Source organism: Natronolimnohabitans sp. A-GB9, assembly GCF_030848565.1.
Taxonomy (GTDB): domain Archaea; phylum Halobacteriota; class Halobacteria; order Halobacteriales; family Natrialbaceae; genus Natronolimnohabitans.
Map to the genome: position 1 here is coordinate 221231 of NZ_JAVDDV010000003.1, position 114278 is coordinate 335508.

Sequence of the window (114278 nt, forward strand, 5' to 3'; positions counted from 1 at the left end):
GATCACCTCCAAATGAGTCCCAATAAATCTGGGTCCTTTATATACGGCAGCGAGAATAGACGTCCGAGATGGTCTCAGGTCGGTCTCTGCTCGAGGTGGGTTCGGAGTCTCTCGTGTGGCACAGCGTTTAGGTAGGCGGCGCTCCCAGCAGTAGGCAATGGCTTCGGGGATCCGTGCGGAGGTGAAGATCGACGATCCGGACGGCTGTGTCGTAACGACGGCTGCCGGATCGGTACGCGGCGACGTTCCGTCCGTCTCGAAGAGTACGAATCCGGAGGCACCCGATCGCGTCAGCGAGGAGTTCATGCTCGAGGCAGCGGAGTACCCCGACGAGTTCGACACCGACGTCGAACTGTCGCCGGTGTTCTCCTACGGATCGAGCGAAGTGTATCGGTTCACACGCGAACTCGGACGGGGATGTCCCTGTGAGTGTATCGAGCGCCACGACTCGCCCGTGGTCGACGTCCGAGCGAAGGGGTCGACGCTGTATCTGACCTTCCACGCGCCTGATATGCAAGGCCTACAGGCGATCATCGGCGAACTCAAGGAAAACTGCTCGAACCTGGACGTCCAGCGGCTGCTCCAGTCCCAGCAGGACCACGCCGAGCAAAACCTCGTCTTCGTCGATCGGAACACACTGACCGCGCGCCAGCTCGAGGTCTTGGAGACGGCCCACCGGATGGGATACTTCGACCACCCCAAGCGGGCCAACGCCGGCGAGGTCGCCGACGAGTTGGGTATCACCAGCACGACGTTCACCGAACACCTCGCAGCCGCACAGACGAAGCTTCTCGATGCGATTCTCGAGTACGACGATTGACTGTCGAATCATGCCTCAAGAAAGCTTCGGAAACTACTGCAACTCGGCGGCGAACCGCAATCCTATATATAGTGGACACAGAGCTATGAACGTAGATACCCTACGGCTTCCACGAACCACGTCCCTCTCATGAGCAGATACGAATTCACCTGTCCCGAATGCGGCCAGGAAATCGAGGTCAATGAAGAAATGCGCGAGGCCACGATCGATCACGGTTGTCCCGTCTGCGGTGGCGACGTTACGCCGGAGGATTTCGCGCTCGAACAACCGACGAACTAACGATCGGCTTCCGACCTCGATGACGACGGCCGCTACCCTTCGCGATCGACTTCGGTTCGCCGCCCGCTAAGCGAGTCCGGGTCGAGTTGATAGAGTTCGATATCGAGTTCTTCTTTCCCTCGTGCCCAGATTTCGAACAGTGGACGCTTTGCGTCGCCGTACTGGGCGATCTGGTCGGGGGTCAGCTCGGACGGTGCGATGTCCTCGAGTGTTCCGGTAGCGATGACGCTCCGGTAGGTCGATCCCTCGTCGTCGTAGACGACGAGTCGCGCGCCCGGCGAGGACTCGAGAAACTCTCGTTTCTCGCTGTCCGGCGTCGCCACCAGTCGCATGTAAAATACCCGTTCGTCGTCGTCGTAGCCGTACGAGATCGGGATCGCATAGGGGTCGTCGGTGCGTGCAAGCGACAGCACGCCCGTCTCGCGCTGACCGAGAAACTCGTCGATCTCCGCGTCGGCCATTTCGGTCTCCTGGTCGATAGCCATCGTCTCAGTGCTTTGGGAAAGGGGGAACACGGTCTTTATAGTTGCCATCGACTACGACCCGATCAGCTATGGTCGCGGGGTTCCGTTATCGTTCGTCTCCCGCCGACGTAGCGATACAGACCGGTTCCCGTATCTCGAGAGCTGTCTCGAACTCCGCCTCGCGGTCGGTCCGGCGACCGATCCGCAACAGCTGTTCTTCGTGTGCACGGCGGAGCGCCGATAGCTCGCGCTCGCTCAACTCGAGGTCGTCGCCGAGTGTTTCCCAGTGGCCCCATTCGACCAGAAACGCCTCTCGGTTGTCATCCGCGTGGACGCGTTCGTATTCGCGACGGTAGCGCTCGCACTCGGGCGCCAGTGCCGCCTGTGCACGCTCGAGGAGGTTCGGGAGTCGTTCGCCAGGCACGCTCGCTTTCGCGGCCGTCAGCATGAGCACCTGGCCCTCGATCGGATTGCACACGATCAACCACCCGCACGCATCGCTTTCTGTGCGAAGCGATCGACGAGGTGCTCGAGTCGCTGTTCGTCGCCCTCGAAGACGACGGTGACTTCGGTGAGCGTCAGCGACGGGCCGACGCCGACCGTCTCCGAGGAGACCGTCGCCGTCCAATCCTCGGCGTCGACGGTGTCGTCGCCGACACGCTCACCACCCAGGTTCGTCAGATACCGCATCGCGAGCCGCTCGGAGATGCCGCGAAAAGACCGTTCCACACGCGTTGCCATACCTGCAGTTGGGGCTCGAGCCCGATAAACTCGAGCGTGGCACGTCTCGGCTCCGCCATACCTATCGATCACAGGAGCGCCCGGAACCCGACGACGCCGACCACGCCGGCGACCAGCGCAAGCAGGATACTCTCGGTTCGCCACATCACCGCGACGACGACCGCGGCTGCACCCCACTCGGCCGGTCCGCCGGCGGCCAGCTCCGGCGCGAGGACGGCAATCACGACCGCACCCGGAAGGACATCCAGGCCGGCCTCGAGGCGGTCGCTCAACTCGACGTGACGGACCAGCCAGAGACCTCCGACCTTCGCGACGACGGTGACGACGGCCATCGCGAGGATGACGACGACCACCACCGGATCGAGCGAGAGCGCGTCGCCGTACAGCGCCGGCGCGGACGGCTCAATCGCCATGGCGCATCACCTCGACTGCGGCCGCGGCGAGACCGCCGATCAGGATGTACCATCGGCCCGGAAGGACGTTTGCGGCAGCGATGCTCGTCCCGAGGGCGACGAGCCACGGAACCAGCGTCGACGTCCCATCCCAGAGTTCGACCGCGAGCGCGACGAACACCGCCGTGAGAATGAAATCGAAGCCGTACTGCTCGGGAGCGCCGACTGACTCGCCGGCGAGGACGCCGAGCACCGTCGAGCCGACCCAAAACAGCCAGAGCGCGATCCCGCTACCGAGCAGGAACGCGCCGCGTCCGCTCCCGGACCGGAGCTCGCGCATCGTCAACGCCCAGTTCTCGTCGGCCATCATCACGAGGCTGGCGTAGATCTGTCGCGGCGAGAGGTGGCGAAACCACGGCTGTAGGGCCGCCCCCATCAGCGAGTACCGCAGGTTGACCGCGAACGTCGTCGCGACGATCGCGGCGATCGGAATCGGATCTGCCCAGAGTTCGACGGCGATGATCTGAGATGCACCAGCGAGTACGGTCGCGCTCATCAACGCCGCTTCCGCGACGGTTAGCCCGGCCTGGTTCGCGAGCACGCCGAAAGCGATCCCATAGCCACCGACGCCGATCGCGATCGGGATACCAGTGAGAAAGCCGGATCGAACCCCCTCCCAGCCGAACGAGACGCCGTCTCTTTCGGGCGTCTCGTCCGTGTCCGGATGCGGCTCGTTGCCGGCCATCGTTCCCGTTCCCGCTTCCGTCGCTCGAGTGGACGAGTCGGCCGGTTCGGAGTTTCTTGCCATCGCGCGTTCTATCTCACAACCGGCTATCCCAGCGTAAATCGTTCTCGAAATCGACGAAGAGTGTCGCGCAGTCACGTGATTCCGGCTCGAGTGTGCCACGCCGATCACCGACTGCACGGCCTGTTTGATCGGTTTACTGACACGATAACACTCCGTCTGGCGGTCGCGCCGGGACAGCGAGACTGGGGGCCGTATCAGCCACCCGCAACCGGCGGGAACACCGACAGCGTGTCGCCGTCCTCGAGGTCGGTCTCGGGACCGGCCATGTGGGTCACGTCACGACCGTTTTTCAACACGCTCAACTGGTCTCTGATCGCCACGTCGTCCTCGTCGGTGAGCAACTGCCCTGCCAGCCCCTCGTACTCGTCCTCGAGCGTACCGAGGACGTCTGCGACCGTCGATCCGTCGTCGAACGTCGCGGTGTGTTCTTTCTCGCCGACGGCGTCCCGAAAGGTCGCGAAAAATCGCAACTCGAGTTCCATACCCGATATCTCGTCGTGCATCCGCATAAGTTCGGGTGTCACGGCGAGGTGGCGAGCGAGCCACAGTCCCGCCGATCGCCAAGCGCGGTCGGCAATCGCTGGGACGTGATGACAGCAGCCCGTATCAGGCTGTCGACGCTGCCGGGGACGACGTGTACGTGACCGAGTCGACGCCGGCTGTCGCGAGCGCTTCTTTGATCGCATCGGCGCCGATCTCGGCGGCGGCGTCTTCGGTATCAGCGTCGACGACGACGGTCACCGAAAACTCGACGGTGATCGTGTACGGATCGAAGGGGGCGGTCGGGTGTTCGGTCACTGTGGCGTCGTCGATCTCCCAGTCGGTGACGGGCCCGTCGGCCGCCATCGCCTCGAGTCGCTCGGCGAGTTGGTCGCTTGCTTCGTCACAGGCGGTCGTGTCGCTCCCGCCGTGGAGCGTGACCGTCGTCATCCCCGTTCGCGAGACTGCGTACTCCATACCGTGCTCTATCAACTGAACGGATTTCAAAGCTCGGTTTGTATTCACATCCCGTGGTGTCTCAGTCCTGTAAACGAGTCGCGTCTCGTCGAACGGCGGTAGTCGCCGACGTTCGCCACTCGAGGACGTCGCGGGCCGCTACAGATCCTGCAGCCGGATCCCGTCTTCGACCAGCCGGGCGTTTCGCTCTCGGTCGAGGTGTTCCTTGAGGTCGTCGTGATCGTGCAGTTGGGCGATTACGTCGGCATAGAGCGTCCGCCACGCGATCGCGTAGATCGGCGACTGTCCCCACGCCCGCAACTCGGGGACGAGTTCGTCGTAGGTCTCGTAGCGCTGCTCGAACCGATCGATCGCCTCGAGTACGCGACTCGCCGCCTCCCGTTCGTCGTCGGCGTCCTCGACCGCACGGTTCAACCGTTGCTCCCAGCCCGCGACGGCCTCTTGCATGTCCGCAGCTGCGGTTTCGTCGTCGTCAGGCAGCCGTTCGAGTACTGGTTTCGGTACACCAAGTGAAATATCGTCCATACGGGACATATGGCACCACCCCGCAAGAAACTGTTGTCTACGGCCAAATCGACAGCATCACTTCGTCGACGAACTCGTCGTCGATTCGGTACTGGTCTTCGTGGACGCCCTCACGTTTCCACCCGTTGTCCTCGAGAAACGCGATCGCGCCTTCGTTGGTCGCCGGAACGTTCTGGTAGAGTTTCCGGTAGCCCACTTCGTCGGCCCACTCGAGGCCGTACTCGAGTAGCGCCGAGCCGATTCCCTGCCGACGGACAGCGGGCGCTACGCCGACGGTCAGTTCGGCGGTGTGTGCAAGCGACGGGAGTTCGTGGGCATCGACGTGGAGCCAGGCGACGACATCGCCGTCGCCGGCTTCGTCGTCTTCGGGGACGAGAGTCGCGACGAAACAGACCCGCGAGCGGTCTTCAGTGGCGCGGACGAGCGCCGAGTCGCGCTCGAGTTCCGTCGCGACGTTCTCGGCGACGATGTAGGTCCCTTCGTCGGCGACCGTCCGCATCACCTCGATGACGCCGTCGCGGTCCTCTTCTCGGGCTGGCCTGATCGTTACGGTCCCGGCGTTGCACTCGTGTTCGACCGTCGTTCCCGGGACCGCGACGCGAAGCTTGCCGTTCGATTCGGTCAGATACCCCCGCTCTTTCAGCGTCTCGAGGCAGGACTCGAGGTCTTCGGTCGGTGGACAGACAGATTCGGTGTAGGTGTCGGCTCGAGCCGGTTTCGACTGAGCCTGGTCCGACTCGATTCGGATCGACCGGGCCAGTTCGTCCGGATCGGCGGCCCCGTGCCGTTCGACGTACTCGTAGACACGCTGGTGTAACTCGTCGTCGAACGACAACGTCGGGTGGACGCTCATACCGTCATCGGCGGTAGTGTCCGACATAATTATGCTTCTCGTACCGCTGGCCCCGGCGATCGAAATCCACGATTCTTCGACACCACGAACCGTTTCGACCCGATTTCACGGCTGCTTCTGGCTGCAAATCCCTCGTTGTAGTCGTCCCCGCTGTCGCGATGGGGCTGGCGTTCGGGGGCGATCAGCCGACCCGGGACACGGTCGTTTCGCTCGAGTCCCTGGTGTTGCGAAGATAGGGAATAATGCACAGGTCCGAGGGTGACCACTTTCCGAACTGAGCGATCTCGCGTACCTCTGGTTACGAGTGAATAACCTCATTTGTCAGAATTATAAGTGATCAGTTTCCGCAAGCAACAAACCTGACTTCGTTTGTTCCATTCAAACCGCGCTGAATCAGTTGGAATCAGTAGACGTGCGCACTTACTGCTGGACTTTCTACCAGTTACAATAGATGTTCACGCTGGCGTGCAAGCTACGGGGCAACAGTACAGTATCGGCTGTTTCAGAACTAACAAGTCACAAAATACAATCTGATTCGGGTTAGAATATGAACAACAACGATAGGGGGCCACGCTGCAAATGGGTATTGAATACCGGGGCGAAGCGGCTGGGAGTACGTCGAGTCGGACATCATTTATCCGGACGGCTATGCAATGATGGCGTGTTTCTTTGGGTGGCGGAGCTACTGTAATTACGAACCGATCGCTGGCCAGAGAAGGGATTCCGGATGATGTCTGCGACAACTCAGTTAGTGCCGTCAAAACAGTCATCACACTGCTGATGTTCGTTGGCTCACCAGATGCGGGCGTAGACAGTTTTAAAAGGGATCAAACCTTGGACGACTTCGTAACACGCCCAAAACATCATGATGCATAGATCGGATCGGAAAAAGAATATGGTAAAAAGTATTCAGTAAGTATAGCCATGAGTGACTTAGATATATATGTATACGATGCTGCAAGATCAATAGGATTGATTATATTAGTTATTTTAGCATCATTACTGGTTGATTCATTGAATCCTCTACCAGTCTACATCGCTATAATATTAACAGCTGTATTATTCCCTATCAGAAGAGTGGCATCAAAATACCTATACTGGATTATGGGGATTGGTGTATTTGCCACTGGAACATTTTATTATTTATTTGACGGTTCAATGTTAGCCATGATTGTATTTGGTGCGGTTTCAGCAATTTTATTTATGATCCCTAAAGCAGTTAATAAACAGTTCGAAATTATATAGGGAAGGCACATAATTCCTGAGTAGTGACAGCACGCGCGGGACAGGCCCCGACGGGGTCACGGTGGGAGCGCCTCGGTCCGGCGAGGCGTCTCGACAGCGCGGGCTACGAATCCACACCGAAAGACTACAAAGTAGAAGGCCTCTACGGCGCAGACACCGGCGAGGTTGTCGAAGCGCGGTCCTTCGACATGACTTTTCGGGAGATGGTTGACGGGGCTCTCAGTAGTTACCCGTACCAGCAACAGATCCGGCACGACCGCTCTGTCTCACTGGAAGATCTCGTTACAGAGGTGCCTACGTGCTACCTCCGCTTCTACGACACCTACGACCACAAACAGGGGGACCCAAAGCCGTGGGAAGCTGTCTTCCGGGCGCACGTTCTTCGGTGTGTGAAAGGCTGGAAGAACGAAACGAAGCTCTGGAAGTACCTCAAGCAGCAGCCGTTCCTCTGTACGCAGCTAGGATTCGAAGACATCCCGGACCAGTCAACACTCTGGCGAGCATGGGAGGACCGCCTCGTTGAGGTACAGGAGGCTGTTCGGGACGCCGCCGAGGTCGTCGTGGACATCGCTCGCTACCACGACATTCCTGCACCGGAGCCGGAGTTCCTGCCAAACCAGCCAACCGATACGGTCACGAAATCGAAGAGCAAAGACACGCTCGCGCGGGAGAAAGCCCGTGAGGTCTGGAAGGGCGCGAAGCCGATCGTCGAAGACTGCTTTTACCCTGATCGCGGCGACAACTCCTCAATTCCTGAAGGCGCGTTCTGGGAACAGCAGTCTTACCTCGGGATGCGAACCGACATGCATCCGAATGACGGCGCACAGTCGTTCGCGGAGGACACGACCCGAGATCGGACGCCGTCGGGGGACTCGCACCGACTCCAGACGAAGCGGCTTGGTATCGATCGCACGCGAACGATGCTTCGAGAGAGCGCTCGAACGCTCGTTGCACGCGCAAAATCGAGAGATCAGATGGGGCGCAAGCAGATGGCTGCTATCGACATTACGAAAGGCAATCCGTGGAGCGGCGAGGTTACCCGCAACAGTAGCGGTCGGAACCAAGAGCCGTGGATTCTCGGGTACAAGGGTGATGATGGACCGTTCTTCCAGTGGGCAGTCATCAAACTCGTCGGCCATGATGTGCCGCTGATCCTCGATGCGATCCCAGTCGAACGTGGCCGTAAGCGAGCTGACCTCGTGGACGACCTCCTCGAAGGTGCAACCGACGTCGCGCCGGGACTGGACCTCGTGATGATGGATCGGGAGTTCGCCAATGACGGCGTCAAAGACGCCTGCGAGAAGCATGACGTTTACTACCTGAACCCTGCCGTCGTCCGGTCCAGCAGCGACCACGAACACCAGATCGCCAAGCTCGCCAGTGAGGACAAGGATTTCGACGTCGTCAAGCAGGAACGGCTGGACGATGGTCCGACGCGGAAGGCTGTCTACCTCCCGAAGCGCGAGTGGGGACGCGAAGAAGAGGATGGCGACGGCCCGGAGGTGACTATCCGTCAGGAGTTGCTCGATGAGTTCTCCGACGTGGGTAATACGACACCGCTGTCGAAGGACCGCGACGCCGACTCGCCACTCGGCAATCTTCTCGATGAGGTCCGGGAGGAAGAGGAGATCGACGAGCCGGCGCGGGTCGAAGCGCCGACGGTCCCCTTCGAGACGAACCTCCCGTGGGTGGACGTCGAACCCGAGGACGAACGGGAGATGAAACACCAGATCGGGCGGCTGATGTCCCGATACAAGCGTCGCTGGGGCATCGAAAACGGGTTCAAGAAACTGAAGACCTTCCTCGCGGAGACCCAGTCGCCGGACCACCGGTTCCGGTACTTCAACTTCGCGTTCGCCTGTGTGCTGTACAACTGCTGGCGACTCGTGGACATCCTCGTGCAGCTCGAACTGGACGGTGAGGTCAGCGACGGACCGGCGATCTCGGCGAACTCGTTCCTGACGTTCGCCAAGAAGAGCTACGGTCTCGACCCTCCCGACTAACCCCATGTTTCCTCTGGGCTTGCTCGGTCGGTAGTGGCGACGCTACCCTGAAATCGCTTTTCTCCGGTAGTTTATGATAGGAAGTCGGTAGTTTTCTCAGAACTGTTCCTTCAGACTTTGATGTCGACTTTTTTCACATCCCTGACCCGTGGAACCTGTACATCATAGTGCCATCTTCGGAACATCAGGGAGTCCGATTCAGTATCGTAAAATGTAGTTTATCACGTCCGATTACCGGCTGTGGCCTTTGCCTGAACCGAATGCCGAGACCGGCGGCGGGAACGGCTCGGCCCAGAAGCCGGACTGATTGCGTTGCCCTAGTCGGGGATTCGTTGCCACCGTCGCGTCTTGGCTCGAGTCGTATTCGGTCACGCATCGAAACACGGCCCAGGTCCCACGGGAACGATCCCGGTGCCGACGAATACCTATCGAGATTCGCCATTCTTCGCATATACTGTCAGACAGCACGAGTCGACGACCGGTCGTGTTACTGGGACCGTCCAGAGGGAGACGGCCGCGATGTCGCGACCGACAGCTCACTGACTGCTGCCAGATAGTATTCGGTAGGCTCGGTCGGAGCCGATCACCGATCGCCCCGTCTCGGCGTGCACACTGCCTGGTCGGCCTGTCCACGCAGCCATCGGGCGAACGGGTTCGCAGTGCCTGTCATACGGATCGCTGTAACTATTTACCGCCGATCGCCAGATCCGGGGTCGGCGATCGGCGGTAATTGACTACAGCAGTCCGTATCAGTGATTCTATCGGGTCGTTCGATAGGATGAGCGACAGGGATACGAATCGGGTCGAAACAATTGATAAATCATATAGTGCGATATAGAACGTCTAGGCGTGGCGAACGCGTCACAGAGAGCGAGTTGGAACGCCGCAGAAAACCGGATTTCGGATACGAAACGATGTCGTCGGGCACTATATTTATACACGGCAGTCGATGATGGGACATGCTGATCCGCCTTCCGGGCGGCTCCGATCTCGTATCCGACAACAGGAGGTCGCCACCGAACTCGGCCAGCGCGCCCTCGAGTCGTCCACTCTCGACGCGTTGATTTCGTCGGAGCGTCGCCAACGTCGTCGGCGATCCGCCCGACCAAGCCTCACGTATATCCGTCTCCGCGGCGAAAGGCGGACAAGCGTGGCGTCTCTCAGTTCGCGATCAGGGGATCGGATTCGATCCAGCGGAGTCAGAACGAATCGTCCAGATGTTCGATCGTTTGCACAGCATCGACGAGTACGACGGTACCGGGATCGGGCTCGCGCTCTGTCAGCGTCTCGTCGACCGACACGACGGCGAGATCACCGTCGAGTCGACGCCGGGGGAGGGTTCGACGGTTACGGTGACGCTTCCGGCATCCGACGAGACAGCTGGATCTCACAACGACGCCAGCGACCCTAGCAATGAGTAACTCGAGACCGTTTCGACCGGAACCAGCACAGATCCTGTTAGTCGAGGACAATCCCGGCGACGTCCGACTGACCAAAGAGGCGTTCAAACAGGGGCGCATCGAGAACGATCTCCACGTCGTCTCCGACGGCAACGAGGCACTGGCGTTTCTCTACCAGCGCGGCGAGTACGAGGACGCCCCGCGGCCGGATCTCATCCTGCTCGATCTCAACCTGCCTCGGAAGGACGGCGAGGACGTCCTCGAGGAACTGAAGGGCGATTCGGAGCTGCGTTCGATTCCGGTCATCGTCCTGACGAGTTCCCGGGCCGAGGAAGACGTCGTCAAGTCCTACGAGCTACACGCCAACGCCTATCTCACGAAGCCGGTCGATCCGGACGATTTCATCGAGACCGTTCGTGCCTTCGAGAAGTTCTGGTTCTCGGTCGTTCGCCTTCCACCGGAGGACGAGCAATAATGAGCGGGATAGACACGCACTCCGACACCGAGGATACTGAAGACGACACCGACGACTTAGAGATCGTCCTGATCGAGGACAATCCGGGCGACGCGCGGCTCATCCAGGAGATGCTTCGGGATACCGAAGAGCTCGCCCAGCGTGTCAGTCCGGACGAATCGGCCGGCAGAACTCCCGAGATTACCCGCGAAAACCGCCTCGAGGACGGGCTCGAAACGCTCGAGGAGATACCGACCGACGTCGTCTTGCTTGACCTGAACTTACCAGACAGCGACGGACTCGAGACTCTGGAGACGGTCCACGCCGAGAGCGACGAGACGCCGATCGTCGTCTTGACCGGCGTCCGCGACCAGCAGGTCGGTGTCCAAGCGATCCAGCGGGGCGCACAGGATTTCCTCGTCAAAGACGAGGTGACAAGCGAGTTGCTCGTCCGAACGATCCATCACGCGATCGAGCGTGCGCGACAGGAACACGAACGACGACGCCAGCGCGAGCAACTCGAGGCGCTCAATCGCCTCAACCGGATCGGCCACGACATCACACACGCGGTGATCACGACCGAAACCCGAGCGGACTTAGAACAGCAGGTCTGTGAACGCCTCGCCGCATCCGACGCCTACCGGTTCGCGTGGATCGGTGGCGTCAATCCCGGAAGCGATCGCGTCGTCCCGAAAGCAGCCGCCGGTGTCGAGGAGGGATACCTCGATACCGTCGAGGTCAGTGCCGACGAGGACGACGAAACCGGACGCGGGCCGTCCGGGACTGCTATTCGGACCGGACAGGTCCAGGTCGCAAACGACGTCCAGGACACCCCCGAGTTCGAACCGTGGCGCGAGGAAGCCCTCGAGCGAGGGTACCACTCCTCGGCGGCGATCCCGATCGTCCACGAGGATCTCGTCTACGGCGTGTTGAACATCTACTCCGAGTCCCCGAGGGCCTTCGAGGGACCGGAGAGGACGATTCTCGCCCGGATCGGCGACGTCATCGCCCACGCGATCACGGCCATCGAGCGCAAGGACGCGCTCGTCAGCGACGCCGTCATCGAACTCGAGTTCCGCGTCGACGACCTCGCTCAGCCGTTGATCGGTCTCTCGACCGAGGAGGAGTGTACGATCGAGTTCGAGCAACTGATCCGCGGCGACGAGACGCTGCTCGCCTACGGATCGGCGACTGGTGTCGACCAAGAGACGTTCAGCGAGGCGATCTCCGAGACGGACGGGTTCGGCGACGTTCGCTTCCTGGCGGTCAGACGGGACACCTTCGAGTTCGAACTGGTAGCGCCGGCAGCCGTCTCCCTGTTCGAGACGATCGCGACCCACGGTGGCCGGGTCCAATCCGCGACCATCGAGGACGGTGAGTTCCGCTTCGTCGTCGAACTCCCCCGCGGACGGGACACCCGCCAGATGATCGAACTCATCAAGGAACAACGCGACGACGTCACCTATCTCGCCCAGCGCACTCGCGAACGCAGCGGTCGGGACGACTCGAGTTCGACGTCGGTCCTCGAGGAAGAACTCACCGAAAAACAGCGCGCCGCACTCGAGACGGCCTACTTCGCGGGGTACTTCGACTGGCCGCGGGAAAGCACTGGCGAGGAAATCTCCGATCGACTGGGGATCGCACCGGCGACGTTCAACCAGCACCTCCGAACTGCCGAACGGAAGTTCTTCGATTCGGTCCTCGGCGAACAGTAATACTGTCGGATGGAACGATTCTCGATAGCGGCACGAAGAACACCTGTCACTGGTTCGATATTCGAACTCGTTCGAGAGGGGTACCAGATACGATTTATCCGTTTGGTTCGTTGGTAGGCGTATGAGGAAGTCATTCGACTCGGTGTACCACCGACGAGCAATTCTGGGATCGATCGGAGCGGGAGCCGCAGTTGGCCTTGCCGGCTGTCTCGGTGGCGACGACGAGAACGGTGAGGAAAACGGCGATGAAAATGGCGATGAAAACGGTGAAGAGAACGGTGAAGAGAACGGCGACGAAAACGGCGACGAAAACGGCGAGGAGACAGCGTCGCTCGAGGAACCGGCTGAATTCCCGGAGGGACGTGACTGTGCGGTCTGTAGCATGGAAGCGGGCGACTACCCCGACTGGAACGCCCAGCTCGTCCACGAGGACGAACACCGCGAGTTCTTCTGCTCGGCAGGCTGTATGGCGGCGTACTACGCCGCACCGGAGGAGTTCGACGGGTCCGATGCAGCGGTCGAAGGCGTCTGGGTCACCGATTTCGAAACGGGAGAGTTGATCGACGGGACGGAGGCGTACTACGTCCGGGTAACCGATCCGGACCACGTCGACGACATCATGATGCGCAACCCCACGCCGTTCGCTGAGCGGTCCGATGCCGAAGCGTTCGTCGACGAGTTCGACGAGTACGACGACGAGGACATCATCACACTCGAGGACTTCGACCGCGACCTCGCCGAACTGTACCGCAGTCGGTTCTTCGAGGAAGACTGAGACGGGTTGCGTAACTGTTGCAGTAACTCGCTTCCAGGACGGCCGCGGCCCGGTCGCGGCCCTGTCGCACTGACAAACCGCAGTCCGTCTGAGATGGACCCCCTGGCCGATCTCTCGATTGCCTGACCCGACACCGGATTGTGGATTCGTCGACACTGGCCGACAGCAGACCTCCAGTGTTCCTCGACCGGGCTGTCTCGTTGCATCGAACGATCACGGCACTCGAGAATTGCACCAGACGCTACTTTCGTGTGCAATTCTTACGGTCGACCATCGCCCCTCACATCGATTTCGAACGATAGCAATGACGATACCTCTGTCTTCGCCGGCTCTCGACTCCGTGCTGCTCGAACAGTGTTATGACCCGTCGCTCGATCCAGCGGTGATGGAACCGGTGAGTCTCGTCGTCTTCGGGCTGATCGGACTGTTGGGTGGGGCTCACTGTCTCGGAATGTGTGGCCCGCTCGTGACGACGTACTCGGATCGAATGCGCCAGCAAAACGACGGCTCGACGCGACGCAACGAGTTGAGCCTCGGTATGGTCCGCCAGCACGCGCTGTTTAACCTCGGCCGAGCGGGAAGTTACGCGCTTCTCGGTGGGCTGTTCGGCTTTGTGGGCTCGCTCGTGTTCGTCACGTCACAGTCGGTGACGGCCGTCATGACCGACGTACACGCGATCGCCGGGATCGGCGTCGGCCTCGCAATCATCGTGATGGGACTGTCCTATCTGTCCGGCCGCGGCTTACTCGGCGGGTCGGTCACGATCCCCGTCCTCGAGTCGGCGCTCAGTCACATCCAACAGCGGCTGCTCCGAAACGTCGACAACTGGGTCGGCAACAGCAAGATCGTCGGACTCGGCGCAGCCCACGGGCTGTTACCCTGTCCGCTGCTCTATCCGGCGTTTCTGTACGCGTTCGTCCAGGGATCGGCACTCGAAGGGTTCCTCGCGTTGGGCATTCTCGGTCTCGGAACCGTCCCGTCGTTGTTCATCTACGGGACGCTCTTCCAGTCGCTCAGCGTCGAGACGCGAGCGAAACTCCACCGCGTCCTCGGCGTCGCCTTCCTCCTCCTGGGGTACATCCCGCTCCAGCACGGACTGGCGACGCTCGGGATCCACTTGCCTCCGATCCCGCTGCCACACTACCAGCCGCTTTGATCTCGGTGGCTCACGTTCCGTTTGGCCGTTTATGATCCGTTTCCCACTATTCGTTCGTATCTATCGAATATTGAACTAATTTCGCTAATCATACCATACTTTATTTGTTATCTGGATTATGACTTTCCGATATGTCGGTGGAACACCAAAAAGATCCGGAGCTAGATCCACGATGGGCGACACGACGGTCGATGCTCGCCGGTGTCGGTACGACCTGTGCGATGGCACTGGCGGGCTGTCTCGGAAGTGACGACGGGCTTCCGGAGCCGATCGCGATCGAAGACGATCACAACTGCCCGCTGTGTAATATGGTCGTCGTCAACCATCCGGGCCCGGCCGGCCACGCGTATTTTCCCGACGACGCGGACGTCCGAGAACAGGACGGCGTCGTTCCGTACTGTGCGAGTACGTGCGCCTACGAACACTACTTCGAGCAGAAGGAACTCGACGAGGAACCGACCGTGATCTACTTGACCGACTACTCGAGGGTCGACTGGGACGTGTACGAAGAAGACGAGTCGAAGTTTATCACGGCACATCTCGAGGCCGACGACCACACCGATGCGCGTGAACTCACGTACGTTGTCGACAGCGAGGTGCTGGGAGCGATGGGCGAGTCGATAATCGGCTTTTCGGACCCCGACGATGCCGATGCCTTCGCCGACGAGTACGGCGGTGAGATTCACGATCACGATTCACTCAATCGAGAGCTGGTCGAGAGCCTCGGATTCGTATGATCGGGGCGGCACCGAGACGACGTCCCCGGCACCGACCACTGGGTGACGACGCCAACGAGGTCAATACAGCATGCGCACCTACTACACGACTGTTCTGGTAGCGATCACGATCGTCGCCGTCCTCTGTGGTGTCGGTCTGTTTGCCGTCGACACTGGCTCGACGGCACCCGAACCGGTGTCGTTCAACGAGACGGTTTCGATGGGCGTCGACTTCGACGACGACCTCGAGGATGCCGACGCCGTCGACCTGCCGAAAACGCAGGTGTTTTACTCCCAGTACGAGTTCGTCGTCGGCTACCACGGCGTCGAACGGTTCGTCCACGCACGGGAGCAAGCCGGCCACCAACAGCGGTTCGGCTACCCACTTGCAGTGTACGTAACCGACTTCAGCGACACGGACGTCGAGCTGACCGAAGAGGGGTATCCGACCGCGAACGAACCGACCGGCTGGACCGATGCCGAGTCGGCCGCGTTCGTCGTCGACAGTGACGCTCGAAATCCTGCCGGTGAGACGGTCGTACCGTTCGCAGATCGCGACGATGCTGAGGCGTTTACTGCCGAGTACGGCGGCACCGTCCTCACCTGGGATGAACTCGTGGAGCGTGAGTTCTCCTTCGACGACGCGGCGGCTGTCAAAGACCGCGTCGACGACCGACTCCGAGACGGGGACGCGCTCGTCGACGACCGACGGACGATGCTCGATCGTCCCGAAGAGACCGTCGTCGACGACGGCGAGACGGTTCAGGAAGCGATAGACGATGCACCGTCGAATACGACCGTCGTCGTCCCGGAGGGGACCTACGAAGAGACAGTCGAGATCGACCGACCGATCACCCTCTCCGGCGAGGGAGCCGTCACGCTCGATGGCGGTGGTGACGGCACGGTCGTCGAGATCGGCGCCGACGAGGCAGCCGTTCGAAACGTCGATATCACCGGCGTTGGAAACACGACCCGTCCCGAAGAGCAAGAGACCGTCAGCGACACGGATAGTGGTGATACCGTCCTCGAGATGGCCTACGCAGGCGGTGACGCCGGAGTCAGGATCGACGGTGCCGAACGGGCACTGGTCGAAAACGTGACGATCGAGACGCCGGCAAACGGTGTTATGCTCCGTGATAGCCCCGAGTCGGTGGTCCGGAACGTCTCAGTCGACGGTGGCGACGACTGGGGCGATGCGTACATGGGCGTCATGTCGATGCGATCCGGCGACGGCGTCATCGAGGACTCGACGTTCCGGGACGGCCGTGATGGGATCTACACCCATCGCTCGGACGGACTCGTCTTCCGAAACAACACTCTCGAGCGAAACCGAATCGGCGTCCACCTGATGTATACTGCCCAGACCGTCATCGCCGACAACGAAGTGCTGAACGCGGAGGCGACGGGAGTTCACGTGATGACGAATCCCCACGGGAACGCGGTCGTGGGCAACGAGATTCGAAACAGTCCGGACGGACTACGAACCGAGGGCTGGAACTCCTACGTCGCCGATAACGTCGTCGTCGACAACGGGCTCGGGATGACGACTGAAGCTGGCAACTCGATCTACGAGGGCAACGTCGTGGCCGGCAACGACGTCGGGATCCAGGCGAGTCACATTCTCCCGACCAACCGCGTCATCGGCAACGATTTCGTCGACAACGACCGCCATGCAACCGCGCGGGCGGGCACGCTCCGGATCTGGACGCGAAACGATGCGGGGAACTACTGGCACGGCGCGATCGGCGACGCCGACGGCGACGTCCTCGAGCGTCCGTACTCGCCGACCGAGGACGTCGACGGTTCCCTCCATCGCACCGACGGTGCCTCCTCACTCGCTCGTTCGCCACTCCACGGCGCATTGACCGATCTCGCGGGCACTGTCTCCGGGATGCGCGATGCGAGCATCGTCGATACGGCGCCCCGCTGTGAGCCGGCGAACCCGGAGCAGTTCGACGCGATCGAGTGGAACCCACCTGAACGCGACTGTGGGCCGATCGCGCCGGCGTAGCGTTCGCACGACGTCGCTACGACTCCGGCGCTGTCGTGCCCTCGACGGAGAGTTCTCGCTCGACGGCGCTGTGTACGTCCGGTCCCTCGAGGCCGACGGTGACCGTGTCGGTGACGACGCCAGTTCGTACGTCGGTGAGTGTTATCTCTACGGTAACCGGATCCGCGAGTGAAAACGGCGGCGCCGGATCGAACGTGAACGCGCCGGCCTCGAGCGTCGCCACTGTCGCGTCTTCGAGTTGGGTATCGATCGTCAGCGTCGCCTCCGATTCGGCGACCGGCTCCCACAGTACGTCCCCCTCGAGGACGAGATACGACTCGTCATCGGACGTCTCGACCTCGACGTGGTGACCGACGCCCGCTCGCGAGACGGCGTCGGCCCCAACCACCAGCGCAGTTGACGATCCGGCCGCGAGCGTCCCGAACAGGCGGCGGCGTGTCAGATCCATCGTTTTCGAGTGACCGTTCGCGGTAGCTATGCCGATTCTGGTTCGACGGTCGAACGGTCGTTCGAGATCTATCCGCAATTTCTACAAGTAAACCAGTCCATTCTACGAATGCACCACAATTTGTTAATGAAAACAGTTCAACCAAGAGACTATAGCATGCCGATACGAGGTGCCCAGCCGACGACCACGTACCGACGGCCAGAGAACTGCGGGTGCGCGGACGGAAGAAGGTAGCATGGACCGACGGAAGTTCCTGCTGGGTTCGACGGCTGCCGGCGCCGGACTGCTGTTCGGATCGGGCGCGTTTAGCGCGGCTGGTGTCGGCCACGACGTCTCGATCGAGACGGGAAACGGGTACCTACACGTCGAGCCGAACCCCGACTACGAGGGGAACGCGGTCTCGTACGTCGACGACTCGGACGATCCGCTCGAGCTCACTATCGACGACCTCGCCGAACACGGCTGGGTCCGGTTCGACGACTTGCTTTTGCTCACGAACACGGGGACACAGCCCGTCAGCGTCTACGTCGAGGACCAGGACTGGCTCGGCGACGACACGGACGCCGTCCTCGATTACCGTCTCGAGGACCGTTCGATCGTCGGTGAAGAAAACGCCGTCGAACTCGACGGGGTGGGAGGGGAGGGAAACAGCGTGACGATCACGATCCGGGCTGATGCGACCGACCACGACGACCTCGAGCACGCGCTTCCGGAACCCGAAGACGGCGAAGATCACACAGTGATGTTCGTCGCCGAGATCGTCTCCAACGTCGCTGACGGCGAGTCGATCGGTCTCGACCTCGAGGCGACCGAGACGATCACTCCCCGCGAGATCGCCGAGGTCACAGCAACGGTCTACAATCGTGACAACACCCCTCGCTCGGGTATCGTGGCTCTCGACCTCGAAGAGCACGTTCATCCCGGGGAGGGACTGGATCTCGACCTCGAAGCCGACGTCGGCAACGTTCCGGAGATAGACTTGACGGGTGAAGACGGTGACGTGGCGTATAGCTATCTCGATCGTGGCGACTATCCACAGGGTCTTCGCTCCTCGGAGGTGACCGTCGACGCGGTCGAACGTGAAACTGTCTCGTTCGAGATTCCTGTTGCATACCGAAACCTCGAGATCGGAGACCTGCAGTTAGACGAGAACCGTCTCGAGATCACGGCGGAGTTCGGTGAGGAGACCGTCACTGAGGAAGAGACCGTCATTATCGAGGACTCGACGACGGAGTGGTTCCAGCCGGACAATGGAAAGCAATGTCCTGTCTGCAACATGGCGACGGAGATGTACAACGGGTGGCACGCGATGGTTACCCACGGCGACGGAAGCCGAATCGAGTTCTGTTCGATCGGCTGTGCCGTCGCCTACTGGGTGTATCCGGTCCACTTCGCCGAGGAGGTCTCCGACCGTTCGACGACGTACTACGGAATCCACCCGGGTACGGACTCCGAGGACCTCGTGACGATGTGGGCGCCCGACTTCACCGACATGGACCCAAGTGACGGACTGAGCTGGGGTGACGACCCTCATCCCGGCTACAAGCGGTTCATCGATATGCGTGAGGGGTATTTCGTCCTCGACGACGAGACTGCGACGAAGTACTGGACGCCGATGGGTGGCGGCAGTCCAGTCTGTTTCGCCGCGTACGACGACGCGCTCGCGTACGTCGATGGCAGTCTCGAGACCTTGCCCGACGACGTCGACGTGAGCAACGTCACCGAGGACGACATCGTCACCCTCGACGATTTCGACCACGACATCGCAACGACGTATCGAGGTCGGTTCGTTCCCTGACCGTCAGTGCGCACCTGGTCGACCGCAGGGAGCGCGGGTCGAGACACCCACCGGAGCGCCCCGCGAACTGGCGAGGGGGGACCGACGTGACCCGCGAGCCCGGCGATCGGTGTGGGAACAGGTTCAGTTGGCAGTATAGATCCCATCGAGCGGTTCGATGGTTCTACAAGTAGTTGTACTACCAAAAAATAATATATTAACACAAAATATACTTTCTAGAACCATACCAGAAGTTGTTAATTAATACAGTTCAGAAATACAACTGGACATGATGGTCCAAACACACCCACGGGAACGGTGGGATCGGGACGTACCGACACGCGACTGCGGGACGAACAGGGTGACTCCGCATGGAACGGCGTAACTTTTTGCTCGGGTCGACGGCTGCCGGCGCGGGAATCCTGTTCGGAACGGGGGCGTTCAGCGCGGCTGGTGTCAGCCACGGCGTCTCGATCGAGACGGGAGACGGATACCTTCACGTCGATCCCAATCCCGACTACGAGGGGAACGCGGGCACGTACGTCGACGACTCGGATGGTCCGCTCGAGCTCACCATCGACGACCTCGGTGAACACGGCTGGGTCCGGTTCGACGATTTGCTCCGTGTGACGAACACAGGAACACAGCCGGTCAGCGTCTACGTCGAACCCCAAGACTGGCTGGGTGACGATGCCGACGCCGTCCTCGATTATCGGTACGACGGCGACTCGATCGTCGGCGAAGACAATGATGTCGAGATCGAAGACGTTCGCGGTGACAACAGCCTGGCAGTCACGGTCCGTGCCGACGCGACTGGTCACGACGACCTCGAGGACGTCCTCCCGGACACGGACGCGGACGCAGGGTCACACACCGTCACGTTCGTCGCCGAGGCAGAAGAGCCAAGCGGCGGTGGTCTCCGACTCGAGACGACGATCCCAGGGCAGGTCGAACTGGACGAGGAGGCGACTCTCGAGGTCGAACTCGAAAACCTGGGCAACGAAGCGGACGAGTCGGCGGTCACCGTCACCATCGACGACGAGACGGAGTACGACGAAGACGTAACTGTCGATGCCGATGCCACGTGGACGGGGTCGTTCGAGTTCGACACAGGCGAGGAGGGGACGGTCGACTGGAAGGTCGAAACCGACGCGGACGACGCAAGCGGCACGCTCGAGATCAAAGGGGAGATCGAAGAGTTGGTCGACGTCGAGGTCACCGACACGATCACCCCACGCGAGGTCGCGGAGGTCACGGCGACGGTCACAAACGACGCCGACGAACAGCGTTCGGGGACCGTCACCCTCGACGTCGACCAGCGACTCCACCCCGGCGACGGGCTGGACGTCGACCTCGAGGCCGACGTCGATTCGTACCCGGAACAGAGCTACGCGGCGGGCGATCCGGACTACCACTACATCGATCGCGGCGAGTACCCACAGGACCTCCTCGAACAGGACGTCACCGTCGACGCCGGCGACAGCGAGACGGTGACCTTCGACGTGCCGGCAGCCTACAAGAACCTCGAGTTGGGCGATCTCAAACTCAAAGAGAACGACCTCGAGGTGACGGTCGATCTCGACGGTGAAACGGATCGCGACGATGACACCCTGACGATCGAGGACGCGACGGTCGAGTTCTTCCAGCCCGACGACGACAAGTGGTGTCCGGTCTGTAACATGGCGACCGAACAGTACGAGGCCTGGCACGCGATTATCTCCCACGAGGACGGGAGCCGCCCCGAGTTCTGTTCGACGGGTTGTGCCGTCCAGTACTGGGTCAAACCCGGCTGGTTCTTCGAGAACATGCGAGACGACACGTACCGTGGCATGACCCCGGCCACCGAAGAAGACTTGGTGACGATGTGGGCGCCCGACTTCACCGACGTCTCGGGTGAGGACTTGGACGAACATCCGGGCTACGAGGCGTTCATCGACCTGCGGGATGGCTACATCGTCCTCGACGGCGACACCGTCTCGAAGTTTTCGACGCCGATGGGTGGCGGCAGCCCGGTCTGTTTCGCGGACTACGACGACGCGGTCGACTACGTCAACGGCGACCTCGAGAACCTGCCCGAGGACGTCGACATGAGCAACGTCACCGAGGACGACATCGTCACGCTCGAGGAGTTAGACGAGGACAACACTGCAGTCTACGACGGCTCCGGTCGGATCACGTGGCGGGGGTGACCTCGCGCAGACGTGGCTGCCCGACTCGACGGCCCGGTGTCGTCGATCGGGCGAGTACCTGGAAAATAACGTATTTGATGTGATATGAACCGACGAACGTTCATTCGCGACAGCAGTATCGTCTTCACGCTCGCGATTACGGCCGGCTGCCTCGAGAATGACTCGACGACGGCACTCGAAGAGGACGCAGTGGCGGTCGCCGTCGAGACACCCGATACGATCACCCCACGCGAGGTCGCGGAGGTCACGGCGACGATCACCAACGATGCCGACGAGCAGTTCTCCGGGACCGTCGGACTCGAGGTCGAGCGGGTCGATCCGGACGTCGATCCCGACGCGTTTCCCGATCGGGACTTCGAGGCGGGCGATCCGGATCGCTTCGGACTCGTCCTCGAGTATCCCGACGACCCGTTCCAGCGAGACGTCACCGTCGATGCCGGCGACAGCGAGGACGTCGTCTTCGAGGTCCCGGCCGCGTACAAGAACCTCGAGTTGGGCGGCCTGACGCTCGAAGAGAACACGCTCGAGGTCGCGGTCGACGCTGGTGGCGAGACCCGCTCGGACGAGGCCGAGTTCACCGTCGAGGATGCGGCGGTCGAATGGTTCCAGCCCGACGGCGACAAGTGGTGTCCGGTCTGTAACATGGCGACCGAACAGTACGAGGCCTGGCACGCGATGGTGACGCATGCCGATGGCAGTCGTCCCGAGTTCTGCTCGACGGGCTGTGCCGTCCAGTACTGGGTCAACCCGGGCTGGTACATCGACTACAACGAGGACGACAGCACGTACCGCGGGATGCACCCCGGAACCGACCCGGACGATCTGGTGACGATGTGGGCACCGGACTTCACCGACGTTTCGGGGGCGCAACTGGACCAGCATCCGGGATACGAGGCGTTTATCGACATGCGCGACGGCTATTTCGTCCTCGACGACGACACCGTCTCGAAGTTTTCGACGCCGATGGGTGGTGGCAGCCCCGTCTGTTTTGCCGACTACGACGACGCCCTCGCCTACGTCGACGGCGACCTCGAGAACCTGCCCGACGACGTCGATATGGACAACGTCAGCGAGGACGATATCGTCGAACTCGAGGGACTCACCCAAGCGAACGTCGCGGTCTACGATGGAATGGGGAGGTTTTCGTGGCGCGACTGACGGCAGTAGACGACGGTGTAGACGGCAAACTGACGATCGATAGAGTACGAAAGACATGAACAGGCGAGCGTTCATCACGAGCAGTGGGATCGCACTCGCGGTCGCCGTTTCCGGCTGTCTCGGGGATATCGAGGGGAGCATCGCGGTCGACGAACAGCCGGACGGAGTGACCGTTCGGGACGAGATCGACTTTACCGTCACCGTAGCAAACGACGACGAAAGCGATCACGAGGTAGACGTTACGGCCGACGTAAGCGGAGAGCAGCGAACTGAGTCGGTCGCCGTCCCCGCCGAAGACAGCGAAACGGTCACCGTCACCGTTCCGACCGGCTATGAGGAGGTCGAGACCGGCGGGATCAGCTTCGGCGAAAACGAGTGGACCGTCGAGGCCGACTCGATTCAGGGGGCGGAGAGCGGAACGCTCTCGGTGGCCGACGCAGTGGTTGAGTGGTATCAGCCGGACAGCGAGAAGGTCTGTCCCGTCTGTAACATGTTGACCGAGGAGTACGAACCCTGGGCCGCCCAGGGGACTCACTCGGATGGCAGTCGAATCGAGTTCTGTTCGATCGGCTGTGCCGTCGAGTACTGGATCACGCCCCGCTACGCGTCGAACGAGTACGATGGGAAACACGAGGAGACAGTCGAGGACGAACTGGTGACGATCTGGGCTCCCGACTTCACCGACGTCGACCTCGATCCGGGCGACGGGAGTTCGGCGGCTCATCCAGGCTGGGAGAAGTACATCGACATGCGCGACGGCTACTTCGTCCTCGACAGCCAGACGTTCCAGAAGTTTACGACACCGATGCCGGGCGGAAGCCCGACCTGCTTTGCCGATTACGACGACGCCCTCGCCTACGTCGACGGCGACCTCGAGAACCTGCCCGACGACGTCGATATGGACAACGTCAGCGAGGACGACATCGTCGAACTCGAGGGGCTTGCAGCGGCCGATGCGGGCTCACTGTACCGATCGAGGTACCAGCCATGAGCGTCGACGCCGTGACGATCGTTTCGACGTTCGTGTATTCACGATAATATACATAGGAGACTATGGGTTTACAGGGCCTCTCACGGCTGCTTCGGGTCGTACTGCTCGTGGTAGTCGTAGCCGTCGTCGCCGGTCAACTCCTCGGTCAGCCGATTTTGCTCGGCTACGTCACAAGTGCCAGCATGGAGCCGACGATCGAGGCCGGCGACGGCTTCGTCGCCGTCCCGGCGGCCGCCACGGGAGACGCAAACCCAGGGGACGTTGTCGTCTACGAGTCGACCGACGGTGAGCTGGTGACCCACCGTGTCGTCGACGAGACCGACGAAGGATACGTCACGCGTGGCGATGCGAACCCGGTGACCGATCAGGACCGTGGCGACCCACACGTCACCGACGATCGGATCGTCGCGACGGCGCTTCAGGTCGGCGGTACGGTCGTTACGATTCCCGGTCTTGGAACGGGGGCAAGCGAACTCGGCGCCGCAGCCGATACCGTAGGCCAGTGGGTGACGTCTGCCACCGACCTCGAGTTCGACGGAACCAGCGGCGTTGCCACCGTCGTGCTCGGGCTCTCGCTCGTTGGCTACGCGGTCGAGACCGTCCGCGATCGCCGTCGCGGTACCCGTCCGAGCCGGGGTGACGACGTCGGGATCGCTCCGCGTCGCCTGGCCGTCGTGTTCGCGCTCTTCGTCGTCGTCGTCGCGTCGGCGGCGATGCTCGTCCCCGCAGGCACGGAGTCGCTGACGGTCGTCAGCTCCGATCCGGCCCCCGATGGCGAGCTGATAACCGAACCCGGAGGAACCGCCGAGACGACGTATCGCGTCTCCAACGCCGGGTTCACTCCGGTCGTCACCTACCTCGAGCCGACCGACGGTCTCGCCCTCGAGTGTGAGTCGGTGGTGGTGTCGGGACGGAGCAGTACGCCTGTCGAGGCCACGCTCGAGGCTCCCGAGTCGACTGGCCACTACGAGCGGACGGTCGACGAACGGCGCTATCTACACGTGTTGCCCCGGTCCGTGATCGACGGGCTCTACGATGTCGATCCGTGGCTGCCGTTCGTCGCAATCGTTGCCGTACTCGGCGGGAGTGCGTACGCGCTCGGTCGGACACTCGCCGGCTCCGAGCGTGTTCGGACGGCACGAAAACGGGTTCGTTCCCGACGACGGTCCCGATCGTTTCGATTCGACTGACTACAGCCATAATTACGGATGATAGACACCCGACCGACACTCGAGACGAGGAGGCACCGACGATGAACGAGACACACCGACGCCTGCGGGTTCGCCTCTACGACCGGCGACTGCTCGCCGTACTGGTTGTCGTCTGTCTGCTGTGTGTCGGCGGCTGGCTGTCGTATACGGCCTACGTCGAGCCCGGCGACCGGACCGAAGAGCAGACGACCGACTCGTGGACGGTTTCGGGGACGGTCTCCCACGGTGCGACCGTCAGCGAACCGACCCCGATCTACGGCGACGATACCGACTCGGCCGACGGCGGAACGACCGTCACCGACGAACCGCTGTACTACACCGACGTTGCACCGGCGGCACATGGAGACGTTGCCGTCGCTTACGATGCGGACCGAAGCGACGACGTAACCGTCTCTCTCGAACTCGAGCGGGTGATCCGTGCGGTCGGCGACGACGCCGTCTACTGGGAGACGTCCGAACGACTCGAGCGCGTCGATCGAGCGGACGTCGAGCCCGGCGAAGACGTCGTCGCGACGTTCGAACTGAACGTCACCGACCTCGAGGATCGGACCGACGAGATCGAGACCGAGCTCGGGGCGAGTCCAGGCGAGACCGAAACCGCCGTCGATGCGACCGTTACCCTCGAGGGCGATGTCGAGGGTGAGTCGGTGTCGATGACGCGGACGTTCCGGATCGACCTCGCACTCGAGGGGGCGACCTACAGCATCGACGTCGACGAGCCACTCGAGGAGACCGTTACTGAAACCGAGACGGTGACCGAAACGCGGTCGTACGGGCCACTCTGGACGGTCGGCGGGCCGCTACTCGTCGTGCTCGGCGCCGTCGGTGTCGGTGCGATCGGTATCGTCCACCATCGGGGGCCACCCACAGAGACCGAACGGGCGTGGCTCGCCTACCGGGCGGACCGTGCCGAGTTCGAGGACGTAATCATCAGGGCCGACGGCCTCCCGGACGTTGCGGATCGGCCGGTCGTTTCCGTCCCGTCGCTCGGGGACCTCGCCCGACTCGCAATCGACGTCGATGGGGCCATCCTCGAGGACTCGAGCCGGGACCGATACGTCGTCGAACACGAGGGAAGTACTTACGTCTACGAGCCGCCCGACGATCCTGCTCGCTCGCGCTCGACCGGCGGGAACGAAGACGTCGACGCCACGTGAGCGATCGCAGCGAATTCCTTCGATACACGAACCAGACGGCCTATTAGCCGATGTGTGCCAGAATCGGTATGCGCAAGAGCGTGCGACTCGGCTGTGTTTTCCTCGTCGCGTTCGTGTTACTCGGCGGTGCCGGGCTGTTCGTCGCCGACCCGGGGACCTCATCACCCGATCCGGTTCTGTTCGAGGACACCGTCACGATGGGCGTCACGCTCGAGAACGACCCTGGCGGCGGCGAGATCGACGTACCGAAAGCCCAGGCGTTTTACTCCCAGTACGAGTACGTCGTCGGCTATCGCGGCGTCGAACGGCTCGTCGACCATCACCACCAACCCGACCACCGGAGCCAGTTTGGCTATCCGCTTGCGGTCTACGTCACCGACTTCGGTAGCGCCGAGGTCGAACTCACCGAGGACGGGTATCCGACCGTCGACGGCTCGCTCGAGTGGACCGACGCCGAGTCGGCCACGTTCGTCGTCGACAGCGACGCCCGGACGCCGGCCGGCGAGACGGTCGTGCCGTTTGCCGACCGCGACGACGCCGAGCGCTTCGCGTCGGCCCACGGCGGCGACGTCCGCTCGTGGGAGCAACTCCTCGACCGCCAGTTCGACGTCGACGACGCGACGGCCGTCCGCGACCGCGTCGACGAACGCCACGAGCGGGCAGACGAACAGGTCGCGGCCGCAAGCGACCTGACCGAGCGACCGGCAGCGCTCGTCGTCGGCGAAGACACCGAGACGATCCAGGCGGCGATCGAGGAGGCGCCCGCGAACACGACGGTCGTCGTCCCCGACGGAACCTACGAGGAGACGATCACGGTCGATCGACCGGTGACCGTCGCCGGCGAGGGCAACGCGACGATCCGCGGCGACGAGAACAGTACGGTCGTGACCGTCGAGAGCGACCGGGCCGCCGTCACGGGGGTCCACGTCACGGGCGTCGGTGAGACGACGACCACGGAGGGAGACCCAACCGACGACGGCGACGCCCTCGAGATGGCCTACGGACAGGGCGACGCCGGGATCGAGGTCGACGGTGGGGCCGACGTGGTGATCGAGGACGTGACGATCGACACGGCGGCAAGCGGCGTCTTGCTCAGGGACAGCCCCGAGTTCGTCGTCCGGAACGTGACCGTCGAGGAAAGCGAACGCGTCGCCGAAGGCTACATGGGCGTCATGACGATCGGATCGCCCGACGGACTCGTCGAAAACTCCCAGTTCAGCGACGGCCGTGACGGCCTCTACACTCACCGGTCGGACGGCCTCGTCTATCGGGACAACGTCCTCGAGCGAAACCGGATCGGCGTCCACCTCATGTATACGTCGAACGTGTTGATCGCCGACAACCGGATCACCGACGCGAGGGCGACCGGCATCGACGTGATGACCAGCCCTGAACACAACGCGGTCGTCGGCAACGAGATCCGTGGCTCCGATCGGGGACTGCTGATGGCCGGTACCCGATCGTACGTCGCGGACAACCTCATCACCGACACCTCCCTCGGACTGACCGTCGGTGCCGGGGCCTCGATCTACGAGGGCAACGTCCTCGTCGGCAACGACGACGGGATGCGGGCGACACATCCCCTGCCGACCAACAGCGTCGTCGACAACGATTTCGTCGACAACGAGCGACACGCGACGGCCGGAAGCGGCGTCCTCCGGACCTGGTCCGAGGACGGGACCGGCAACTACTGGGAGGGTGCGATCGGCTCGAGTGAGGGCGCGGTCCTCGACCGGCCGTACTCACCAACCGAGTCGGTCGATCGGAACCTCCACCGCGTCGATGGAACGCCGACGCTCGCCCAGGCGCCGACGACACACGCGATCGAAACGGTCGACGACGCGGTTCCCGGAATGCGAGCGGCCAGTATCGTCGATACGGCCCCGCTCTGTGAGCCGGCGAACCCGGATCTGCTCGAGCGAACCGACGCCGAGTTGCCGGACCGCGACTGTGTGGCGAACTGATTCGTGCCAGTCCAGGCCACGACCCCGCTACGGATAATCGGCAACGTCGCTCGAGTGCTCGGGTGTCCCAGCAGGCGTCCGCTGGCGTCCGAGTTGACGACGCAGTCGCCCGGCGAGGTTTTTCGCGAGTATTCGTCCCGCGAACGCAGGCGTGCGCCGTTGGTCGCGGTAGTAGAACTCGCCGAGTTGCTCGTCCGGGATCGTCGTCGGTTCGAACGTCGGATCACAGAGGTTCTCGACGCCCTCGGTCAACAGTCGGATCTGGAGGGCAGCAAGGCGATCGAAGACGTCCCAGAGCGTCTCACAGCCGGTCAGCGAGACGTCGTCGTAGGCGACGATCTCGCCGCCGTCGATCGACTCGTCGAGTCGCTGGAGGGTCGATCCGGCACGGTCCCGACCGTCGTGGAAGATCGCCGGCGGTCCCATCCCGCGGTAGCGACGAATGTCGGCCGGATGGAAACTCAAGACGCCGTACTCCGGTGCCGTCAGGACGTCCCCTCGGACGAGCCCGAATCCGAAACGAATCACGAGGTCACAGCGGTCGGCGACCGTCTCGACGACGTCCTCGGGGAGTTCGTTCCATCTGCCTTCGGTCCGGGGCTCACAGCGGACGTGATCGGCGTCGGAAATACAGTCGACGTTCTCGACGGAGTGGCGATGCCAGAGGACCTGCTCGTCGCCGAGCAGTCGGCCGACGTTTCGCTCGGCGAGGACGAGCGTCCAGGCCTTCTCCTTCCGGAGGAGGCCGACGAACTGCGCGATATCGTCGAGTCCGATTCGATCCCGTTTGTTCCACGATTCGGCCTCCTGGTCGGCGTTGCTAGCGTTGGTGACGACCAACTCGATCGAGACGTCGGTCTCACGCTGGAGGCGTTCTAGCGCACGTACCTCCCACTCGAGGAGATACGACTCGGTCAGCAGTCCGACAGTCACTGGCTCGGCATCGGCCTCAGCGTCGGTCATATGGTACCTGTCTCTCGAGAGAGGGGCCCTTAGTTACCGACATCGTTTGGCGTCGAGGCGCGAACGAGCCCGTATCACACGATCAGTCGAGGCGAACACCTGTCAGAAAATAGTACTGCTTACGCCGATAGCACGTCGATACTGATCTCGAGCGGGAGGGATACGTCGGCTTACCGTCGAAAGACAGAGGCAGACTGCGAGTGAATCACTGGTTGTGTCCGACGAACCACGGCGTAATCGGACCGAACACCGAACGTGTGAGCTCTGTGGCGAGACTGTCCCCGTGGCGGTCTACCGCGAGCACCTGCTCAAATCGTGTCCCGGGCGGTAGACGACGATCGGCGGTACACGAGTCCGTGGCCGACAGCGTCACTTCTCTTCGACGTGACGGATCTCGCAGGCGATCCCGCGCGAGCTCTCGGTCATCTCGCGACCGAACATCTCCGCGCGGCCGACGGCGAAGGCCGACGGCCCCTCGACGACGACCTCGTCGCCGACGCGGATCTCGTCGTCGGCGTCGACGACCCCCGGCGCGAGCACGCTGCCGTGGGGGACGAAGCCGTCGATCTCGACGCGTTTCGTCGGCGCGTCGCTTTCGACCCACCGGCGGGCACCCTCGAGCGTAAACGAAAGCGTGCCGTACTGGGGCACCATCGTCGCAAGCTGGGTGTCGTCGGCGTCGCGGACCTGGATCTTCGGGTAGCGACTCGTCGTCTGAATGTCGTCGAAGAGGTCGTCGCCTGCGCCGTCGCCCAGCAGGTAGTCCGCGATGGCGCGGACAGTATTGTGCTCGCGCTCGCGCTTGCCGTACTTGAGTTCGCCCGACAGCGCCGTTCCGAGATTCGAGAGGGACTCGTCGTCGGTCGGGTGGCCCCCTTCGGGAACGGTGTAAGTGATATCGAGGTCTAACGCCTCCTCGACGCGGGAGACGATATCGCGGTAGCCCTCGTCGGGGACGTGGGCGACGATCTTCGGGTACTCGTTGCGCTCGAGGTAGCGCTGGAGCACTTCGCTGACGAACTCCTTTTCGTCTTCCGACCAGCGGCCCGTGACGACGGTGTCGTAGTGTTGGGCCGGATACGTCGTCTCGAGTTCCTGGGGGACGACGCCGATCGGTGAGGTCATCGAGACCAGGTGAGCACGCCACTGGATGACGTCGTGGAACTGCCGGTGGCTCTGGGACTCGCTGTACGGTTTCGCCGCCGAACACGGCACCAACACGAGCGGATTGTCGAACCGGTTTCGGTACCGGGTCGTCACGCGGTCGGCGTAGCGCTGGATCTCGACGCGCCGAAGGGTGTCCGACGTCGCGGCGTTGATCTCGGCGTCTCGCAGAATGGGCGTCCGCTCCTCGAGATACCCCCACTGGGAGTCGAGTTCGCGCATCGCGGCGGTGAGCCACTGGTCGTGGCGGGCCTGGCCCTCGACGTAGTCCCGGAGGCGGCCGTCCCGGATGCGACGGCGGACGACTCCGAGTTCGGCCTCGAGTGCGTTTCGGTTGTGCTCGACGCAGTCCTCGCGGGTGAACTCCTCGCGGGGCTGCTGGCAAGCGGGACAGGAACACGGTAACTCCGCTAAGTCCTCGAGGAAGTACGCCTCGTCGGTCGTCAGATACCGCCCTTCCGTCCCCTTGACGACGGCTGCGGTCTCGTCGAAGAGGTCGACGCCGGCGTAGGCGAGCAGTGCGACATTGCGTGGCGTGGCAACGCCGGAAAACAGGAGAGCGGTGTCGGTCGGGATCGCCTCGCGGACGTTGACGACGGCCTCGACGAGCGCTGCGCCGTGGCCCGTGATCGACTGGACGTCGGAGACGGCGTAGGCGTCCGTGCCGTGATCCTCGACGTGGTCGCTCGCGACGACGGCGACGCTTGGGTAGTCGACGTCGGGGTGGTCGACGGCGAACGACTGCTTGACCTCGTCGGCGGTGCCACCGGGAAACGACCGGTGAGGGAGGACGGTGAGTTGTGAGTCGTCGCCGTCGGGCAGGTCCCGATCGGCACTCCACAGCGATCCCGCGTCCTCGAGGACGTCGTCGACGAGCGCGGGGGTCCTCACGGACGACTCGAGGCGGAGCTCGCCCACGCGTGCGGCCCCGTCTCGGGCGTGTACTTCGAAGTACTCGGTCATACCGGAACTGGGTGGCGGAGGGCGAAAGAGGCTGTCGGTCGCGGTTCGTCCGATCCACTCACTCGAGTCGGTTCAGTCAAATGCTGTTTGACAGCGCGATTCGAGGATCGGTCACGCGACTGTGGCCGTCCCGCGGAGACGCCGCGAATTCGCGACCGACGGGTCGTTGACTGCTGTCCGACAGGTACGTTCGCCCGGTCGCCGTACTCGCGTTCGGCGGCGATCGCCGCGGGAGCGGTGCCGGCACAGGGGACCACGATCCGGTCGCCGGCCTCGGTGTACCGACGCACCCACTCGAGATACGGCGCAAGCGGTTTCACAGTGCCCCAGCCCCAGGCGTTGCGTTGCCGTTGGCACGGGACGTATGGCAACTCTGTTGGTCGCGGACAGGCATGGGTCCATACCAGGACCGATGCGTAGCCACCGCTCGAGGCGTATATCCCCGATGTCGAACAGTCTGGCTCACCGTCTTTCGTGAGGGCCGTCGTCTGAGCGACAGTGTAGCAGTGCTCGCCCCACTCGGTCTGTGCATTATACTTTTGTACGTAGCACTAAGGGCTTCCCAAGCCAACTAATGTACAATAAGTGGCCCCAGAAATCACCAGAATCTATTTATATTGCCTCACTTAGATAGAGGACTTTCATGCACAGGAGAAAGTAGCTCCAATCCACTCGTTAGATCTGATATCCATTTCTAATGATAAAGAGTTCTGTCTCCTTTGACATCGTTCAATTGTGGCCTCAGGCACGGTATCAGCAAGATTGAACCACTTCATGTCGATATCTTCAACTGCAATTCCGACCTGATACTTCGTAACAGGTTCGCCGAGTTCAGTTTCTGGGATTTGTTCTGACCTAACTGTTTGACCATCCATACCATCTACGGTGAATGACCGCCAATGGTCAATCTCATTATCCCAAATGACGATAAGATCTCCAGTGCGGTCTATCTCCGACGTATTTATGAAGACAACCTCACCAAGCATTACCGGCGAGTCAGACGGAACCCGCTCACGAATGGATCCGAGGCATCCCGCAACGGACGACGCGGCCGAAATACCCGCAATTCCGAGGACCGATCTTCTAGAGGGCATGTGAGCATTTTTGACACGATATATAATAAAAAGCCATCTATAAATTTGCTGAGATAGTTGGAGGGTTAACCAATCATGCTTCAGTTAGCGATCTCTCATCGTTAACGGTGATTGTAATGAGGAACCAACAAATAGTCAGCGGCCGGAGTTCAATATACCCGGTGTAGGACCCTACTCGACCACAAATCAAGGTTTTCCAGAAGTAGTCGCCTTTGCCCTGGGCGGTGCGTTGGTGCTGGATCGGCACTCGCTCGACAAGCGGGATGGACAACAGCCAGTACACACCCGATCGCGTCCCGACGCCTGTCACCGAACGCGACAGCGTCTCGAGTGCGATCGGTGTGTGCATCGTTTTGTCCGGCAGTATGAATAGTTCATTCGGCACAGATTGCCCGAAACAGTCGAGCAGAACCGTCGATTCGAGTACCACGACTCGAGAGCTGCGAGTCACACGTCGGCTGGACCTTCGCCGGAGTCTCGCCTCAGAGGCGAGCATGCTCACCCGTCACCGGCGTTCTCGCGGGGAAGCTCCGTTCGTTTCGAGAGGTAGACGGCGACGACGAGAAAGCCCGCGAGCGGAACAACGATCCCGTAATAGTACATGCTTGAATTCTCGAGTTCGAGACGTCTCGCGTCGAGATAGACGAGAATACTGATCGGGACCTGAGCGACGAGTGCGGCGACGAGAAGGAGGGCGGCTGATTCCATATCACAGTATTCTCAGCTGTGTTGAACTGTTTTCGTGGAGATAACGAGATCCGCGAACGGCTGTCCGTCTCAGTGGTCGAAAGTGGCTCCACAGTCGCCACAGACGGTCCCGTGGCCGGGTTTGGTTCGCTGGGCGAAGACGGCACCACACTCGTCGCAGATCATGTAGAGTCGATGCTCCGGTGGGACGCCCGCCTCGAACGTTAGCTGGATCCAGGCGTCGGCGTTGGTTTCGTCGTAGATCGTCACGTCGGCACCGTTCTGGCGCCAGTTGATCGGGTCGGCATCGGTGTCGACCGCTTCCGTACCTCGCTTGGACATCGGGTCGTCTCCGTAAAGACCGTCAGTAGATATAATTTTTCTGATGGTAATTTACACACCCTCGAGTTAATCACGGACTACACCGGCGCCCGTCCGACCGCTGACTTTTTGCGAGTGGACTGAGCGACACCGAGTATGACACTCGATCCGGTTCACTTCGACGGCATCGCGCAACTCGCGAGGCGGATCGACCACGGGGCCGACGAGCGCGATCGCCGCGCGTTCGCCGAGACGGTCTGGGCGGAGTTTCTCGATCCCTTACGCGACGAGGGCCGGACGATCGTCGAGCCACTCGACGACCAACACCGACGACTCGTCGACTGCGAGGACATTGCGCTTCGCGAGCGACCGTTCGCGACCGAGCACGGGCTCGACGCGGGGACGATCAACCCGACGACGTTCAAAAACGGTCTCGTCATCGACATCGCCCAGGCCGCGATGGCCGCGACGCCGAGCGATCTCGATCTTCATCGCTCGCGGACGACCGTGATGACGGTCCACTCGAACGACGAGACGATGACCGTCGACGAGTCGTGGGGAAAATTCGACGGCGGCTACAGCAAGAGCCGTGCCGTGAAGATCCCGCCGCTGCCACGTTTCGCCGAGGGCGTCGTCCACGCGCTCGCACTCTACCTCGCCGAGAGCAACCACGCGCTCGATCACATCGACGACGTCACTGACCTCCTCGTCCTCGATGGGCCGATCTACCCCCGCGGGCTGTTGCGCTGGGCCGACCAGCATCCCGACCTCGCCGACTTCCTGCTCGAAGATCCCCGGCCGACGACGGTACTCGAAAACTACGTCCGACTGGTCGAGCGGTTCCTCGAGCGCGAGGTTCCTCTCGTCGGGTTCGTCAAGAATCCGGCGACGCGGGTCATCACGCGCACGCTGAAAGGCAAGCGCGACGTCGACGTTCCCACACCCTGGAACGACGACGCGGCGATGTTCACCCGGCTGCTAGAGCGTGGCGAGTACGTCGACGACGTCGACGGCGAACGCTGGGAACGGGACACCTCGGCGCTTTCCTACACCAACTGGTTTCGCTCCCGTGGCGGCGTCGACCGCCCGCTATCGGTCGCGGGCGACGCCCTCGGTGTCGAGCGAGAGCGGTCCCTCGAGGACTACGAAGTCACCTTCTTCGTCGTCTACGATCCCCGCGACGACCTCGTCTATCGAATCGAGGCCCCCTACGCGTTCACACGGGATCCGGAGCGTCGCGACGCGTTGACGATGCAACTCCTCCAGGACATCGCCGTCGCCCACGGTCCGCCGACGATCGTCGAGAAGGCGGACGAACTCGCCCGGATCAGCCGTTCCGAAAAAGCGTCGCTGCGCGAGACACTCGAGACGCAGTTCGATACGTCACAGGATCGCAGCTACGACGATCACCGGTGGAACGGGGACGAGTCGTACTGAGACGGTCTGCTGTAACCGCTTTCGAAGCGTCCGTACGAAAAGAGTCACCGACCGATCGCTCGTGGGTCGCCGAGAGTGCTATCCGCCGTTCTCGGCGGCAGTGCTCGGTTCGACGGCGTCGCGTTTCTCGACCTCGAGGTCGACGTCGTCGGGGTCGATGCCGATCCGGGCGAACTGCGTCTTGATGTGTTCTTTCGCCCCCTCGATCGCCTGTTTACGAGTATCGAACCCCCGCGGCATCGGCGATTCGAACGCGAGGTTCACTTCGCGGCCGTCGACGAGCTGGGTCGAGCCACCGCTGTCGACCTCGTAGAACTCGTCGCATACCCAGACGTACGCGGCGTCTTCGTCCGGGGCGCCGCGGAACGTGGGCGCTCGTTCGCCCCGCTCGTACAGCGTGCCAGTGAGCTCAGTACCGCCGGCACGACCGCGTACCAGTATCATACGTTTGGCTAGGGGCCGTGGCTGCAAAAAGACAGTGGCAGTTCTCGGTCGGCACCTCGAGATCGGGGCGACTGCTCGGCTGGACGGTCGAACGACGGTCGACTGCACCGATCGTTCGGGAATCACATCCGTCGGTATCGGAGACAGTATGCAGTATCACCTCGTTTCTCGGCGGTTGGGAGACGTCGCTATACCGGCATTTTACGCCCACTCGGAGTAATACGCGTCTTCTCCGAGTAATCACTTGTTCTCGAGCCAAATCGTTTTGGAAACGGGCTTATCCCCGTTCCACTAGTGGGAATGAGTAATGAGTTCAGACGCCCACTTCGGCGGTGGAAGCGAGCCGGACCCGCTGAGAAACGTTCCGACGGAGTGTTACGACGTCTTCCGCCATCCGCGCCGCCTTCGCATCCTGGAGATTCTCGGTACGCGTCGCACGCGACTGTCGCTGACGGAGCTGACGACCGAAATCATCGACCGCGAGGAGCCTGACGTTCCGACCGGACAGGCCCGGTACGAGATCCGGACGAATCTCGTCCACAACCACCTGCCTCGGCTGGCCGACCACGGTCTCGTCACGTTCGACACCGAGAGTGGCGTCGAACTCGCCGACCAGCCGCCGGTCCACCCCACGGAGCTCTCCGGACTGCTCGAACTCTGTAACAGCGGGGCGTGTAAGGAGCTGCTCGAGGCGATCGTCCATCCCGTTCGGCTTCGAATCGTCTCGATGATCGCAGAGACGAATCGGCCGCTGTCGCTCGAGCGACTCGCTGCGAAGCTCGTCGAGCGCGACGTCGGATCAGTTTCTGACCCAGAACGTGTGGCAATCTCCCTTCACCACACTCACCTCCCGATGCTGGCCGACGTCGGCGTTCTCGAGTTCGACGCCGACTCCGGACTGATCGTCCCCGACGAGCAGCCGATGTCGATTCCACAGTAACCGAGACCGACCGGCAAATCGAAGACGTCTACCGCGGACAACGAGAAGCGAACCGCTCACCGCCGAACCGATCGTCTCCGTCTTTCTCGCCGTCCCCGAGTCGAAATCGATTCGAATCGATCCATCCACAAGCGGTCGCGCCCGGAGGGAAACGGGTTTGTAGACCGGGCCGGATGGAACCCATATGACCGATCTGGGTGATTTCGGTGATTTCAGCGCCGACTCAGAGGAAGATTCTGGCGCTGGAAGGGCCGACGCGTCCGATTCCGCGGGAGGGTCGACGAACGAATCTCGTACCGAAGCGCCGACAGGAACGGCCGACACAACGAGCGACGAGTTCGAGCGGACGTCCGTCGAGCCCCGCGGCGAGGACGTCGGCATCGGCGCGCTCTGTGTCTCCCAGGGGTTGCGCGTCGCCGAAGACGAAGCGGACACGACGCTGCAGGCGTACGTGACTCGAGGCAACCGATCCTCGATTCGCATCGGGAGCTATCTGCTGGCCCCTTACCCCGACGGAGAGACACTGTTCTGTCGGATCACCGGACTCGAGTACGCCCAGCAGTACCACGCCGACGACGCCACCGAAATCCACGCCCGCCGTGCGATGCGCTCCGATGGCGTCGACGAGGCCGACTACAAGTTCGTCGCGAGCCTCGAGCCCGTCGCGGTCCTCTACAGCGACGACGGCGAGTTGAAACGCCGGATGACCGACCGCGTCCCGAAACCCCAGACGGTGATCCGGGAAGCCGACGACACCGAACAGATCAAGACGGGATTGAAGATGCCCGACGATGGCGTCTTCCTCGGTCACCTCTCGGTCGGCGGTGAGAAGGTCCGAACCGCCGCGTCGCCGCCGACGATCGACTACCGGCTGAAAGACGACTACGAGGCGGGCGATCCGCTCGTCTTCCGGCACACGCTGATCGCCGGTGGGACGGGGTCGGGGAAGACCCACGCTGCCAAGAACGTCCTGCGACAGTTCCTCGCCGACGACCGGACGTATCCGATGGCCGACGGTCGCGAGGTCAGTCCCGCCGTCGTTCAGTTCGACCCCCAGGACGAGTACGCCCAGATGCACGACGACAACCCCGAGTTAGACGACGCGTTCGCGCGCCGACTCGAGCGCGAGGACATCGCCTACGGCGGGGTCTCGGACACGACGGCGTTCGTTCCGAAGGTCGGCGACGCGAGCTACGCCGCGGGCCACCACCGCGCCCAGCAAGTCGAGTTCACGATCCCCTTTCGGATGTGTCGTAGTCGGCCGTGGCTCGTCTCCGGCGGCTCGCTCAACGACAACCAGTACGGGGCGCTTACGTACCTGATCGATCGCTTCTTCGATCAGTACGGCGACGACGGTACCTACGCGGAGTTTACCTCCTTCCTCGACGATCCGGCGCTCCGGGAGGAACTCGACGAGTCCGGTCGCGTCCACGAGGCCACCTACGACGCCGTCCGGCGGCGTGTCTTCGGCTTCGACGACGTCTTCGATCAGGACGCCAGGCCGATCACCGAACTGGTCCACCAGTTCGTCCGTCCTGGCGGCCTCAGTGTCGTCCCGACCTACCACATCACGGACACCCGGGCGACCGAAGCCGTCGTCCTCGCGCTCTCCTCGCTGCTGATCGACGAGAAGCTCTCGAACGACCCGACCTACGATCGGATCAAAGAGACGCCGCTCGTGTTGGGGATGGACGAGGCCCACAACTTCCTGACCGACGCCGACAGCGTCCAGGCCCGGAAGGTCATCTCCAAGTTCACCGAGGCGGCCAAACAGGGTCGCAAGGAGCGGTTAGGACTGTTCCTGATCACGCAGGACCCACAGGACATCGACGACGCCGTCTTCAAACAGATCAACACGACGATCGTCCTCAACCTCGGCGACGAAGACGCGATCAAAAGCGTCAATATACCGAGCAACCTCGAGTCGAAAGTCCCCTACATGGAGAAAGGACAGATGGTCGTCTACTCCCCGGACAACTCCGAGCCCGTCGAACTGATCGGGCTCTCGACGTGTCTGACTCGACACGGGCGGGACTGATACGGATTGCTGTACCGATGAACCGGTGAAACGATACGCGGGTCGTGGTTTCACCGGGAAATCGGTACAGGGGACCGTCTCAGCAGAAGTTCTGCGTGACGAACACCTGATCGTCGTCAGTCACGTAGACGCCGATTCCCTGGCTCTCCCATTGGTCGGCGAGGAGGTTCTCCGTGTGACCCGGCGAGTTCATCCACTGTTCGACGACACCGTAGCCCAGTTCCCGTTCGCCTTCGTAGTGGACGGTGTCGCGGTCGTCAGTATCGACGGGCGTATCGTACCACGTCTGGGCGATGTTCTCACCGCCGACGTAGCCGTCGACGTCACACTCGTAGCCAGCTTCCTCGTACCGGTCGGTGAAGTCGTTCCCCTCCGGATCCTCGTGTGAGAAGTAGCCGCGCTCGGCCATGTCTTCGCTGTGAGCGCGAGCGATATCTCGAAGTTCGGTGTCGAACTCGAGTTCGTTGACGTCCGCGTCGGCACGTTCCTCGTTCACTGCCTCGTGGACGTACTGTTCGACCGCCACTCGGTCGACATCATCGGTCTCGTCGTCCGCCTCGGGCTCCTCGTCGGGGCCGTCTTCAGGTGTCTCGTCGTCGATTTCGTCGACGATATCGCCGGTCTCGGTACCGATGATGTCGTCGATGTCGACGTCCTCGAGGAACGAGACAGGAGCGTCGATATCGGGATCGATCGCGGTCGACTCGGCAGTAGCGTCGGCCACCATCGTATCGCTTCCATCGACGGCGTCGTCTGCGGTGTCAACCGCCGACGTCTCGTCGGCCTGGTCGACGACGTTCGACTGCGAGACGACGGCGCTATCGACCGACGACGCTCCGTCGGTCGTATTCGAACCGGGTGCGGCGGCGCCCACACCGATCATACTCGAGACGAGTATCGCTACGACTGCTGCAGTAACTATCGATCTCCAGCGTTGTTTCATCCGCAGCACACATTAGAAGATAGTCCACAATAGTAATCCGTAATCTACGAGAAGAAATAATGCGGGTGGTGGCTCGAGAGATGATATTGTCGGCTGATAGGGGATAAAACGGCCGTCAGGAGACGTACGAGTCGCGTTCTACCGTTTCGTCGCACGAAACGGCAGGTGTATGTATCCGATGCGACGGAAGTCACCGATTCGAGACGGAGACGCGACGAGCTCCGTACTCGTCTGCTCGCCGGGGTGTACGCTCTACCGATCAGCTCGCGTGGTCGCCGGGATTGACTTTCGTACTGTCGGACAATGCTATTTACGTGAGAGTGTCGGCAATTATCCCTGTCCGACCATCGACTCTTCTTCGTCCCACTCCTGTTCGCGGAGTTCGTACTTCTGGATCTTTCCGGTCGCCGTCGTCGGGAGGTCGTCGACGAACTCGACGCGGTGGACGACCTTGTAGCCGGCGAGTCGCTCGCGGGTGAACTCGGTCAGCTCGTCAGGGGAGACGGGCGGGTTCTCCGGATCGTCGTTCGACGGCACGACGAACGCTTTCGGCGTCTCGCCCCACTTCTCGCTCGGGGACGGGATCACTGCCACGTCCGACACCGCGGGGTGATCGAACAGCGTGTCCTCGAGTTCGATACTCGAGATGTTCTCGCCACCGGAGATGATGATGTCTTTCTCTCGGTCCTGGATCGACAGCATGCCGTCCTCGTTGACGACGGCCAGGTCGCCGGTGTGGAACCAGCCCTCACGCTTCTCGTTGAACGCCTCCTCGGTCGCGTCAGGCTTTTCCCAGTAGCCTTCCATCACCTGGTTGCCACGGACGAGGATCTCGCCGATCGTCTCGTCGTCCCAGGGAACTTCGTTGCCGTCGTCGTCGACGACCTCGACCTCGGTCGCCAGCGGCGCGATCCCCTGGCGCTTTTTCAGCGCGAACCGGTCGTCGCTGTCCTCGTCGATGAGCCGGCGGGTCGCGGACGTACCGATGAGCGGCCCCGTCTCGGTCGCGCCGTAGAGCTGGCGGAAGTGCCAGCCGAACTCGTCTTCGACGGTCTCGATGACGGTCTCCGGCGGCGCGGCGCCGGCTGCGGTGACGCGCATCGGGTTGTCGCCCTCGGTCTGGACGTCGTTTTCCTCGTAGTACTCGCCGAGCATGCTGAGGACCGTCGGCGCACAACAGAGGAACGAGACGTCCTCGTCGGTGATCTGCTGGAAGATCTCCGCTGCGTCGACGCCGCGGGTACAGACGTGTTTCGCGCCCATGCCCGTGATCGCGTAGATGTGACCCCAGCCGTTGACGTGGAACATCGGCAGCGTCCAGAGGTAGACGTCGTCGTCACGGATCTCGTGGTGGATCGTCACGAGCTGGGCGTGCAGCGACTCGGTGCGGTGGGTCCGCATGACGCCTTTCGGATCACCGGTCGTCCCTGAGGTGTAGTTGATCGTGATGACGTCGTCCTCGCTCATCTCGGGCCGTTCGTAGTCCGGCTCGACGTCTGCGATGAGGTCGTCGAACTCCTCCCAGTCGCCGTCGACTTCGTCGGCGTCGTTCGTGATGAAGATCTCCGTCGGGACCTCGTCGCGGATCGCTTCGATCTTCTCGGCGTACTCGTAGTCGGCGATTACGACCTTGGAATCGGAATCGCTGAGCAGGTACTCGTAATCCTCGGGCGTCAGCCGGTAGTTAAGCGGCGTGTGAATCGCCCCGAGCTGCATGATCCCGTAGGCCGACTCGAGGTGGTAGTGGGTGTTCGGGTCGAGCACTGCCACCCGGTCCCCTTTCTCGACGCCGCGGTCCTGTAGCACCGTCGAGAGTCGGTCGGCTCGGTCGGCGAGGTCCTCGTACGTGAACCGCTCGCCGGTCGTTGCGACGACTGCTTCCTCGTCGCCGTAGTATTTGCGCGCCCGGTCGATGAAATCGGTCACCAGGAGTGGGACTTCCATGCATGCAGTTCGATTTTTGTTTATAATATTCTTTATGGACTGACTTCGTCGTCTCTCCTCTCTATTATCGATATATTATTCAGTTAATTAAACTATTTATAAATAAGACATTACATAGGAGACACCAGGCGCCATCGTTGACATTGTGGCGATACGCGACGGACGAGTCGTTCCATGCCGGATACTGCCCGGAGTCGCCACCAGGGGACGACGAAGATCACGCCTCGATTCGGCGAGACATCGGTACAGCAATCCGTATCAATCGCCGTGTCTCGATGGATACTCGAGCAGCGTCCGTTCGAAGAACGCACCGACGTCGTCTGCAACGGTATCGTGGTTCCCGACGAAGAAGTGGTCGGCCGACAGATCGGTGACCTCGTCACCGCGCTCGCGGGCGCGGTCGACGATCGGTTCCCAGTCGACGGTCGTGTCCCGTTCGCCGTAGAGAACGTGAACCGGTACCGCGAGTCCCTCGAGGGCCGCGAGTGCGTCGAGGTCGTCGGCCAGCCGTGCCGTCGGTGCGAGAACGGCGACAGCGTCGGGGTCGACGTCGCCTGCAGCGAGCAATGCCAGGCTCGCGCCGAAACTGTAGCCAAAGAGCCCGACTCGATCGAAACGGTCGTCTCCACGGGCCCAGCGGACGGCGTTGCGGACGTCTTCGCGTTCGCCGTACCCCTCGTCCCACGGGCCGTAGTCAAAGCGCATGCAAGCGATTCCGCGCTCCGTAAGCGCCTCGGCGACGGCGGTCAGCCGGCCGTCCGATCGGGAGCCGCCGTGTTGGGGGTGGGGTGGTGCGGCGACGACGATCGCGTCCGTTTCGTCGTCGGCGTCCTCGAGCGTCCCGCGAACGTCGCGGCCGCCAGGGATCAGGACGTCGGTCATACGGGCGTCTCTGTCGGGAAGGATAACAGACCCTGGGATCGATCCCGACAACCTACCGAACCGACGACGAACGAACCGTCACGGTTGCTATCGCCACCTCCTCGTCGACGACGACCGTCACTGTTCCAGTCTCACCGTCGAGATCGACGGTCAGTCGCGTCGGATCGCGGGACTCGAGGCGGACAGTCCCTGCGGGAAGCTCCCAGAGGTACTGGTGAGGATCGATCCCGAGCTCGCGCAGCGCCATGGCGACTCGATCGTCGGTTACTGTCGCCGAGAGGAGATCGATACCGAGGACGAACGAACAGGTGGAACACTCGAAGGCCATCCAGTGAGCGTCGTCGTCGACGGCCTCAATTCGGGGGTCGACGGCTATCTCGCCGGCGCAGTCGGGACACTGGCCCCGCCGAGCGATAGCGAGATCGTGACGGACGCGTGCGTCGAGGACCTCGAGCACGGCGTCGACGTCCTGCCGGTCGAACGCCCGCTGGGGAAGCGAGTAGGTGAAGCCGACCCACTCCTCGCAGTCGTCGCAATCGATCGAGACGAACCCCCGTTCGTATCGCAGGACAGCACCCGAACCGCAGACCGGACAGTCGGCATCGATCGGCGTCGGCTCGAGGGCGAACGTCTCGGTCGGCCGGTGGGCGAGAACGGCCCGATAGAGAGCGGTCGCACTCGCCGTCGGCACGTAGCCGTCGTCGACCTTGCGGACGTAGATCCCGCGGAGTTGCTCGAGGTGGTAGTTGAACTTGCCCGAGTCACGGATCCCGACGGCCTCCATCAACTCGGCGTAGGACTTCGGTTCGGTGTAGATCGCCACCCAGTCCTCGAGCAGGGCGAGCAGAATCTCGAGGCGGATCTCGTGGCCCAAAAGCGAGAACGCCTCTCGGGCGTCGATGTCGGGTTCGTCTTCGAGAGGGTTCTGGTCGACGCTCTCCTTGACTGGGCCGTCGTCCTCCGACACCATAGCGGTGTATCGTTGGCCAACTCAATGACGGTTCCGGGTCGTGGAGGATCCGTTTCAGAAGATAAGTGATGTGTTAGCACGAAGTGTGAACTGGAGTTCACAAAACGGTTACATAAAGACCTGACGTTCGTCCCAACAATGACGGAAACCCACGCCTCAGAACAGCGTGTTGCACGCATCCGCCGGACTCTCCGCGAACTTGATCCGGCCAGATACGGCTGGCTCGGCCTGCTCTCCGTACCGGGGTATCTGTTGGAATCACTGGCGTTCATGCAGCTCTTCGCGCTGTTTTTCCTCCTGTTCCTGTGGGTGTTCGTCGAGCCGCTCGTCGACCGCATGCTGCAACGCGGGGCCGACGAGGAGACCGAACCCACCGACTGGATCCATATGGGCGACTGGCGCGAGTGGGCCGTCTCCTACCTCTCGATCCCGATCGCGTTCGTGAACCCCCTAATACTCGCCCAGGACGGTCTCCAACTCCTCGGGTCGGCGGTCGCCTTCGTCCGCCACCGCGGCTCGGTGCCCGACCCCGACGACGAGCGCCCGATCACCTACCGGCTGCCCGTCGACGGCACCTGGACCGTCGTCAACGGCAGCCTCGAGAAGGAGTACTCCCACTCGTGGCTCCCGACGACCCAGCGCTACGCCTACGACCTCGTGATTACGGACGACGATGGCCGCTCGAGACCCGCGGGGACGAAACCGGCTCTCGAGGAGTACTACTGCTACGACGAACCCGTCCTCGCGCCTGCTGACGGCGTCGTCGTCGATGTCTTCGATACCGACCTCGAGCCCTCTCGGGGCGGCGGGTTCGCCCACCCACTGAAACGGGATCTCCGGGGCAACTACGTGACGATCAAGCACGCGCCCGACGAGTACAGCTGTCTTGCCCACCTCGTCCCCGGAAGCATCGCTGTCGTGCCGGGTGAGCGAGTCGAGCGCGGACAGCGGATCGGTCGGTGTGGCCATTCGGGTAACTCCTCGGAGCCACACCTCCATTTCCAGTTCCAGGATCATCCGACGTTCGAGATGGCCGCGGGGATCCCGCCCCGATTCGCGAACGTCGACGTCGAGTCGCCCTGGCTGGACGACGACGAAAGCAGGGAGTCACCTGCCGACGGCGAACCCGACCACGACGGGCCGACCGCGATCACTGCCGGCCAGCGAGTGACGACCGTCGAGCCGGATCGTCTCGAAACCGATGCGGACACTGGCCGAGTGGAGACAGAACCGGCGACTGATGGCGCGGGGCCGTCGCACCCGACACGTACACCGTTACGACACCGGGCGCTCGCGACGCTCGAGCGACTGGGGCTCGGCATCGCGGTCGCCGGCGTGTTCGTGGTACTCGTGGGTATCGGTGGCGGAATCGCGGGCGTCGGCGTCGGGGTACTCGAGGTAGCGACCGTTCTCGCGGGTGCCGTAGTCGTCGGCCTCGGCTGGCGTACCATCGCCAGCCGAAGAGGAAGGGTCGCGAGGCCGGGTGGTCTCGGGGTGCCACTCGGAGTCGCTGGAGTAGCGCTTCTCTGGGCTGTCGCTCCGGCCGCTCGTTCGCCTGGAGAACTACTTTTCGTCGGCGTCACTGCATACGTCGCGTTCGCGGAGTGTGACCGGTACGTCCGCCGACGCTCGAGGCGACGAATCGGCGTCTCGCAGGGGTAAGAAACGGGAGAGTTGCGGAGACTGTCGTTGAAGTGATGTTTTTAAGGGTGACGAGCGATACGTACGAGTATGGGCATCCTCTCGCGGACCTCCTACATCATCCGGTCGAAGCTCAACTCGGTGCTCAACCGTGCCGAGGACCCGACGGAGACGCTCGACTACTCCTACGAGCAGATGCGCGACCAGCTCCAGGACGTCAAGCGGGGCATTGCGGATCTGACGACACAGAAAAAGCGCCTCGAGATGCAAAAACGGCGCCTCGAGGACAACGTCGAGAAACACAACGAGCAGGCTCGAACCGCGGTCCAGCAAGACCGTGAGGATCTGGCACGACGTGCATTAGAGAAAAAGAAGACGAAGATGAGCCAGATCGAGGACCTCGAGCGCCAGATCGCAGATCTCCAGAACCAACAGGATCAGCTGATCGAGAAGAAAAACGAACTCCAGAACCGCATCGAGGAGTTCCGCACGAAAAAGGAGACGATGAAAGCGCGATACGAGGCCGCCGAAGCGAGTTCGACGGTCTCGGAGGCGATGACCGCGACCGGCGAGGAGTTCGAGGACGTCGGCCGCGCCATCGAACGCGCCGAGGAGAAAACCGAGGACATGGAGGCCCGTGCCGCCGCACTCGACGAACTTCACGAATCCGGCGCCTTCGACGACGTCATCTCCGACAAAGACCAGATCGACCGTGAACTCGAGCAGCTATCGAGCGACAGCGGCGTCGAGGCCGAACTCGAGACGCTGAAATCCGAGGTGGGCGAAAGCGAGACCGAGACGCCGAGCGAACCGGCCGACGACGTCGAGGAGGGCGACCTCGAGGACGTCGCGGACATCGAGGACGACGTCGAAGACAGCGAAATCGAGGCAGAACTCGCGGAGCTTCAAGACGAAGAGAACAACTGATAGGGCTGCTAGGGGCTGCTGTACCGATCTCTGCCGGTCGACAGCGTGGGTCGGCGATCGCCGGTCGGTGACCACAGTAGTCCGTATGAGACGCTCCCATCGTTCGAATCGCCGGCTTGTCGATCGACCATCACAGTGAGTGATGTGTTCTTCAGCGTATGTATGTGAGAACAACACCTACCAGGCATGACCTCGTACCGTGACATATGGCCACAGAACTGACCCTCGATGACATCTCACTGACCAACCAGCTAGTCCTGCTCGGTGTCGTCGATCGCTACCGAAACGACGAGACGCCAGTCCAGACACACGAAATCCGCCACGTCTGTACGAACCGACTCGAGAACGTCGACACCGGTGTCGTCGGAACGGTCACCGAAGCCGACGTCACCCGATCGCTGTACCGACTCGAAGCCGAAGGATTCGTCGAGGAGGTCGCTCCCGAGGGGACGTCGCCGACCGGAAAAGGTCGTCCCGCCTACACGCTCGATGCCGATCCCGAGGCGGTCTATGAGGGTGTCGACGACGAACTCATCGCGGACGAGTGATACGGTCTCCTGTCGTCACTGACCGCCGATCGCCAGAACGGGGCCGGCGATCGGCGGTAACTAGTTACAGCAGTTGTTGGAACGGGCGAGAAAAGAGTCGGGCGTCGTCGAGGACTCACGTCGGCGTTCCGAGCACCGTAATATCGTAGTCGGCGATATCGGTCGGCGACTCGAGAAGGATCACCTGAAACTCCCAGGCCGTCCCGCCGTCGAGATCGCCCGTCGTGTCGAGATAGCGCCCGATCTGATCGCCATCGTCGGTGTAGACTCGCACGCGAACCTCGGCGACGTCGACGCGCTCGTCGCCGGTGTATTCGACGACACCCTGAACGGTCGATCCGTGGTAATCGTCCTCGAGGACGAACTCGTGGGCCTCGAGTGTGAGGTCGTCGAGGGAGGTCACGCCTTCGGTGACCTCCTGTTCGGCGAGTGACTGCGCCGCGGTCAGCTCCTCGGGCGAGCGGTCCTCGCCGTCGACGTCGTCGACGGTACCGTTCTCGTAGTGAGGATCGCCCTCGATACCGACGCCGTTGTCGCCGGTACAGCCGGCGAGGACGGTCACGGCGCCGCCGCCGAGTGCAGTGAGGAGGAAGCGGCGGCTCGGTGTCGACCGCGTCATCGCTGACCTCGTGTTCCGCGGCGCCTCACAGACGGAGGGGTTTCCTGGCCATGCATCGTCGTACTCGACACGGCGGATTCCTTTCAGTGTGGGCCCTGAACCAGCAGCGCCGCTATTGTAGACATCCGGAGTCGGTATGTGCAACGCAGTCCCTTATTGTCACTTCCGGCGACCATGATGTATGGGGTCTTCCGAGGACGACGAGACGCTCGAGTCCCACGGTACCGATATCGGGAAGCGGACGAGTTCGCTGACGAGAGTCCGGGAGTGGGTACTGGTCGAGGGAGACCGGCTGTTCGTCGCGACGCTCGTCTCGGTCGCCGTCTTCGTCCTGTTTCTCCTCCTGAACGAGGTCGGTATCATCGCGTTTACCAACGACGACTCGATCACCCGACTGGCCGGCGGGATGATCGCTGGCACGTTCTCGCTCGTGACGCTCGTCGTCTCGATCAACCAGCTGATCCTCTCACAGGAGTTCGCCTCGGCCGGCGATGCCCGCGACCAGCTCGCCGGCGTGATGGAGTTTCGGTCGAACGTCGCCGACGCAGCCAACGTCCCGGCGAGTCCGGCCTCGCCGTCGCGGCTCCTCGAGCTACTCGTCGAATCGACTCGGTCTCGAGCGCGGGGACTCGCCGACGCGACCGCAGACTACGACGATGCCAACGCCGAACAGTTGATCGACGAGTATTCGAACAGGATCGAAGAGAGCGCCGATCGAGTCGACGAGACCCTCGAGCGAACGAAGTTCGGCTCGTTTCAGGCGGTGTCGGCAGCGATCAGCTACGACGCTGCCTGGCAACTGTACGTCGCCAAAAACATCCGGGAGCGATACGAAAACTCGCTCCCTGACGAGGCAGTCGCAGAACTCGACGAACTGATCGAGACGCTGGAGCTGTTCAACACGACCCGCGAGCACTTCAAGACGACCTATCTACAGAAGGAACTTACGCGTTTCTCACAGCTGACGATCTACTGTGGCGTCCCGGCGATTCTCTCGGCGATGTTGATCGGCTTCGTCTACGCGGATCTCACCGGGCCGACCGTCAGCGCCGTGGCCCTTCCGTACGTCGTCAGCGCACTCATCGCGATCGTCGTCTCGCCGCTTGCTCTGCTTACCGCTTTCATTCTCCGGACGGCGACCGTCACTCGCCGGACGGCCTCTATCGGCCCGATGTTGCCACAGAAGGATCCCGAGGCCGGACCGTTCGGGGTGACCGACAGCAGTGGATCAGACGCTCCCAGCGGGAGCGTCGCCGAGACGGACTGAACGCGTTCCCGTGCAGATGACGGCCGACAGCTTATGACGCCGTCGTCGCTATTTCCCTGCCGATGGAGTTGCTGGAGCGACTGCGTATCAGCGTCGACGAGTCGGTCGACATCCGAGACGACCTGAGCGCAGGGATCAACGTCACGTTGCACTTCATCCTACTGGGCGGCCTGGCGTGGGGATCCGGTCAGCCGTTTCTCTTTCCCAGCCTCGGTCCGTCGGCGTATCTCCTCGCGACCGGCGAGAAGCCACGTGCCGAAGGTGCTTATCACGTCGTCGGTGGCCACGCGGTCGCCGCCGTCTGTGGACTGATCGCGTACCTGGTTTTCGCGGACGGGCTCGTCGTCACCGAGGCCTTCGAACAGGGCGAACGGTTCTCGAGCGAGGTCGGGTTGCTCGTCGTCAGCGGCGTCGTCTCTATGGTGTTGACGACGATCGGGATGCTCTGGACGAACACGAACCATCCGGCGGCCTGTGCGACGACGCTGATCGTCGCGCTCGGACTGATGTCGACGGCCGTCGAGGTCGGCATCATCGTCGTTGCGGTGACGATACTCGTCTGGGTTCACGGACGCATCGTCGAGCGCGTACAGACCGTCTGTGGCGTCGAGCCGAAGGACCCGCGGTAGCCGTCGCTCGTCGGTCGAAAGCGACAGACTACCTCGACTCGTCGGCCTCCTCGAAGGGTGCCTCGGCCGCTTTCACGTCGGACTCGAGTTTGGCGACCAGCGCGAACAATGCGCCGAGCAACAGTCCGTACAGCAGGTGACCGACGAGGCTCTCGAAGGCCAGTCCCGGGAACGCGGTTTCGCCGGCGCCGACGGCCGCCCAGATCGGCAACACGATCATCGGAAGGAGGGCCCAGACGGCCAGCCCGTAGACGAACCCGGCGAGGGTCAATCGCAGCCCGGGCCCCATCGCCGCGAGGAAGCCGGTCTCGACGTCTGCCATGAGCGTCCCGAAGATCGGATCGCGGGTGACCAGAAAGCCGAAGACGCTTCCGAGGACGAGCCCGTGAGCCAGGTGGAACAGCCAGCCTGCGGTACCGGCGGTCTCGAGGCCGTATATCGCAGGGACGGCCTCGGTGATGATCGCTGGATCGACCAGCCACAGGACCACTCCAAACAGGAGCGATCCGATCGCCCCGCCGACCGCGCCGCCGACCAGCCAGTTGAACGAGCCGCCGATACCGAACGTGGTCGGGTTGTTTACTTCGAAGCTCATCGTACGTAATCGTCCGTCGGCAGGCAGAAAAGGACCGGCGCCCGTTCACGTATTTACGACCGCTTATACGCAGGTGTATCCCGCGTTAGCGGCGTTTATCGTCGATTACTTTCTGGGGCGACAATATAACTCATCCGTGATCGACGGTACCGATCCTCGTGAACCGTCGTCTTCCGGGTGTAGTATTTTCCGAGTCGAACTTCTCTCTGCTGACGGGAAATGAGCGACGCGGAGTCAGACGACGATTCAGACGGACAGCGACGCCTGGGCGGCGTTCGAATGTGGCTTTTGCTCCGGGTCAACCGGTGGGTGCTCTCTGCCGGAATCCTGGTGGTCGTCTACGTCGTCCTCGTCGCCGCGAGCCAGCTCGATCTCACGCCGGTGCGGACGATCGTCGAGCAACACGACGGGACGTTCTGGCTCTTCTCGGCCTTTATCGGGGCGATCATCACGGGGACGTCCATCGTCGTCACGATCAACCAGCTCGTACTCTCTCAGGAGCTCGGCGCGATCGGCGACCAACGCGAGCGAATGCAAGACTCTATCGACTTCCGGCAGGACATCGAAGACACGATCGAGGAGGACGCGAGCCCGCCCGAACCCGCCGCGTTCCTGTGGGAACTCGTCGACGGGATCGAGGAACGGGGCCGCGAACTCGAGACGGTCATGGAGGACGAACGCGACGAGGAACTCAAACGGAAGGTCGAGCAGTACGTCGACGACGTCGCCGACAACGCACAGGCGGTGAAAGACGACCTCGAGGATGCACAGTTCGGAACGTTCGAAGTCATCTGGAGCGCACTCGAGTTTAATTACTCGCGGAAGATCTACGACGCGCGCAAGATCTGTGCCGACCATCAGGAGTCGTTGTCCGACGAGGCCAACGAGAAGATCGACCACATGATCAAGACGCTGAAGTTCTTCGGCCCGGCACGAGAACACTTCAAGACGCTGTACTTCCAGTGGGAGCTGATCAATCTCTCGCGGGCGTTGTTGTACATCTCGGTACCCGCGTTGACGGTGATGGGGTTCATGCTCATGTACGTCGATGGGAGTACGCTGCTCGGCTCGACGCTGGGGATCGACAACCTGGTCTGGGTCACCAGCTTCGGGTTCGTCGTCGGCATCTCGCCGTTCGTCGTCTTCATCACCTACGTCCTGCGGGTCGCGACCGTCGCCAAGCGAACGCTGGCGATGGGGCCGTTCATCCTCCGGGAGTCCGAGCGAGACCAGGATCTGGGTTGAGACGGACCGCTGTCCGTCAGTACCAGCACGACCGCGATCCATCCTGGTCGCGCCGGGAAATCGGTACAGCAGTCCGTATGTGCGGACGGTTCCTGCCGTAGCTATTTCCGACGAACGGTGGTACCCTCGCGTCGAGCGATGAGCGGCGACGGTTCCCAGCCCAGCGACACGATGGCCGAGCGCAGCGAGTTACCGACCTGGATACACGAGATTCTATTGAACGCCAACCGGTGGCTCGTCACGGCCGGGCTCGTGGCGTTCGTCTTCGTCGGCCTGCTCATCGTCGCCGAACTCAGCCCCGTCTCCCTGCAGGCGCTGATGGACGAGAAAGAGCCCGTTCACACGCTCTTCCAGGCGCTGACGACCGCGCTCATCACCGGCGTCACGCTCGTCGTCACCATCAACTCGCTCGTGCTCTCCCAGGAACTGGGCGCCGTCGAAGACCAGCGAAAGCGACTCGAGGGAGCCCTCGAGTTCCGTCGAAACATCGAAGAGTCGATCGACGCCCCGATCAGCCCGCCGGAGCCGGCGTCGTTCGCGCAGGCGATCGTCGCGGCCTCCGCCGATCGGGCGACGGATTTTCGTCAGTCGGTTTCGGACAGCCACGACGAGGAGCTGATCGAACGCGTCGACGACTTCGTCGACAACCTCACTACTCACGCCGACTCGATCCGTGACGAACTCGAGACGGCCCAGTTTGGTACCTACGACGTCGTCAAAGCCGCCCTCGACTACAACTACTCCTGGAAGATCTTCCGGGCACGTCGGATCAAAAACGCCCACGCCGACTCGTTTACCGACGAGGCCCGCGAGGCCTACGACGAACTGCTCGAGTCGCTGAAACTGTTCGGCCTCGCCCGCGAGCACTTCAAGACGCTGTACTTCCAGTGGGAACTGATCAACCTCTCGCGGGCGATGATGTACGTCGCCGTCCCTGCGCTCGTCGTCACGATTTCGATGCTGTTGTTCTTCGACGCCGACACCGTGACGGGAACCGTCCTGGGGATCGACGCGGTCGTCTGGGTCGTCGTCGCGGCGTCGACCGTCGCGGTCACACCGTTCCTGTTGCTGATCGCGTTCGTCTTGCGGATCGCGACGATGGCAAAGCGGACGCTCGCGATCGGCCCCTTCATCCTCAGAGACTCGAGTCGCGGCGAGGAGATCGAGTGGGAATGATCGCCACCGGCGGAGCTATTTGTATCTCGCCGGCCGAGGAATTAGTATGGCAGGAACTACCACAGAAACCGTCCGCGTCTGGCTCGTCGAACGTACGTATTCCGACGACGAGCAGAACCTCATCATCCTGACGTACGCGACCACCGACGGCGACCGATTCTTCCGCAAGGAGCGTGCGCTTACCTCGTATACCGACGTCAGGGAGACGACCGCCGCGGTCGACGCCGATCCCGTGAACCTCGGTACCGTCGAGGACTCCGACCTCCAGGAACAGTACGCTGCCGAGGCACAGCGGATGGCCGACGTTCACGATCCAGACGACGTCATCTAGCTGACTGTTTGCACCCCGATCACACAGTCCTCGTGTGATCTGGTTCGCACCGACGTTCAGTGGCTACTATAGGCCTCCGACCGCGTACCGTCGTCCGTGACCATCGCGTGATCCTCGTCATCTGCGGGCCCCCGGGTGCAGGCAAGACCACGATCGCCGAGGAACTTCGCCGGCGACTCGAGGCCCGCGGCGAATCCGTCCGGCTACATCACTCCGACGACTTCTCGAGTCGGACCTACGAGCAACTGTACGAGCGAGCGAGCGACGATCCCGAGGACGCGATCACGATCGTCGACGGAACGTTCTACCGGCGCACGTGGCAGGTCCAGTTTCGGACCCTCGAGTCGCGGACGGACGTTCGGTTCGTCTACGTCACGGCCGATCTCGAGACCTGCCTCGAGCGCAATCGGTCGCGGGCGGATTCGATCGACGAACAGGGCGTTCACGTCGTCTATCGGGAGTTCGACGCGCCCGAGGACGCCCTCGAGATCGACACCGACGAGTACGACGTCGCGGCGGCAGTCGACGAAATCGTCGACGCGCTCGAGTCGTGGGGCTGGATCGCTACCGACAGTAACAGGTGATACTGTCAGACAGCACGATTCGACGATCGGTCGCGCGACTGCGGCCGTCCTCACGGGGACGTCGCGAATTCGCGACCGACTGCTCACTGACTGCTAGCCAAGAGTATGAAAGCCGGGCAGTCACGACTCGAGCGGTTAGAGTCCCGGCACCAGCTTCGCGAGTTCGTCCGGTCGCTGCTCGGGCTCGAGGTCGTCCGGGATCGCGTCCCAGTCGAGTTCGTCAGTTCCGGGTTCGGCGTCGGTCTCGAAACCAGGGTCGTCGGCCGGCTCCCGATCGCGATACGCCGGCGGCGGGCCGCCGTGGGCGTAGACGCCGTCGGGGTGGTCGACCGTCCAGACGTGCATCATACAGGGCGTCCGGCAGGGGAGCCGAACGTCGCCGTCGGCGAAGTCACGTTCGTAGGCCTGTCGGTAGTACCACCACGCGAATCGACCTGGGAGACCGGCGTGGTAGTGCCAGGGTGAACACCGATCCGCGGGCTCGCTTTCGTCGCCGTACACCGCCGGTGGCTCGACTGCCTCGCCGTCTTCGGTCGCGATGAACATGACACCGATCGAGCGCCAGCTCTCGTTGTCGACGAGCACCGACTCCGGTCGTTCGGGATCGAGCATCGCGTCGTCGCCGACGTAGTCGGGGTTGATCCAGTGAGACCAGCCGTCGGCGTCACAATCGAGGGTGTCGAAGTACGGTTTGAATCCCGCCTCGACCAGCGCGCCAGCGTCTGGGTAGCGCTCCTCGAGCGACGCACGAACCGTCTCCTGAAGTTCGATCGTCTCCGGGTGATCGTCCACACAGCCGTCCATACTCGCGTCCTCGCAGTGACCCATACTCGGCTCGAGGGTGGCCTCCGGACAGCGGTCGTCGAGCCACGACTGTGAGCCACCAGCCGTTTCACTCGCAGTTGCCTGTGCCTGTCCGACACCGATCGTAGAAAACGCAGCTGTGCCCGCCGACGCTCGCAACAGCCGTCGCCGAGTTACCTTCGTGCCGTCGAAACGGTCGTCCATACCAGCAGTTCCACACCGACGACGGTCCTAAACCCCTGTTACCGGTCGGCCTGACAGTCACGTAGAGCGACTACTCGCGGACCGCGCCCGTCCCCGGACGGTCGAGACCGGCCAGATCGATTCGGCCGGCGGACATCGACACGCCGTCGTAGGGATCTTCGGCGAGCAACAGCGACCCGTCGAGGTCGGCGTAGTCGAGCAGCGGTGCGAGGTGACAGGCCGCGGCGATCGACGCGTTGGACTCGGTCATACAGCCACACATCACCTCGAGGTCGTGGGCGCGGGCCGTATGGATCATCCGTTTGGCCTCCCGAAGGCCGCCACACTTCATCAGTTTCAGGTTCGCGATGTCACAGCGGTTGGCGATCCGTGGGATATCCTCGAGTGTCACACAGGACTCGTCGGCGGCGATCGGCAGCGTCGAGCGCTCGTAGACGAATCGCAGCCCCTCGTGATTCTCGGCGGGGACGGGCTGTTCGACGAACTCGAGGTCGAACGCGGCCAGGCGATCGATCTTCGAGACCGCTTCGCGGGGCGTCCAGGCCTCGTTGGCGTCGACGAACAGCGAGACGTCGGGGGCGACCGAGCGGATCGTCTCGACGATCTCTATATCTCGGTCCGTACCGAGTTTGACCTTCAGGCGGTCGTAGCCCCGCTCGAGTGCCGTCTCGGTCTTCTCACGCATCCGTTCGGTGTCGTCGAGTCCGATGGTGTAGGAGGTCTCGAGCGTGTCGTCGGGATCGAGTCCCCAGTACTGGTACAGCGGCACGTCGAGACGTTTCGCTGCGAGGTCGTGACAGGCGATGCTGACCGCGGTCCGGGCGGCCGGATTTCGTTCGACGGTCTCGCGCATGCGGCGTTCGATCAGCGCGAGGTTGTGGGGGTCGTCGACGTCCTCGACGACCGCGAGCAGGTCGGGCAGGACGGCCTCGACGGTGGCCGGCGTCTCCCCGTAGTGTGACGACGGCCCCGCGCCGCCGACGCCGACCCGTCCGTCCTCGTCTTCGATCCGGACCGTCACGACCTCGGCCTCGGTCTGGGTTCCGCGTGCGATCGTAAAGGGGAATTCGAGTGGCAGCGAGTGGCGTTCGAACGTCGTCTCGAGACTCATAGTAGTTCGTCGAGGACCGTCTCGCTGTCGAACCGAACGACGTCCGTCGCGGGGACGTCGAGAGCGCTCGCGTACTCGTCGATGGCCTCGCGTGCGGCGGCGTCGTCCTCGAGATCCGACGTGTTGAGCGCGCCGGCGACGACCTCGCTCCCGCCGACCGGGGCAGCGAGGTTCTCGTAGAGATCGACGTACGTCGGGAGGTCGGGGAGGGAAAACGACTCGTAGCCGTGGATCGCCTCTCGGCCGGCGTCGTGACAGAGCACCAGTTTGTCGGCCATCGAGCCGTGGAGAATACCACAGGTAACCGCGGAGTAGGCCGGGTGGACGATGCTGCCTTGCCCCTCGACGAAGAGGTAGTCGTGTTCGTCGCCTTTCTCGAGGATCATCTCCTCGACGGCGCCGGCGGTGAAGTCGCTGACGACCCGGTCGATCGGGTTCCCCCAGCCCTCGATCATGATCCCCGTCTGGCCGGTCGGGATCACGGCGGCGTCGTAGCCGGCCTCGCGGGCGTCGCGGGCGAGTTCCATCGAGACGGTCATCTTCCCGACCGAGCAGTCGGTGCCGACGGTGAGGATGACCTCGGCGTCGACCTCATCGGCGACGCCGTCGCCGACCGTCAGATCTGCAGGCGGTTTGCGGACGTCCCACAGCTCGCAGTCGTTCTCGGCCGCCAGCCGTGCGAACTCCTCGTCCTCGGCGAGGAAGTAGTGTAGGCCCGAGATGACGTCACAGCCGTCCTCGAGGGCCGTGCGGACGTCGTCGCGCCAACTCTCGTCGAAGCCGCCGCCGATCGGAGCGATGCCGATCAACAGGGCGTCGACGTCGTTGGTCTCGAGGTCGGCCATCCCCTCGTAGATCGGCGCGTCCTGGACGTCGGAGACGAAGTCGTTGACTCGCTTGCCCGCGGATTCGCGGTCGAGGACGCCGACGACGTCGTAGTCGCCGTAGCGGAGGACGCCGAGTGCAGTTTTCGCGCGGTCGGGGAACTTCTCGTGGGCGAGAATTGCAACGCGCATATCGATGCATGGGGGGAGATATTATTTAAATAGCTCATGTTGTACGCAACAGTATCCGTTTCCTGACAACTTGGACGGCTCTTACTGCGAACAGAACGTGGCGGCGAGCCCCGAGTCGTACGGTCTTCCACTCCGACGCCCCACGCAGATCAGAGCACTCGCAGGGTCGTCGTCCAGAACGATCGATGAGCGTCCTCGAGGGCCGGTTTCGGGTCGCCGGTCGCGTCGACGGCGGCGGTGGCGGCGGGCTCGAGATCGGCTTCCGCGACGAGCGCGTCGACGACGCCGCGCTGGCCGACCACGAACAGGCGGTCGGCGTCGACGTCGGCTACGGCGTCCGCACAGCGCTCGAGGTGGGCGTCGATCTGGTCGTCGCGGATCCGTTCGAACCGGGCCTGCGAGAAGCCGCCCTTCGAGTGGCTCCCCTTGACGTCGCTCTCGAAACCACGGTAATCGATGCGCTCGTCACCGTCGTAGCGGCCGAGGGCAAAGAGATCGGTTCGAACGAGTGCGAGCGCGTACCGACCAGTCGGCAGGAACCACTCGCGCTCGAGGGCGAACCGATCGCCCCAGGTGGTGTGGGCTTCGAGGTCGGCGTCGGGAAGCGCCGGCGGCTCGAGCGCGACGGCGACCAGCCCCGCGTCGTCGACACAGAGCACACAGGGGGCGGCGTCGTCGACGAGCGCGGCCCGATCGCCAAGGAGGGTCCCGAGGTCGACGTCCGACTCCTCACGGAGGGTCTCGACGGCGTCGCCGTCCTCGAGGACGGCCGTCAGCGCACCCTCGGGGGCCGTCCGGAACGACGCGAGCCGGTCGATCACCTCGGCGAGTCGCGCCCCACGGAGACGGTCGCGATGCCGGGGCTCCAAGGTGGTCTCCTCGTCCTCGAGCCGTTCGAGTTCGCCTTCGAGCTGGGCGATACGGTCCTCGAGCCGGTTTACCTCCGCCTCGGCCTCCTGTTTGGCCGTGGTCGCTTCGGCCCGGCGCTCGGATTCGGCCTCGTAGCGGTTTTGCAGCCGCTCGTTTTCCTCCTCGAGTTCGTCGATACGCTCCTTGAGCGAGGCTCGGCCGAGCAACTCATCGAGCATCTAGCTAACGGCGCGAAGCGAGTGCACTTCTAGGTTCCGACGTTTGGCAGCCCGTCGTCACCGTCGGTTTCCGACCACCCTCCCGAGAAGGAGAGCAGTTGCTGGGCCCGCTCGCGGCGAGCGAGGAGGACCTCCCGGAGCGAGGGCGGGTTCCGGACGTCGGTGTCCTCGAGCATCTCCTCGGGAACGGCGAGCGTATTCGCCGGCACGCCCTCGTCGCCGTGGACCGGGAAATGGTGGGACTCGAGTTTCATCACCAGCGGCGCGTCGAGTCGCTCGAGGCCCTCGCCGGTCGCGTAGACTTCCTCGTTGATCCGCTCGTGTTGGTCGTTGTGCATGAACGCACGATCACCGTCGATCGGGGTCACGTAGAGTCGTCCGAGATAGTAGCTCCGCGAGAACACCTCGAACATGGTAACTATACACAAGGGTTCACGCGGGATAACTATTTTCGAACAGATTTAAACCGTCGGGCTATCAGAGGAAAAGTCCCACACTCTCGGACAGTCACTCCGAGATACCTACAGGATTCAATCCATCCGTTTCAGAAACGATACGAATCCGCAAATCACACGAACTCGAGAAACGGACTCGGTAACGACCGGCAGATGACGGTTACAAGTCACATAACTACGGTCGGACAGTAACTGGGATAAACCATGTGGCCCTGGGGACATTTCGGCGTCGCGTATCTCCTGTACTCGTTGTACGCTCGTGGACGGTTTCGACGACCGCCGGGGCCCGAGGCCGCACTCGCGGTACTCGTCGGCTCGCAACTCGCCGATCTGATCGACAAACCGCTCGCCTGGGGGCTCGGAGTTCTGCCCGGCGGACGAACGCTCGCTCACTCCCTGCTGTTTGCCGCCGTCGTGATCGTCGTCGCGTATGCCGTTGGATTCGCCTACAACCGTGTCGAGACGGCGACCGCGTTCGTCATCGCACACCTGTCTCACCTCCTGGCGGACCTGCCGCCACGGCTTCTCCTCGGCTATCCCTTCGGCTCCGAATTTCTGTTCTGGCCGTTTCTGCCCCATCCGACGTTCGGGTACAACGAGCGGCTCTTCGAACCGCCGGCAGTCGTCGAAGCGGTCGTCACTCCGTTTACTGACCCGCTGGTGTTCTTTCTGTTCGACGTGTCGCTGTTCGTCGTGGGGGTCGTGCTCTGGTATATCGACGGCTGTCCGGGACTTCGATACGTGACGTCGCGGTTCGGCTCGGCGTGATACGGACTGCTGTACCGAGTGGCCGCCGATCGCCAGGGTGGGGTCGGCGATCAGCGGGACGTGACGACAGGAGATCGTATGAACGGACGATCGACCATCGGTTCCGACACGACTGTGATACTGCCGGACAGCAGTCAGTAACCCGTCGGTCGCGAATCCGCGGCCGTCACCGTCGGGAACGGCCGCAGCCGTGCGACCGATCGGTGAATCGTGCTGTCCGGCAGTATGAGCCATCTCGTGTGTCGACGACTCCCGTCTGCTGGTTCACGTTCTCGTCAAATACCTCGCTGCAAACGATCGTGAATAGTGAAAACAGTGCCCATTAATCGGGAGTACGAATTCCGCTGTCGAGACGGCAGTAGCCACACCACCGTTCGGTGATGTACTCATTCGAACGGACATACCCACCCCGTAAAACCGTTCGACGGACGGTTTCGAACCGATTGAACGGTTCGAACGAAGGTCAGTCTTTTTAGTATGTTCGCTCTAACGAAGGGATAATGACCACTCGGTCGGTCGTCATCATCGCGTTGATCGCCATCGTCGGATTACTTGGTGCACCCCTCGTGAGTGGTGCCGTCGTCGGCGTCTTCGACGACGATCCTGCCGAATCGACCGCTGAATCGAACGGCGAACCGAACGCGTCCGTGTCGGCACACATGCAAGCCAGTGCCGCCGACACCGAGACCACCGTCGAGTCCGAACTGTTCGACGCACAGTACGAGCGCGCCGACAACGACAGTCAGGTAGCGATGATCGCCGATCGGACGGGCGACCTCGAGGACCGGCTCGACGCACTCGAGGCCGAACGCGAAACGCTCCGTGAACAGGATGACGATCTCCACCGCGGAGAGTATCAGTCTCGAATGGCGACGCTGACCGTCGAGATTCGGTCGCTCGAGCGCGAAATCGAGCACACTGAACGCCGAGCGAACCACCACGGCGTCGACGTCGACGGACTCGAGGAACTCCGCGAGAACGCCGCCGAACTCGACGGACCCGACGTCGCCGCGATGGCGCGTGGACTCGGCGTCGACGGAGCCCCGGGCCAGGGTCCACCTGCCGACCGCGGCGGCGACGGGGGCAGTCAGGGCCCACCCGCTGACCGCGGCCAGCAGGCTCCGTTCGACGACGATGGCGACGGGGCCGTAACCGACCGACAGCCGGACCGCGAGGAGGTCGACGATCCTCAGGCCGACCACGCCGACAGCGACTCCACGACGGCGTCGAACGAGAGCGAGACGCCGGCGCAGTAGCGATCGAACCACGGCAGTCGATTTTCCTCTGGTCGCCGACCCGACGCAGACCTCCGAGCAGACACGCTTTTCAGCGGCGACCCCCAACCGTCACTCGATGGACTCCGCCGCATTGCTTGATTTGCTGGGGAACGAGAACCGGAGACGCATTCTCCGGTTGCTCGCCCGCAAACCCTGTTATGTCACCGAAATATCCGACTATCTCGGCGTGAGTCCCAAGGCGGTCATCGAACACCTGCGGAAACTCGAGGAGGCGGGACTGATCGAGAGCCGGGTCGACGACCAGCGCCGGAAGTACTTTCACATCGCCCGTCACGTCCGCCTCGAGGTCAACGTCTCACCCTACGGCTTCGCGAGCAAGAGCGCCTATCCCGCAAGCAGCAGCTTCGACATCACGACCTGTCGACACCTCACGCTCGACGTCAACTGGGACGAAAACGAGGAGCTCGACGAGCTCCTCTCGGCGCTCGAGGACTTAGAACAGCTCGAAAACGAACTCTCACTCGCCCAACGGTGGGTACAGGGGCGGCTCTGTGACGTGCTCGATCAGATCTCCGAGACCGTCGGGTCCGGCCCCGAGAGCCGGATCTACGCCGACGTGCTGGGGAGCATCCGAACCGAGCCGAAATCGGTTGGCGAACTCAGCCAGGACGTCGACGCACCCCGCGAAGTGGTCGCCGACCTCCTCGAGTCGATGGCCGACGAGGGAATCGTGCGCCGGACCGAACGGGGCTGGGAGCTGACGACGGGAACGGAGTCGGAGTCGGGGTCCGGGTCCGAGGCGGAGTAACCGTTAGGAACCCCTCGAGTCTCGCGGATCTCGCCCCGCTACCGGTTTCTCTCATACGGATTCGACGTCCTGGAAGAGTCCGTTTCGCAGGTCACGACCGAAGTAGTAGCCGAGCACACATCCGACCAGTCCCGTCGCGACGCCGACGGCGATGACGGCCTGGAAGGAACCGGCGACCGCGAGCATGGCGTGACCCGCCAGCGCGGAGATCGCCCCGACCGACGCGCCGGCGACACCCATCTCGAGGTAGTGGCGGTTCGACGCGACCAGCCCGACGGCGAAGGCGACGCCGAACATCCCGATCGTCCGGCCGGCGATGGGGAGTACCGTCCCGCCCGCGAGCAGCCCCGCGCCGATCAGCAGGAGGAAGACGAAAAACAGCCGCGGCGAGAAGTACCGCTGTGGCGAGAGCCGCGACGTGAGCCCGCCGAGGCGCGACCTGGATCGCGACGACGTCTCGGACGAGGGCTCGGACGAGGGCTCGGACGCGACGACGTCGTCAGGCTCGTCGGCCGACCACCACGAGCCGCGCTCGCTCGAGTCGTCGACCGCGGTGTCGCGTCGGTCGTCGACGTCTCGTGCGGTCGACGGAGAGCTCGAGTCGGTCCCGACACCCGACTCCGAGAGGAGGTCCTCGGTCTCGGACAGCAGATCCTCGGTGTCGCGGCTCTCGGTCACCTCGTCCGAGCGGTCGCTCATATCGATTCCTTCGGCGGCCGGCAGCATGGGCTTTTCCCTGTCCGGTCACAGGTGGTCGTTTCGAACTACCCATAGTGCTATCGCCGAACACAGGGCCCCCCTTTTTGATCACAGGCAGGGTATCGGCGAGCGATGAACGCCGAACTGCTCGCGTTCGGTGTCGGTGCCATCGGCCTCGGCATCGCGATACTGGCCGCCGCGCGCCGTCTCTACCCCCGACTCGACGTCCCCGAGGACGCAGAAGCGTCGCTCGAACTCCTGACGGCGATGCTCGTCGGGATCCTGCTGTTGACCGGGCTGGGACTCGTTTTGCTCGCGCTGTTTGCGTGACCGGGCAGGTAGGTAGTCTCGAACCGAGCACGACTCGAGAAAGCGTGCCTTCAAGTCTTCCGGTGCGCAACGCCCACGCATGAATCCAGGCGATCGCGTTCGCGTCGACCGCGCGGATCGCACGTACGAAGGCGTGTTACTCCCCTCGAGTACCGACGATCACCTCGTCGTGAAACTCGAGGGCGGCTACAACGTCGGCATCGACCGGGACGCGGCCGACGTCGAGTTGCTCGAGGAGGACGTCTACGAGATCGACGGGAACGGCACGGCCGAGGGTGAGACCGGCTCCGAGATCGAGTTCGACGAGGATCTGCCGACGATCTCGCTGATCTCGACGGGTGGGACGATCGCGTCGACGGTCGACTACCGCACCGGCGCGGTGACGGCACAGTTCGACGCCGAGGACGTCCTGCGCGCCGTCCCCGACCTCGCCGGCCGCGCGAACTACCGCGGACGGGTCGTCGCCAACATCCTCTCGGAGAACATGGAGCCGCCGCTCTGGCAGGACCTCGCCCGTGCCGTCTCCGAGGAGATCGAAGCCGGTGCCGACGGCGTCGTCGTCATGCACGGCACCGACACGATGCAGTATTCCGCCTCGGCGCTTTCGTTCATGCTCGAGACGCCCGTTCCAATCGTCTTTACCGGCTCCCAGCGCTCGGCGGACCGCCCGTCCTCGGACAACGTGATGAACGCCGTCTCGGCCGTCGAGGCCGCAAAGAGCGACTGCGCGGAGGTACTTGTCTGTATGCACGCCACGGAGAGCGACGACCGCTGTGCGCTCCACCGGGGCACCCGCGTCCGGAAGAACCACACCTCGCGACGGGATGCCTTCGAGACCGTCGGCGCGGAGCCACTGGGTGAGGTCGACTACGAGACGGAGACGGTCGAGTTCCGCCGAGAGTACCGCGAGCGAGACGAGGCCGACGTCGAGTTGGTCGACGACCTCGAGGACGACGTCGAACTGCTGAAGTTCACGCCGGGGATGGACCCCGAGTTCCTCGACGTCGTCGAGGGAAGCGAGGGGCTGATCATCGAGGGAACCGGTCTGGGCCACGTCCACACCGATCTGATCCCCCGGATCGAGGAGCTAATCGACGACGGCACGACGGTCGTCATGACCAGCCAGTGTCTCGAGGGCCGGGTCTGTGACCGGGTCTACGATACGGGTCGAGACCTACTCGAGGCCGGCGTCGTCGAGGCCGGCGACACGCTGCCCGGAACGGCGAAGGTGAAGGTGATGTGGGCGCTGGCAAACAGCGAGGACGTCGAAGAAGCGATGGGGACGTCGCTGGCCGGCGAGATCCAGGAGCGGTCGGTGCCCTGGGAGTAGCGTCGCCGCGGCGAGACAGTCGGCGAAACGTGGCGTCGTCGCCGTCGTTCGCCGGATCGGGGAGTGAATTCTTTGTCAGCGCGTGCCAAACACTCGGGCGATGACCGACGCGTTCGACCTCGAGATCCGCCGTGCGACACACGACGACTACGAGGCCGTCGTCGAATTCACCAGCGACATCTGGCGCGACCGCGGCGGCGACTACATCCCCGATATCTACCATGACTGGCTCGAGGACGACGACGAGGAAGGGCGGAAGACCTTCCTCGCGACGGTCGACGGCGAGGCCGCAGGTATCGTCCAGGCGGTGATGGTAAGCGACGACGAGGCCTGGTTTCAGGGAATGCGCGTCGCGGCCGAACACCGGCGCAAAGGCGTCAGCCACCGGCTCAACGAAGCCTGTTTCGACTGGGCCCGCAGGCGAGGCGCGACGATCGGTCGCGTCATGATCTTCTCGTGGAACCAGGCCTCGCTGGGCGCCGCGCGAACCGGCGGCTTCGAGCCCATCACCGAGTTTCGCTTTGCCCATCCCGATCCCGACCCGGACGCCGAGAGACCGGTCTCGGTCTCGGTCTCGAGCGATCCCGCGATCGCCTGGCGCTACTGGACCCACAGCGACGCACGCGAGCACCTGTCCGGTCTTGGACTGGCCCCAGAAGAGTCGTGGGCCGTCCGGGAGCTCACGCGCGCGGATTTCGAGCAGTTCGCCGACGAGAGGGTCGTCTTCGCCGTCGCGAGCGAAACAGGGCCCGCTGGCGCGGCCTACCGGTGTCGGACGTTCGAACGGACGGTCGACGCCGACGAGGTCGACGATCCCGAGCAGCCGGACTCGAACGCCGAATCGGCGCCGGAGACCGAGACGGTCGCCGAGTACGGGATCGCCGCGTGGGACGGCATCGACGCTGCCCGCTCGCTGTTCGCGGCGATCGCCCGCGACGCCGCCGACTGCGGCGCCGACACGACCCGGGTGCTGATCCCCGAAACCGCTCGAACGGTCAGTGACGTCCCGTGTGTCGGCGTCGAGATCGCCGAGGAGCCCGACTTCGTGCTCGGGATCGATCCGACGGCGGCGAGTGACCGAATCGAAAGATCGTGAGACGATACTTCCGGACAACACGATACTTACCGCATGACGTTGAGAGAGGAGATGGTATGGTAGCCGAAGGTCCACGCGAGAGTCGACACGAGGAGATCGAGGCGATCGTCGAACGGAAAGACGGCGGCGTGTGCTCGGTCCGCGACGAGGCGGACAAGTATACGGTCGTCGGCGCCGCCGACCGGGACACGTTCGCAAACTGGCTGACGCCGATCGAGGAGCACTTCGTCTGTCACCGAAACGACATTCCGGAGCGCGATGCCGACGCGTGGGAGATCTCGCTTACCGGCGGCCTCGAGGGGACGCTCTCGGTGGCCGACCTCGAAGACGAGTATCCGACGGTGTCGGTCGCCCACACGATGGAGTGTGCGGGGAACGGACGCGGCCAGCACGATCCCGAGACCGGCAGCGTCCAGTGGGGGTTCGAGGCCGGCGCCACCGCGTTCTGGAGCGGCGTTCCCGTTCGCTCGATCCTCCGTGACCACGGCGTGGACGCAGCCGACGATCGGTGGTTGACGGTGGTCGGCGGCGACCAGTCGGACGGCGACGACGTGTTCGCACGGTCGATTCCCCTCGAGAAGGCCCTCGACGACTGTATCCTCGCCCTCGAGATGAACGGCCAGCGGCTCCCGCGGGAACACGGCTATCCGGTCCGGCTGATCGTCCCCGGCTGGTACGGCGTCAACAACGTCAAGTGGGTCGAGGAGCTGCGGGTCACGGACTCGATGGTCGTCGAAGGAGCCCTCGATCGACCCGGCGAGCACGCCGTCTGGCAACAGGAGTCCTATCGTATCCACCCCGAGGGCGTCGAGCCCGAGACGAACGAGACGGTCGAAGCGGTCGACACGTGGGAGCAACTCGAGGGCGCAGTCGAGCAACCGTACACGTTCGACGCGAACGTGATGTCGGTGATCGGTACGCCGGACGGCGCGTCACCAATCACGCTGGACGACGACGGCACGGTCACCGTCTACGGTGTCGCCTGGGCCGGTGACGACGCGGTCGAGCGCGTCGAGATCTCGACCGACGGCGGCGAGACGTGGACCGATGCGGAGCTGTTCGGTCCCGACTACACCGGCGCGTGGCGGCTGTTTCGCTACGAGTGGGACGCGGAACCCGGGAGCCACACGCTGTACTCGCGAGCGACGGACGAACTGGACCGGACCCAGCCAGCCCGGATCTCTGATCCCGACGAGTGGCGCGACGCCCTCGAGGACGACGCGTACCCGTGGAACGAGGGCGGCTACGCCGCAAACGCCTACGAACCGAACGGCGTCGACGTAGACGTTCGGCCCGCCGACTCGAGTAAAAACGAGTGAGGTCGTCGGAACGGCGGGCTGTCACTATCCGCCGCTGACCGGCGGGAACAGTGCCAGTTCGTCGCCCTCTTCGATTTCGGTCTCGAGGCCCGACTCCTCGACCAAGACGTTCGTTCCGTTCCGCAAGACGTTGATCTGGGAGCGCAACTCGCCGTCGTCGGTCAGCACGCGGTCCTCGAGGGCGGGCCGGTCGCCGACGAGTTCCTCGAGAGCGTCCCCGACGGTGTCGCCGGCGGCGGCGTCGACGGTGACGTGTTTCTCGCCCGCGCGTTCGGCGAGGTCCGCGAACAGTTTCCAGTCCGTTGGCATACGTGGCGGTATCGGTGCCGGCGGCAAGTAGCTACCGCTCCGCCTCGCGCCCGTCGCAGGCGGAACGAACTTCACACCGGACGTGATACGAGCGCGACGTGAGTTCCGACTCCGAGACGCCGACGGTTGCGATCGCCTGCCAAGGCGGTGGGAGCCACACCGCCTTCACCGCGGGCGTTCTCGACCGGCTGCTGGGCGATCCCACCTTCGAGCGCGAGGTCGACCTCGTCGGCTTCAGTGGCACCTCCGGCGGTGCGGTCTGTGCGCTGCTCGCGTGGTACGGGCGCGAACACCCCGACGAAACGCCCGGCGAGTTACTCGCCGACTACTGGGCCGATCTGGCCGCCGAGGAGCCGTTCGAACGGATGGTCAACGGGGTCGTTCGCTGGACGAGCCAACTCGAGCGCATGGGCGTTCCCCTCCCCGACGTCAGCCCGTACAACTCGCCGGCAGCGAGTTGGGGGCGCCGGGAGTTTCTCGCCTCTCTCGAGCGCCACGTCGACTTCGAGGCGATCCCCGGCCTGCTCGAGGGCGACGAGCCGGCGCTGTTGATCAGCGCGATCGACGTGCTCACCGGCGAGTTCGAGCTGTTCCGCGAGGACGAACTCTCCCCGGAGGCGATTCTGGCGTCGGCCGCGATCCCCTACGTTTTCCGGGCGGTGGAAGTCGACGGCAGCTACTACTGGGACGGGCTGTTCTCGAAGAACCCGCCGGTCAAGGACTTCGTGACGAACCGCGAGACGCCCGACCCCGACGAAGTCTGGGTGATCAAGATCAACCCCGAGCGACGGGACCGTGTGCCGACGTCGGCCGACGGGATCGCCGACCGGCGCAACGAGCTGTCCGGGAACAAGGCGCTAAACGCCGAGATCAGCTTCGTCGAGCACGTTAACGAGTGGATCGAGGCGGGATATCTCCCCGAGAAGTTTACTCACACCGAGATCGAACGGATCCGGTTCGGTCGTCCGGATCTGCACTGGCGGACGAAACTCGAGCGCGATCCCGACTTCGTCGAGAAGCTGTACGCCGACGGCGAGGCGGCGGCCGAGACGTTTCTCGACGAGCGATGATACTGTCGGACAGCAGTCAGTGACCCGTCGGTCGCGAATTCGCGGCCGTCACCGTTGGAGACGGCCGCAGTAGTGCGACCGACGGTGAATCGTGCTGTCCGACAGTATGAGAACGTTCAGAGACGGAGCCGTTAACTGATCCCGTCGCGCATCGGAGTATATGGCTGACGGCCGGTCATGGCGTGATCGCCTCCCCGACAACTGGCGTCGGATTCTTTCGACACGGGCAGCCGTCACGCTCGCGCTGACCGTCGCCCTGCTCTCGGTCGCGACGGCGATCGTCAACATCGGTACCGACGTCGTCTACAGACCGCTCGCGCCGTATCTCCCCGATGCCGTTCAGGACGCAGCCGGGTTCACCGGGGCGCTGACGGGATTCCTGATGGTCGGAAGCGCGCTCGCGCTCCGTCGTGGCCTTCGTATCGGCTGGTGGGCGACGTTCCTGCTTCTCCCGCTGACCGCAGCACAGGGCTTTCTGCAGGCAAGCCAGTACTCGCTGCCGCTGATCGTCGTTTCGATCGTCGCGATGCCGGTGCTGTTGATCAGTCGAAAGCGTTTCACGAAACCGCTCTCGCTGAATACGACGCAGATCGCCGCCGGAACAGCGTTGCTCGGCGTCCAGCTGTACGGCACGATCGGCGCGTACGCGCTCCAAGATAACTTCGAGGGCGTCGACAACATCCTCGACGCCTTCTATTTTACGCTGATCACCTCGAGTACGGTCGGCTACGGCGACATCACGCCGAACCCCGAATCGACCGAAGCGATGCTGTTTACGATGTCCGTCCTCGTCCTCGGGGTGGCCAGCTTCGGTATCGCCATCGGGGCGCTCGTCGGACCGGCGATCCAGGCTCGAATCTCGAAGACGCTCGGAAAGATGACCGATTCACAGCTCGAACTGCTCGAGGACCACATCCTCGTCCTCGGCTACGGCAAACTGACGGAACCGATCGTCGACGAACTCGCGTCCAGCGACCGGGAGTTCGTCGTCGTCACGAACGATCGCGACGCGGCCTCGGAGCTCTCCGACCGGAACATCGCGGTTATCACTGCCGACCCGAGCGACGAGGAACCGCTTCAGCGGGCGAAGATCGACAACGCTCGCGCGGTCCTCGTCGCGACGAACCACGACGGCCAGGACGCCCTCTCGATCCTCACCGCACGCCAGCTTATGCCTGACGTCCGTATCGTCGCCGCTGCGACCGACCGCGAGAACTCCACGAAACTCGAGCACGCCGGCGCGGACATGGTGATCAGTCCCACCGTACTCGGCGGCCATCTGCTCGTCCGGTCGGCACTCGGTAGCGACGATAGCGAACTGATCGAGCGGATTATCAGCGAGGAGTAACCGACGACCGGGCGAGCGTCTCGCCGGAGAACGTCACCGGCGTCGGCCGCGGTGGACGATCGCTACGTCGGCCTCGAGGGCGTCGAGTTTCCGGAACGTCGGCGGGGAGAGAAATCGTGAGGCGGCCGACCGATCGGTGCTCGAGCCGACGACGACCACGTCGTACTGCGGGGCGACGCGAGCGAGATACGACTCGACCGGTTCGGTGACGACGTGGGTCTCGAACCGGCCATCGAACGCATCGAGGAGATTCGCGAGCGTGTTCTCGGCGATCCGCCGTTCGGACTCGCGATCGATACAGGTACAGATCCCGGTCGGCTGCCAGGTGCCGGTCAGCCGCTGTGCGAAGTCGACCATCGCGCGAGCGGTGTCGCCTGCGCCTCGCACCGCGACGAGCGATCGGTCCCACCCTCGACTGCCGTCGGCCGACCGGAACGCGATGACGTCGCGTTCACTGTCGAACAACCCCTTGATGAACGGCGAGAGCCCACCCCGGTCGCCTTCGGCATACGGCGCCACCACGAGGTCACAGTTGTGCTCTCGAGCGGCCCGGAGTACGAGACCAGCCGTGCGATCGCCGGCGGCCACGGCGACCTCACAGGGGACGTCGTACTCCGACTCGAGGTCGTCAGCGAGGGACTCGAGGTGGCCAACCGCGTGGCCCGGTTCGTTCGTCGTCGCTGTGGCATCGTCGACGGTCTCGAACAGGACGACTTTCCCGGCCTCGTGTGCGCTCGCGAGTTCGGCGGCGAAGTGGGCCACGGCCGGGTCGCCCTCGCCGAGAGGAACGAGTACGTGGTCGTCGGCATCGGTCGTCCGGTAGAGATACTGGGCGCGTTGCTCGTAGAAGCGGTCGCGCCAGACGGCGAAGGTGACCGCGACGAACGCACTCGAGACGACGATACCCACCACGTAGGCGGCCTGTGCGTCACCGATGACCAACACGAGCAAAGCAGTCGAGAACGCGGACGGCTCCTCGAGGTCGAGGGCCACGGTCGTGACGCCGGTAAAGAAGACGCCCAGTGCTGCGGCGGTCGCGCTGACGGTGCCGGCCGCTCCCGGCCCGCCCGCGAGTTCGAGCGCGATCCAGCCACAGAGCGCCCCGGCAGTCATCCCACCGACGAACCGTCCCGGCGTGGAGTATCGCCCTTCCGGATCGGCAAAGAGCGTGTACGTACCCGACGCCAGCGGGGGAAAGAGGAGAAACGACACGATCGGCGAGATGTTCGCCAGCCACGTGACCGCCGCGATGAGCAGCGGGACGAACACGAGCACGGAGAGTTGCAACAGGTTTCCCGTGTGTTCGATCCACCGGACGAACGCGTCGAGTTCGCGCCGCTCGACGCGCCGGAGACGAACCGCGAGTGTTCGGACGTACGTCCGAATCGCCTCGAGCATGATAGCTGGTGCTGACTACGCGGCGAACGTTATACTACCGGGCAAAACGAGTGTGATTACTCGGGAGCGCTCTCGAGGATGTCGACCCCGCTCGAGGCGCCGATCCGTTCGGCGCCGGCCTCGAGCATGGCGACGGCCTCGTCGTAGCTACCGATGCCGCCGCTTGCCTTAACGGGCAGATACTTGCTCATACGCTCGACGTCCGGGATCGTGGCCCCGCCGTCGGCGAAGCCGGTCGACGTCTTCACCATCGCCGCGTCGGCCGCTGTGGCAGCCTGACAGGCCCGATCGATCTCGTCGTCGGTCAACAGCGCGGTCTCGACGATCACCTTGACTGGGATCGGCACCGCAGCGACGACCTCCGCGAGTTCGGTACGGACGACGTCGTCTTCGCCGGCTTGCAGCCGACCGACGTTCAGGACGACGTCGAGTTCGTCGGCACCGGCCTTCCAGGCGGTGACCCCTTCGTGGCGTTTGACGTCGGGGTCGTTCTGGCCGTGGGGGAAGCCGACGACCGTCGCGATCGTCACGTCCGGAGCGTACTCGGCGGCCATCTCGACCGCGTAGGGCGGAATACAGGCGTTCATGCCGTACTCGCTGGCCTCGTCGAGGATCGCCCGGACGTCGGCGGGCGACGTCTCGGGACCGAGTACGGTGTGGTCGATCAGCGGCGCGAGATCGCTGCGGTTCATACGTACTGACAGTCCCCCCACGGGCAAAAATCCGCCCGATCACTTTTGCCCTCAGCTATCAATTATTGGTAATACGATTTCTTTATTCAGCCGCACGTTGTATTTTTCTCGCCCGATTCATCCTGATTCTGGTGTTGCATTGGTGGCCTGTTAGTCGTTACTCCTCTGATTCCTGACACTGTTCGTCGAGGGGCTTCAGTCGCAGTTCGCCGAAGCCGTATCGGGAGTGAGAGCCGACTCGTTGGAGGCCGTTCTTCGCGGTCTCCACCGGGCGGTCGCCGAGGTACTTCACGACCTGGCCGTGATCGACCGTCTCCAGCCGGAACACCTCACGCTGTTCGAGGATCTTCTCCTCGCGGAGCCGGAGATCGTCGCGGTTCTCGCCCCACCACCACGGGACGGTGCGGTCGTTCGCCGCTGGATACTCCGACTTCAACACGAACGGCGTCACCAACTCGATGAGGGACGTCTCCGCGCCTTCGAGCCGCGAGTAGTCCAGTTCGTTGAGGTCCACCATCTGCGTGTCCTTCAGCTGGACCTCGCCGTAGCCGTAGTTGCGCTTTCCGCCGAACTGGAGGCCCTCCAGCTCATCCTCGCCGAGCGGGAGTACCGCCGGGTCATCGGCGTAGAGGTACGCATGGACGTACCACTTCGTTGTCTGCTGCTGTTTCCGCTGGTCTTCCCGGCGGCCCATGATGGTCTCGTGAGCGAGCACCGGGTGGCCGCCCTGGACGCGGAGATCGTGCGTGTTCAGCGCGTCCCGAGCGCGGGTATCCAGCAACCACGGGTGCATCGCCTCCCGCTGGAGGAAGAGGTCGTCGTACGCCTCCACGTCGGGTAGGCCGCTCCCGAGGTACGGGCGGATGCCCGATTGGCTGTGTTCCTCCGGGAAGGTCCCGAACTGGCCGGGCACGAAGATGCCGTGACTGGCCGACACCGCCACGTGCGTCTCGGGGTCGAGGTGCTGGCCGAGGGCGTGCAGGATGGCGTTCCCGCTCACGTAGTACGGGTGGCCGATGTAGTCCATCCGCAGCTCCCACAGCACTTGCTGAATCGCCGTCATCGGTCGGGCCTCCATTCAGCGTAGTCCTCGATGTACTGGAGTGCCGCGCTCCACGACTGCATCCGCCGAAGGTTGGCGTCGATCGTCATATCGTATTTGTCGTGGTCGGTATCGAGCGGATGCGACGTCAGGCGATTCCACGCCGACGCCCATGACCGCCACGGGCGACTCCCGAGCCGGGCCGACGGATTCCCGTCCGCGCTCTCGTCGATCCGGAGCGCGAAGCGGTTGCCGTCGAAGACGGTGCGGAACGGGACGATGTCACCTGCCGGATCGATGATGAGACGGAGATCGGCAAACTCGTGGTCGGTGCGGTAGTTGTCCAGCAGCGCCGCCACGAGCAGCGTGTGGTACTTCAGCGAGGTATACGGGTGATACACCGACTCGTTGAACGCGGCGGCCACGTCGGATTCCAGCCACCGTTCGTGGGCCGCCTCTGAGTCCTCGATGCCGATGAGGCCCGCCACCTCGCTCTCGATGGTCGCCCGTGAGAACTCACCGGGATCGTAGGCAGTCTCGCCGGTCAGCAGCGAGAGTCGGTAGTGATCGTCGTGAGTCGGGACGGTCTGCTCCTGCTTCTGCTGCGGGCGCGAGAGCGCCGCTGCGTCGCCGTCCGCGCCCTCGGGCACCGACTGGTTCACAGGGACACCAGCGAACTCCTCACGGGCGTCCTCGTGGCTCTCGCCAGTGAACTTATGGGCGTCGTGCCGGAAAGCGGTGAGCATCGCGTCGCTCATACGTCTATCACGCATTCCGCGAGCGCCTCTTGGAACTCCGGCAGATACTCCTCTTCCCACCGGTCGTCCTTTTCGTCCATCTTGTTCGTGTTGCCCTTCCCGCGGTCGAAGATGCGGCGGAGCTCGTGTTCCTCGTAGAGCGGGTTCACAAGGTCGCAGTCCACGATCCCACCGCCGAAGTTCCGGGCGCCACCGAGTTGGTGCATGAAGTCGGTCTGATGCTCATCGAGGAAGTCGATTGCCTCGGCGAGCAGCGCGACGAACTCGGGCTTGGTCTCCCGGAAGGAGAGATGCCAGCAGCCGTCGAGGTTCCCGACAGCGTCCAGTTCGGCGTTCCGCAGCGGTTCGCGGTTGTCTTCCTCGTTCCGGGAGACGACGTTCCGATTGATGCGGCGGTAGTGGCCTTCGGCCTGGCCGCGCGTGTAGTCCGTCGGGAGACCGGCGAGAACTGGATTGGACGGCGCATCACCTTGCCGGGGCGGTTCCCGAAGCCGCCGAAGAGGTCGAGAATCACGCACCCGTCGTCGCCATCATCGTCGAGGCACCCGCCCTTCTCGTGGTAGCCGGCGTCAAGGTCGCGGTTGTAGACGCCGTCCTTCCGGAAGTTCGCGTTGGATTCGCCGGGGTGACAGGCAGTACCGCCGCGCTTCTGGACGACCTTCTCCATCCCGTGGCGAAGCCACCCGGAGAGCGAGAACGCCGGGATGATGCCGCCGATCTGGTTCTGCGGGTCGTTGTCTTCGTAGTTGCCGTTCGAGGCGTGGTGTCTGTCCGTTATGATGCTATCCCCGACCACCAACAGGTCGGTCTGAATCCGGACGAACACGTCGTGGTCGATGTCTTCAATCATCGGTATTATCGGGTGTTCAGTGCTATTTCGAGGGCGTCAAGACTCCCGTAGCCGACGCCGTCGATCCGGTATTCTGTATAGTTCTCACCATCGTCCGTTCGAACGATTCGAGCGGTCACGCGGGTGTCACTCGTCTCCATCATTCACCTCTGCTCGTTGTGCTCCTCTTCCAGCTCATCAAGCAGATCTTCGGCGTCTGCCAGAACGTGACGGGTGTGCTCGAAGTCTGAACACCCCAGGCCGCTCCCGACAGTATCGTCTTCGATGGCTCTCCCCAAGCTGAGGAACGACGCATGGATGAACCGAACGAGGTTGAAAAGACGTGTCTTCGGGCTTTGGTTGTCAAGGACACCGATCCGTTCGAGGTCATCACTCACGCGCTCGAGGTACTCATCGGACCGAGCAACCAGTAGCCAGAACTCATCTTCAACGTCTTCGCCGTGCTCAATACCGTCGCTGATTCGGTGAGCGTGCGGGGCGACCTCTTCAGTGAAGAACGACTGGGTGTTGATGGATATCTCTCGTCTGGCGATATACTCCCAGTTCGGCCCGTTGTCGCCAGACATCAGGCGGACACCCTCGTTTCGATGGTACGTGCGAGCGGCTCGACCGGGTCCTCGTCAACGGAGTGCCCATCTAGATCGAACTGCTGGACGAGCCCCCCGTTCTGAACGACAAGAATGGTGTGAGACGCTTCTTCGGTGTCCTCGCCCAGTACGATGTGGTCTGGGCGAACACCACTTCGCTTGCGAGCGATGCCTTCAATTGAGTTGGTGTTTGAGTTCTTCATGCTTCGTCTGGTTGGCGAAGCGCGGTCGAGCGTGCTCCAACACGCCCCGGCCAACTTCTGACCGGTGTTCCACGCTGCTCATCCTCATTTCTAGCCCCTGTTCACTTAAGAGTTACTTCGTAACATCTAATCAAACATCTTTAGTAACTTACCTTGAGGGTTCTCCCGAAACTGTAAGTAAAACATGAGCGTATTTGCAGGCATAATGGTCAATGAGGAATTCGAACCCGATGAACGTCAAGAAGCCATCCTAGATGTTCTCAAAGAGGGGCGAGATGAAGGATGTCCATGGGGTTACGCGAACCCGAAACGACTCGAAGAGAGAATTGATACACGGAGGCAGTACATTAACCGTGCGCTGAAGGGATTAGTTGACGCAGGGTGGATAGAGAAAGTAAACCGTGGACTCTACCGATTCGTTGCCGATCCGCGCGAGGACTGAGAGGTTTCTATAATCCCAACCGGTATCTATCCTCTCATTAACTTCGAAAATTAGCAAGTAAGAAAACTGAGCGCAAGAATTAAAGAATTAGTTCATTATAGTGACAGACACCTGTTGGCTATTGAGTACCTAGTTTGAACGCCGACTGATTCTCGGGCCGAGCCACTGAATGAAACCGCCGTATTTTCAACTACTGCTATGCAAGGTACTCTCATGGATGACCGTGGGCCAGACGTCGATTCGGCCGTCACGTCGACTGCCGAGCGGATCGCCGCGATGGAAGTCCGTGGCGCGGCGGCGATCGCCGACGCAGCCGCCGAGGCGCTCGCGACCCAGGCCAGGGAATCCGACGCGGACCGGCCAGAGGCGTTTACGCGTGAGCTCCGCGAGGCCGCACGCACCCTCTACGAAACCCGCCCGACCGCGGTGAGCCTGCCGAACGCCCTCCGATACGTCCTCCGCGGAATGGATGGTGACACCGTCGCGGAGCTGCGTGCGGCGACGATCGCCCGTGCCGAGGCGTTCCAACACGATCTGGCACACGCCCAGACGGAACTGGGTGCGATCGGGGCCAACCGGCTGCGCGACGGCGACGTCGTGATGACACACTGCCACTCGACTGACGCGTTAGCCTGCGTCGAGGCCGCCCTCGAGGACGGCAAAGAACTCGAGGCGATCGTCAAAGAGACCCGGCCCCGAAAACAGGGCCACATCACGGCCCAGCAGTTACGGGAGTGGGACGTCCCGGTGACGTTGATCGTCGACAACGCGGCGCGGCGCTACCTCGATCGAGCCGACCACGTCCTGGTCGGCGCCGACAGCATCGCCGCCGACGGCAGTGTGATCAACAAGATCGGGACCAGCGGGCTGGCGGTGTCCGCCCGCGAGCGCGGCGTTCCGGTGATGGTCGCCGCCCAGACGATCAAGCTCCACCCGGATACGATGACCGGCCACACCGTCGAGATCGAGATGCGAGACGAACGCGAGGTACTCGAGGACGACCACCGAGCCGAGATCACTGGCGATGGCGACGGTGACAGTGACGGACTCACCGTCGAAAACCCCGCGTTCGACGTCACACCGCCGCGGTACGTCGACGCGATCGTCACCGAACACGGCCAGTTCCCGCCCGAGAGTATCGTGACGCTGATGCGCGAGCTGTTCGGCGAGACGACTGGCGAGCCGTGGGAGCCGTAGCTCGAGACGCCTGGATCTCGAGGTCGAGAGGAACGAGCCAGCCGCTGGCGATCGACGGTACCCGTCACTGGATCGGATCAATAGCAATCGGAAACTGTTAGTCGCTGGTAAGTGCCACGTACTGGTATGGTGTTACCCGAGGGGTTCGTCCTTCCGCCGTGGTATCTCCTCGTCCCGATTATCGTGGTACTTGCGGGGGTCGTCGCACTGCTTTGGGCGCTCGAGCCGCCGGTGGCCGACCGGACGGTTCTCGCGTTCGCGCCGTGGATGATGTTCGGTTCGGCCCTGCACGTACTCCACCGACTCGAGGCCTACCCCGACACGGTCGAGGTGTTGTTCGCCACACCGACCGTCTATCTGGTGACGGCGATCGTCGCGGGGATCGCCTGGATTATCGGAAGCGTCCTCTATGCCGGTGGGCTCCAGCCGACGATCGAGCGGTTCGTCGGTATCTCCGGGACCGCCTTCTTCGCGGTCTTCGCGATGATCGTCCTCAACGTCGGCTGGGCCGACGGGACGTTCAGTCTGTTCTGGCCGGTTATCGCGGTCGTCGGCGCCGGGATCGTCACCGCACTCGCCTGGCTCGTGCTCGGGCTCTGGTTTACCGACGTCGCTGCAGTGACCGGCTACACTGGTGCGCTCGTCGTCTTCGGACACACGCTCGACGGCGTCTCGACGGCGATCGGCTACGACGTTCTCGGTGCCGGCGAGGAGGTCCCGCTCTCGCGGCTCATCCTGGAGACGGCCGGCGACCTGCCGACCGCCGAGTACATCGGCGCTGGCTGGCTGTTCATCCTGGTGAAGGTCGCACTCTCGCTTGTGATCCTTGGACTGTTCAAGGAGTACGTCGAGGAACGGCCCCAGCAGGCGCGGGTGTTGCTGGCAGCGATCGCCGCGGTCGGATTCGGGCCGGGCGTTCACAACGTCTTGCTGTTTATCGCCACCTAGATTTTTTTCGGACGGTCACGTCTTCCTTGTCGTATCGAATGGCCCCCACCGTACTCACTGCCGGGCACGTCAACTGGGACGTGACACTTCGCGTCGATCGGCTCCCCGTCGCCGACGGCGAGGCGACGATCCGTTCTCAACGCCAGTCCGGCGGCGGCAGTGCCGCCAACGTCGCCACCGCACTCGCCGGCCTCGAGGTCGACACCGGCCTGATCGGGAGCGTCGGCGACGACGACAACGGCCTGCTCGCCCGACGCAGCCTCGAGGAGGCCGGTGTCTCGGTGACGGGCGTCCGCGTCATCGAGGACGCCGAGACGGCCGTCAAGTACCTGCTGGTCGACGACGGCGGCGAGGTGTCGATTCTCGGTAACGACGGCGTCAACGAGGCCGTTCGGCCGGAGGACCTCGATCCGGATCGCATCCGATCGGCCGAGCACGTCCACCTCACGAGTCAGCGCCCCGACACCGCCGCCGCGATCGCACGAATCGCGACCGAGGCCGGCGTCACCGTCAGTTTCGATCCCGGACGGCGTTTCGGTGACCGCGAGTACGGCGAGACCCTCTCGAGGGCCGATATTCTCTTCGTTACCGAACGGGAGGCGACGGCACTGGCCGACGAGTCGGGCGCCAGCCGACGCCCGGACGATCAGCTCGTCGTCGTCACCTCCGGCGCCGACGGTGCCGAGATCCAAGCCGGCGACGAGACCTACACCCACGACGGCTTCGACATCGACCCCGTCGATACCGCCGGTGCCGGTGACGCGTTCGCGGCGGGCTTTCTCGCGGTCCGACTCGAGGGCGGCGACGTCGACCGAGCCCTCGAGTACGCGAACGCCTGTGGCGCCTTGACGGCGAGTCGGGAAGGGGCACGCAGCGCACCGACGGCGACCGTGGTCGAACGCTTTCTCGGCGATCGAGACGGTTAAAAACGTTTGGGACGGCGAGTTCGACTCGTCCCGGCGTCGTCTGGTGGTTCTCACCGGGTGGTGTCTGACGGTAGTTATATGGGCGGAGACGTTGGCCACTCGAATAGAAAGTCACGGAGACGTGACGGAGAGACATGACGGAACGAAGGATCAGCGAGTCCCCAGGATGCGAGTTCGAACGGCGTATCCAGTACGAACGAGCCACGGACGAACCGCCGAGTATCGCCACCGCAATGGCGCTGGCACAGTACTTCGACGACGACGTCGAAGCCACCAGCGTACGGCTGTACGATTACGTCGATCCGGACGCACTCGACGCCCTGTTTGCGGAGACCAACAGGGGAGCGAGTCGCACGACGGGAACCGTCGAGTTCCAGGTCGAAGACGCGACCGTCCGAGTTACGCCCGATCGTGTAGAGGTGAGTCCGAACAACGGCTGATTCTGTCGGACGGAACGATACTCGGCACGAGGGTGGGCCGAGACCGGTCGCAGATCGCCCGACGGACGTTCGGGACCCGTCCTCGAATCTTTTTTCTCGCCGCCAGGGAAAGCGAGAGGTATGGCAACCCAACCGCATCTGTTAGTCGACGAGGGCGACCTGACCGACCGCGCGCTCATTCCGGGCGATCCTGGCCGGGTCGACCGCATCGCCAGTCACTGTGACGAGAGCGAAACGGTCGCCGAGAACCGCGAGTACAAGGTGGTCAACGCCACCTACGAGGGCCAGGAGCTGACGATCTGTTCGACCGGGATCGGCTGTCCGTCCGCGGCCATCGCCATCGAAGAACTCGCAAACGTCGGCGTCGAGACGTTCATCCGCGTCGGGACGACCGGCGCCCTCCAGTCGGAGATCGAGATCGGCGACATGGTCGTCGCCACCGGTGCCGCGAAAAACGAGGGGACCTCGAAACGATACGAGGCCGTCGAGTACCCTGCCGTTCCGGACTACGACGTGCTGTCGGCGCTGGTCGACGCCGCGGAGGCGCACGCGGCCCAACGGGTCGCGGATAGTGCGAACGGTGAAACCGTGAGCGGAGACGAGGAGGTCCACGTCGGTCCGATCGCCTCCGACGATGCCTACTACGCCGAGTCCGGGGATACCGTCACCGACTGGGAGACTGCCGGTCTGCTTGCCGTCGAGATGGAAGCCGCCGCCGTCTTCTCGCTGGCCCGGCGCAAAGGACTGCGCGCCGGCGCGATCTGTACCGTCGACGGCAACCTCGTCGAGGGCACCCAGAAGGGGACCGACACCGAGGACGACGAACTCCCCGAGAAGGCAAAGAACAACGTCGGCCGCGCCATCGACATCGCACTCGAGGCCGCCGTCGAACTGTAGGTCGACAGTTCTGTCGCAATCGACGTTCCGACTCTCGATTTCTGTGCCGTCGGTGCTTCCTCGAGCGTGGACGGGGACCACGCCGAGGCGGTCTCATCGCGAGCCGGCGGTCTCTCGTTCGCTCCCGGGTTGGGGATCCAGATGCGAAGCGGGCATGAGCTCTTCGAACGGCCGTTCGTCGAGCCACTCGAGGAGGGCGACGAGCTGTTCGGTCGCCGCCTCGAACAGCTCCGCACCGATCTCGGGTGTCGCGTCGGTCTGGTCCCCGAAGACGCCGTTGGGACTGTTCTCGATCGAGTCGTAGAACGTCGTCGCGCCGTGGACCCGTTCGGCGTCGTAGTCGAAGGTCGCGCCGCCGTCACGGGCCTCCTCGAGGCGGTCCTCCCGGACGAGTTCCTCGGCGATGTGCATGATCATCGCGGTCTCCTTGGGTCCGCCGTGGGGGCCGGGGGTATCGAAGTGGTCCTCGATCAACTGGGGGATCGATTCGTCCCACATCCACTCGATCGCAAACGCGGTTTCGTCCCGGTGGAGCCGACGGCCGACCTCCCGGAGATGATCGACGTTGCCGCCGTGGGCGTTGACGTAGACGATGCGGTCGATGCCGTGATACGTGAGATTCCGCGAGAGGCTCTCGACGTAGTCCCGGAACACCGACGGCTCGACCCACATCGTTCCGTGGAACTGTCGGTGATGAGAGCTGACACCGATCGGAATCGGCGGGGTACAGAGGAAGCCGCTCCGTTCGGTGGCCTCGCGAGCGAGCGCCTCGGCGATCATGTGATCGGTCCCTTCGGGGAGATGAGGGCCGTGTTGTTCCGTACTGCCGAGCGGAACAACGGCGAGGGAGTCGCTCGCGACGTACTCACCGAGTTCCGGCCAGGTATGGTCTGGAAGGTACATACACACTGCTCACGGTGAAGCGGGAAAACAGTGGCTACCGTCCTCGACGTGACTATTTCGCCACTCCCACCACGGAGACGATTACTATCGATACCGGCTCGAGACGCGGCTCTATGATAACTCTTAATAGATTATCGACGCTGAGTTATTATATGGCAGTCGTAAGCGTCTCGATGCCGGATGAACTCCTCGAACGACTCGATCAGTTCGCGGACGAACACGGCTACACCGGTCGTAGCGAAGTCGTCCGGGAAGCTTCCCGGAACTTACTCGGTGAGTTCGAAGACACCCGCCTCGAGGACCGAGACCTGATGGGAATCGTCACTGTTCTGTTCGATTACGAGACCACAAGTGTCGAAGAGCGGATGATGCACCTGCGCCACGAACACGAGGACCTCGTGGCCTCGAACTTCCACAGCCACGTCGGCGACCACTACTGCATGGAACTGTTCGTCCTGGAGGGTGAACTCGAGGACATCTCGACGTTCGTCGGGAAGATCCGTGCGACCCAGGATGCGCTGACAGTCGACTACTCGGTGATCCCGGTCGACGACTTCAATCCGATCGCTCAGGACCACTGATACGGACCGTTGGAGATCGGTTTCCCCGCGGTCGTACCGATGGTGACGTACAGCCGTCGGTATACCGCTCCGAAAGCGGCGTTCTCACTGTCGGGGAAGTACCACAGGTGTTTTTTCGTGTTCGACCGACCGTGCTGACGAGCAATGTGAAGCGGTTCGTTGCGCTCCACCGATCAGTATCGTTTACTGGATGCCCGTCGAAGACAGTGACATGAGCTACCGGAAAGTCAACTACGAGGAGGTCGAGCAGGTTTCTAGCGCGATGCACTTCCTTTCGGACCCACTCGAGACCGAGCAGGTCGGAGTGACGGTCGCGCGGTGTGACCCGGGCTGGAACAGCAAGCCACACGATCACACCGACAACGACCACGAGGAGGTCTACGTGCTGATCGAAGGACAGGCGACGGTGGTCGTCGACGACGATCCGGTCGAGATGGAGACCGGAGACGCGCTGTGGATCCCGCCGGAGTCGACCCGCCAGATCCGCAACGGAGACGAAGAGAGTGCGTTCGTCCTCGTCAGCGCGCCGAGCATCGGCGACGACGAGGGCGACGAGTGGTTGCTCTCCGGATTCGCCGGCTAGTACCGTTCCACCCTCGGCTGCTGGGTGAACGCAGCCGACAGCCATCGATTGCACCCAGCAGTGCAGGCGTGGACCGCCACTGGACGATCCGGACGTGCGTCGAAACGTACGTTCACTGACTGTTGTCCGACAGTATTACTGTCCGGCGGCCGTCGAACCGATCGGTGAGCGTTCATCTACTCGAAACATCACGCCCTTCTCTCGCTCGTTGTCGCCGGCGTTCTCGTTTCCGTTCTCCCACCCGTTACCGTTGCCGGCCACACCGTTCCCGCCGTCGCCCTCGTCGTCTACGGCACTGCAGTCGGCGTTCTCGTCGACCTCGATCACTTCCTCATCGCCCGTCTCGAGACCGGAAACTGGGATGCCGTCCGGTTCTGTCTCGCTAACCCAGCGGCAGTCGTCGTCGACCAGCGACGGATCTTCGATCGCGGCGACGTCGGCGCCCTCTCGCGACTGTTGAGTCATCTTCTCATCGTCGGCATCGTCGTCCCAGCCGTCGCACTCTCGAGTCCCCCGCTTGCGATCCTCACCGGCGGAGTGCTCTACGTCCACCTCGTCAGTGACGTCGCCTGGGACATCAGGCGACTGGATCGGGCCGCCGATGTCTCCGTAGACGAGGTCATATAGGGGCCCGACAGCCTGTTGCTATCGAGTTCCGGGCCTACGATTCGTCGTCAGTCGCCGAGCTCTCGTCGGCGTCGTCGTCCCCGTCGTCACCGTCATTGTCGTCGCCAGCGTCGCTATCGTCCTCCTCGCTGGCTTCGTCGGCCTCGTCGTCTTCGTCGGCCGGAACCTCCTCGACAGCGACGTCCTCGCCCGCGACGCCGCTTTCCGAGATCACGGGCGTCAAGTTGTAGTCGTTGCCCTGTCCACGTTTGACCACGTTGATGTCGAACACGAAACTGACGGGCTCGTCGCCCTCGATCTCGAAGGAGTGTGTAATCTGGAGTTTCTCGCTGGGAACCTTCACGTTCGCCTCCTTGCCGTCGACGATCCCCTCGACGTCTTCGACGTGGAGTTCGATCTTCTCGTAGGTCCCCGGCGACAGTTCCCCGTCGAAGACGGGCGTCGCTTTGTCGCCGATCACGGTCGTGAGGTCGACCGTCGCCCCCTCGAGATCGAGGACGTAGAATCCACGTCGGCGATCGATCCCGTCGTTTGCCCCGTCGCCCGGTTCGGGGACGTCTTCGTCGTCCGATTCGGGGTCGGCGTCGCTATCGTGCTCACCGTCAGCATCGTCGGTATCCGGCTCGCTTGATTCGCCGTCGAAGACGCGAGCGGAATCGAAGCTGACGTCCAGTCGATCGAAGTCACCGATGTCGGCCGGCATGTCGCTGATGAGCAGTCGGAAGTTCCCGTCGGCGGTCGAACCCGTCTGTGTCTCCTCGTCCGTGGGTTCGCCGTCGGTCGATCCGTTCTCCGATACACAACCGGCAACCGCCATCGCACTCAGGCCGCTCCCAGCGGCGAGAAACGTTCGCCGGCCGACGTCGTCCAGGAGGTCAGTGGTCCGCTCGTAATCGCCGTTGGTCTCTCGGTTTGTCATACTCGCTGCGTCGAACTCGAGTCACAAAACAACCGAACGTCGTTTTGAGTATTCAGAACCGTTTATAACTGTTTCAGTAGCGACTGTCACGGCTGATTACCGGGACATGACGACAGGAGACCGTATCAGTGCTTGCACAGTTGCCCCGCGGCTATATCCACCGTGCCACCGTATGCCAGTACATGGAACTGCTCGACGACAGCATCGTTCCGGAACACGCCCGCGACATCAAGTCCGAAGCCCGGGAGTTCGCACGCGAACACATCGAACCGAACGCACAGGAGTACTTCCAGGCCGGGGAGTACCCCGAGGAGATCCTCGAGGCGGGCCGTGAAGCCAACCTCGTCGCCCAGGACATCCCGGAGGAGTGGGGCGGTCGCGGACTGGACCTTCCGCAGTTGCTCGCGCTCACCGAGGAGTTCTACCGGGCGGACGCGGGTATCGCGCTGACGCTTCAGTTGGCCAGTTTCGGCTGTGAGATGACCTACGAGTACGGAACCGACGAGCAGTGCGAGGAGTACATTCGACCGGTCGCAGAAGGCGAGATGCGCTCGGGACTGGCCGTCTCGGAACCGGACACCGGCAGCGACCTCACGGGGATGGAGACGACGGCGGAGAAAGACGGCGACGAATACGTCCTCGACGGCGAGAAGTACTGGATCGGCAACGGCGTCGAGGCCGACTGGATCACCCTCTATGCGCGAACCGACGACGACGAGACCAACCGCTATGGCAACCACTCGTTGTTTATCGTCCCGACCGACACCGACGGCTACGAGGCCGAACACATCCCCGAGAAGATGGCGATGCGCGCCTCAAAGCAGGCCCACATCGAACTCGAGAACTGCCGAATTCCCGAAAAGAATCTGATCGGTGCGGAGGGGGCCGGCTTCTGGATGCTCGCGGAGTTCTTCAATCACGGCCGCGTCGCCGTTGCTGGCCACGGGCTGGGGCTTTCGGCTGCGGCCATCGAGACGACCTGGGAGTTCGTCCACGACCGCGAGGAGTTCGGCCGAACGATAAACGAGTTTCAGGCCGTCCAACACGGGCTCGCGGACATGCTCCTGGATTTCGAACGCGCCCGAGCGCTCACGTGGCGAGCCTGCGAAAAGGTTGCAAACGGCGAGAACGACGGCTACTGGGCAGCGCTGGCGAAGACGTGTGCGACGGAGGCGGCCGTCGACGTCTCCGAGCAGGGGATGCAGTTCCACGGCGGCCGGTCGGTGCTCGACGAACGACGGATCGCTCGCGTCTACCGTGACGCTCGCGTTCCGGTCATCTACGAAGGTGCAAACGAGATCCAGCGGAACCTGATCTACGGGCAGGCGCCGTAAGCGATCTGCTGACGACGACTCGTCGAAAGCGCTAAACAGATCGCCTCGAGTTCGACAGTGTGTCTCGCGGTCAGTTCGTGGACTGCAGATCCTGAAACGCTCCGACGAACTCCTCGTGTGTCGAGAGGTCGGCGACCTGCTCGTCGACACAGGTCTCGAGTTCGCTGATGCGATCACGGAGGTCCAGATACTCCTCGTTGTCCGCGAGTTCGCGGTCAGTCTTTTCGGATTCCAACAGCGCCTTCTTCGAGACGAGCGCGTAGTACTCGCGGATGTCCGACTCGTACGCCGATCTGGCGGCGACGTCGTCGACGATGTCGACGAGTTCGTCCTTCGAGACCGGCTTGACCAGGTAATCGTCGAACCCCATCTCGATGATATCGAAGTCGGGGTCGACCGCCGTCACCATCACGATCCGCGAGTCGTACCCCAGCTCGCGGATTCGCTCGAGGACCTCGTCGCCGGACAGCCCCGGCATCCGGCGATCGAGCAACACGACGTCGACCGAATCGGACATCTTCTCGAGGGCCTCTCGACCGTCGTAGGCCGTCTCGACGGCCCACTCTCCTCGAAGCCACGCCGCGAAGAGATCCGCGAGACGCGTCTCGTCGTCGACGACGAGTACTTCGCGGTCGTCACCCATCGGTCGCCCCCTCCGTTCTTTTCATCGTTACAGCCACGGATCAGCAATGGTGCTTCCGGATGATAAATCTCGCGCCCACCATTATTTACTAACAGTATAGTAAATAACACGATCAGATCGGATAGCGGTCGCCGATCGAGCGACTACGTTCCTTCGAACTCCGGTTCGTCGTCACCCATGAAGGCCGTGATCCCCTCCATGAGGTCGTCGGTCGCCATCAGTTGGCCGAAAGCAGAGGCCTCGTACTCGAGGCCAGCGTCGGTATCGTCGCGGCCGGCGAGCATCGCGCGTTTGGTGTATCGGTGGGCGATCGGCGGACCGCCGGCGAGGTCGGCCGCGAGCTCGAGTGCGCGATCCTCGAGTTCGTCGTTGTCGACGACCTCGTTGACGAAGCCGTACTCCGCCATGGTCTCGGCGTCGAAGCGGTCGGCCGTGAGGATGATCTCTTTTGCGCGACCTTCGCCGACGATGTTCGGCAGTCGCTGGGTGCCGCCCCAGCCGGGGATGAGACCGAGGTCGAGTTCGGGCTGGCCGAACTCGGAGCGTTCGCTGGCGATACGGAGGTCGGCACACATCGACAGCTCCATCCCGCCACCGAGACAGTAGCCGTCGATACCGGCGACGACCGGCATCTCGCAGGCTTCGAGCTTCCCGAAGACCGTCTGACCGGTCTTCGAGAGCTCCGTCGCCTCGATCGGATCGGCGCCGCCCGCGGCCATGCTCTGGATGTCCGCGCCCGCGGAGAACGCTTTCTCCCCGGCACCCGTAAGCAGGATCGACCGAACCTCGTCGTCCGCTTCGAGGAGGTCGATCGCCTCGGAGAGTTCCGCAAGCAGCTGGCTGCTGATCGTGTTCATCCGGTGGGGGCGGTCGACGACGATGTGGCCGACCATCTCATCGGGGTACTCGATGCGGATCGCCTCGAACTCGGTCGCCCCTTCGTCGGCGTCGGTCTCGTAGAAGCCGCCTTCCTCGGCGCGCTCTTCGAGGTAGTCTGCGGGTTCGTAGCGCTCGTGGCCCGTTTCCTCGTAGGCTTCTTCGAGGGTCTCGAGGGCGTCTTCGATGCCGAACTCGTCGACCAGCTTGACGGGGCCGTCGGGGAAACCGGCGCCGAGTTTGGTCGCCTCGTCGATCGATTCCGGCGGGGCGACGTCGTTGCCGATCAGTTTGGCCACCTCGTTGGCCATCGAGGCGACGAGGCGCCGCTCGACGAGTTCGGACTGTTCGTCGGAGGGGATCTGGGCGCCGTCCCCGTCCTCGTAGTCGTAAAAGCCCTTCCCGGTCTTCTTGCCGAGCTCTTCGTTCTCGACTTTCTCCTCGAGGAGCGGACACGGCTCGTAGGCGTCGCCCAGCACCTCGTGCATGTACTCGAGGACGTGGTAGCTGACGTCGTTGCCGACCTGGTCGCCGAGTTCGAAACTGCCCATCGGCAGTCCCATGCCGTATTTCGTCGTCGAGTCGACTGCGGCGATCGTCGCCTCGTCCTCGTGGACGAGCCAGCAGGCCTCGTTCATGAGTGGAACGAGTACGCGATTGACGATGAACCCGGGCGAGTCCTTGTGGACACGGACGGGCGTCTTGCCGACGTCCTCAGCGAGGGCTTCGATTACCTCGAGGGTCTCCTCGTCGGTTTCGGCGCCCGAGATGACCTCGACGAGATCCATCCGGACCGGCGGGTTGAAAAAGTGCATCCCGCAGAACTGGCCGGGACGCTCGGTGACGTCGGCGAGCTCCGAGATCGAGAGACTCGAGGTATTGGTCGCGAAGATCGCCCGATCGGGGGCGACGTCCTCGAGTTCAGTATAGACGTCTTTCTTGATCTCCATCTGCTCGGGAACGGCCTCGATGACGACGTCGGCGTCGCCACAGGCCTCCCCCATGTCGACGAACGGTGTCACACGCTCGAGGGCGGCGTCAGCTTCCTCCTCGGAGAGCTGGTCGTTCTCGGCGAGTTTGTTCAGCGACCACTCGATCTGTTCGTAGCCGTTCTGGACGAACTCCTCTTTGATATCGCGCATGTTGACGTCGTAGCCGGCCATCGCGACGACCTCCGCGATACCGTGGCCCATGTTTCCTGCGCCGAGAACTGCGACGGTGTTGATATCTTCCAGTTCCATGATTACAGTACCAATGGGAACGGGTTTGAACGTTTCCCTCGCGGAACATGAAACTGGAGTTCCGTTTACTTCAGGTTACAAACTTCTTTATCGCTGGGGGTCGCAACTCGTTCCCATGGAATTCGGTCTCACCGACGAGCAAGCGCAAATCCGTGACGAGGTCGCCCGGTTCGCCGAGAACGAAATCGTTCCGGTCGCCGAAGAGTACGACACGGAAGAGAAGTACCCACACGACGTCGTCGACAAAGCCGCCGAGATGGGACTGACCGGCCCGTACATTCCGATCGAGTACGGCGGCGCTGGCTACTCCATCCTCGATACCGCGATCATCACCGAGGAGTTGTTCTCCTACGACCCAGGAATCGCGCTCTCGATCGTCTCGGCGTCGTTCGGCTGTGAGGCGATCATGAACTTCGGGACCGAAGACCAGAAAGAGCGGTTCCTCGAGCCAGTCGCACTCGGCGAGAAGGTCTCCGGTGCCGCGATCTCCGAACCCGACACTGGATCGGACGTCTCCTCGGTCTCGACGCGTGCCGAGAAACGCGAGGCCCAAGACGGCGCGGAACTGAGCGGCGCAGCCGCGGAGAAAGACGGCGACGAATGGGTGATAAACGGCACCAAGATGTGGATCACCAACGGGACCGTCGCCGACTTCCTCGTCGTGCTCTGTGAGACGAATCCCGACGCCGAGGGCCGCTACAACGGCTTCAGCCAGATCATCGTCGAGACCGACCGCGACGGCGTCAACACGGAGAAGATCACCGGCAAGCTCGGGATCCGCGCTTCCGACACCGCCGAAGTCGTCTTCGACGACGTCCGCGTCCCCGAGGAGAACCTCGTCGGTACCAGAGACGCCGCGTTCATGCAACAGATGCAGTTCTTCGACGAGACCCGCACCGCAGTCGCCGCACAGGGCGTCGGCATCGCAAAGGGCGCGACGCGTGCCGCCCTCGAGTACGCCCAGGACCGCGAACAGTTCGGCCAGTCGATCAGCGAGTTCCAGGCCATCCAGCACAAACTCGCCGACATGGAGACTCGGACCGAAGCCGCCCGTAACCTGACCTACAAGGCCGCCTGGAACGTCGACCAGGGCAAGGACATCACGAAGCTCGCCTCGATGGCCAAGGAGTACGCCTCGCGTGTGGCCGTCGACGTCGCCGACGAGGCCGTCCAGATCCACGGCGGCGCCGGCTACGTCAACGACTTCCCCGTCGAGCGGCTCTACCGCGACGCCAAGATCACGCAGATCTACGAGGGCACCACCGAGATCCAGAAGAACATCATCGCTCGCGAGATGCTCGGCAAGGGCTTCTAATACTGCCGGACAACACGATGCACACACCGATCGCACTCGAGACGCGATTGGGTGGGTAGTGACTGTTGTCAGGTAGTATAACCACCGCTTGTCCAGCTGAGGCATAGCCGACCCTCGCTTTGCTTTCCGTTTTCGTTCTGTTCGGGCACTCGACTCGCAGCCGTGTGGATCGACGGTGTCGTGTCTCATCGGTAGAACGGCTATAGTAGCCACTGCAAGTCATTGCACACCTGATCGCCAGACGGATCGGCGATCAGTGTGTAAACCGTTGCAGTTGTTACTATAGAAATCGCCGAGTCGTCCCTCGATCGTCGGAGCGGCTATCGAGGTGATGTACGGTTCCCGAGCGGAAATTCGGTGGGACGTGTCGGGTTCACAACACCGGCGACGTACCGGTTTCCACCGGGCGCGTCGCTCTCAGTCGGACCGGCCGCGTCCCTGGCCGGCGCCGCGAGCCCGGTCGAGACCGCCGCGGTCGTAGCCGACAGCCTGACCGTCGCGGCTGGGGTCGGCGGCACCGACCAGTTCGTCGTCCTCGACGCCGATGGCCTGGACGTTGCCGATGGTGCTGGGTGATTCGTCCAGATCGTGGCCCCAGTCTGCGAGTGTCTCTCGAGTCTCGGTTGGGACGCCTTCTTCCCACTCGACGCCGCCGAAGTGGTGCGTGTACACCTGCGGCTCGGTGATCGAACCGAGCGGGTCGAGGTCGTAGACGTACCGGTGGAGGATGGTCTGGAACGTCGCACTGACGATCGCCCAGCCGCCCGGCGAGCCCGCCGTAAACTCCGGCGTCCCGTCGCGCATCACCATCATCGGACTCATACTCGAGAGCGGGCGCTTCCAGGCGTCGGGCTCGTTCGGTCCGCCCGGCTCCGCGTCGAAGTCCGTGAGTTCGTTGTTGAGCAGGAATCCGCGCCCAGGGACCATCTTGCCCGAGCCCATGAACTGCTCGATAGTCGAGGTGTACGAGACGGCGTTGCCCCACTTGTCGATCACGGAGAAATGGGTGGTTTCACCGGCACCACGTCCGTCCGGCGTTGGGTCACCCGGCGGCATGGTCCCATCGTCGGGGAAGACCGTGTCGCCGAACTCGATCTCGTCGGCGCGCGACTGGAGGTAGTCGTCCGAGAGCAGTTCGTCGACTGGCACGTCGACGAACTCGTCGTCGCCCATGTACTCCATCCGATCGGCCCAACAGGAGTACAGCGACTCCGCGATCAGGTGGTACTTTTCGGCCGAACGGACGTCGTACTCGTCGACGTCGAGGAACTCGAGCACCCGAAGGACCATCGCCGCGACCGTCGGTCCGGAGCTTGGCATCGGCTGACCGACGAGTTCGACGTCGTACCACTCCTTGCGGACCGGCTCGTCGAGCGTCACGTCGTAGTCGGCGAGGTCGCGTTCGTCGACGACCTGATCGGGATCCCGAGCGTAGGACGCGATCGTCTCGGCGACGTCCTCGGCGACCGGCCCCTCGTAGAAGCCCTCGGCGCCCTCGCGTCTGATGATCTCCAGGGTGTCCGCGAGGTCCGGGTTCGTCATCGTGTCCCCCTCCTCGTAGAGGTTCCCCTGGGCGTCGCTGTAGGCCCCGAGGGCCGCGTCGTTGAACTTGTTCGTGTTCTCGTGGATCTGCTCGGCGAGGAACCAGTCGACCGTGAACCCGCGGCGTGCGAGGTCGATCGCCGGGTTGATCAGCCGCTGGCGGGACCTGGTCCCGAACAGTTCGCGGGCGGTTTCGAGGCCGGCCACGGTACCGGGTGTCCCCATCGCCTCTCCGGTCTGGATGTCCTGGTCGTACTCCCCCTCGTGGCGGTAGAGGTCCGGCGTTGCAGTCTGAGAAGCACGTTCTCGGCTGTTGACCACTTCGACCGAGTCGGACTCAGCGTCGTAGATGACCATGAAGCCACCTCCGCCGATGCCCGAGCCGTGAGGCTGGGTGACGGTCAGGACGTACTGGATCGCGATCGCCGCGTCGATGGCGTTCCCGCCCTCACGTAGGACCCGCGCGGCGACGCCACCGGCGATCGGATCGACCGTCGAGATCATCCCGTCGGCGGCTCGCACCTGCCGACCGCAGGTGAACTGCGGGTGGTCGCAACTGAAGCCGGAGACGTCGGTGACGTCCTGGTACTCCGGCCCGGCAACCGCCGGCGTCGATCCGATCGCCAGCGCGCTGGCACTCGCTCCGGTCAACGCGAGGAACCGACGGCGATTGAGATCGGATCTAGTCGCGTCGCTTCCGTCTCGTTTCTCTTTCGATGGGTTGTATTTTCTTCCCATACCAACAAATAAAGTATTGATAGCCTGTAATGAGCGTCTCGTCTGACATCACGTACTGAAAACGAAACGATAGCGAATCGACAGATCGGACCGTTCGAGATCGTTCTCGTAGTGACTACTGTTCGTGATGCGATAACCGGGACTCCTATTCAGGACGGCCACGTCGACGCTAGTATGAGAAAGTTCGTCTTCGCCCTCGAGTACGAAGCCGGGACGAACCCGGTCGCCGACGTCCTCGCCGACTACCCCGAGGCGTCGATCCGCTCGCTGTCGTGTCACGTCACCAGCGACAGCCTCTGGCGGGTCGATCACGCGGAGGGGCCGGCGGAAGCACTGGAAGCCCTCGAGGAGGCCTACGAGACCAGCGAGTTCTTCGCGGACTGTCTGGTCAAGGACGACTGCGGCGCGGATTGCGAGGTGCAGGTACTGGACCGATCGAGCGACACCCTGGTGGTCTATACCTACTGGGACCGCACCGACGTTTGTACGTCGGTCCCCCACGTCGCGCTCGAGTACCTCGGCGAGGGGCTGCTGTTCGAGACCTACCGCGAGGGCCGGCGCTACCGCTGGCGAATCGTGCTGGGAAACGACGCGCCGATTCACGACTTTTTCGACGCGCTGGGTCAAGAGGTCGGCGACTGTACGGGGATGGAGATGTTGCGACTGACGGAACTCGATCCCGATCACGGTGACGTCGACGTTGGTCCTGAGACCTCGTTGCCGAGCGAACAACGAGAGGCGCTTCACGCGGCCGTCGAACACGGCTACTACGAAACGCCGCGGCAGATCGAACTCGGCGACCTCGCCGACGACCTCGGCGTGCCGCGATCGACGCTCTCCTATCGGCTCCGCCGGGCCGAGGAGAGCCTCGCGACGGCGTTCGTCGCGGAAGACGACTCGATCGAGGCACTCGCTGCGGAACGCTGAACTGTCGAGTGTGGTTGAACAGGAAGCAACTGACAGACTACAGGAAACGGCCGACGACGTCGATTGCGCCGGGGTATCGCCACACCGAACCGGAGATCGCCCTCAGGGTGGCGACGACAGCGTACGCGAACGTGGCGAACACCGCGACCATAGTTGCGAGCAACGCGAGTAAGCCGACGACTGTAAACACCGTATCGACCGGTGACGGGAGCAGTGATAGTTCGGTTGCTGCTCCGCCGACGGTGATCTCGTCAGCACCGAGAAGGACCGTTGTGGCTGTAAGAATCACCAACGCAACCACAGTGACGTGCCAGTTGAGGGCGTGGCGGGCGTTCTCCCGGGTGAACTCGTCGTCCGAAACGGCGTACACGACGGCGGGACCGACGAAGGCAGTGAAAAGCGCCAACGGGTGGACGAGAACGCCGGTGACCGTTCGTTCGTTCGTAAGGGTGTTCAGGGCCAGGCATAGTGGATGTCGTCTTCATGATACTTGTATGTGAGTTTAAGTATGGGGAAAGAGGGATAAAAGTGTGCTGTTATTCAGTCAGAACTCGAATTCGATACTCATATCGTCGCACTCTTCAATTCTCCACCCACCGACACAGACTTCTCCAGTCAATCGGAGACCATCTTCAAAGAAGGTTCCACTTAGCGGCTCAATAGTGACTTCGACGTCCGCAACGATAACGTCTACTCCAAGTGAATTTGATCCCTCGCAATCGACTCGGTCACCACTGCCAGAGTAAATTCCCGTCGAGATTGTGATCCCGTAGTTACAAATCGGATCATCCATATCGTAAATCGATAGTGTAGCTTCGAACTCTCTACCCCCTGCCTCAAAGTCGAACCCCTTTTGCCACTCAGGATCAGGGGTCTGTATCTCGAAATCGTTACTGTCGTTTGACGGCTGACTCTCGGCGTCTATGAGTTCTACTTCGTTCTCCGGCGTTTCATTTATCCAATCAGGGAGATCATCATCTACACTTTTGTTAGACTTATCCCCACCACCTCTCCCATTATTTCCCCTTTTATTAGATTTATTTCCCCTATCTTCTCCATTATTTTTCTTTATGTTGGACTCGTTTTCGTCGTTTGCTGCAGCAGTCGGAATGACGAAGGTGGTTGCCCCGATCCCGGTAATCGTTCCGAGCATTCGTCGCCGGGTCCGATTACATTCTAGTCCATCTTCCGGTTGACTTTTTCTTCCATCGCAATTATATACATAGGGAATACAGTGTTAAATTTCAACCAACCAGATATGTTATCTGCTTTATGAAGATGTATAATGTTCAGATAATGCCACTACATTAATTATGGTAGTGGAGTAATAATACACAACTATTTGCCAAGGATTCTTGTCGGTATGGCTATAATATCTGTGAAGTCTCACTCCATCTCTTGAGACGAAATGTATATTTTAACTATACAAAATTATTGCTATAAATCATTGGTCGATATCTGGTTTTCGTATTGGAGTATAGGTCAGGTATCCGCTCCCTTCTCGAGGCTGTCGTCCGATTGATTGGAGTATCACCGATATGTCGGTACTATTCATCTCCTTGAGACTACTACCTTCATTTCTGCACTTATATATGCCAAGTTTGATGTTTTATATGAGGCATCATCTATTGTTTGGCGCACGCCAAATAACCCGTAAGGTTTCGCCCCGACTAGTGGAGAGCGATGAGCGAGTCGTCACCCTCCACGTCCCCCGACTCGAGTCGGACCCTCGAGCTTCGGGTCCCGGAGATGGACTGTCCTTCCTGTGCCGGCAAGGTCGAGAACAGCGTCGAGCGCCTCGAGGGAATCGACGGGATCGAACCGCGGGTCACGAGCGGACGGCTCGTCGTCACCTACGATCCGACACAGACGAGCGACGCCGAGATCCGCGAGCGCGTTCGCGCGGCCGGCTACGAGATCGAAAGCCGGGCGGCCGAACGCACGTTCTCGGTGCCGGATATGGACTGTCCCTCCTGTGCCTCGAAGGTCGAGAACGCCCTCGAGGCCACCGACGGCGTCGACGAGATCGAGACACGGCCGGCGTCGGGCCGGGTGACGGTGACCGTAGCCGAGGGAACCGACTCCGAGCGGGTAACCGAGGCGATCGAGGGTGCCGGCTACGAGGCGTCACCGATCGCCGACGGCGATCCGGTCGGCGACGAGGAGTCGGTCTGGAAGAGCCGCCGGGCCGTCGGGACCGCGGTCGGCGGCGTCGTCGTCGCAATCGGGATGGCCCTCGAGTTCGTCGTCCCGGGTCTCGATCCCGCGCTGTGGACCGTCGCCGGCCGGACCTACGCGCTCTCACACCTGCTGTTCATCGCGGCCGTCGTCGTCGCAGGGACCCCGATTCTACGGAACGGCTACTACTCTGCACGCAATCGGAGTCTCGACATCGACTTCCTGATGAGTCTCGGTATCGTCGCCAGCGTCGCGACCCACCACCCTTTCGAGGGGGCGATGCTCGCCGTCCTCTTCAGCGTCGCCGAACTCTTAGAGCGGTTCTCGATGGACCGGGCGCGGGACTCGCTGCGCGAACTGATGGAGCTCTCGCCCGACACTGCGACCGTCAAGCGCGAGGACGGCAGCGAGGAGACCGTTCCCGCCGAGGATCTCGAGATCGGTGACGTGGTCGTCGTTCGACCGGGCGAGAAGATCCCGGCCGATGGGGTCGTCATCGAAGGTGAGAGTGCAGTCGACCAGTCGCCGATCACCGGCGAGAGCGTCCCCGAGGACAAGCTCACAGGCGACGAGGTCTACGCCGGGACGATCCCCGAGTCGGGCTACCTCGAGATCGAAGTCGAGAGCGAAGCCGACGATTCCACGCTCGCCCGAATCGTCCGTATGGTCGAAGACGCCGAACGGGAAAAGACCGAACGCGAGCAGTTCATCGACCGCTTCGCGAGCGTCTATACGCCGATCGTCGTCGTCCTCGCGGCCGCTGCCGCGTTCGCGCCGCCCCTGCTGTTCGGCGCGTCCTGGAGCTACTGGTTCGTCGTCGGACTGACGCTGCTCGTGATCTCCTGTCCCTGTGCGCTGGTCATCTCGACGCCCGTCAGCGTCGTCTCCGGGATCACCAGCGCGGCCCGCAACGGCGTCCTCATCAAGGGCGGACGCCACCTCGAGGCCGTCGGCGACAGTGACGTCCTCGCGGTCGACAAGACGGGGACGCTGACCGAGGGTGATCTCTCGGTGACCGACGTGATCCCGCTCGAGGGCGCCACCGAGGACGACGTCTTGCGCCGTGCGAGCGCCCTCGAACGGCGAAGCGAACACCCGATCGGGCAGGCGATCGTCGGCTACGCCGAGGCGGCAGGCGTCACGGACGATTCCGACGAGCCGGCCGTCTCGAACTTCGAGGCCCTGGCGGGCAAAGGCGTCCGCGGCGAGGTCGACGGCACCACCCACTACGTCGGAAAGCCGGACCTCTTCGACGGACTCGCCGACCTCGAACACGTCCACGCGACGACCGACGGCGGCGTCTCGCTGGCCGACATGGGGTACGGCGAGACTGGACAGTGCGACCGCGAGGGCTGTCTCGACGTCCTCGCCGAGGTCGTTCCCGATCTCGAGGCCGAAGGGAAGACCGTCGTGGTCGTCGGCTCCGAAGACCGGCCGATCGGCCTCATCGCAGTCGCGGATCGCGTCCGACCCGAGGCGGCGTGGGCCGTCTCCAGGCTGCAAGACCAGGGCGTCCGCGTCGTCATGCTCACCGGCGACAACGAAGGCACCGCCCGCGCCATCGCCGAGGAAGTCGGTATCGACGAGTATCACGCCGAACTGCTCCCCGACGAGAAACTCGAGTGGATCCGCCGACTCGAGGCGGAATACGGCGACAGTGACGAACCCGCTCACGTCGCCATGGTCGGCGACGGGATCAACGACGCGCCCGCGCTCGCGACCGCGACCGTCGGCGTCGCGATGGGCGCAGCGGGAACCGACACGGCGCTCGAGACGGCCGACGTGGCGCTGATGGGCGACGACCTCACCCGGCTGCCGTACCTCTACGAACTCTCGGGGAAGGCAAACGGCGTCATCCGCCAGAACGTCTGGTCGAGCCTCGCGGTGAAGGCGGTCCTCGCTGTGGGCGCGCCGTTCGGGATCGTGACGGTGATCCACGCGGTCGTCATCGGTGACATGGGAATGAGTCTCGGCGTGACGGGCAACGCGATGCGACTCGCGAACGTCGAACCAGAGACACCCGAAGTCGCCGATACGAGGGCAACGACGGAGTCATGAGCGTCTGAATCGCCGGACGTACCGGTAGACGGTGAGCGCGACGGCCGTATTCATCGTGATGCTCGAGAGGAGAACACACAGGTTGCGTCTGTTCGTCCATCTCGTTTCGGTCGGTTCCTCGTCGGCCCTGAGCGCCGCGAGCTGTGAGACGAGCGCACCGATCCAGCCCGCAAGCGCGACCGTGACCAGCGTCCGTCGAACACGAGGCATGCGCCGAGTTCCACTTGGGATCGCATAACGTCGGGCGGACGTTCGCATCATCTGCTGAGCGCGCGGCGGATCACGTCGGTTCCCGGCCGGCCGTCGGCCCACCACAGCGCGACCCCGGCGACGAGGATGACAGCCTCGAGCCACAGCGTCGTGACCGTCACCTCCAGCCCCGGCACTGTCCCCAGTGGCTTCGTTCCGGTGTAAGCCGGCATCGGCGTCAGCGGCCAGAAGAGAAAGCCGAGTTCGTCGACGTCCCCCGAGATGACGTGCCACGGAACGTCCGTCGCGATATGCGAGAGGTACCCGATGGCGAAGGCGATACCGAGGACGGGACGATCGCGAGCACGTGTAAGCAGCCAGACCGCGATGACGACCGGAATCGCAAACAGCAGCGAGTGACCGATCGTTCGGCCGACGGCGACGAGATCGGCGAGCCAGATCGGCTTGTCGATCAGATCTGGTAGCGCGGCGCCGACGATCGCCGCCAGCGCGGGAGCCTCGTCGGGTGTGCCGTCTCCGTGCCAACGCGTATAGCCCGCATAGCAGAGATAGCCGACCGCGAGATGGACGACCGGTTGCATTCGCCGTCGGTTACGTCCTCGAGCGTCGTAAGCGCCGGGTCGAACGACACCGTTGCATCGTTTGGAACGCGACCTAAATGCGCCCGGCACTAACGTAACGTTGATGACAGGAAAACGCTCCGGCGGCGACGGATCGACGACAGACCGGCGAGAGCCGACCCACGTCCGCGACGCCGCGGGCGTCGAGGACCGACTCGAGTACGAGACCGCCACGTCGACGGATCTCGAGTACGAGACCGTCAGAACACCCGTCCTCGTGATCGGCGCAGGTGCAGCGGGCGCACGCGTCGCCATCGAACTCGCCGAGTCCGGGGTCGAATCGCTGGTGATCGGAAAGCGCGATCACGGCGACGCTCACACGACGTGGGCGGCCGGTGGCGTCAACGCGGCGCTTGGCTCGCTCGACGAGGAGGACGACTGGACGATTCACGCGGCGGACACGCTCGACGAAGGCCACCAGCTGAACGACCCCGAGGCCGTCGAGTTGACGACGCGGGAGATGCCCGCCCGTATCCGCGAACTCGCCGACTGGGGAATGCCCCTCGATCGCACCGAGGACGGAACGATCAACCAGCGCTACTTCGGCGCACAGTCGTACCGCCGCACCTGCTTCGTCGGCGACCGAACCGGCGAAGCGATGCTCGAGACGTTGATCGAGCGAGCGCGGGATCTCGAGGTACCCTACCGCGAGAACGTGATGATCACGCGGCTGCTCTCGGACGGCACCCGCGTCGTCGGCGCGGTCGGCTTCGATATGGAGACGGGACAGGGGCTGTTGTTCCGGTCGAATCACGTCGTGCTCGCGGCCGGCGGGTTCTCCGCGCTCTACGATCGGCACTCCTCGAGAGACGACGAGAACAACGGCGACGCCCAGGCGCTGGCCCTCGAAGCCGGCGCCCGACTGCTCGACCTCGAGTTCGTCCAGTTTCATCCGACGGGGATGGTCGGCGAACGGTACGGCGAGGAGTGGGACGGCCGACTCGTCACCGAGGCGGTACGCGGCGAAGGTGGCCGCCTCTACAATACGGAAGGCGAACGGTTCATGGAACGCTACTCGCCGAACCAGATGGAACTCGACGCCCGCGACGTCGTCGCCCGTGCTATCGGTCGTGAACTCGAGGAAGGTCGCGGAACCGAAAACGGCGGCGTCTACCTCGACATCTCACACCGCGACGACGACTACGTCCGCGAGCGACTGCCGACAATGGTCGAGCGCTTCGAGTCACTCGGCGTCGACATCACCGAGAAGCCGATGGAAGTCGCCCCGACGGCCCACTACACGATGGGCGGCGTCGACATCGACTTCCGAACCGGCGAGACTGGCGTCGGGGGGCTGTACGCCGTCGGCGAGGCGGTCGCCGGCGTCCACGGCGCAAACCGGTTGGGCGGCAACTCGCTGGCCGAGACCGTCGCGATCGGTAAACTCGTCGGCGAACACGTCGCCACGGTGATCGGCGAAGCCGATACGGACCCCGACGTAACCGCCAGCCAGCGGACGCTGGCGGAACGGGAGTTTCGCGCACTCGAGGCGCTTGCTGACGCCGACGGCGACGTCGCGCCGCAGACGTTGCTCGACGACCTCGGGGAGCTACTGTGGAACCACGCCGGGATCCTCCGTGACGAGGCAGGGCTCCGGGCGGGCCTCGAGGAACTCGAGGCGTTGCGAGCGCGGACGGCCGATCTGGACGTCGACGGCGGGCTCACCTCGAAATCATTCGAGTACGCCGTCGACCTCTCGGCCAGCCTCACTGTCGCCGAGGCGATGCTTCGCACAGCCCTCGAGCGGACCGAATCTAGGGGCGCACACTACCGGACCGACTACCCCGAGACGGACGGAGAGTGGCGTGTCAACCTCCTCGTCTCCGTCGAGGACGGGGAACTCTCGATTCGACGACGCGGCGTCGGCGACCCCAGTCCACCCGTCCAGGAGGCCCTCGAGGAGGGGTACGAACTCGACTACCACCACCTCGAGTAGCGTCCATACTGCCGGACAGCAGTCAGTGCGCCGTCGGTTGCGAATTCGCGGCGTCTCCGCAGAGACGGCCACAGTCGTGCGACCGAGACGCCTTTGACGCGTCGGCTTCTGTTTTTCGGTTCGGACACATGAACGAGGAAGCACTCGAGGTGTTACGTCAGGACCCGGTCATGGCGGACCTCGTCGAGAAACACGACCCGTACGCCGAACGCGACTGGGACGAGTTCGAGCGGCTCTGTATCTCCATCATCAACCAGCAGCTCTCGACAGCCAGTGCCGCGGCGGTCAGAGAGCGCGTCTTCGAACTGTTTCGAGACGGTGTAACTCCGGCCGCCGTCCTCGAGGCGGACGACGACGCCCTCCGGGCGGCCGGCCTCTCCCGGAGCAAGATCGAGTACATGCGAAACGCTGCTCGTGCATTCCAGGAGCAAGATCTCACGCGGGAGGGGCTGGCCGACCACTCGGACGAGGCAGTCGTCGACCGCCTCACCGAGATCACGGGAATCGGTGCCTGGACGGCACGGATGTATCTGCTGTTCGTTCTCGAGCGCGAAGACGTACTCCCACTCGGTGACCTTGCGATTCGCCGTGGTATCGAGCAATTGTACGGAAACGGAAACGAACCAGATGAGATGACACGTACGGAGATGCGTGAGATTGCCGAGACGTGGCGCCCGTACCGGAGCGTCGCTACGCGCTATATCTGGGCCGAATACGAGGCCGACGACTGATCCGGTCGGTCGCGTCCAACCGACCTGTAAGCCCGTCGGTGCAGACTGCGGACCGAAAGAAATTGCCATTACTCTGGTCTGCTGAATGACGATCGCGTTGAGACCTCACAAAACGAGTTAGCAGACCGACGAAATTGGCTCTTACCGTTCCTCTGCTGACAAAAGCGCAGATTTCCCGCGAAATGCCGGTGTTGACCGCGAAAACAGTCATCGGGGCATATACACGGTTGCCGTCCCCGTTTCGGGGCGTTCACGGCCGTGCTGGCGGGATATCGACTCGTCACGGCGCGGAAGTCGAGCAGCAGCCGTCACAGAAAACCAGTCCCCGGTGGCAATTCTCCTTTTATGGAATGAGAATGAGCTGAAAGCAGGGCCGAACGCGACTGCACACCTAGTTTCGAAATTAACGCTCGAAATGGTTGTGTTGGATTACGAAACAGCCGGCGCTATTTATGGATATTATCGGCCTACTACCGGTGCCCAACAGGGCGTGAGAGAAATGAGTGAAAAAGATCAGCTCGGAGATTCGCGGCGCGAGTTCATGAAGAAAGGGACACTGGCTGCGACCGCACTCGCGGTCGGCGCTGGCGCTACTGCAGGCAGCGCTGCAGCCCAGGAAGAAGACGACGGAGAAGCCGTGGTGCACGCACACGACTTCTACCCGAACGCAAGTTTCGAGGTGCTTACCGAGTTCGACACGCCGACGCGTGACAGTTTCCTCGAGAACCTCGACGAAGAGGAAGACGTGTTCGACGATCCGGACGACTGGAACGTGCACGCGATCCAGATCGATACGGACGACGATTCGCCCGGGGGGCCGCTGGCCTACATCATGGAAGAGGAGACCCTCAACCTCACCGAAGGCGACATGGGGACGTTCAACGAGTCCGCGTCCTTCCGCTCTCCGGCGCTCAACCTCCTCGAGGTCGACGTCACGGCCGAGGAGGCCGAAGAAGAGCCCGAAGAGGAGGAAGAGGACGACGAAATGATCGACGACGAGGAAGACGACGAAGCGGTCAACGACGAGGAAGACGACGAAGAGGTCGACGACGAAGAGGTCGACGACGAAAACAACAACGGCGTCTTCGGGTAACCAGATCAGCGCCGCTTCGGGTCCGGACGGACCTACGGCGTCATCCGGAGTCGGCCCGCCGTGACCCTCCGGCGGGTCGTGGCGAGATCGGACCCTCTTCTATAATCGTCACTGATACGGACTGCTGTCCCGATCTCCCGCTGATCGCCAGCGAAGAGGCGGCGATCGGCGGGACGTAACGGCAGGGACCGTATCACAAGTACACCGAGCTACGACGCCATCGCTATCCGACGGTGAGACGTCTTCGATCCCGAATGCAGTCGTGACAGGTCTCGTCGGCAGTCACGACGACCCCCCTCGCAGTCGAATGATCGCCAGTGCGAGGAGCAGCAACACTACCGCATAGACCGCCGCTTCGATCCCGTCTCCCGTCGACAACGTCCCGTCGAAGATGGCGCTCTCGAACAGCGTGTACGGACGCTCGAGCAGGAGATAGTCGTCGATCCAGGTATCGACGGGGATGGCTCCAGTCGCGAGAAACGCGTCGAGGTCCACCAGGAAGACGAGCACGAGCGAGCCCTCGAGTTCGCGCCCGATCAGGCCGCCGATGATCACGCCCAGCAGGCCGTAGGTGACTGCGCCGACGACTAGCGCGGCGATCGCTCGGCCCGGCGAGGCAGGTTCGATGTCCGACAGCAGGAGGAACGTGCCAAAGGAGATGAGCGCGACGACGACGCCGACGAGGACGATCGTCAGGATGCGGGCCAGCAGCACCTCCCAGCGCCGATACCCACAGACTTCCAGCCTGCGGTCGGGTCCCGTTGCACCGGCGACCTGGAACACACCGACCAGGCCGGCGAGAAACGCGGCCGCGAACATCGTTCCACCGAGTTCTCCCACGGCCGCTGGCGCGTCGATCCCGGGAACCCCGACGAAGGCGTCCAGTGCGAGATCGTACACGACGATTATAACGGGTGGGAACAAGACGAGCAACAGCGCGTTCGTCGGCTCCCGGAGGAACGACCGGATCGCGGCGATAGTCGCGACCCACTGGCGCGCCGCGATGTCCGTCATGGTCCGCCCTCGCTCTCGCTGCCGACCAGCTCGAGTTCCTCGCTTTCCCCCCGATGCAGGCGTCCGTCCCGGAGTTCGTAGATCGCGTCGAACCGATCGGGGTTCTCGACGAAGTGGCTGATGATCGCGATCGCCGTTCCCTCGGCTGCAAGCGTCTCGGCCAGTTCCCAGAACGCGAGGTACGTCTTCCAGTCGAACCCCGCGTAGGGTTCGTCGAGCAGGAGGACGTCGGGTTCGTGTAACAGCGCCACACTGAGGTTCACTTTCTGGCGATTCCCACCGCTGAGTCGATCGATCCGGGTGTCTAAGTACTCCTCGAAGCCGAGCCGATCAGCCAGCGACTCGAGGCGGGCCCGGCTTCGCTCGCGGTCGAGGCCGTACCCCCGACCGAACAGTCGGATCGTCTCCCGGACCGTCAGCCGGTCGTACAGCAGCGTCTCCTGGGGACACCAGCCGATCGTTCCCCGGCGATCGACCGCGCCCGCATCCGTGTCCAACACGCCGACGAGGATCTGCATCAGCGTCGACTTTCCGGAGCCGTTCCCGCCGACGATTCCGAGCAGTTCACCCTCGTGAATCGACAGCGAGGCACCGTCGAGGACATCTACCGACGGCGAGAACGGAACCCACGAGTCGTAGGTCTTCTCGAGGTCCGTCGCCTCGAGCACGACCGATGGTTCGCTGTCCCGTTTCGATTCGGGCTCGCTCGCCATATGCAGTACAGTTCACGGAGCACTATAACGGCTTCACGCGGCATATCCTGTTTCTGAACGCTGGACGATATTATATGCGGTCACAGTTTCGGTCACTCCCGTTGCAAACACGGCGATCGTCGAATCGTGCTGTCCAACAGTATGAGACGACGATCACAAGAACACACAGCACAGGGATTGAAGCTCATCCGCGTGTGGCGTACACGACGGCTGCGACAGCGACGGCCAGCCCGAGGTAGCCAACCGCCCATCCCGCGTGGCCGATCGCCACGTCGGTCGCGAACGCGGCACTGAGCGCGAGTTCCGTCGCGTGGTGACCTGGCAGCCACGACGCCCAGTCGGGCGCGTCGGCCAGCGGGAACTGGAGGACGAAGATGTCGATCATCGGCATGAACAGCAGGAGATACACGCCCGCCATCCGCCCGACGAGGGTGCCGGCGACGGCCCCAATCGCGCCGTAGACACCCGCGGCCAGCACGAGTGCGAGGACGAACCAGACTGGGTGTTCGGGGACGAGATGGATCGCGAGGGTTGCGGCCGAGACGGTGACGACGACAGCCACGAGCGCCGCAAGCACCCCGAAGCGGGCGGCGAGCACCTCGAGTCGACGGAAGCCGACTACGAGCAGGCGAGCGTCGACCGACCAGCTGCGCTGGACGAGAAAGAGCGCGCTGATTCCGGCCACGAGCGCGCCCGTCACGGGAGCGACGACCGCGCCCATCAGTTCCGCGAACGTGGTGTCGACGACCTCGGTCCCGCTGCCGGCGGCCACTTCGAGCAGGAGTTTCTCGTCGGGGACGATCGCCACCCAGGCACCGATGAAGTAGGCCGGGAGGACGATCAACAGGCCGATGAGAACGGGATCGCGGAGAACGTCCCGCCCGCCGACGAGGGCCGCGGTCCAGGTTCGGTTCAACGCCGTTCCCGCTTCGCTTCCGCCGTGGGCGCGGCCGCTCTCGACGTGGCGGTTCCACAGGACGAGGAAGCTCGGGAGCACGAAGACGCTCCCGAGAAACGCATACACGATCGTCAGCGCGATTATCACCGCGAACTGCTCGAGCACCGCGAGGATTGCAAACGCGAGCATCCCGAATCCCAGGGCGGTCGTCCCGGCGCTGCCGAACAGTGCCCCGCCGGTCCCCGTGACGCTCCGATGCAGCGCGTCTTGCAGTGATTCCTCGCGGCCCCGTTCGATCATGAACCGTTCGGTCATGTGGATGTTGTAGGCGACGCCGAGGCCGATCGTCAGGCTCGTGATCGTCCCGGTCACGACGTTAAACGGGATCGACAGCAGGTGCATCGTCCCGAGGATCCAGGTCACCGAGAGGACGATCGGAGCGAGGGTGATCGCACCGAGCGACGCGCTCCCGTATCGCCACCGATAGGCGACCATGAGGACGAGAAAGACCCCGATCATGCTCACCAGCAGGCTCTCGAACACCGCCTCGAAGACGTCGTCCTCGACGGCGTCGAAGACGACCGGCTGCCCGGTCGCCGTCGTCTCGAGCCCGTTCCCCTCGATCTCGGCCGCGATCGCTTGGCCGTCGTCGGCTATTTGCCCGGCATCCGCGTCGCCGTCGACCGAGACGAGTACCTGAAGTCCCTCGAACTCGCGCTCGGTGGCCGACTCCCCGTTTTCCTCGGTCCAGTCGAGGACGTCGGCAGCGCGGTCCTCGTCTGTCTCGACGAACTCGTCGTAGACCGCCTCGAGGTTCTCGTCGGGAACGCCATCGTCGGTCGTATCCGCGTCGGTGAACGTCTCGTTGAACGTCTCGTTCTGTGCGGCGACGGCTTCCATCTCCGACAGCGGGCTCGTGACGTGTGGCTCGTTGTTCGGGAGCGTGATCGTCGTCTCGAGTTCGTCCGCCAGCGTTTCGGCTTCGTCGATCCGTTCTAACGTGTCGTCTTGGGTCACGTTTCCGTCGACGACTACGTGCAGCCGCTCGTCCAGCCTGAGGAATCGTTCGTCGACGTACGTGAGACTCTCGTCGCTCTCGTAGTCGCCGACCGCAAGGGGTTCGGGTAAGTCATGGGCCCACTCCGGGGGTTGCTCGGCGATGAAATCCTCGTCGTCGAAGGTCGTATCGATCTGAGCGGCACCGACGATCCCCCCGGCCGTAAGCACTACGACGACGACCACCACCAGCCACGGGCTCTGGTCGGACGCCTTCTGCCCGAGCGACAGCACTCCGGAGATTCGACCGCCGCCAGTCCCGAACGCCGGCTTGCGCCGATCGATGCCGAGCCACTCGAGCAGTTCGTCGAGTTCGATCTTGACCGCCGGGACGAGCGCACCGAAGATCGCGAACGCAGAGACGATGCCAAACGCGCTCACGACGCCGAACTCCTGGATCGGCTCGATCGGGCTGACGACGTTCGAGAGAAACCCGATCGCGGCGGTCGCGGTCACCCAGAGGAACGCGACGCCGAGCCCCAGCAAAACGACGCTCATCGCACCCCTGGGCACGGCGTCCGCCTCGTCCATCGCTCGCTCGCGCTGTTCCCGGTGGCGCATGAACACGTGGATCGAGTAGTCGATACTCAACCCGATGAGCAACACCGGCACCGCGATCATGATCTGGTTGAACGCGATCCCGGCCCAGCCCATGAACCCGAACGTCCAGACGAGCACGAGAGCGATCCCGAACAGGCCCAGCAGGATGTCGAGCAGGTCACGATAGACGATCGTCAACACGACGAGGACGAACAACGCCGCAAGCGGCAAGACGAGCCCGAAGCTGTCGGCCATCGACCGGTCGATCTCGTCGGCCAGGATCCCACCCCCGAACACGAGGGCGTCGTCCCCGAACCGGTCGTCGGCGAGTTCGGCCAGGGCGAGTTGCTGGTCGACGATCTCGTCGTCCGCGTCGAAGGCCATCGCCTCGGCCTCCTCGGCCTGCTGGCTCACGAACAGCATCCTGGTGTCCGTCGTCGCCGATCCAGTCTCGAACTCCCGTGGAACGAACAGGAACAGCTCACGCTGGGCGTCGTCATCGAGAACCGCTTCGGTTACGTTCTCGACCTCGGACTCGTTCATCGACTCGAGTTCCTCGACCTGTTCGTCGAGCGTCAACTCGATGTCCGGAATCTCTTCTTCGGCCTGCTCCTCCAGATCGTCGGCCCACCGCTCTAGCGTCGCGATCCTGCTGGCGAAGACCTCGTCTTCGACGGCCTCGAAGCGCTCCTCGAGCTCGTCCGATAGCTCGTCGGTTCGCTGCTCGAACTCCGCCTCGGCGATCGGATCGAACTGCGCGCGGAACCCGACCTCGATCAGTTCACCCTGGACCTCGCGAGTCTCCGCGAGCAGCTCCGCGAAGGCCGCGTACTCCTCGTCGGTCAACGTCTCGCGGGCCTCCGCGTCGATGGCCTCGAACTCGCCTTCGAGACGCTCGCGTTCGGCCTCGTAGGTCTCCTCGTCGATCTCCCCGAGTTCGAACGCCAGTTCGTTCTCCACGTAGGCTTCCTGGACGTCGCGAGTCTCGGTTATCAGCTCGACCGCCCGTTCCGACCGCTCCTCGAGTGCTGCGCTTTGCGCTTCGATATCGGCGATCGTGTCGGCGAAGACCTCCTCCTCGACGGCTTCGTAGATCTCCTCGAGTTGCGCGCTGAGGTCGGCCGTACGCTGCTGGAACGTCGCCTCGTCTATCTCCCCGCGTTCGAACTGGACGCCGGCCTGGAACAGGTCACTCTCTACCTCGCGGGCTTGTTCGAGTAGCTCCGTGAAGGTCACGTACTCCTCGTCAGTCAGCGTCTCGCTTGCCTCGGCGTAGATGGCCTCGAGCTCGTCTTCGAGGCGCTGACGCTCGGCCAGGTAGGTCACCAGGTCGATTTCGCCGGTCGCGTACGCCAGTTCGTTCTCCTCGTATTCCGCCTGCCAATCACGGATCTCGTCGAGCAGTTCGACCGCTCGCTCCGTCCGCACCTCCAAAGCGGCACGTTCTCTCTCGATGTCGTCGATCGTGTCGGCGAAGACCTCCTCCTCGACGGCTTCGTAGATCCCCTCGAGTTGCGCGCCGAGTTCGGCCGTACGCTGTTCGAACTCCGCCTCGGAGATGCCATCGAACTCGTGGCGAACGCCGAGACGGAACAGTTCACCTTGAATCTCGCTTGCCTCTACGAGCAACTCCTCGAACGTCTCGTACTCGTCGTCGTCGAGGACGTCCTGGGCCTGGCGTTCGATCTCCGCGGCTTCCGCCTCGAGGCGTTGACGCTCGAACTCGTAGATCTCCTCGTCGATCGCTTCGAGTTCGTAGGCGAGTTCGTTCTCCTCGTAGGCCTCCCGTAGCTCGAGCGTCTCGTTGAGCAGTCCGACCGTCGTCTCCACGTCGGCTTCGAGTTCCGCGGATTCGTTCTCCAGATCCTCGAATCGCTCTTCGATGAACTCGGCTTCGTCCTCCTGGACGGACGCGGTCGCGACGACCTCGGCAAGGTCCTGGAACGGGTCGTCTTCGACGAGACTCTCGTTTACGGTCTCGTTTTCCCGGAGATCGTGCTGGAACGCAAGCGTCTCGAGCAACGAATCCCTCGAGAGGACGTCGTCGTTCCGCAGGACGATCTGTGCCGTCGTCTCGTTTGCTTCGACACCGAACCGTTCCTGGGCCTCGTCGTACTCCTCGGCCTCCTCGAGGTCGGCCTCGAACTGCTCGAGCGAGGCCTCTTCCTCGAGAAAGAGCATCCCGTTCCCGAGTACGAGCGAGGACACGAGCATCACGGCGATCACCGTCCGACTCCATCCGGTGATCACGCCGACGAGACGGTCGCCTGCGCCGTGAGATTCCGACTCGTCCCCTCGAGTCCGTTTCATGCGTGTGTGGTGTCAAACGGGCGTCGCGAGACGAGGGTCCCGGACGACGATTCGGTCAGTGGGTGACTCGTTACGTCTAGACGTCTCTGAACCGCTGGTAGTCGCCCGCGCGACGATCGGGCATCCCGTCGGTCTCGGCCGGTCTGGACCGTCGGCGATCCCGACGCGGTCGACGACCTCGTGGTTGTGACTCGTCCATCGACGTGTCCGGGACTCGACACCGGCCTCGCTCCGTCTGCTATGCTCGACGGCACGACCGGCGGTCACTCCACCGACGAGGTTCATAACTCCCCCTTGTTTGTCAGTCACAGGGGTCGGTGTCGAACCGCAGTCTCGCTGGCGAGTGCCACGGACGGAATCGGCCACCGAAAACGGCGCCGTCAGCCCAAGATCCCGTTGTCGTCGTTCTCGTCGTTCTCGTCGTCGTTGTCGTCGTTGTCGTTGTTGTCGTTCTCGTCGTTGTCGTCGTCGTTGAACGTGGCTTCGACCTCGAGCAGGTCCCACTCGGAGTCCCAGAACGATGGCGAATCGCCCATCGTTCCTCGATCACCGGGGTCCGGATCGACGTCGTTGTCGATCATGATGACTCCCAGCTCGCCTGCCGGCTCGCCGACCTCGACGAGTATCGAGTAGACCTCCCAGTCGTCGTGATCGGAGAACGCGTCTTCGCCGTCGTCGTACTCCTCGAGAAACTCGACCCGGTTTCGTTCCTCGAAATTCGTCAAAACGACGAACTCCTCGTTCGGGTAGAAATCCCTCGATTTGATGACGACGTCCTGGGTTTCCTGGGCTGTAGCAGTGCCTGCGGTGGCCGAGATACCGGCCCCCGCCGCGAGCGCGGTCGCCGCAGCCGTCTCCAGTTTCCCGTGGCCTGTCGATTCGTCCGTGCTGTTTCGGTCGTTCGACGTCATGATCAGAGATCGACCTCCGTTTCGATCAAGTTCCGCTCGCGGCTGCGAAACGAACCGATCTCGTCCATCGAGCCCGAGTCGCCGGGATCGACGTCCGGATCGTCGTTATCGACGTCGATCATCAGATGCCCCAGCTCGCCTTCACTCTCGCCGATATCGATTCGGATTACGAATACCTCCCAGTCGTCCGGATCCGTAAACACATCTCCGTCCGGATCGTACTCCTCCAGGAAGTCGTTTCGTGTTCCCGTACCGAACTGGGTTAGGATGTCGAAATCGACGTCTGGATAGTAATCACTCCCGTGGAGGACGCCGTCTTCGTCGGGGGCCGCGGTGGCGGTGGTAGTCGCGCCAGCCCCGACCGCGAGAGCGCCCGTCGCGAGTGCTCCCTTCTTGATGAACGCTCGCCTCGAGTCACCTGCTGACTCCTGTTTGTTTTCTCTCATGTCTCTCGTAGCGTATGATTGCTGGTCGTTCGCTCGGCTCGTCTACTGTCGCCGCTCGTTGCGTCCCGCCTGCAATATCACCGATTACTGCCTCGTTGTGAACCTCCGTACACTGAATGAACGGATCCCAGCAGTAGACGTAAACCCCCACAGACAGTCCCGAACGGGATGTGTTCGCCAATACGTCTCACAACTGAACGGCCAGTTCTCTCTCCGTCCGGAACTGTGGTTCACAGCTGAACGGCCTTTGAAAACACTGTTCGGCGACGACCGTTCGCTGGTGTCCTGACCCGGAGAGTTCGCATGGACACCGTCCGTCGATACGGGCACAGCCCCACACGCACGGGTCGGGACTCGCCGAGAAATCGGTACAGCAGTCCGTATCGTACTGCCGGACAGCACGATTCGACGAGTTACTGACTGCTGTCTGGCAGTATCACTCGTGGGGCGGATTACCGAGACCCTCTTCGTCGAGGAGTGTCCGCTCGATCAGGCTCGCGGTGGCGCGGCGAAGCCGCTTCGACAGCGCGCTATCGCTTACCTCCTCTTTCGACGCGAGGTCGGCGAGTTGGCACTCCCGTGGTGTATCGTAGTAGCCGTTTTGATAGGCCAGTAACAGCGTCTCTCGATGGTTCGGCGGGATCGAGCGCTCGGGTTCGCCGTCGCCGGATTCCCGCTGAACCGTCGAACTGGAGAGTTTGCGCAACGTAACCGGAATCCCGTTGTTCGTGACGATCATGTTGAACTCCGAAAGCGACACGTGTGAGTCGAAAAGCAGGGTAAATTTCCAGTGGTTTGCCGTCCCTCGGGCGGTGAGGATCCGTCCTCCGGTGTCGAGAAGTGGCTGGACGATCCCGTCGAGATCGTCGCCCCACTCGAGTTTCAACAGGACGTCCTCGTCGACGGTTGCGAGCCGCTGGACGGCTTCGACGTCGTCAGTCTCGCGTAAGACCGGGAGGACACGCTCCGGTTCGACACCGTTGACCCAGACGAGCGGGCTATTCGTCTCTCCATTGCTCTGTAACGGTATTACCGGCTCGAATTCGACGACCGCGTTAGGGAACGCATCGAACAGGCTGCCGAGAGCGAACGTGTCGGTCGAGACTGTGATTTCGGCCGTTAACACCATAGTAGCGCTTACGAGTCAATGGGCGTTGCCACCCGCGTCGCCATCGGGTATCGTTTCACCCGTCGACTGCGGGGTGAACGCAGCAGACGACCATCGATGGCCGGCTTTCGGCCTGGACGGGTTCATCGCGGTACTGGAGTCTGTATCTCCGCTAACGTGGCTATCCAGCGAGTGCTGGTAGTCAGTTCGCTCTACGCGCCGTTAATTGTTGGCATCAGCCACTCTTCCAACAGAACGGTGATTGATATGCGAACCGTCACCCGCCTCGGGGTCAACTCCCGTGGCATCCGCCTCGGTATTCTGTAACCCGACTGATAGCTACTGTTCGGACGTGGGATTCGTCCGGCCGGGACGGCAGTTGTGCCGTCCCCACGGACGTCGTATACTGTCGGACAGCCGTCAGTACATCGGCGGTCGCGATCGTTCCGGAAAACGAGACGGCCGATCGACGACGTTACTCGAGGTCGAACCGATCGGCCTGCATCACGTCGCTCCAGGCGTCGACGAAGTCCTCGACGAACTCCGCTTCGCCGTCTTCGGCCGCGTAGACTTCTGCGATGGCGCGGAGTCGGGAGTGCGAACCGAAGATGAGGTCGACGCGGCTGCCCGTCCACTCGACCTCACCGGTCTCGCGGTCGCGCAGTTCGTAGACCTCCTCGTCTTCGGAGACCTGCTCCCACTCGTAGCCCATGTCGAGGATGGTCTCGAAGAAGTCGTTGGTCAGCGCCTCCGGCTCGTCCGTGAAGACGCCGAGGTCCGAGTCCTGGTAGGTCACGCCCAGCGTGCGCAGGCCGCCGACCAGCACCGTCATCTCGTCGGCCGTCAGGTCGAGCAGGTCAGCCTTGTTGACCAGCGCCTCTTCTGCCGGGCGGTCGTGGTCGTCCGGGAGGTAGTTCCGGAACCCGTCCGCGTCGGGCTTGAGCGCCTCGAAGGACTCGACGTCGGTCTGTTCCTGGCTGGCGTCGGTACGGCCCGGCTCGAACGGCACTTCGACGTCGTAGCCGGCGTCCGCCGCAGCCTGCTCGATGGCTGCGTTGCCGCCGAGTACGATCAGGTCGGCAAGCGAGACCCGCACGTCGTCGGAGCGCGAGCTGTTGAACTCGTCCTGGATCTCCTCGTAGGTCTCGAGGACCGTCTCGAGCTCCGCGGGTTCGTTGACTTCCCAGCTGCGCTGGGGCTCGAGTCGGATGCGGGCACCGTTTGCGCCGCCGCGTTTGTCGCTGTCGCGGTAGGTCGAGGCAGCGGCCCAGGCGGTCTTGACCAGCTGGGAAACCGAGCGGTCCGAGGCGAGGATTTCCTCTTTGAGTTCGGCGACTTCTTCGTCCCCGATCAGCTCGTAGTCGGCGTCGGGGATCGGGTCCTGCCAGATCAGTTCCTCGTCGGGAACTTCCGGGCCAAGGAGCCGTTCCTTCGGGCCCATATCCCGGTGGATCAGCTTGAACCACGCTCTCGCGAAGGCCTCCTGGAACTCCTTGGGGTTCTCCTGGAACCGCTCTAGGATCTCCCGGTAGTCCGGATCCCGCTTGAGCGCGACGTCCGTCGTCAGCATCATCACGTCTTCTTTCTCCGACGGATCGTCGACGCCGGGTGCGGCCTCGTCGAGTTCGCCGTTCTGCGTGGTCCACTGCCAGGCACCGCCGGGACCCTTCTCGGGCCACCACTGGTACTCGAGCAGGTTGTCGATGAAGCCGGTGTCGAACTGGGTCGGCGCGGTGGTCCACGGTCCTTCGATCCCGCTAGTAATCGTGTCGGGACCTTTGCCTTCGCCGTAGTCGCTCTCCCAGCCGAGGCCCTGCTGCTCGATGGGGGCCGCTTCGGGCTCGGCACCGACGTGTTCGTCGGGGTCGTCGGCACCGTGGACCTTCCCGAAGGTGTGGCCGCCGGCGATGAGCGCGGCCGTTTCCTCGTCGTCCATCGCCATCCGGCCGAACGACTCTCGAATTCGTTCTGCTGCCGCCTCCGGATCCGGTTCGCCGCCTGGACCCTCGGGGTTGACGTAGATGAGACCCATGACGGTAGCGCCGAGTGGCTCCTCGAGTTCGCCCTCGTCGCTGAAGCGATCGGACTCTTCCATCTTGTTTTCGGGGCCCCAGTAGACGGACTTGTCGGGTTTGAAGTCGTCCTCGCGTCCGCCACCGAAGCCGAACGTCTCGAATCCCATCGACTCAAGCGAGACGTTGCCAGCCAGAACGATCAGGTCGGCCCAGGAGAGCTTGCGACCGTACTTTTGCTTGACGGGCCAGAGCAGTCGGCGTGCTTTGTCGAGGTTCGCGTTGTCGGGCCAACTGTTGAGCGGCGGGAGGCGCTGTCGGCCGCCGTCAGCGCCGCCACGGCCGTCGGTGGTGCGGTACGTACCGGCGCTGTGCCACGCCATCCGGATCATCAGCGGGCCGTAGTGACCGTAGTCCGCTGGCCACCACTCCTGGGACGTCGTCAGTACGTCCTCGATGTCCTGTTTTACTTCCTCGAGATCGAGTTCTTCGAACTCCTCGGCGTAGTCGAAGTCCTCGCCTCTCGGGTCGACCTGTTCGGCGTTTTGATCGAGAATCTCCAGGTCCAACTGGTTCGGCCACCAGTCTTGGTCAGAGCCTATCATCACCAGACGATTACCACTTTCGCCTATTAAGATTTTCTAAGTCGGTAAGGAGTACTTCGCTGTGCACCAACAATTCTTGTCGATCCATGAACCACACCAGTGGCTGATTCCCGTGGCGTGTGCGACACGATCACCGAGGCCGATCACTACGGGCGAACGGAACACTGACTCGAGGGAGTGGGGCTCGTCCACCAGGGGGACCGTTCGGAGCCATACTACGGGATTTTTGCTCGTCCGGCCGGAGTTCGCCGGCGTTCGTCGGTACGCTTTGCGAGCGACTTCGACTTCGATACCGGTTGCGGCGTGCCACCGGACCCGTGTTTCGGGACGTCGCCCGACAGCCCTAATTATCGTTGTCGTTCTCCGATTATTTATTCGTGTTGGCGAAACCCGACGACCGGCGGCGCCGACCGTCCCGAGACGAATCGATGCCGACTCGAGCCAGCCGACGTCGGCCGTCCGGACGTTCGCGGTAACGCTCGAGGTCCATCGCTGCGACGTCACTCCTCTTCTTCCGGCGTATCGGGAGCATCACGGTCGGCACGTCGGCTCACGTCGACCTGGTAGTTCTCGAGGATGTCCCGACCGAGGATGACTGGGTAGTCCATGTGACTACGGTCCTCGACGCTCGCGGTGACGGTATGTTGGTTGCCACCGACACCGACGACGACGTCGACGACGGGGCGGCTCTTGGCAGTCTTACTGCTGCCCGAACGAACCCGGGTGATCGATTTGATCGGTCCGGCACCGATATCGGCAGCGAGGGCCGTGTCGATGCTCGTTCGCGTGGCTCCGGTGTCTGCTTTGGCGAGGACGGACTTCGAGCCGCTGGTTCCCGAGAGGACGATCTCCTCGGTGTAGCCGATGGTGCTCGGCTCCGTGGCCGGCTCCGACGTCGTGACAGGCTGGGCCGTCGGCCTGGAGTCGTCGAGCACGTTCGAGAGGTCCCGGACGCGGTCGTCATCAACGTCGCCGCCGACACGTTCGATCGCGAGTTTCGCGATGTAGGGTGCGGGACTGATCTGGGTCGCTTCGTAGAATCCCTTGAAGCCAGCCGTCGGGTTGACCTCGAGGACGAACCAGCCGTCGTCGCCTTCGACGAGGTCGACGCCAGCGTAGTCGAGTCCGATAGCCGTCGCCGCCCGCCGTGCCATGTCGCGGGCCTCCTCGGGGAGGTCGTCGGTCGCGTCTTCGACGCTGCCGCCGAGTGCAACGTTGGTCCGCCAATCGTTGTCAGGCGCGTAGCGGTACATCGCGCCGACGATCTCGCCGCCGACGACGTAGACGCGGGCGTCGTGGTGGCGCACGTCGTCGCGCTCGATGAGGTCCTGTAGGAAGGCGTATCGGTTGCCGACTTTCGCATTGACCGGATCGTCGGGGCCGACCTTCCACGTCCCACCACCGTGGGTGCCGATCGCCGTCTTGTAGACCGCTTCCTCCCCGTACTGATCGCGGGCGGCAGTCAATCCTTCGGCGTTGAGCGCGAGGGTCACGTCCGGTGTCCGGACGTCGTCGGAAGCCAGCGTCGTCGCCGTCGAGAGCTTGTGCATCGCCGTCAACACCGTCGACGGCTCGTTGAGCATCGGTACCAGCTGCGAGAACGTGTTTGCGAGCCCGAGTTCCTCGGCGGGTTGCTCCGTGTTCGAGAGCAGCATCCGGTTGGCGATGACGTCGACCGCCGGCTCGAGGACGACACTGCCATCGGTGACACTGATCGACGTGTTCTCCGCACGGAGCCACTCGGTGTCGTGGCCCAGCGCCTCGACGGCGTTCAAAATCGCTTTCGTTTCCTTGCTGGTGTGAAGACTCAGTACCCCGACGGTGACAGGATCGGCAACGGCCATACACCAGAGGACGACGAGTCGAGAGAAAAGGGTACTGTTGGAAACGGTATACGGCTTTTTCCGGGATCGTCACGTGATCGCCGCCCGCACGTCGTTCGGATCGACCATCCCGCTTGCGACCGCGAGGACGGCCCACATTATCCCACCCAGTCCGATCACACCGATCAACGTCAGGAAACTCGAGACCAGCGGTGTCACGAGCAAGACGGCAGCGGCCATCACGCCGGAAATCGCACAGACGAGCCCCATCGATCGCGCGAGCCGCCCGACTCGAAGATCAAGTTCCAGGTGGACGATATAGAGGTTGACAGCAACGTACACCGTATGCGTCGCGACCGTCGCGAGCGCGGCGCCGACGACGCCGATGGTCGGGATGAGCGCGAGGTTCAACGCGAAGTTGGCCACCGACGTCCCTCCTTTCGCGATCGCCCGATGACGGGCGCGACCGAGGTAGTCCAGACTATCGCTTGTCAGATTTGTGATCGCCTGAAGCACGATGAAGCCGGCCAGGATCTGGAGAACCGGCACTGCACCGGCGTAGCCGGCGCCGAACACCATCGTCACGAACGGATCAGCGACGATGGCGAGGCCGACGGCTGCCGGAATGTACAGCAACATCGTGTTCGTCAGTGCCGTCTCGTAGATCCGTCGTGCTTCCTCGAGTTGACCCGCGGCCTTCTGCTCGCCGAAGTTCGGCGAGATCGTAAACCCGAGCGATTCGGCCGGTGCGAGCACGAAGTCAGAGATCTGTTTCCCGAGCGTGTAGAACGCGACCGCAGTGGGCGTAAGGAAAACGCCCACCAGCACGGTGTCGACCTGTTTATCGAGAACGTTTGCGCTGCGGGTCGCCGTCAGCGGGACGCTGTACTCGACCAGTCGCCGTGAGAGTCCCGCCTCGTACCGCTCTGCCGGTTCGTATCGAGCGTAGAATCCATAATAAAGCAGAACTAGTCCAACGGCAGCCGAGACGGCGTAGCCGACGACGTACCCGAAGAAGGCACCGAGCGCGCCCAGCCCCGCGAGGACGAAGCCGACGGCGAACCCGAGCCGAGCGACGCCGCTGATCGCCTGTACGGCAGCGCTGTAGACGAGGTGGTTGAATCCCTGGAAGAGGATCTGTGCGAACGTGCTAAACGAGCGTGCGATGATATAGAGCACGCCGGCTACGAGAAACGGAGCGGCCGCCGGCTCGCCCAAAAGCACCGCGATCTGCTCGTGAAACAACACGAGCACGTACGAGACGACCGCGATGACGACGATCTTGAGCGTCAGCGTCGACTCGAGGAGATGTGGAATCTGGCCCGGATCCGCGTTGCCGTACTCGGAAACGTATCGCGCAGCCGACTTTCCGATCCCCAGATCAGCGACCAACTGGACGATCGCCATGATCCCGATCACCCAGTACAGCGTCCCGTAGCCGTCGGGATCGAGTAGGAATCGCGCCAACAGGACCATCAACAGCGCGCTCGAGACCATATAGACCGCTCGAGCGACGAGCGTTGCTTTGAACCCGTGAACGATGTGGTCGTCTCTATTCATTCGGTATATCTGTTAGTGTCCGACTATGTCCGCTCGATCGACCGCTCACACGCGAGGCGGCTGACGTACTCGAATCGATGAGTGAATCGGCAATTGTAATGCGGTGACAACAGCTGTATCGTTCCCCTATTCGCGCTGAAAACCAGCCTTACAATACTGTCACCGAATCGGATTCGGACGCTACAGGCGGCGACAGGCGACGGCAGTCGCTCGGTCAGGACGGCTGGATCGCCCGCTTGACCGGTATGGGCCGCATATCGTCAGCGGATAGAATAAAGTGGGCGTGTAGTATC

The 114278-nt window shown here is 63.0% G+C and carries 108 protein-coding genes and 2 pseudogenes; 55 read left to right on the forward strand and 55 right to left on the reverse strand.

Annotated elements, in window-relative coordinates; translation table 11 throughout:
• The first annotated feature begins 157 nt into the window (after nt 1-157).
• Both RBH26_RS06075 and RBH26_RS06080 read left to right on the forward strand, forming a co-directional pair.
• Nucleotides 158-820 carry a helix-turn-helix domain-containing protein gene (locus RBH26_RS06075; protein WP_306757245.1) on the forward strand — a complete coding sequence of 221 codons (663 nt, stop codon included), beginning with the start codon at nt 158-160 and terminating at the stop codon, nt 818-820.
• 129 nt (nt 821-949) lie between these two features.
• Nucleotides 950-1099, forward strand: a complete 150-nt coding sequence (locus RBH26_RS06080; RefSeq protein WP_306757246.1) for an FmdB family zinc ribbon protein — start codon at nt 950-952, stop codon at nt 1097-1099.
• Nucleotides 1100-1131: 32 nt separating this feature from the next.
• Here RBH26_RS06080 and RBH26_RS06085 read toward each other — a convergent pair whose 3' ends face one another.
• From RBH26_RS06085 to RBH26_RS06125, 9 genes are all read right to left on the reverse strand, one after another.
• Nucleotides 1132-1584 carry a pyridoxamine 5'-phosphate oxidase family protein gene (locus RBH26_RS06085; protein ID WP_306757247.1) on the reverse strand — a complete coding sequence of 151 codons (453 nt, stop codon included), beginning with the start codon at nt 1582-1584 and terminating at the stop codon, nt 1132-1134.
• A gap of 85 nt (nt 1585-1669) precedes the next feature.
• Complete coding sequence (locus RBH26_RS06090; protein WP_306757380.1) at nt 1670-2044, reverse strand: hypothetical protein; 375 nt, start codon at nt 2042-2044, stop codon at nt 1670-1672.
• Complete coding sequence (locus RBH26_RS06095) at nt 2044-2304, reverse strand: hypothetical protein (RefSeq protein ID WP_306757248.1); 261 nt, start codon at nt 2302-2304, stop codon at nt 2044-2046. Before RBH26_RS06095 ends, RBH26_RS06090 begins: the two co-directional genes overlap by 1 nt.
• Nucleotides 2305-2372: 68 nt before the next feature.
• A complete protein-coding gene (locus tag RBH26_RS06100; RefSeq protein ID WP_306757250.1) occupies nt 2373-2717 on the reverse strand; it encodes an AzlD domain-containing protein in 345 nt (114 codons plus the stop codon).
• Nucleotides 2707-3441: an AzlC family ABC transporter permease gene (locus tag RBH26_RS06105; RefSeq protein WP_306757382.1), complete on the reverse strand. Its 735-nt coding sequence runs from the start codon at nt 3439-3441 to the stop codon at nt 2707-2709. Before RBH26_RS06105 ends, RBH26_RS06100 begins: the two co-directional genes overlap by 11 nt.
• Before the next feature lie 257 nt (nt 3442-3698).
• Nucleotides 3699-3986, reverse strand: coding sequence for a ubiquitin-like small modifier protein 1 (locus RBH26_RS06110; protein WP_306757251.1), 288 nt, complete (start codon nt 3984-3986; stop codon nt 3699-3701).
• A 124-nt stretch (nt 3987-4110) separates the two neighbouring features.
• A complete protein-coding gene (locus tag RBH26_RS06115; RefSeq protein WP_306757252.1) occupies nt 4111-4461 on the reverse strand; it encodes a hypothetical protein in 351 nt (116 codons plus the stop codon).
• A 138-nt stretch (nt 4462-4599) separates the two neighbouring features.
• Complete coding sequence (locus tag RBH26_RS06120) at nt 4600-4986, reverse strand: hypothetical protein (protein ID WP_306757253.1); 387 nt, start codon at nt 4984-4986, stop codon at nt 4600-4602.
• Between the two features lie 37 nt (nt 4987-5023).
• Nucleotides 5024-5839, reverse strand: coding sequence for a GNAT family N-acetyltransferase (locus RBH26_RS06125; RefSeq protein WP_306757254.1), 816 nt, complete (start codon nt 5837-5839; stop codon nt 5024-5026).
• 924 nt (nt 5840-6763) lie between these two features.
• Between RBH26_RS06125 and RBH26_RS06130 the strand changes: the two genes are divergently transcribed.
• The 9 genes and pseudogenes from RBH26_RS06130 to RBH26_RS06170 all read left to right on the forward strand — a co-directional run bounded on the left by RBH26_RS06130 (nt 6764) and on the right by RBH26_RS06170 (nt 17314).
• Nucleotides 6764-7084 (forward strand): hypothetical protein, encoded by a 321-nt coding sequence (locus RBH26_RS06130; protein ID WP_306757256.1) that lies wholly within the window; start codon nt 6764-6766, stop codon nt 7082-7084.
• 188 nt (nt 7085-7272) lie between these two features.
• Complete coding sequence (locus RBH26_RS06135; protein ID WP_306757383.1) at nt 7273-9087, forward strand: transposase; 1815 nt, start codon at nt 7273-7275, stop codon at nt 9085-9087.
• 1115 nt (nt 9088-10202) lie between these two features.
• Nucleotides 10203-10508, forward strand: a pseudogene (locus RBH26_RS06140) (ATP-binding protein); the annotation flags it as partial.
• Entirely contained in the window at nt 10501-10962 is a 462-nt protein-coding gene (locus RBH26_RS06145) for a response regulator (RefSeq protein ID WP_306757257.1), read from the forward strand. The pseudogene RBH26_RS06140 and the gene RBH26_RS06145, both read left to right, overlap by 8 nt.
• Entirely contained in the window at nt 10962-12656 is a 1695-nt protein-coding gene (locus RBH26_RS06150; protein WP_306757258.1) for a bacterio-opsin activator domain-containing protein, read from the forward strand. Before RBH26_RS06145 ends, RBH26_RS06150 begins: the two co-directional genes overlap by 1 nt.
• Nucleotides 12657-12777: 121 nt before the next feature.
• Nucleotides 12778-13431, forward strand: coding sequence for a nitrous oxide reductase accessory protein NosL (locus tag RBH26_RS06155; RefSeq protein WP_306757259.1), 654 nt, complete (start codon nt 12778-12780; stop codon nt 13429-13431).
• A gap of 304 nt (nt 13432-13735) precedes the next feature.
• Nucleotides 13736-14587, forward strand: a complete 852-nt coding sequence (locus RBH26_RS06160; RefSeq protein WP_306757260.1) for a sulfite exporter TauE/SafE family protein — start codon at nt 13736-13738, stop codon at nt 14585-14587.
• A gap of 137 nt (nt 14588-14724) precedes the next feature.
• On the forward strand, nt 14725-15324 hold the full coding sequence (locus RBH26_RS06165) for a nitrous oxide reductase accessory protein NosL (RefSeq protein ID WP_306757261.1): 600 nt from the start codon (nt 14725-14727) through the stop codon (nt 15322-15324).
• Nucleotides 15325-15394: 70 nt separating this feature from the next.
• Nucleotides 15395-17314 (forward strand): right-handed parallel beta-helix repeat-containing protein, encoded by a 1920-nt coding sequence (locus RBH26_RS06170; RefSeq protein ID WP_306757263.1) that lies wholly within the window; start codon nt 15395-15397, stop codon nt 17312-17314.
• Between the two features lie 16 nt (nt 17315-17330).
• On the opposite strand, the gene RBH26_RS06175 is transcribed toward RBH26_RS06170, so the two are convergent.
• On the reverse strand, nt 17331-17762 hold the full coding sequence (locus RBH26_RS06175) for a hypothetical protein (RefSeq protein ID WP_306757264.1): 432 nt from the start codon (nt 17760-17762) through the stop codon (nt 17331-17333).
• Nucleotides 17763-17997: 235 nt separating this feature from the next.
• Here RBH26_RS06175 and RBH26_RS06180 point away from each other — a divergent pair, with 235 nt between their 5' ends.
• The 7 genes from RBH26_RS06180 (at nt 17998) to RBH26_RS06210 (ending at nt 28209) form a co-directional block, all read left to right on the forward strand.
• Entirely contained in the window at nt 17998-19560 is a 1563-nt protein-coding gene (locus RBH26_RS06180; RefSeq protein ID WP_306757265.1) for a nitrous oxide reductase accessory protein NosL, read from the forward strand.
• A 350-nt stretch (nt 19561-19910) separates the two neighbouring features.
• Complete coding sequence (locus tag RBH26_RS06185) at nt 19911-21728, forward strand: nitrous oxide reductase accessory protein NosL (protein WP_306757266.1); 1818 nt, start codon at nt 19911-19913, stop codon at nt 21726-21728.
• An 84-nt stretch (nt 21729-21812) separates the two neighbouring features.
• Entirely contained in the window at nt 21813-22886 is a 1074-nt protein-coding gene (locus RBH26_RS06190; protein WP_306757267.1) for a nitrous oxide reductase accessory protein NosL, read from the forward strand.
• 55 nt (nt 22887-22941) lie between these two features.
• Nucleotides 22942-23877 carry a nitrous oxide reductase accessory protein NosL gene (locus RBH26_RS06195; protein ID WP_306757268.1) on the forward strand — a complete coding sequence of 312 codons (936 nt, stop codon included), beginning with the start codon at nt 22942-22944 and terminating at the stop codon, nt 23875-23877.
• Nucleotides 23878-23939: 62 nt separating this feature from the next.
• Complete coding sequence (locus RBH26_RS06200; RefSeq protein WP_306757269.1) at nt 23940-25067, forward strand: signal peptidase I; 1128 nt, start codon at nt 23940-23942, stop codon at nt 25065-25067.
• Nucleotides 25068-25129: 62 nt separating this feature from the next.
• A complete protein-coding gene (locus RBH26_RS06205; protein ID WP_306757270.1) occupies nt 25130-26245 on the forward strand; it encodes a DUF5305 domain-containing protein in 1116 nt (371 codons plus the stop codon).
• Between the two features lie 68 nt (nt 26246-26313).
• Nucleotides 26314-28209, forward strand: a complete 1896-nt coding sequence (locus RBH26_RS06210; RefSeq protein WP_306757271.1) for a NosD domain-containing protein — start codon at nt 26314-26316, stop codon at nt 28207-28209.
• A gap of 27 nt (nt 28210-28236) precedes the next feature.
• On the opposite strand, the gene RBH26_RS06215 is transcribed toward RBH26_RS06210, so the two are convergent.
• From RBH26_RS06215 to RBH26_RS06240, 6 genes are all read right to left on the reverse strand, one after another.
• On the reverse strand, nt 28237-29172 hold the full coding sequence (locus tag RBH26_RS06215; RefSeq protein ID WP_306757272.1) for a formyltransferase family protein: 936 nt from the start codon (nt 29170-29172) through the stop codon (nt 28237-28239).
• Between the two features lie 369 nt (nt 29173-29541).
• Nucleotides 29542-31299, reverse strand: a complete 1758-nt coding sequence (gene arcS / locus RBH26_RS06220) for an archaeosine synthase subunit alpha (RefSeq protein WP_306757273.1) — start codon at nt 31297-31299, stop codon at nt 29542-29544.
• Nucleotides 31296-31619, reverse strand: coding sequence for a hypothetical protein (locus RBH26_RS06225; protein WP_306757274.1), 324 nt, complete (start codon nt 31617-31619; stop codon nt 31296-31298). The genes arcS and RBH26_RS06225 overlap by 4 nt, the downstream gene beginning before the upstream one ends.
• 321 nt (nt 31620-31940) lie before the next feature.
• Nucleotides 31941-32285, reverse strand: a complete 345-nt coding sequence (locus RBH26_RS06230) for a hypothetical protein (RefSeq protein ID WP_306757276.1) — start codon at nt 32283-32285, stop codon at nt 31941-31943.
• A 606-nt stretch (nt 32286-32891) separates the two neighbouring features.
• A complete protein-coding gene (locus tag RBH26_RS06235; RefSeq protein ID WP_306757277.1) occupies nt 32892-33101 on the reverse strand; it encodes a hypothetical protein in 210 nt (69 codons plus the stop codon).
• A 69-nt stretch (nt 33102-33170) separates the two neighbouring features.
• The gene (locus RBH26_RS06240; protein WP_306757278.1) at nt 33171-33422 is read right to left on the reverse strand and encodes a hypothetical protein; all 252 of its coding nucleotides are present in this window, start codon (nt 33420-33422) and stop codon (nt 33171-33173) included.
• 135 nt (nt 33423-33557) lie between these two features.
• Between RBH26_RS06240 and RBH26_RS06245 the strand changes: the two genes are divergently transcribed.
• On the forward strand, nt 33558-34838 hold the full coding sequence (locus tag RBH26_RS06245; protein ID WP_306757279.1) for a DNA double-strand break repair nuclease NurA: 1281 nt from the start codon (nt 33558-33560) through the stop codon (nt 34836-34838).
• 78 nt (nt 34839-34916) lie between these two features.
• Here RBH26_RS06245 and RBH26_RS06250 read toward each other — a convergent pair whose 3' ends face one another.
• Complete coding sequence (locus tag RBH26_RS06250; RefSeq protein ID WP_306757281.1) at nt 34917-35282, reverse strand: hypothetical protein; 366 nt, start codon at nt 35280-35282, stop codon at nt 34917-34919.
• A 307-nt stretch (nt 35283-35589) separates the two neighbouring features.
• Between RBH26_RS06250 and RBH26_RS06255 the strand changes: the two genes are divergently transcribed.
• Both RBH26_RS06255 and RBH26_RS06260 read left to right on the forward strand, forming a co-directional pair.
• Complete coding sequence (locus RBH26_RS06255) at nt 35590-36222, forward strand: ArsR family transcriptional regulator (protein WP_306757282.1); 633 nt, start codon at nt 35590-35592, stop codon at nt 36220-36222.
• A 184-nt stretch (nt 36223-36406) separates the two neighbouring features.
• Nucleotides 36407-38260: an ATP-binding protein gene (locus RBH26_RS06260; protein WP_306757283.1), complete on the forward strand. Its 1854-nt coding sequence runs from the start codon at nt 36407-36409 to the stop codon at nt 38258-38260.
• A gap of 79 nt (nt 38261-38339) precedes the next feature.
• On the opposite strand, the gene RBH26_RS06265 is transcribed toward RBH26_RS06260, so the two are convergent.
• The 4 genes from RBH26_RS06265 to RBH26_RS06280 all read right to left on the reverse strand — a co-directional run bounded on the left by RBH26_RS06265 (nt 38340) and on the right by RBH26_RS06280 (nt 42999).
• Entirely contained in the window at nt 38340-39143 is an 804-nt protein-coding gene (locus RBH26_RS06265) for a CAP domain-containing protein (RefSeq protein ID WP_306757284.1), read from the reverse strand.
• 390 nt (nt 39144-39533) lie between these two features.
• A complete protein-coding gene (locus tag RBH26_RS06270; RefSeq protein WP_306757285.1) occupies nt 39534-41147 on the reverse strand; it encodes a long-chain-fatty-acid--CoA ligase in 1614 nt (537 codons plus the stop codon).
• Nucleotides 41148-41405: 258 nt separating this feature from the next.
• Nucleotides 41406-42029 carry a CocE/NonD family hydrolase gene (locus RBH26_RS06275; RefSeq protein ID WP_306757286.1) on the reverse strand — a complete coding sequence of 208 codons (624 nt, stop codon included), beginning with the start codon at nt 42027-42029 and terminating at the stop codon, nt 41406-41408.
• A 52-nt stretch (nt 42030-42081) separates the two neighbouring features.
• Nucleotides 42082-42999, reverse strand: coding sequence for a winged helix-turn-helix domain-containing protein (locus RBH26_RS06280; protein WP_306757287.1), 918 nt, complete (start codon nt 42997-42999; stop codon nt 42082-42084).
• A gap of 138 nt (nt 43000-43137) precedes the next feature.
• On the opposite strand from RBH26_RS06280, the gene RBH26_RS06285 reads away from it, so the two are divergent.
• The 3 genes from RBH26_RS06285 (at nt 43138) to RBH26_RS06295 (ending at nt 46115) form a co-directional block, all read left to right on the forward strand.
• Entirely contained in the window at nt 43138-44661 is a 1524-nt protein-coding gene (locus tag RBH26_RS06285; protein WP_306757288.1) for a M23 family metallopeptidase, read from the forward strand.
• Nucleotides 44662-44730: 69 nt separating this feature from the next.
• Nucleotides 44731-45567, forward strand: coding sequence for a PspA/IM30 family protein (locus RBH26_RS06290; protein ID WP_306757289.1), 837 nt, complete (start codon nt 44731-44733; stop codon nt 45565-45567).
• Between the two features lie 206 nt (nt 45568-45773).
• Nucleotides 45774-46115: a hypothetical protein gene (locus RBH26_RS06295; protein WP_306757290.1), complete on the forward strand. Its 342-nt coding sequence runs from the start codon at nt 45774-45776 to the stop codon at nt 46113-46115.
• Nucleotides 46116-46230: 115 nt separating this feature from the next.
• Here RBH26_RS06295 and RBH26_RS06300 read toward each other — a convergent pair whose 3' ends face one another.
• A complete protein-coding gene (locus RBH26_RS06300; protein WP_306757291.1) occupies nt 46231-46734 on the reverse strand; it encodes an FxLYD domain-containing protein in 504 nt (167 codons plus the stop codon).
• A 181-nt stretch (nt 46735-46915) separates the two neighbouring features.
• On the opposite strand from RBH26_RS06300, the gene RBH26_RS06305 reads away from it, so the two are divergent.
• Nucleotides 46916-48001, forward strand: coding sequence for a hypothetical protein (locus RBH26_RS06305; protein ID WP_306757292.1), 1086 nt, complete (start codon nt 46916-46918; stop codon nt 47999-48001).
• Nucleotides 48002-48063: 62 nt separating this feature from the next.
• A complete protein-coding gene (locus RBH26_RS06310) occupies nt 48064-48630 on the forward strand; it encodes an HPP family protein (protein WP_306757293.1) in 567 nt (188 codons plus the stop codon).
• 28 nt (nt 48631-48658) lie between these two features.
• Here the strand turns inward: RBH26_RS06310 and RBH26_RS06315 are convergent, their stop codons facing one another.
• The gene (locus RBH26_RS06315; RefSeq protein WP_306757294.1) at nt 48659-49225 is read right to left on the reverse strand and encodes a hypothetical protein; all 567 of its coding nucleotides are present in this window, start codon (nt 49223-49225) and stop codon (nt 48659-48661) included.
• A 219-nt stretch (nt 49226-49444) separates the two neighbouring features.
• Here RBH26_RS06315 and RBH26_RS06320 point away from each other — a divergent pair, with 219 nt between their 5' ends.
• The 4 genes from RBH26_RS06320 to RBH26_RS06335 all read left to right on the forward strand — a co-directional run bounded on the left by RBH26_RS06320 (nt 49445) and on the right by RBH26_RS06335 (nt 52561).
• The gene (locus tag RBH26_RS06320; protein WP_306757295.1) at nt 49445-50470 is read left to right on the forward strand and encodes a hypothetical protein; all 1026 of its coding nucleotides are present in this window, start codon (nt 49445-49447) and stop codon (nt 50468-50470) included.
• A gap of 138 nt (nt 50471-50608) precedes the next feature.
• Complete coding sequence (locus tag RBH26_RS06325) at nt 50609-51646, forward strand: hypothetical protein (RefSeq protein ID WP_306757296.1); 1038 nt, start codon at nt 50609-50611, stop codon at nt 51644-51646.
• Between the two features lie 46 nt (nt 51647-51692).
• Entirely contained in the window at nt 51693-51977 is a 285-nt protein-coding gene (locus RBH26_RS06330) for a hypothetical protein (RefSeq protein ID WP_306757298.1), read from the forward strand.
• A gap of 107 nt (nt 51978-52084) precedes the next feature.
• Nucleotides 52085-52561 carry an ATP-binding protein gene (locus RBH26_RS06335; protein ID WP_306757386.1) on the forward strand — a complete coding sequence of 159 codons (477 nt, stop codon included), beginning with the start codon at nt 52085-52087 and terminating at the stop codon, nt 52559-52561.
• Between the two features lie 135 nt (nt 52562-52696).
• Here the strand turns inward: RBH26_RS06335 and RBH26_RS06340 are convergent, their stop codons facing one another.
• The 5 genes from RBH26_RS06340 to RBH26_RS06360 form a co-directional block, all read right to left on the reverse strand.
• On the reverse strand, nt 52697-53569 hold the full coding sequence (locus RBH26_RS06340; RefSeq protein WP_306757299.1) for a hypothetical protein: 873 nt from the start codon (nt 53567-53569) through the stop codon (nt 52697-52699).
• Nucleotides 53570-53639: 70 nt separating this feature from the next.
• Nucleotides 53640-54680 carry a dipeptide epimerase gene (locus RBH26_RS06345; protein WP_306757300.1) on the reverse strand — a complete coding sequence of 347 codons (1041 nt, stop codon included), beginning with the start codon at nt 54678-54680 and terminating at the stop codon, nt 53640-53642.
• Nucleotides 54677-55696, reverse strand: coding sequence for a DUF1611 domain-containing protein (locus RBH26_RS06350; RefSeq protein ID WP_306757301.1), 1020 nt, complete (start codon nt 55694-55696; stop codon nt 54677-54679). Before RBH26_RS06350 ends, RBH26_RS06345 begins: the two co-directional genes overlap by 4 nt.
• A gap of 149 nt (nt 55697-55845) precedes the next feature.
• Complete coding sequence (locus RBH26_RS06355) at nt 55846-56784, reverse strand: Vms1/Ankzf1 family peptidyl-tRNA hydrolase (RefSeq protein WP_306757302.1); 939 nt, start codon at nt 56782-56784, stop codon at nt 55846-55848.
• Between the two features lie 29 nt (nt 56785-56813).
• Entirely contained in the window at nt 56814-57197 is a 384-nt protein-coding gene (locus RBH26_RS06360; RefSeq protein ID WP_306757303.1) for a DUF5802 family protein, read from the reverse strand.
• Nucleotides 57198-57443: 246 nt separating this feature from the next.
• Here RBH26_RS06360 and RBH26_RS06365 point away from each other — a divergent pair, with 246 nt between their 5' ends.
• From RBH26_RS06365 to RBH26_RS06375, 3 genes are all read left to right on the forward strand, one after another.
• Complete coding sequence (locus RBH26_RS06365; protein WP_306757304.1) at nt 57444-58007, forward strand: metal-dependent hydrolase; 564 nt, start codon at nt 57444-57446, stop codon at nt 58005-58007.
• A 500-nt stretch (nt 58008-58507) separates the two neighbouring features.
• On the forward strand, nt 58508-59263 hold the full coding sequence (locus RBH26_RS06370) for a hypothetical protein (RefSeq protein ID WP_306757306.1): 756 nt from the start codon (nt 58508-58510) through the stop codon (nt 59261-59263).
• A 97-nt stretch (nt 59264-59360) separates the two neighbouring features.
• Nucleotides 59361-60053, forward strand: coding sequence for a metalloregulator ArsR/SmtB family transcription factor (locus tag RBH26_RS06375; RefSeq protein WP_306757307.1), 693 nt, complete (start codon nt 59361-59363; stop codon nt 60051-60053).
• A gap of 51 nt (nt 60054-60104) precedes the next feature.
• Here the strand turns inward: RBH26_RS06375 and RBH26_RS06380 are convergent, their stop codons facing one another.
• Nucleotides 60105-60752 (reverse strand): DUF456 domain-containing protein, encoded by a 648-nt coding sequence (locus tag RBH26_RS06380; RefSeq protein WP_306757308.1) that lies wholly within the window; start codon nt 60750-60752, stop codon nt 60105-60107.
• 132 nt (nt 60753-60884) lie between these two features.
• On the opposite strand from RBH26_RS06380, the gene RBH26_RS06385 reads away from it, so the two are divergent.
• The 4 genes from RBH26_RS06385 (at nt 60885) to RBH26_RS06400 (ending at nt 64827) form a co-directional block, all read left to right on the forward strand.
• On the forward strand, nt 60885-61082 hold the full coding sequence (locus RBH26_RS06385) for a hypothetical protein (RefSeq protein WP_306757309.1): 198 nt from the start codon (nt 60885-60887) through the stop codon (nt 61080-61082).
• A 79-nt stretch (nt 61083-61161) separates the two neighbouring features.
• Complete coding sequence (gene gatD, locus RBH26_RS06390) at nt 61162-62412, forward strand: Glu-tRNA(Gln) amidotransferase subunit GatD (protein ID WP_306757310.1); 1251 nt, start codon at nt 61162-61164, stop codon at nt 62410-62412.
• 100 nt (nt 62413-62512) lie between these two features.
• Nucleotides 62513-63508 (forward strand): GNAT family N-acetyltransferase, encoded by a 996-nt coding sequence (locus tag RBH26_RS06395; protein ID WP_306757311.1) that lies wholly within the window; start codon nt 62513-62515, stop codon nt 63506-63508.
• Between the two features lie 56 nt (nt 63509-63564).
• Complete coding sequence (locus tag RBH26_RS06400) at nt 63565-64827, forward strand: sulfite oxidase (protein ID WP_306757312.1); 1263 nt, start codon at nt 63565-63567, stop codon at nt 64825-64827.
• 24 nt (nt 64828-64851) lie between these two features.
• Here RBH26_RS06400 and RBH26_RS06405 read toward each other — a convergent pair whose 3' ends face one another.
• The gene (locus tag RBH26_RS06405; RefSeq protein WP_306757313.1) at nt 64852-65136 is read right to left on the reverse strand and encodes a ubiquitin-like small modifier protein 1; all 285 of its coding nucleotides are present in this window, start codon (nt 65134-65136) and stop codon (nt 64852-64854) included.
• A 98-nt stretch (nt 65137-65234) separates the two neighbouring features.
• On the opposite strand from RBH26_RS06405, the gene RBH26_RS06410 reads away from it, so the two are divergent.
• Nucleotides 65235-66206, forward strand: coding sequence for a patatin-like phospholipase family protein (locus tag RBH26_RS06410; RefSeq protein ID WP_306757315.1), 972 nt, complete (start codon nt 65235-65237; stop codon nt 66204-66206).
• Between the two features lie 160 nt (nt 66207-66366).
• Nucleotides 66367-67554 (forward strand): NAD-binding protein, encoded by a 1188-nt coding sequence (locus tag RBH26_RS06415; RefSeq protein ID WP_306757316.1) that lies wholly within the window; start codon nt 66367-66369, stop codon nt 67552-67554.
• A gap of 33 nt (nt 67555-67587) precedes the next feature.
• Here the strand turns inward: RBH26_RS06415 and RBH26_RS06420 are convergent, their stop codons facing one another.
• The 7 genes and pseudogenes from RBH26_RS06420 to RBH26_RS06450 form a co-directional block, all read right to left on the reverse strand.
• Nucleotides 67588-68952 (reverse strand): HPP family protein, encoded by a 1365-nt coding sequence (locus RBH26_RS06420; protein WP_306757317.1) that lies wholly within the window; start codon nt 68950-68952, stop codon nt 67588-67590.
• A gap of 56 nt (nt 68953-69008) precedes the next feature.
• Nucleotides 69009-69644 (reverse strand): deoxyribose-phosphate aldolase, encoded by a 636-nt coding sequence (deoC, locus tag RBH26_RS06425; RefSeq protein ID WP_306757318.1) that lies wholly within the window; start codon nt 69642-69644, stop codon nt 69009-69011.
• A 157-nt stretch (nt 69645-69801) separates the two neighbouring features.
• A complete protein-coding gene (locus tag RBH26_RS06430) occupies nt 69802-70722 on the reverse strand; it encodes a hypothetical protein (protein WP_306757319.1) in 921 nt (306 codons plus the stop codon).
• Nucleotides 70704-71444: a hypothetical protein gene (locus tag RBH26_RS06435; protein ID WP_306757320.1), complete on the reverse strand. Its 741-nt coding sequence runs from the start codon at nt 71442-71444 to the stop codon at nt 70704-70706. The genes RBH26_RS06430 and RBH26_RS06435 overlap by 19 nt, the downstream gene beginning before the upstream one ends.
• Nucleotides 71441-72294: pseudogene (locus RBH26_RS06440) on the reverse strand (RAMP superfamily CRISPR-associated protein). Before RBH26_RS06440 ends, RBH26_RS06435 begins: the two are co-directional and overlap by 4 nt.
• 143 nt (nt 72295-72437) lie before the next feature.
• The gene (locus tag RBH26_RS06445; protein WP_306757321.1) at nt 72438-72860 is read right to left on the reverse strand and encodes a hypothetical protein; all 423 of its coding nucleotides are present in this window, start codon (nt 72858-72860) and stop codon (nt 72438-72440) included.
• Entirely contained in the window at nt 72860-73084 is a 225-nt protein-coding gene (locus RBH26_RS06450) for a hypothetical protein (protein WP_306757322.1), read from the reverse strand. The genes RBH26_RS06445 and RBH26_RS06450 overlap by 1 nt, the downstream gene beginning before the upstream one ends.
• A 184-nt stretch (nt 73085-73268) precedes the next feature.
• On the opposite strand from RBH26_RS06450, the gene RBH26_RS06455 reads away from it, so the two are divergent.
• From RBH26_RS06455 to RBH26_RS06480, 6 genes are all read left to right on the forward strand, one after another.
• Nucleotides 73269-73526 carry a helix-turn-helix domain-containing protein gene (locus RBH26_RS06455; RefSeq protein ID WP_306757323.1) on the forward strand — a complete coding sequence of 86 codons (258 nt, stop codon included), beginning with the start codon at nt 73269-73271 and terminating at the stop codon, nt 73524-73526.
• 213 nt (nt 73527-73739) lie between these two features.
• Nucleotides 73740-74723 carry a ribose 1,5-bisphosphate isomerase gene (locus tag RBH26_RS06460; protein WP_306757325.1) on the forward strand — a complete coding sequence of 328 codons (984 nt, stop codon included), beginning with the start codon at nt 73740-73742 and terminating at the stop codon, nt 74721-74723.
• A 126-nt stretch (nt 74724-74849) separates the two neighbouring features.
• Complete coding sequence (locus RBH26_RS06465) at nt 74850-75671, forward strand: DUF63 family protein (protein ID WP_306757327.1); 822 nt, start codon at nt 74850-74852, stop codon at nt 75669-75671.
• A gap of 38 nt (nt 75672-75709) precedes the next feature.
• Complete coding sequence (locus tag RBH26_RS06470) at nt 75710-76597, forward strand: PfkB family carbohydrate kinase (protein WP_306757328.1); 888 nt, start codon at nt 75710-75712, stop codon at nt 76595-76597.
• Between the two features lie 134 nt (nt 76598-76731).
• Entirely contained in the window at nt 76732-77037 is a 306-nt protein-coding gene (locus tag RBH26_RS06475) for a HalOD1 output domain-containing protein (RefSeq protein WP_306757330.1), read from the forward strand.
• A gap of 120 nt (nt 77038-77157) precedes the next feature.
• On the forward strand, nt 77158-77934 hold the full coding sequence (locus tag RBH26_RS06480) for a nucleoside phosphorylase (RefSeq protein WP_306757331.1): 777 nt from the start codon (nt 77158-77160) through the stop codon (nt 77932-77934).
• Nucleotides 77935-78027: 93 nt separating this feature from the next.
• Here RBH26_RS06480 and RBH26_RS06485 read toward each other — a convergent pair whose 3' ends face one another.
• Entirely contained in the window at nt 78028-78837 is an 810-nt protein-coding gene (locus RBH26_RS06485) for a creatininase family protein (protein ID WP_306757333.1), read from the reverse strand.
• A gap of 152 nt (nt 78838-78989) precedes the next feature.
• On the opposite strand from RBH26_RS06485, the gene nikR reads away from it, so the two are divergent.
• From nikR to RBH26_RS06500, 3 genes are all read left to right on the forward strand, one after another.
• Nucleotides 78990-79418 (forward strand): nickel-responsive transcriptional regulator NikR, encoded by a 429-nt coding sequence (gene nikR, locus RBH26_RS06490; RefSeq protein ID WP_306757334.1) that lies wholly within the window; start codon nt 78990-78992, stop codon nt 79416-79418.
• A 211-nt stretch (nt 79419-79629) separates the two neighbouring features.
• Nucleotides 79630-80001 carry a cupin domain-containing protein gene (locus RBH26_RS06495; RefSeq protein WP_306757335.1) on the forward strand — a complete coding sequence of 124 codons (372 nt, stop codon included), beginning with the start codon at nt 79630-79632 and terminating at the stop codon, nt 79999-80001.
• A 174-nt stretch (nt 80002-80175) separates the two neighbouring features.
• Complete coding sequence (locus RBH26_RS06500) at nt 80176-80628, forward strand: hypothetical protein (RefSeq protein WP_306757387.1); 453 nt, start codon at nt 80176-80178, stop codon at nt 80626-80628.
• Between the two features lie 34 nt (nt 80629-80662).
• On the opposite strand, the gene RBH26_RS06505 is transcribed toward RBH26_RS06500, so the two are convergent.
• Complete coding sequence (locus tag RBH26_RS06505) at nt 80663-81547, reverse strand: DUF4382 domain-containing protein (RefSeq protein WP_306757336.1); 885 nt, start codon at nt 81545-81547, stop codon at nt 80663-80665.
• A 182-nt stretch (nt 81548-81729) separates the two neighbouring features.
• Between RBH26_RS06505 and RBH26_RS06510 the strand changes: the two genes are divergently transcribed.
• Nucleotides 81730-82881, forward strand: coding sequence for an acyl-CoA dehydrogenase (locus tag RBH26_RS06510; protein WP_306757337.1), 1152 nt, complete (start codon nt 81730-81732; stop codon nt 82879-82881).
• A 70-nt stretch (nt 82882-82951) separates the two neighbouring features.
• On the opposite strand, the gene RBH26_RS06515 is transcribed toward RBH26_RS06510, so the two are convergent.
• Together RBH26_RS06515 and RBH26_RS06520 are read right to left on the reverse strand one after the other, a co-directional pair.
• Nucleotides 82952-83524 carry a HalX domain-containing protein gene (locus RBH26_RS06515; protein WP_306757338.1) on the reverse strand — a complete coding sequence of 191 codons (573 nt, stop codon included), beginning with the start codon at nt 83522-83524 and terminating at the stop codon, nt 82952-82954.
• Nucleotides 83525-83667: 143 nt separating this feature from the next.
• A complete protein-coding gene (locus tag RBH26_RS06520) occupies nt 83668-85641 on the reverse strand; it encodes a 3-hydroxyacyl-CoA dehydrogenase/enoyl-CoA hydratase family protein (RefSeq protein WP_306757339.1) in 1974 nt (657 codons plus the stop codon).
• A gap of 115 nt (nt 85642-85756) precedes the next feature.
• Here RBH26_RS06520 and RBH26_RS06525 point away from each other — a divergent pair, with 115 nt between their 5' ends.
• Nucleotides 85757-86956, forward strand: a complete 1200-nt coding sequence (locus tag RBH26_RS06525; protein WP_306757340.1) for an acyl-CoA dehydrogenase family protein — start codon at nt 85757-85759, stop codon at nt 86954-86956.
• Between the two features lie 417 nt (nt 86957-87373).
• Here the strand turns inward: RBH26_RS06525 and ggt are convergent, their stop codons facing one another.
• On the reverse strand, nt 87374-89236 hold the full coding sequence (gene ggt / locus RBH26_RS06530) for a gamma-glutamyltransferase (protein ID WP_306757341.1): 1863 nt from the start codon (nt 89234-89236) through the stop codon (nt 87374-87376).
• Between the two features lie 174 nt (nt 89237-89410).
• Between ggt and RBH26_RS06535 the strand changes: the two genes are divergently transcribed.
• Nucleotides 89411-90163 carry a helix-turn-helix domain-containing protein gene (locus RBH26_RS06535; protein WP_306757342.1) on the forward strand — a complete coding sequence of 251 codons (753 nt, stop codon included), beginning with the start codon at nt 89411-89413 and terminating at the stop codon, nt 90161-90163.
• A 37-nt stretch (nt 90164-90200) separates the two neighbouring features.
• Here RBH26_RS06535 and RBH26_RS06540 read toward each other — a convergent pair whose 3' ends face one another.
• Both RBH26_RS06540 and RBH26_RS06545 read right to left on the reverse strand, forming a co-directional pair.
• Nucleotides 90201-90533, reverse strand: coding sequence for a DUF4870 domain-containing protein (locus RBH26_RS06540; protein ID WP_306757343.1), 333 nt, complete (start codon nt 90531-90533; stop codon nt 90201-90203).
• A 174-nt stretch (nt 90534-90707) separates the two neighbouring features.
• The gene (locus RBH26_RS06545) at nt 90708-91316 is read right to left on the reverse strand and encodes a hypothetical protein (protein WP_306757344.1); all 609 of its coding nucleotides are present in this window, start codon (nt 91314-91316) and stop codon (nt 90708-90710) included.
• 530 nt (nt 91317-91846) lie between these two features.
• Between RBH26_RS06545 and RBH26_RS06550 the strand changes: the two genes are divergently transcribed.
• On the forward strand, nt 91847-94399 hold the full coding sequence (locus RBH26_RS06550) for a heavy metal translocating P-type ATPase (protein ID WP_306757345.1): 2553 nt from the start codon (nt 91847-91849) through the stop codon (nt 94397-94399).
• Here RBH26_RS06550 and RBH26_RS06555 read toward each other — a convergent pair.
• Both RBH26_RS06555 and RBH26_RS06560 read right to left on the reverse strand, forming a co-directional pair.
• Nucleotides 94394-94609: a hypothetical protein gene (locus tag RBH26_RS06555; RefSeq protein WP_306757346.1), complete on the reverse strand. Its 216-nt coding sequence runs from the start codon at nt 94607-94609 to the stop codon at nt 94394-94396. The genes RBH26_RS06550 and RBH26_RS06555 overlap by 6 nt on opposite strands.
• A 47-nt stretch (nt 94610-94656) precedes the next feature.
• On the reverse strand, nt 94657-95190 hold the full coding sequence (locus tag RBH26_RS06560) for a metal-dependent hydrolase (protein WP_306757347.1): 534 nt from the start codon (nt 95188-95190) through the stop codon (nt 94657-94659).
• A 103-nt stretch (nt 95191-95293) separates the two neighbouring features.
• On the opposite strand from RBH26_RS06560, the gene RBH26_RS06565 reads away from it, so the two are divergent.
• The 3 genes from RBH26_RS06565 to RBH26_RS06575 all read left to right on the forward strand — a co-directional run bounded on the left by RBH26_RS06565 (nt 95294) and on the right by RBH26_RS06575 (nt 98989).
• Nucleotides 95294-97165 (forward strand): FAD-dependent oxidoreductase, encoded by a 1872-nt coding sequence (locus tag RBH26_RS06565; RefSeq protein ID WP_306757348.1) that lies wholly within the window; start codon nt 95294-95296, stop codon nt 97163-97165.
• A gap of 128 nt (nt 97166-97293) precedes the next feature.
• On the forward strand, nt 97294-97896 hold the full coding sequence (locus RBH26_RS06570) for a DNA-3-methyladenine glycosylase 2 family protein (RefSeq protein ID WP_306757349.1): 603 nt from the start codon (nt 97294-97296) through the stop codon (nt 97894-97896).
• 499 nt (nt 97897-98395) lie between these two features.
• Nucleotides 98396-98989 (forward strand): calcium-binding protein, encoded by a 594-nt coding sequence (locus RBH26_RS06575; protein ID WP_306757350.1) that lies wholly within the window; start codon nt 98396-98398, stop codon nt 98987-98989.
• Nucleotides 98990-99271: 282 nt separating this feature from the next.
• Here RBH26_RS06575 and RBH26_RS06580 read toward each other — a convergent pair whose 3' ends face one another.
• The 9 genes from RBH26_RS06580 to RBH26_RS06620 all read right to left on the reverse strand — a co-directional run bounded on the left by RBH26_RS06580 (nt 99272) and on the right by RBH26_RS06620 (nt 113985).
• Entirely contained in the window at nt 99272-100003 is a 732-nt protein-coding gene (locus tag RBH26_RS06580) for a hypothetical protein (RefSeq protein ID WP_306757351.1), read from the reverse strand.
• The gene (locus RBH26_RS06585; RefSeq protein WP_306757353.1) at nt 100000-100716 is read right to left on the reverse strand and encodes an ABC transporter ATP-binding protein; all 717 of its coding nucleotides are present in this window, start codon (nt 100714-100716) and stop codon (nt 100000-100002) included. Before RBH26_RS06585 ends, RBH26_RS06580 begins: the two co-directional genes overlap by 4 nt.
• 184 nt (nt 100717-100900) lie before the next feature.
• Nucleotides 100901-105520 (reverse strand): MMPL family transporter, encoded by a 4620-nt coding sequence (locus RBH26_RS06590; RefSeq protein ID WP_306757354.1) that lies wholly within the window; start codon nt 105518-105520, stop codon nt 100901-100903.
• A gap of 380 nt (nt 105521-105900) precedes the next feature.
• Nucleotides 105901-106431 (reverse strand): calcium-binding protein, encoded by a 531-nt coding sequence (locus tag RBH26_RS06595; protein WP_306757355.1) that lies wholly within the window; start codon nt 106429-106431, stop codon nt 105901-105903.
• Nucleotides 106432-106433: 2 nt separating this feature from the next.
• On the reverse strand, nt 106434-106877 hold the full coding sequence (locus RBH26_RS06600) for a calcium-binding protein (RefSeq protein WP_306757356.1): 444 nt from the start codon (nt 106875-106877) through the stop codon (nt 106434-106436).
• A gap of 436 nt (nt 106878-107313) precedes the next feature.
• Entirely contained in the window at nt 107314-108006 is a 693-nt protein-coding gene (locus tag RBH26_RS06605) for a helix-turn-helix domain-containing protein (protein WP_306757357.1), read from the reverse strand.
• A gap of 454 nt (nt 108007-108460) precedes the next feature.
• Nucleotides 108461-110602, reverse strand: coding sequence for a catalase/peroxidase HPI (gene katG, locus RBH26_RS06610; RefSeq protein WP_306757358.1), 2142 nt, complete (start codon nt 110600-110602; stop codon nt 108461-108463).
• 500 nt (nt 110603-111102) lie between these two features.
• Nucleotides 111103-112446, reverse strand: a complete 1344-nt coding sequence (locus RBH26_RS06615) for a RimK family alpha-L-glutamate ligase (protein WP_306757359.1) — start codon at nt 112444-112446, stop codon at nt 111103-111105.
• 69 nt (nt 112447-112515) lie between these two features.
• Nucleotides 112516-113985 (reverse strand): flippase, encoded by a 1470-nt coding sequence (locus tag RBH26_RS06620; protein ID WP_306757360.1) that lies wholly within the window; start codon nt 113983-113985, stop codon nt 112516-112518.
• Between the last annotated feature and the right edge of the window lie 293 nt (nt 113986-114278).

Coding starts and splice junctions, on each gene's coding strand:
- RBH26_RS06600 (WP_306757356.1), bottom strand. CDS start 106,877: ATGAGAGAAAACAAACAGGAGTCAGCAGGTGACTCGAGGCGAGCGTTC.
- RBH26_RS06495 (WP_306757335.1), top strand. CDS start 79,630: ATGAGCTACCGGAAAGTCAACTACGAGGAGGTCGAGCAGGTTTCTAGC.
- gatD (WP_306757310.1), top strand. CDS start 61,162: ATGAATCCAGGCGATCGCGTTCGCGTCGACCGCGCGGATCGCACGTAC.
- RBH26_RS06290 (WP_306757289.1), top strand. CDS start 44,731: ATGGGCATCCTCTCGCGGACCTCCTACATCATCCGGTCGAAGCTCAAC.
- RBH26_RS06305 (WP_306757292.1), top strand. CDS start 46,916: ATGGGGTCTTCCGAGGACGACGAGACGCTCGAGTCCCACGGTACCGAT.
- RBH26_RS06275 (WP_306757286.1), bottom strand. CDS start 42,029: ATGACCGACGTCCTGATCCCTGGCGGCCGCGACGTTCGCGGGACGCTC.
- RBH26_RS06110 (WP_306757251.1), bottom strand. CDS start 3,986: ATGGAACTCGAGTTGCGATTTTTCGCGACCTTTCGGGACGCCGTCGGC.
- RBH26_RS06460 (WP_306757325.1), top strand. CDS start 73,740: ATGGATGACCGTGGGCCAGACGTCGATTCGGCCGTCACGTCGACTGCC.
- RBH26_RS06255 (WP_306757282.1), top strand. CDS start 35,590: ATGAGTTCAGACGCCCACTTCGGCGGTGGAAGCGAGCCGGACCCGCTG.
- RBH26_RS06310 (WP_306757293.1), top strand. CDS start 48,064: ATGGAGTTGCTGGAGCGACTGCGTATCAGCGTCGACGAGTCGGTCGAC.
- RBH26_RS06260 (WP_306757283.1), top strand. CDS start 36,407: ATGACCGATCTGGGTGATTTCGGTGATTTCAGCGCCGACTCAGAGGAA.
- RBH26_RS06120 (WP_306757253.1), bottom strand. CDS start 4,986: ATGGACGATATTTCACTTGGTGTACCGAAACCAGTACTCGAACGGCTG.
- RBH26_RS06365 (WP_306757304.1), top strand. CDS start 57,444: ATGTGGCCCTGGGGACATTTCGGCGTCGCGTATCTCCTGTACTCGTTG.
- RBH26_RS06545 (WP_306757344.1), bottom strand. CDS start 91,316: ATGCTCGGAACGATTACCGGGATCGGGGCAACCACCTTCGTCATTCCG.
- RBH26_RS06430 (WP_306757319.1), bottom strand. CDS start 70,722: ATGGAGGCCCGACCGATGACGGCGATTCAGCAAGTGCTGTGGGAGCTG.
- RBH26_RS06445 (WP_306757321.1), bottom strand. CDS start 72,860: ATGTCTGGCGACAACGGGCCGAACTGGGAGTATATCGCCAGACGAGAG.
- RBH26_RS06210 (WP_306757271.1), top strand. CDS start 26,314: ATGCGCAAGAGCGTGCGACTCGGCTGTGTTTTCCTCGTCGCGTTCGTG.
- RBH26_RS06270 (WP_306757285.1), bottom strand. CDS start 41,147: ATGGAAGTCCCACTCCTGGTGACCGATTTCATCGACCGGGCGCGCAAA.
- RBH26_RS06450 (WP_306757322.1), bottom strand. CDS start 73,084: ATGAAGAACTCAAACACCAACTCAATTGAAGGCATCGCTCGCAAGCGA.
- RBH26_RS06380 (WP_306757308.1), bottom strand. CDS start 60,752: ATGAGCGACCGCTCGGACGAGGTGACCGAGAGCCGCGACACCGAGGAT.
- RBH26_RS06205 (WP_306757270.1), top strand. CDS start 25,130: ATGAACGAGACACACCGACGCCTGCGGGTTCGCCTCTACGACCGGCGA.
- RBH26_RS06095 (WP_306757248.1), bottom strand. CDS start 2,304: ATGGCAACGCGTGTGGAACGGTCTTTTCGCGGCATCTCCGAGCGGCTC.
- RBH26_RS06285 (WP_306757288.1), top strand. CDS start 43,138: ATGACGGAAACCCACGCCTCAGAACAGCGTGTTGCACGCATCCGCCGG.
- RBH26_RS06180 (WP_306757265.1), top strand. CDS start 17,998: ATGGACCGACGGAAGTTCCTGCTGGGTTCGACGGCTGCCGGCGCCGGA.
- RBH26_RS06395 (WP_306757311.1), top strand. CDS start 62,513: ATGACCGACGCGTTCGACCTCGAGATCCGCCGTGCGACACACGACGAC.
- RBH26_RS06145 (WP_306757257.1), top strand. CDS start 10,501: ATGAGTAACTCGAGACCGTTTCGACCGGAACCAGCACAGATCCTGTTA.
- RBH26_RS06615 (WP_306757359.1), bottom strand. CDS start 112,446: ATGGCCGTTGCCGATCCTGTCACCGTCGGGGTACTGAGTCTTCACACC.
- RBH26_RS06115 (WP_306757252.1), bottom strand. CDS start 4,461: ATGGAGTACGCAGTCTCGCGAACGGGGATGACGACGGTCACGCTCCAC.
- RBH26_RS06135 (WP_306757383.1), top strand. CDS start 7,273: ATGACTTTTCGGGAGATGGTTGACGGGGCTCTCAGTAGTTACCCGTAC.
- RBH26_RS06105 (WP_306757382.1), bottom strand. CDS start 3,441: ATGGCCGGCAACGAGCCGCATCCGGACACGGACGAGACGCCCGAAAGA.
- RBH26_RS06280 (WP_306757287.1), bottom strand. CDS start 42,999: ATGGTGTCGGAGGACGACGGCCCAGTCAAGGAGAGCGTCGACCAGAAC.
- RBH26_RS06250 (WP_306757281.1), bottom strand. CDS start 35,282: ATGATACTGGTACGCGGTCGTGCCGGCGGTACTGAGCTCACTGGCACG.
- RBH26_RS06555 (WP_306757346.1), bottom strand. CDS start 94,609: ATGCCTCGTGTTCGACGGACGCTGGTCACGGTCGCGCTTGCGGGCTGG.
- RBH26_RS06315 (WP_306757294.1), bottom strand. CDS start 49,225: ATGAGCTTCGAAGTAAACAACCCGACCACGTTCGGTATCGGCGGCTCG.
- RBH26_RS06405 (WP_306757313.1), bottom strand. CDS start 65,136: ATGCCAACGGACTGGAAACTGTTCGCGGACCTCGCCGAACGCGCGGGC.
- RBH26_RS06590 (WP_306757354.1), bottom strand. CDS start 105,520: ATGAAACGGACTCGAGGGGACGAGTCGGAATCTCACGGCGCAGGCGAC.
- RBH26_RS06320 (WP_306757295.1), top strand. CDS start 49,445: ATGAGCGACGCGGAGTCAGACGACGATTCAGACGGACAGCGACGCCTG.
- RBH26_RS06510 (WP_306757337.1), top strand. CDS start 81,730: ATGGAACTGCTCGACGACAGCATCGTTCCGGAACACGCCCGCGACATC.
- RBH26_RS06385 (WP_306757309.1), top strand. CDS start 60,885: ATGAACGCCGAACTGCTCGCGTTCGGTGTCGGTGCCATCGGCCTCGGC.
- RBH26_RS06435 (WP_306757320.1), bottom strand. CDS start 71,444: ATGAGCGACGCGATGCTCACCGCTTTCCGGCACGACGCCCATAAGTTC.
- RBH26_RS06160 (WP_306757260.1), top strand. CDS start 13,736: ATGACGATACCTCTGTCTTCGCCGGCTCTCGACTCCGTGCTGCTCGAA.
- RBH26_RS06515 (WP_306757338.1), bottom strand. CDS start 83,524: ATGGGTGACGACCGCGAAGTACTCGTCGTCGACGACGAGACGCGTCTC.
- RBH26_RS06340 (WP_306757299.1), bottom strand. CDS start 53,569: ATGGACGACCGTTTCGACGGCACGAAGGTAACTCGGCGACGGCTGTTG.
- RBH26_RS06585 (WP_306757353.1), bottom strand. CDS start 100,716: ATGGCGAGCGAGCCCGAATCGAAACGGGACAGCGAACCATCGGTCGTG.
- RBH26_RS06130 (WP_306757256.1), top strand. CDS start 6,764: ATGAGTGACTTAGATATATATGTATACGATGCTGCAAGATCAATAGGA.
- RBH26_RS06325 (WP_306757296.1), top strand. CDS start 50,609: ATGAGCGGCGACGGTTCCCAGCCCAGCGACACGATGGCCGAGCGCAGC.
- RBH26_RS06470 (WP_306757328.1), top strand. CDS start 75,710: ATGGCCCCCACCGTACTCACTGCCGGGCACGTCAACTGGGACGTGACA.
- RBH26_RS06080 (WP_306757246.1), top strand. CDS start 950: ATGAGCAGATACGAATTCACCTGTCCCGAATGCGGCCAGGAAATCGAG.
- RBH26_RS06455 (WP_306757323.1), top strand. CDS start 73,269: ATGAGCGTATTTGCAGGCATAATGGTCAATGAGGAATTCGAACCCGAT.
- RBH26_RS06420 (WP_306757317.1), bottom strand. CDS start 68,952: ATGCTCGAGGCGATTCGGACGTACGTCCGAACACTCGCGGTTCGTCTC.
- RBH26_RS06155 (WP_306757259.1), top strand. CDS start 12,778: ATGAGGAAGTCATTCGACTCGGTGTACCACCGACGAGCAATTCTGGGA.
- RBH26_RS06300 (WP_306757291.1), bottom strand. CDS start 46,734: ATGACGCGGTCGACACCGAGCCGCCGCTTCCTCCTCACTGCACTCGGC.
- RBH26_RS06150 (WP_306757258.1), top strand. CDS start 10,962: ATGAGCGGGATAGACACGCACTCCGACACCGAGGATACTGAAGACGAC.
- RBH26_RS06100 (WP_306757250.1), bottom strand. CDS start 2,717: ATGGCGATTGAGCCGTCCGCGCCGGCGCTGTACGGCGACGCGCTCTCG.
- RBH26_RS06265 (WP_306757284.1), bottom strand. CDS start 39,143: ATGATCGGTGTGGGCGCCGCCGCACCCGGTTCGAATACGACCGACGGA.
- RBH26_RS06345 (WP_306757300.1), bottom strand. CDS start 54,680: ATGAGTCTCGAGACGACGTTCGAACGCCACTCGCTGCCACTCGAATTC.
- RBH26_RS06245 (WP_306757279.1), top strand. CDS start 33,558: ATGACACTCGATCCGGTTCACTTCGACGGCATCGCGCAACTCGCGAGG.
- RBH26_RS06075 (WP_306757245.1), top strand. CDS start 158: ATGGCTTCGGGGATCCGTGCGGAGGTGAAGATCGACGATCCGGACGGC.
- RBH26_RS06400 (WP_306757312.1), top strand. CDS start 63,565: ATGGTAGCCGAAGGTCCACGCGAGAGTCGACACGAGGAGATCGAGGCG.
- RBH26_RS06200 (WP_306757269.1), top strand. CDS start 23,940: ATGGGTTTACAGGGCCTCTCACGGCTGCTTCGGGTCGTACTGCTCGTG.
- RBH26_RS06505 (WP_306757336.1), bottom strand. CDS start 81,547: ATGACAAACCGAGAGACCAACGGCGATTACGAGCGGACCACTGACCTC.
- RBH26_RS06355 (WP_306757302.1), bottom strand. CDS start 56,784: ATGCTCGATGAGTTGCTCGGCCGAGCCTCGCTCAAGGAGCGTATCGAC.
- arcS (WP_306757273.1), bottom strand. CDS start 31,299: ATGACCGAGTACTTCGAAGTACACGCCCGAGACGGGGCCGCACGCGTG.
- RBH26_RS06620 (WP_306757360.1), bottom strand. CDS start 113,985: ATGAATAGAGACGACCACATCGTTCACGGGTTCAAAGCAACGCTCGTC.
- deoC (WP_306757318.1), bottom strand. CDS start 69,644: ATGAACCGCAGCGATCTCGCGCCGCTGATCGACCACACCGTACTCGGT.
- RBH26_RS06550 (WP_306757345.1), top strand. CDS start 91,847: ATGAGCGAGTCGTCACCCTCCACGTCCCCCGACTCGAGTCGGACCCTC.
- RBH26_RS06520 (WP_306757339.1), bottom strand. CDS start 85,641: ATGGAACTGGAAGATATCAACACCGTCGCAGTTCTCGGCGCAGGAAAC.
- RBH26_RS06215 (WP_306757272.1), bottom strand. CDS start 29,172: ATGACCGACGCTGAGGCCGATGCCGAGCCAGTGACTGTCGGACTGCTG.
- RBH26_RS06575 (WP_306757350.1), top strand. CDS start 98,396: ATGAGTGAAAAAGATCAGCTCGGAGATTCGCGGCGCGAGTTCATGAAG.
- RBH26_RS06370 (WP_306757306.1), top strand. CDS start 58,508: ATGACCACTCGGTCGGTCGTCATCATCGCGTTGATCGCCATCGTCGGA.
- RBH26_RS06480 (WP_306757331.1), top strand. CDS start 77,158: ATGGCAACCCAACCGCATCTGTTAGTCGACGAGGGCGACCTGACCGAC.
- RBH26_RS06125 (WP_306757254.1), bottom strand. CDS start 5,839: ATGAGCGTCCACCCGACGTTGTCGTTCGACGACGAGTTACACCAGCGT.
- RBH26_RS06195 (WP_306757268.1), top strand. CDS start 22,942: ATGAACAGGCGAGCGTTCATCACGAGCAGTGGGATCGCACTCGCGGTC.
- RBH26_RS06360 (WP_306757303.1), bottom strand. CDS start 57,197: ATGTTCGAGGTGTTCTCGCGGAGCTACTATCTCGGACGACTCTACGTG.
- nikR (WP_306757334.1), top strand. CDS start 78,990: ATGGCAGTCGTAAGCGTCTCGATGCCGGATGAACTCCTCGAACGACTC.
- RBH26_RS06350 (WP_306757301.1), bottom strand. CDS start 55,696: ATGCGCGTTGCAATTCTCGCCCACGAGAAGTTCCCCGACCGCGCGAAA.
- RBH26_RS06475 (WP_306757330.1), top strand. CDS start 76,732: ATGACGGAACGAAGGATCAGCGAGTCCCCAGGATGCGAGTTCGAACGG.
- RBH26_RS06525 (WP_306757340.1), top strand. CDS start 85,757: ATGGAATTCGGTCTCACCGACGAGCAAGCGCAAATCCGTGACGAGGTC.
- RBH26_RS06485 (WP_306757333.1), bottom strand. CDS start 78,837: ATGTACCTTCCAGACCATACCTGGCCGGAACTCGGTGAGTACGTCGCG.
- ggt (WP_306757341.1), bottom strand. CDS start 89,236: ATGGGAAGAAAATACAACCCATCGAAAGAGAAACGAGACGGAAGCGAC.
- RBH26_RS06375 (WP_306757307.1), top strand. CDS start 59,361: ATGGACTCCGCCGCATTGCTTGATTTGCTGGGGAACGAGAACCGGAGA.
- RBH26_RS06465 (WP_306757327.1), top strand. CDS start 74,850: ATGGTGTTACCCGAGGGGTTCGTCCTTCCGCCGTGGTATCTCCTCGTC.
- RBH26_RS06240 (WP_306757278.1), bottom strand. CDS start 33,422: ATGTCCAAGCGAGGTACGGAAGCGGTCGACACCGATGCCGACCCGATC.
- RBH26_RS06170 (WP_306757263.1), top strand. CDS start 15,395: ATGCGCACCTACTACACGACTGTTCTGGTAGCGATCACGATCGTCGCC.
- RBH26_RS06185 (WP_306757266.1), top strand. CDS start 19,911: ATGGAACGGCGTAACTTTTTGCTCGGGTCGACGGCTGCCGGCGCGGGA.
- RBH26_RS06230 (WP_306757276.1), bottom strand. CDS start 32,285: ATGCTTGGTGAGGTTGTCTTCATAAATACGTCGGAGATAGACCGCACT.
- RBH26_RS06295 (WP_306757290.1), top strand. CDS start 45,774: ATGGCCACAGAACTGACCCTCGATGACATCTCACTGACCAACCAGCTA.
- RBH26_RS06570 (WP_306757349.1), top strand. CDS start 97,294: ATGAACGAGGAAGCACTCGAGGTGTTACGTCAGGACCCGGTCATGGCG.
- katG (WP_306757358.1), bottom strand. CDS start 110,602: ATGATAGGCTCTGACCAAGACTGGTGGCCGAACCAGTTGGACCTGGAG.
- RBH26_RS06605 (WP_306757357.1), bottom strand. CDS start 108,006: ATGGTGTTAACGGCCGAAATCACAGTCTCGACCGACACGTTCGCTCTC.
- RBH26_RS06535 (WP_306757342.1), top strand. CDS start 89,411: ATGAGAAAGTTCGTCTTCGCCCTCGAGTACGAAGCCGGGACGAACCCG.
- RBH26_RS06415 (WP_306757316.1), top strand. CDS start 66,367: ATGGCTGACGGCCGGTCATGGCGTGATCGCCTCCCCGACAACTGGCGT.
- RBH26_RS06580 (WP_306757351.1), bottom strand. CDS start 100,003: ATGACGGACATCGCGGCGCGCCAGTGGGTCGCGACTATCGCCGCGATC.
- RBH26_RS06330 (WP_306757298.1), top strand. CDS start 51,693: ATGGCAGGAACTACCACAGAAACCGTCCGCGTCTGGCTCGTCGAACGT.
- RBH26_RS06595 (WP_306757355.1), bottom strand. CDS start 106,431: ATGACGTCGAACGACCGAAACAGCACGGACGAATCGACAGGCCACGGG.
- RBH26_RS06235 (WP_306757277.1), bottom strand. CDS start 33,101: ATGGAATCAGCCGCCCTCCTTCTCGTCGCCGCACTCGTCGCTCAGGTC.
- RBH26_RS06560 (WP_306757347.1), bottom strand. CDS start 95,190: ATGCAACCGGTCGTCCATCTCGCGGTCGGCTATCTCTGCTATGCGGGC.
- RBH26_RS06085 (WP_306757247.1), bottom strand. CDS start 1,584: ATGGCTATCGACCAGGAGACCGAAATGGCCGACGCGGAGATCGACGAG.
- RBH26_RS06175 (WP_306757264.1), bottom strand. CDS start 17,762: ATGGATCTGACACGCCGCCGCCTGTTCGGGACGCTCGCGGCCGGATCG.
- RBH26_RS06190 (WP_306757267.1), top strand. CDS start 21,813: ATGAACCGACGAACGTTCATTCGCGACAGCAGTATCGTCTTCACGCTC.
- RBH26_RS06565 (WP_306757348.1), top strand. CDS start 95,294: ATGACAGGAAAACGCTCCGGCGGCGACGGATCGACGACAGACCGGCGA.